At 41.5% G+C, this 115,343-nt stretch carries 73 protein-coding genes and 1 tRNA gene (1 of these 74 running past the window's edge); 31 read left to right on the forward strand and 43 right to left on the reverse strand.

Features of this window, described 5'->3' with window-relative positions; all coding sequences use genetic code 11:
• On the forward strand, positions 1–561 hold the 3' portion of the coding sequence (locus ACFSKL_RS18620; protein ID WP_376888241.1) for a hypothetical protein. Its footprint begins 63 nt before the window's first position; only the last 561 of its 624 coding nucleotides appear in the window; its start codon lies off the left edge, out of view; the stop codon is at positions 559–561.
• A gap of 3 nt (positions 562–564) precedes the next feature.
• Here the strand turns inward: ACFSKL_RS18620 and ACFSKL_RS18625 are convergent, their stop codons facing one another.
• Complete coding sequence (locus ACFSKL_RS18625; RefSeq protein ID WP_376888243.1) at positions 565–1,236, reverse strand: alpha-ketoglutarate-dependent dioxygenase AlkB family protein; 672 nt, start codon at positions 1,234–1,236, stop codon at positions 565–567.
• A 183-nt stretch (positions 1,237–1,419) separates the two neighbouring features.
• Between ACFSKL_RS18625 and ACFSKL_RS18630 the strand changes: the two genes are divergently transcribed.
• Positions 1,420–2,859, forward strand: coding sequence for an amidohydrolase (locus ACFSKL_RS18630; protein ID WP_376888244.1), 1,440 nt, complete (start codon positions 1,420–1,422; stop codon positions 2,857–2,859).
• A 16-nt stretch (positions 2,860–2,875) separates the two neighbouring features.
• Positions 2,876–3,376 carry a YdeI/OmpD-associated family protein gene (locus ACFSKL_RS18635; protein ID WP_376888246.1) on the forward strand — a complete coding sequence of 167 codons (501 nt, stop codon included), beginning with the start codon at positions 2,876–2,878 and terminating at the stop codon, positions 3,374–3,376.
• Positions 3,377–3,462: 86 nt separating this feature from the next.
• Here ACFSKL_RS18635 and ACFSKL_RS18640 read toward each other — a convergent pair whose 3' ends face one another.
• From ACFSKL_RS18640 to ACFSKL_RS18660, 5 genes are all read right to left on the reverse strand, one after another.
• Positions 3,463–4,479, reverse strand: a complete 1,017-nt coding sequence (locus ACFSKL_RS18640; RefSeq protein WP_376888247.1) for a LacI family DNA-binding transcriptional regulator — start codon at positions 4,477–4,479, stop codon at positions 3,463–3,465.
• 150 nt (positions 4,480–4,629) lie between these two features.
• Positions 4,630–5,790 carry an ABC transporter permease gene (locus ACFSKL_RS18645; protein WP_376888248.1) on the reverse strand — a complete coding sequence of 387 codons (1,161 nt, stop codon included), beginning with the start codon at positions 5,788–5,790 and terminating at the stop codon, positions 4,630–4,632.
• Positions 5,780–6,754, reverse strand: coding sequence for an HlyD family secretion protein (locus tag ACFSKL_RS18650; RefSeq protein ID WP_376888249.1), 975 nt, complete (start codon positions 6,752–6,754; stop codon positions 5,780–5,782). The genes ACFSKL_RS18645 and ACFSKL_RS18650 overlap by 11 nt, the downstream gene beginning before the upstream one ends.
• Positions 6,755–6,986: 232 nt before the next feature.
• Positions 6,987–8,363, reverse strand: coding sequence for a TolC family protein (locus tag ACFSKL_RS18655; protein ID WP_376888251.1), 1,377 nt, complete (start codon positions 8,361–8,363; stop codon positions 6,987–6,989).
• Between the two features lie 311 nt (positions 8,364–8,674).
• Entirely contained in the window at positions 8,675–9,241 is a 567-nt protein-coding gene (locus tag ACFSKL_RS18660) for a Crp/Fnr family transcriptional regulator (RefSeq protein WP_376888252.1), read from the reverse strand.
• A gap of 752 nt (positions 9,242–9,993) precedes the next feature.
• On the opposite strand from ACFSKL_RS18660, the gene ACFSKL_RS18665 reads away from it, so the two are divergent.
• The 9 genes from ACFSKL_RS18665 (at position 9,994) to ACFSKL_RS18705 (ending at position 31,710) form a co-directional block, all read left to right on the forward strand.
• Positions 9,994–12,189 (forward strand): fasciclin domain-containing protein, encoded by a 2,196-nt coding sequence (locus ACFSKL_RS18665; RefSeq protein ID WP_376888254.1) that lies wholly within the window; start codon positions 9,994–9,996, stop codon positions 12,187–12,189.
• Positions 12,190–12,199: 10 nt separating this feature from the next.
• On the forward strand, positions 12,200–15,436 hold the full coding sequence (locus tag ACFSKL_RS18670; RefSeq protein ID WP_376888256.1) for a SusC/RagA family TonB-linked outer membrane protein: 3,237 nt from the start codon (positions 12,200–12,202) through the stop codon (positions 15,434–15,436).
• A 10-nt stretch (positions 15,437–15,446) separates the two neighbouring features.
• The gene (locus ACFSKL_RS18675) at positions 15,447–16,913 is read left to right on the forward strand and encodes a RagB/SusD family nutrient uptake outer membrane protein (RefSeq protein ID WP_376888258.1); all 1,467 of its coding nucleotides are present in this window, start codon (positions 15,447–15,449) and stop codon (positions 16,911–16,913) included.
• Between the two features lie 8 nt (positions 16,914–16,921).
• The gene (locus tag ACFSKL_RS18680; protein WP_376888260.1) at positions 16,922–18,541 is read left to right on the forward strand and encodes a fasciclin domain-containing protein; all 1,620 of its coding nucleotides are present in this window, start codon (positions 16,922–16,924) and stop codon (positions 18,539–18,541) included.
• A 12-nt stretch (positions 18,542–18,553) separates the two neighbouring features.
• On the forward strand, positions 18,554–20,143 hold the full coding sequence (locus ACFSKL_RS18685) for a fasciclin domain-containing protein (protein WP_376888262.1): 1,590 nt from the start codon (positions 18,554–18,556) through the stop codon (positions 20,141–20,143).
• Positions 20,144–20,205: 62 nt separating this feature from the next.
• Entirely contained in the window at positions 20,206–23,304 is a 3,099-nt protein-coding gene (locus ACFSKL_RS18690) for a SusC/RagA family TonB-linked outer membrane protein (RefSeq protein ID WP_376888264.1), read from the forward strand.
• Between the two features lie 12 nt (positions 23,305–23,316).
• Entirely contained in the window at positions 23,317–24,957 is a 1,641-nt protein-coding gene (locus ACFSKL_RS18695) for a RagB/SusD family nutrient uptake outer membrane protein (protein WP_376888266.1), read from the forward strand.
• A gap of 143 nt (positions 24,958–25,100) precedes the next feature.
• Positions 25,101–26,345 (forward strand): pectate lyase, encoded by a 1,245-nt coding sequence (locus ACFSKL_RS18700; protein ID WP_376888268.1) that lies wholly within the window; start codon positions 25,101–25,103, stop codon positions 26,343–26,345.
• Positions 26,346–26,655: 310 nt separating this feature from the next.
• Positions 26,656–31,710, forward strand: a complete 5,055-nt coding sequence (locus ACFSKL_RS18705) for a LamG-like jellyroll fold domain-containing protein (protein ID WP_376888270.1) — start codon at positions 26,656–26,658, stop codon at positions 31,708–31,710.
• Between the two features lie 240 nt (positions 31,711–31,950).
• On the opposite strand, the gene ACFSKL_RS18710 is transcribed toward ACFSKL_RS18705, so the two are convergent.
• Both ACFSKL_RS18710 and ACFSKL_RS18715 read right to left on the reverse strand, forming a co-directional pair.
• Entirely contained in the window at positions 31,951–32,628 is a 678-nt protein-coding gene (locus ACFSKL_RS18710) for a response regulator transcription factor (RefSeq protein ID WP_376888272.1), read from the reverse strand.
• A complete protein-coding gene (locus tag ACFSKL_RS18715; RefSeq protein WP_376888274.1) occupies positions 32,621–34,102 on the reverse strand; it encodes a sensor histidine kinase in 1,482 nt (493 codons plus the stop codon). The genes ACFSKL_RS18710 and ACFSKL_RS18715 overlap by 8 nt, the downstream gene beginning before the upstream one ends.
• Before the next feature lie 129 nt (positions 34,103–34,231).
• On the opposite strand from ACFSKL_RS18715, the gene ACFSKL_RS18720 reads away from it, so the two are divergent.
• Together ACFSKL_RS18720 and ACFSKL_RS18725 are read left to right on the forward strand one after the other, a co-directional pair.
• A complete protein-coding gene (locus ACFSKL_RS18720; RefSeq protein ID WP_376888276.1) occupies positions 34,232–34,975 on the forward strand; it encodes a GLPGLI family protein in 744 nt (247 codons plus the stop codon).
• Between the two features lie 62 nt (positions 34,976–35,037).
• Positions 35,038–37,854, forward strand: a complete 2,817-nt coding sequence (locus tag ACFSKL_RS18725; RefSeq protein ID WP_376888278.1) for a TonB-dependent receptor family protein — start codon at positions 35,038–35,040, stop codon at positions 37,852–37,854.
• Between the two features lie 279 nt (positions 37,855–38,133).
• Here ACFSKL_RS18725 and ACFSKL_RS18730 read toward each other — a convergent pair whose 3' ends face one another.
• Positions 38,134–39,189, reverse strand: a complete 1,056-nt coding sequence (locus ACFSKL_RS18730) for a Gfo/Idh/MocA family protein (protein ID WP_376888280.1) — start codon at positions 39,187–39,189, stop codon at positions 38,134–38,136.
• Positions 39,190–39,490: 301 nt separating this feature from the next.
• Between ACFSKL_RS18730 and ACFSKL_RS18735 the strand changes: the two genes are divergently transcribed.
• Both ACFSKL_RS18735 and ACFSKL_RS18740 read left to right on the forward strand, forming a co-directional pair.
• Positions 39,491–39,575: transfer RNA gene (locus ACFSKL_RS18735), tRNA-Ser, on the forward strand.
• Between the two features lie 159 nt (positions 39,576–39,734).
• A complete protein-coding gene (locus ACFSKL_RS18740) occupies positions 39,735–40,409 on the forward strand; it encodes a hypothetical protein (RefSeq protein WP_376888282.1) in 675 nt (224 codons plus the stop codon).
• Between the two features lie 47 nt (positions 40,410–40,456).
• On the opposite strand, the gene ACFSKL_RS18745 is transcribed toward ACFSKL_RS18740, so the two are convergent.
• Positions 40,457–41,365 carry an ATP-grasp domain-containing protein gene (locus tag ACFSKL_RS18745; protein ID WP_376888283.1) on the reverse strand — a complete coding sequence of 303 codons (909 nt, stop codon included), beginning with the start codon at positions 41,363–41,365 and terminating at the stop codon, positions 40,457–40,459.
• Between the two features lie 99 nt (positions 41,366–41,464).
• On the opposite strand from ACFSKL_RS18745, the gene ACFSKL_RS18750 reads away from it, so the two are divergent.
• A complete protein-coding gene (locus tag ACFSKL_RS18750) occupies positions 41,465–42,211 on the forward strand; it encodes a polyprenol monophosphomannose synthase (protein ID WP_376888285.1) in 747 nt (248 codons plus the stop codon).
• Here ACFSKL_RS18750 and ACFSKL_RS18755 read toward each other — a convergent pair.
• Positions 42,198–43,415, reverse strand: a complete 1,218-nt coding sequence (locus tag ACFSKL_RS18755) for an ABC transporter permease (protein WP_376888287.1) — start codon at positions 43,413–43,415, stop codon at positions 42,198–42,200. The two genes, ACFSKL_RS18750 and ACFSKL_RS18755, sit on opposite strands and share 14 nt — an antisense overlap.
• 40 nt (positions 43,416–43,455) lie before the next feature.
• On the opposite strand from ACFSKL_RS18755, the gene ACFSKL_RS18760 reads away from it, so the two are divergent.
• Positions 43,456–44,667, forward strand: coding sequence for an exo-beta-N-acetylmuramidase NamZ family protein (locus ACFSKL_RS18760; protein ID WP_376888288.1), 1,212 nt, complete (start codon positions 43,456–43,458; stop codon positions 44,665–44,667).
• A gap of 306 nt (positions 44,668–44,973) precedes the next feature.
• On the opposite strand, the gene ACFSKL_RS18765 is transcribed toward ACFSKL_RS18760, so the two are convergent.
• Positions 44,974–47,271 carry an efflux RND transporter permease subunit gene (locus ACFSKL_RS18765; RefSeq protein ID WP_376888290.1) on the reverse strand — a complete coding sequence of 766 codons (2,298 nt, stop codon included), beginning with the start codon at positions 47,269–47,271 and terminating at the stop codon, positions 44,974–44,976.
• 105 nt (positions 47,272–47,376) lie between these two features.
• Here ACFSKL_RS18765 and ACFSKL_RS18770 point away from each other — a divergent pair, with 105 nt between their 5' ends.
• Entirely contained in the window at positions 47,377–48,171 is a 795-nt protein-coding gene (locus tag ACFSKL_RS18770; RefSeq protein ID WP_376888292.1) for a thymidylate synthase, read from the forward strand.
• Positions 48,172–48,216: 45 nt separating this feature from the next.
• Here the strand turns inward: ACFSKL_RS18770 and ACFSKL_RS18775 are convergent, their stop codons facing one another.
• Entirely contained in the window at positions 48,217–50,100 is a 1,884-nt protein-coding gene (locus ACFSKL_RS18775) for a DUF4153 domain-containing protein (protein ID WP_376888294.1), read from the reverse strand.
• Positions 50,101–50,109: 9 nt separating this feature from the next.
• The gene (locus ACFSKL_RS18780) at positions 50,110–50,928 is read right to left on the reverse strand and encodes an aminotransferase class IV (RefSeq protein WP_376888296.1); all 819 of its coding nucleotides are present in this window, start codon (positions 50,926–50,928) and stop codon (positions 50,110–50,112) included.
• A gap of 166 nt (positions 50,929–51,094) precedes the next feature.
• Between ACFSKL_RS18780 and sdaAB the strand changes: the two genes are divergently transcribed.
• The 3 genes from sdaAB to ACFSKL_RS18795 are packed head-to-tail and all read left to right on the forward strand — an operon-like array spanning position 51,095 to position 54,429.
• Positions 51,095–51,772: an L-serine ammonia-lyase, iron-sulfur-dependent subunit beta gene (gene sdaAB, locus ACFSKL_RS18785; RefSeq protein ID WP_376888297.1), complete on the forward strand. Its 678-nt coding sequence runs from the start codon at positions 51,095–51,097 to the stop codon at positions 51,770–51,772.
• 3 nt (positions 51,773–51,775) lie between these two features.
• Entirely contained in the window at positions 51,776–53,125 is a 1,350-nt protein-coding gene (locus ACFSKL_RS18790; protein ID WP_376888299.1) for a TolC family protein, read from the forward strand.
• Between the two features lie 8 nt (positions 53,126–53,133).
• On the forward strand, positions 53,134–54,429 hold the full coding sequence (locus ACFSKL_RS18795) for an efflux RND transporter periplasmic adaptor subunit (RefSeq protein ID WP_376888301.1): 1,296 nt from the start codon (positions 53,134–53,136) through the stop codon (positions 54,427–54,429).
• A gap of 286 nt (positions 54,430–54,715) precedes the next feature.
• Here the strand turns inward: ACFSKL_RS18795 and ACFSKL_RS18800 are convergent, their stop codons facing one another.
• Genes ACFSKL_RS18800 through ACFSKL_RS18810 form a run of 3 tightly spaced genes read right to left on the reverse strand, consistent with a single transcriptional unit; the run spans position 54,716 to position 58,097 of the window.
• Entirely contained in the window at positions 54,716–55,297 is a 582-nt protein-coding gene (locus ACFSKL_RS18800) for a Maf family nucleotide pyrophosphatase (RefSeq protein ID WP_376888303.1), read from the reverse strand.
• On the reverse strand, positions 55,294–56,595 hold the full coding sequence (locus ACFSKL_RS18805) for a DUF1015 domain-containing protein (protein ID WP_376888305.1): 1,302 nt from the start codon (positions 56,593–56,595) through the stop codon (positions 55,294–55,296). Before ACFSKL_RS18805 ends, ACFSKL_RS18800 begins: the two co-directional genes overlap by 4 nt.
• Positions 56,595–58,097: an acetyl-CoA carboxylase biotin carboxylase subunit gene (locus ACFSKL_RS18810; protein WP_376888306.1), complete on the reverse strand. Its 1,503-nt coding sequence runs from the start codon at positions 58,095–58,097 to the stop codon at positions 56,595–56,597. The genes ACFSKL_RS18805 and ACFSKL_RS18810 overlap by 1 nt, the downstream gene beginning before the upstream one ends.
• A 183-nt stretch (positions 58,098–58,280) precedes the next feature.
• On the opposite strand from ACFSKL_RS18810, the gene ACFSKL_RS18815 reads away from it, so the two are divergent.
• Together ACFSKL_RS18815 and ACFSKL_RS18820 are read left to right on the forward strand one after the other, a co-directional pair.
• The gene (locus ACFSKL_RS18815; protein ID WP_376888307.1) at positions 58,281–59,531 is read left to right on the forward strand and encodes an aminotransferase class I/II-fold pyridoxal phosphate-dependent enzyme; all 1,251 of its coding nucleotides are present in this window, start codon (positions 58,281–58,283) and stop codon (positions 59,529–59,531) included.
• Positions 59,532–59,632: 101 nt separating this feature from the next.
• Complete coding sequence (locus ACFSKL_RS18820; protein WP_376888309.1) at positions 59,633–59,809, forward strand: histone H1; 177 nt, start codon at positions 59,633–59,635, stop codon at positions 59,807–59,809.
• A 59-nt stretch (positions 59,810–59,868) separates the two neighbouring features.
• Here ACFSKL_RS18820 and ACFSKL_RS18825 read toward each other — a convergent pair whose 3' ends face one another.
• The 5 genes from ACFSKL_RS18825 to ACFSKL_RS18845 all read right to left on the reverse strand — a co-directional run bounded on the left by ACFSKL_RS18825 (position 59,869) and on the right by ACFSKL_RS18845 (position 67,429).
• Complete coding sequence (locus ACFSKL_RS18825; protein ID WP_376888310.1) at positions 59,869–61,731, reverse strand: M1 family metallopeptidase; 1,863 nt, start codon at positions 61,729–61,731, stop codon at positions 59,869–59,871.
• A gap of 234 nt (positions 61,732–61,965) precedes the next feature.
• Positions 61,966–63,012, reverse strand: coding sequence for a dTDP-glucose 4,6-dehydratase (gene rfbB, locus ACFSKL_RS18830; protein ID WP_376888312.1), 1,047 nt, complete (start codon positions 63,010–63,012; stop codon positions 61,966–61,968).
• 33 nt (positions 63,013–63,045) lie between these two features.
• Positions 63,046–64,098: an NAD-dependent epimerase gene (locus ACFSKL_RS18835; RefSeq protein ID WP_376888313.1), complete on the reverse strand. Its 1,053-nt coding sequence runs from the start codon at positions 64,096–64,098 to the stop codon at positions 63,046–63,048.
• A 194-nt stretch (positions 64,099–64,292) separates the two neighbouring features.
• Entirely contained in the window at positions 64,293–65,465 is a 1,173-nt protein-coding gene (locus ACFSKL_RS18840; protein WP_376888315.1) for a glycosyltransferase family 4 protein, read from the reverse strand.
• A 275-nt stretch (positions 65,466–65,740) separates the two neighbouring features.
• On the reverse strand, positions 65,741–67,429 hold the full coding sequence (locus ACFSKL_RS18845) for a potassium channel family protein (protein ID WP_376888317.1): 1,689 nt from the start codon (positions 67,427–67,429) through the stop codon (positions 65,741–65,743).
• Positions 67,430–67,942: 513 nt separating this feature from the next.
• Here ACFSKL_RS18845 and ACFSKL_RS18850 point away from each other — a divergent pair.
• Positions 67,943–68,425, forward strand: coding sequence for a DUF4199 domain-containing protein (locus ACFSKL_RS18850; protein ID WP_376888319.1), 483 nt, complete (start codon positions 67,943–67,945; stop codon positions 68,423–68,425).
• A gap of 202 nt (positions 68,426–68,627) precedes the next feature.
• Here the strand turns inward: ACFSKL_RS18850 and ACFSKL_RS18855 are convergent, their stop codons facing one another.
• The 4 genes from ACFSKL_RS18855 to ACFSKL_RS18870 are packed head-to-tail and all read right to left on the reverse strand — an operon-like array spanning position 68,628 to position 75,812.
• On the reverse strand, positions 68,628–69,749 hold the full coding sequence (locus ACFSKL_RS18855) for a glycoside hydrolase family 16 protein (protein WP_376888321.1): 1,122 nt from the start codon (positions 69,747–69,749) through the stop codon (positions 68,628–68,630).
• A gap of 10 nt (positions 69,750–69,759) precedes the next feature.
• Positions 69,760–71,241, reverse strand: a complete 1,482-nt coding sequence (locus tag ACFSKL_RS18860; protein WP_376888323.1) for a PKD domain-containing protein — start codon at positions 71,239–71,241, stop codon at positions 69,760–69,762.
• 12 nt (positions 71,242–71,253) lie between these two features.
• Positions 71,254–72,726, reverse strand: a complete 1,473-nt coding sequence (locus ACFSKL_RS18865; protein WP_376888325.1) for a RagB/SusD family nutrient uptake outer membrane protein — start codon at positions 72,724–72,726, stop codon at positions 71,254–71,256.
• Positions 72,727–72,731: 5 nt separating this feature from the next.
• Positions 72,732–75,812: a SusC/RagA family TonB-linked outer membrane protein gene (locus ACFSKL_RS18870; RefSeq protein WP_376888327.1), complete on the reverse strand. Its 3,081-nt coding sequence runs from the start codon at positions 75,810–75,812 to the stop codon at positions 72,732–72,734.
• A gap of 246 nt (positions 75,813–76,058) precedes the next feature.
• Here ACFSKL_RS18870 and ACFSKL_RS18875 point away from each other — a divergent pair, with 246 nt between their 5' ends.
• Together ACFSKL_RS18875 and ACFSKL_RS18880 are read left to right on the forward strand one after the other, a co-directional pair.
• Positions 76,059–78,935: a ligand-binding sensor domain-containing protein gene (locus tag ACFSKL_RS18875; RefSeq protein ID WP_376888329.1), complete on the forward strand. Its 2,877-nt coding sequence runs from the start codon at positions 76,059–76,061 to the stop codon at positions 78,933–78,935.
• A 523-nt stretch (positions 78,936–79,458) separates the two neighbouring features.
• Positions 79,459–80,304, forward strand: coding sequence for an OmpA/MotB family protein (locus ACFSKL_RS18880; protein ID WP_376888331.1), 846 nt, complete (start codon positions 79,459–79,461; stop codon positions 80,302–80,304).
• Between the two features lie 257 nt (positions 80,305–80,561).
• Here ACFSKL_RS18880 and ACFSKL_RS18885 read toward each other — a convergent pair whose 3' ends face one another.
• A complete protein-coding gene (locus ACFSKL_RS18885; RefSeq protein WP_376888333.1) occupies positions 80,562–83,261 on the reverse strand; it encodes a M14 family metallopeptidase in 2,700 nt (899 codons plus the stop codon).
• A gap of 485 nt (positions 83,262–83,746) precedes the next feature.
• Here ACFSKL_RS18885 and msrA point away from each other — a divergent pair, with 485 nt between their 5' ends.
• A complete protein-coding gene (gene msrA, locus ACFSKL_RS18890; protein ID WP_376888335.1) occupies positions 83,747–84,847 on the forward strand; it encodes a peptide-methionine (S)-S-oxide reductase MsrA in 1,101 nt (366 codons plus the stop codon).
• A gap of 180 nt (positions 84,848–85,027) precedes the next feature.
• On the opposite strand, the gene ACFSKL_RS18895 is transcribed toward msrA, so the two are convergent.
• From ACFSKL_RS18895 to acnA, 8 genes are all read right to left on the reverse strand, one after another.
• A complete protein-coding gene (locus tag ACFSKL_RS18895) occupies positions 85,028–85,429 on the reverse strand; it encodes a hypothetical protein (RefSeq protein WP_376888337.1) in 402 nt (133 codons plus the stop codon).
• A 44-nt stretch (positions 85,430–85,473) separates the two neighbouring features.
• Positions 85,474–87,372, reverse strand: coding sequence for a polysaccharide biosynthesis protein (locus ACFSKL_RS18900; RefSeq protein WP_376888339.1), 1,899 nt, complete (start codon positions 87,370–87,372; stop codon positions 85,474–85,476).
• Positions 87,373–87,581: 209 nt separating this feature from the next.
• The gene (locus tag ACFSKL_RS18905; protein WP_376888341.1) at positions 87,582–88,184 is read right to left on the reverse strand and encodes an acetyltransferase; all 603 of its coding nucleotides are present in this window, start codon (positions 88,182–88,184) and stop codon (positions 87,582–87,584) included.
• A complete protein-coding gene (locus ACFSKL_RS18910) occupies positions 88,171–88,797 on the reverse strand; it encodes a sugar transferase (RefSeq protein WP_376888343.1) in 627 nt (208 codons plus the stop codon). Before ACFSKL_RS18910 ends, ACFSKL_RS18905 begins: the two co-directional genes overlap by 14 nt.
• A gap of 4 nt (positions 88,798–88,801) precedes the next feature.
• Positions 88,802–89,938, reverse strand: coding sequence for an aminotransferase class I/II-fold pyridoxal phosphate-dependent enzyme (locus ACFSKL_RS18915; protein WP_376888344.1), 1,137 nt, complete (start codon positions 89,936–89,938; stop codon positions 88,802–88,804).
• A gap of 249 nt (positions 89,939–90,187) precedes the next feature.
• Positions 90,188–91,342, reverse strand: a complete 1,155-nt coding sequence (locus ACFSKL_RS18920; protein WP_376888346.1) for an MraY family glycosyltransferase — start codon at positions 91,340–91,342, stop codon at positions 90,188–90,190.
• Positions 91,343–91,710: 368 nt separating this feature from the next.
• On the reverse strand, positions 91,711–92,595 hold the full coding sequence (gene rfbA, locus ACFSKL_RS18925) for a glucose-1-phosphate thymidylyltransferase RfbA (RefSeq protein WP_376888348.1): 885 nt from the start codon (positions 92,593–92,595) through the stop codon (positions 91,711–91,713).
• 829 nt (positions 92,596–93,424) lie between these two features.
• A complete protein-coding gene (gene acnA / locus ACFSKL_RS18930) occupies positions 93,425–96,199 on the reverse strand; it encodes an aconitate hydratase AcnA (protein ID WP_376888350.1) in 2,775 nt (924 codons plus the stop codon).
• 153 nt (positions 96,200–96,352) lie between these two features.
• On the opposite strand from acnA, the gene ACFSKL_RS18935 reads away from it, so the two are divergent.
• The gene (locus ACFSKL_RS18935) at positions 96,353–97,399 is read left to right on the forward strand and encodes an endonuclease/exonuclease/phosphatase family protein (RefSeq protein WP_376888351.1); all 1,047 of its coding nucleotides are present in this window, start codon (positions 96,353–96,355) and stop codon (positions 97,397–97,399) included.
• A 6-nt stretch (positions 97,400–97,405) separates the two neighbouring features.
• Here the strand turns inward: ACFSKL_RS18935 and ACFSKL_RS18940 are convergent, their stop codons facing one another.
• The 5 genes from ACFSKL_RS18940 to ACFSKL_RS18960 form a co-directional block, all read right to left on the reverse strand.
• Positions 97,406–99,202 carry a hypothetical protein gene (locus ACFSKL_RS18940; protein ID WP_376888353.1) on the reverse strand — a complete coding sequence of 599 codons (1,797 nt, stop codon included), beginning with the start codon at positions 99,200–99,202 and terminating at the stop codon, positions 97,406–97,408.
• Positions 99,203–99,811: 609 nt separating this feature from the next.
• The gene (locus ACFSKL_RS18945) at positions 99,812–100,780 is read right to left on the reverse strand and encodes an MlaD family protein (protein WP_376888355.1); all 969 of its coding nucleotides are present in this window, start codon (positions 100,778–100,780) and stop codon (positions 99,812–99,814) included.
• Positions 100,780–101,541, reverse strand: coding sequence for an ABC transporter ATP-binding protein (locus ACFSKL_RS18950; protein WP_376888357.1), 762 nt, complete (start codon positions 101,539–101,541; stop codon positions 100,780–100,782). Before ACFSKL_RS18950 ends, ACFSKL_RS18945 begins: the two co-directional genes overlap by 1 nt.
• Complete coding sequence (locus tag ACFSKL_RS18955; protein WP_376888359.1) at positions 101,534–102,331, reverse strand: MlaE family ABC transporter permease; 798 nt, start codon at positions 102,329–102,331, stop codon at positions 101,534–101,536. Before ACFSKL_RS18955 ends, ACFSKL_RS18950 begins: the two co-directional genes overlap by 8 nt.
• Before the next feature lie 55 nt (positions 102,332–102,386).
• Positions 102,387–102,752 carry a response regulator gene (locus ACFSKL_RS18960; RefSeq protein WP_376888361.1) on the reverse strand — a complete coding sequence of 122 codons (366 nt, stop codon included), beginning with the start codon at positions 102,750–102,752 and terminating at the stop codon, positions 102,387–102,389.
• A 569-nt stretch (positions 102,753–103,321) separates the two neighbouring features.
• Between ACFSKL_RS18960 and ACFSKL_RS18965 the strand changes: the two genes are divergently transcribed.
• Complete coding sequence (locus ACFSKL_RS18965; protein ID WP_376888362.1) at positions 103,322–104,704, forward strand: TIGR00341 family protein; 1,383 nt, start codon at positions 103,322–103,324, stop codon at positions 104,702–104,704.
• A gap of 276 nt (positions 104,705–104,980) precedes the next feature.
• Entirely contained in the window at positions 104,981–105,436 is a 456-nt protein-coding gene (locus ACFSKL_RS18970) for a YciI family protein (RefSeq protein ID WP_376888364.1), read from the forward strand.
• A gap of 322 nt (positions 105,437–105,758) precedes the next feature.
• On the opposite strand, the gene ACFSKL_RS18975 is transcribed toward ACFSKL_RS18970, so the two are convergent.
• From ACFSKL_RS18975 to ACFSKL_RS18985, 3 genes are all read right to left on the reverse strand, one after another.
• Positions 105,759–108,617 (reverse strand): PD-(D/E)XK nuclease family protein, encoded by a 2,859-nt coding sequence (locus tag ACFSKL_RS18975; RefSeq protein WP_376888366.1) that lies wholly within the window; start codon positions 108,615–108,617, stop codon positions 105,759–105,761.
• Positions 108,610–111,834: a UvrD-helicase domain-containing protein gene (locus ACFSKL_RS18980; RefSeq protein WP_376888367.1), complete on the reverse strand. Its 3,225-nt coding sequence runs from the start codon at positions 111,832–111,834 to the stop codon at positions 108,610–108,612. The genes ACFSKL_RS18975 and ACFSKL_RS18980 overlap by 8 nt, the downstream gene beginning before the upstream one ends.
• Before the next feature lie 365 nt (positions 111,835–112,199).
• The gene (locus ACFSKL_RS18985) at positions 112,200–115,145 is read right to left on the reverse strand and encodes an FAD-binding and (Fe-S)-binding domain-containing protein (protein ID WP_376888369.1); all 2,946 of its coding nucleotides are present in this window, start codon (positions 115,143–115,145) and stop codon (positions 112,200–112,202) included.
• Between the last annotated feature and the right edge of the window lie 198 nt (positions 115,146–115,343).

A 115,343-nucleotide genomic window follows, 5' to 3' on the forward strand; every position in this document is an offset into this window, starting at 1 on the left:
GGAGGTGGTTTTGTTTTTGCAAGCATCATCAAGATCAAAGGCAAAAGATTCACTACTATCGGCCATGAAGATGCCTCTTTTGGGACAGCCATGCATTTCTTTGAAACGATGTTTCAGACGGGTATCTATTGGCAGTTTTTAGGTTGGGCACAATTGCTGGCCGGACTATTGCTGATGACACAGCGATTTGCAAAACTTGGATTAGCTCTCTTTATACCAATCATAGTAAATATCTATATAATTACCATTTCAATGGATTTTGGCTATACATCTGTCATCACCGGAATGATGCTGATCACTGGTTTGGGCCTATTGATTTGGCATTGGGAAGAACTTCGCATTTTGATTAACCTACCATATAACGAAACGCCAAAGCACCGTTTGGAAAATGAAAAGTTATGGGTAGGTACAGGGGGACTTATGTTTCTGTTTACAGTTATCTACAGAATCTTATATGATAGTTATGACCCCATTTTTTGGTTTGGGGTTTGTTTTCTGATTGGTCTGGCAGCACTTCTCATCCGGATAAGCATGAAGCGCTATCATCGGTTACAAAAATAAAACCTAGTCTACTAACCTGAGTTCGATTGTCCTGAAAGTCAGGTTCACCCTTGGACGCCTGATTAGCTTCGATGGTGGAAGACGATGCAACCAGTGGGTCTGTGTTTTATCTTTCATGACCAGAAGACTGCCATGTCCCAATACGAGGGAGATTACTTCTTTGGTCTCTTTGTGTTTAAAGGCGAATTTACGCTCAGCACCAAAACTCAATGACCCAATGGCTCCATCCTTTTTCAGGTCCTTTTCCCCGTCACTGTGCCAAGCCATCCCCTCTTCACCACTGTGATACAAGTTCAGCAAACAGGAATTAAAAGTTTCTCCGGTTGCTTTTTCAATCACATCCTTTAATTGCAGCAACTCACCAGTCCATGGAAGTGCATTTTTGGTGACGTTCGAATAGGTATATTCAAAAGGCTTATCTCCATACCAAGCCACTTTTCGTTTGGTCATGATTTTCTTTCCAAAAATAACCGCTTCGTCATTGCGCCAAGCTATGGAGTCCAAAAGAGCATTAAAGTAACGGTTGGCTTCCTGGGCTGGAAATATGACGCCATAATAGTTTACTGTCCCATCTTTAGGTAACAAATTCTTCGATTTGCCAAAGTGATTGTCAAATAAATCCATCCTTTCATTTTTGATATTTACGCCCAAAATATCCGCACGGTATGTAATCATTTTGGACAGCTTGCCCTATTATACAATAAGTACAGCCCAAAAGTTACTGAATTTCCAAATTTAAAAATTTTGCCTTATTTTCTTAAGTAGCAAACCACGGGATTTTATTTCCTGAAAACATTACTTATCTTAATACCCTAACTACGATATTCTTTACCTACTTATTAACCCCAATATACAATTATGAAAAGATCAATACTTTGCCTCCTCGGAACGTTTCTCAGCATGCTTGTACATGGCCAAGAAATATCAGACCAGGTATTTATCACAAAGATTCTAGATGCCAACACCGAGAGATTTTCTAAAGCAGCAAGGGAAATATGGGAAAATCCTGAATTGGGTTTTTTGGAATATACAAGTTCCAAGATCCTTGTTGACGAATTGACCACCTCTGGATTTGATGTTGAGACTGACATTGCAGGTATGCCTACAGCTTTTGTAGCCACATACAGCACAGGAGAAGGACCAGTCATTGGTTTTTTGGCTGAATATGATGCATTGCCGGGCATGTCCCAAGATGCTGTACCATACAGATCCGTGATCGTGGAAGGGGGAAGCGGCCATGGCTGTGGACACAATCTTTTTGGGACGGCTGTAGTAGCATCCGGCACAGCATTAAAAGAATGGATCGATGCCAATAATATCAAAGCAACCATAAAAATCTTTGGCACTCCGGCGGAGGAAAGTGGTGGTGGAAAAGTATATATGGCACGTGACGGCATATTCAATGGTGTCGATGCTGTAATCAACTGGCACCCCTCAGATAGAAATGCCGCAAATGCTGCAAGCTGCAATGCTGTCATTGGAGGCAGGTTCAAATTCCATGGTGAAACAGCTCATGCAGCAGCTTCTCCCCAGAGGGGAAGGTCTGCTTTGGACGCAGTGGAAGCCATGAATATGATGGTCAACATGATGAGAGAACACGTAGACCAAGAGAGTAGAATCCATTATATAATCAGTAGCGGAGGCTTGGCACCGAATGTGGTTCCAGACTATGCCGAGGTGCAATATATGATCAGGCATCCAGACATTGTGGAACTTAAAGATATGTGGGAAAGAATCGGTAAAGCGGCTGAAGGAGCCGCCATGGGCACTGGTACAAGGGTAGATATTGAATTGGCCTCTGGCCTGTATGGTTTACTTCCCAATGAAACCTTGGCAAAGGTGATGCATAAGAACCTCTCTTTATTGGGAGGGGTTGAATATGATGAGGAAGAAATGGAGTTTGGCAGAGAAATCCAAAAAACCTATAATTCCAAAAACATCCCGCCTTTGGAATCTGCTAAAAAAGTACAACCCTATCAGCTGACCTTCTTTCCGGCATCTACAGATGTAGGTGATGTAAGCTATGTAGTCCCAACCGTAGGTTTGGGTACTGCCACTTGGGTACCGGGTACAGCAGCCCATACATGGCAAGCCGTAGCGGCAGACGGGATGAGCATTGGATTCAAAGGTATGATGTTGGCAGCTAAGACTATGGCTTTGACCGGTAAGGAATTGATATTAAACCCATTGCTGATCAAAGAAGCGACAAATGAATTCAAGGAACGGCTTGGGGATTTGAAGTATGAAGCCCTTGTGGGAGACAAGAAAGTCCCTCTCGACTACAATGTCAAAAACTAATATGCATAGCAAATAGATGAAAGAACAAACCCCATTGGTTGACAAAGAATACTTACTAGAAAAATTTCAAGGTAAGGGAGGCTGGACTTTTGCAAGAATCCCAGAAATCCCCCCAAGCAAGAACTCACATTTTGGTTGGGTTAGGGTCAGGGGAAAGATTGACAGTTTTGAGTTTGGCAGCTATAATCTCCAACCAATGGGCAATGGCATGCTGTTTTTGCCCGTCAAGGCAGAGATCAGAAAGAAAATAAATAAAAAAGCAGGAGATATTGTCCACATCATCTTATATGCAGACAACCTGCCTTCTGAAATACCCGAAGAGCTCAAACTCTGTCTCTTAGAGGAACCGAACGCATATGAAACCTTTTTAAGTTTTACGAATGGAGAACAAAAGTCCATGATAGAATGGATATACTCTGCAAAAACCGATAAAACGAAAGTAGAACGGATAGTAAGGACGCTAGATAAAATCACAAGCAGAATTAAAAGGGGAATTATAGAGACTGATTCCCCTTGACTAAATCAGTCAGTGAATTTTAAAACTTGATTTCCTGAAAACAATCCCCTCCGTTTTCTTTCAATGTTTCATCTTCCAGTCACTTTTCAGCCAGTGGATTCTCTCTCAATAAGGCTTCCCATTAGCTCCGTTTGGATAATAGCATCTTTCTCCGCTTTTCCATTCAGCTGCTTCAATAAGCTTTCCATCAGCTTGTCGGCTATAGATTCTACCGGTTGGGACAATGCGGATATTGTCGGGGTGTAGAGTTCGAAAAGTTCGTCATCATCAAAACTTAGAACTGCCATGTCCCCGGGTATTGATATCTTGTTATTTTTCAAAACCTTAAGACCTGCCTTTGTCAAATAGTTGGTCGAAAACACCATTCCGTCCAACCCAGGGTTGGCATCAAGAAAAGATTGGATCTCCTCTACGGCCGACTTCTCCTTTACACCAAAAAATGGTATTTCCTTGACCAACCTGGGGGCTCCATGTTGACGAACAGCTTTTTCATATCCACTAAGCCTGCCCATCATCTGGCTTTGTTTGGAGTCTGTAGTGATAAACGCAACATTCCGGCAACCTTTCCCAAACACAGAATTGACGGATTTGAACATACTTTCCATATTGTCAATCACCACATGACTTACCTCTATATCTTCAAAATACCGGTCAAACAATACGACTGGAATCTTCTCTTCAATGAGTGTTTTCACCTCTTCTTCAAAACCTACCGGTGGGGTAATTATAAACCCATCAACCTGTCTATCCTTAAAAAGCGTCAACAACTCCCTACTCCTTTCTGTATCATTCTCAGTGCTGCAAAATATCAATTTGTATCCATTTTTATACGCCTTCTCTTCCATCAGCCTGGCTATACTGGAAAAAAACCGATCTGAGATATCCTCAACCATAAAGACTATGATGTTGGTTTTCCCTGTCCGAAGCCCCTTGGCAAGTAGATTTGGCTTGTAGCCTATCTCTTTGATATACTTTTCCACTTTTTCGATCACCGCCGTACTTACATTATTTTTGGCCTTCTTGTTGATGACAAATGAAACTGTAGTTGTGGATACGCCTGTTGCCTTGGCAATATCGGCTATTGATATTTTCTTCTTTTTCATCTTTAGCAACTTATATATTCATACGATTTCCGCAATATATAATTTGTTTTAATTACTTCATTGCCCAAAAGGCTTAATCCAACAGTCTTTTTCCTTCAATCTAGTTTTTGATTGTAAACCAAGCACTTCAGGTTTCATATCGTAGTACCATCAGCCATTTCCGACCACCTTGCGCAGCCTCCACCTGAGCCCAAGGATACTCAAAGACAAAAACACCAAAGCTATTGCCAATAATCCACCAATCGACGGCCAAAGCACATCCCATCCCGCTCCGTATACTGTGACATTCCTATAGCCTTCCAGAAAATGTGTCAGGGGAATACAGGATGCAACAGCCTGTATCCATTGGGGCATTTCGCTTAGGGGCCAGGTAAAACCACTCAACACAAAACTTGGAGTCGCTATGACCATCAGAATTTCTGTCGCTTTCAATTGGCTTGGAATCAAAATACTAACGAAAATCCCCAAAAATGTAACTGCAGCGATAAACACCGCAACCAATACCGCCAACTGGAGCCATGTCCCCTGGATGAAAACCTGAAAATAGGCGTACATCCCTCCCATCATTGCCAATACAATCCCGCCAAGTAACCAAAAGAACAGGGATTTGATCCCGATTGCATTGAATACATTTCCTGATTCAGATACAAATCCCCCCAAAGTACCTTCTTCGGTCTCTCGGGCAAAACTCAGGGCCATCGCCAGCAAGAACACCTGCTGAAGGATCGTAGCCAACATCCCTGGCCATAAAAAGCTGAGGTAGTTTGCCGATGGATTGAACTTTCTCTCATAGTTGACTTTGAATGGCTCATATTGAAGCATCGCCATGTCTGCGGACATGCCCTTCTTGAGCAAAGACTGAATCTCAATCCCAGCACTGAGTGTACCCAACACCACCTGAATTCCTCGGGAGGCGTAGTTCGCAGTCAGGATATTGGCAGTGTTTACTTCTACCACTATCTCGGGACCAGACTGCCTGTAGATCCCTTTCTCAAAACCTTCCGGTATCCATACCAAGGCATGGATCCCCCCTTCTGTAAATGCATTTCTACTTTCCACCCCCTGAGTGAGCACTTTAGACACTCTCAGGTTCTCCTGATCATCCAAGGATTCGATAATCCTATCCGACAAAATGCTGTTATCTTCATCCACCACCCATATGGGTAGGTTTTCGGGCTTGGCTTTTTGATACACAAACCCAAACAACAATCCATACGCCAATGGCGCCCCAAAGAATATGGCGAGGACTACTGAGTTGGATCTCAATAAGCTCAGCTCTCTTTTCATCAAACCCAAAAATCTATTTTGCATTTTCAATCTCTTTTATAAGCACCCGGCTTCCTGAAAGCCACTTCTTTGAATCCAGTTTTCCCTGAGGCTCCAGCTTCAGTTCATATTGGCTTTGGTCATGATCCCATCCGGGATAATTGGTTGTTTTATCTGCATACCTGGTCAGCTGCTTGATCGATGCTACCCGCACAGACACTTCCTGTCCAGCCAACACTCCCATAGCTTGCAGTTCCCTCCCTATCCGAAAATCCCCAACCATGGTCTCCGGGATAGTCAGTCTGAGATATACCTTTTCATTGTCAAACCCTGTAAACATCGGATAACCAGCCATTGCAAGTTCACCTTCATTGACGGCAATGGTCTCTACCCTAAATGCCTTTGGTGCGGTGACGTACCTTTCTGCCCATGCCACATTGGCTTCATCCCTAGCTCCTTTTGCTCGTTCGTATTGTCCCAATGCCATTTGCACCTGTTCATTTCTGACTCCTTTTTTCACCTCCTCCAATTTGGCTTGGGCTGCATCATACTGGGCTTTGGCTCCTTTGTATTTGGCAGTCACCTCTTCGAATTGTTGGCTCGAAATCAGGGAATCGCTGTACATTGATTGCATTCTCCTGTGGGATTTTTCCGCAAACAGGTACTGCTCTTCATATCCTTCCAAGTTAGCTACAGCCTGCCTGAGCTGCTCATGTGTAGCCCCGTTAAGTGCCATCCTGTATTGGGCCTCTGCAGAGACCAGTGCACCCTCAGCCTGTGAGAGCTTCGCTTTGACTTCAGGAAAATCCAAAACCGCCAAAGTATCCCCTACACCAACTTCCTGCCCTTCTTGGACGTACATCCTCTCCACCCTGCCGGGATATTTGGTCACGACAGTGACGGTCTCTCTTTTCACTCGTCCCTCCAAGATCTCTTCCTGAGGAGACGTACATGCGACAAACCCCAACAACAAGAGGTAAATGCCTGATTTTTGATATATACTTTGCATAATATTTTTCTTTTAAGTCTTTATAAATGAATATGTGAGTATTCGCAATGTTGCACCTTGGGTAAGAAGTGGCTTTATAAGTTGCGGATACCCGTCAACAGCTTGCGCGACTGTGGCGTAGTTGAGAATTATCCGCATGATTTCATATGGATAATTTAACTACTGGTATCATTGCGGATAATCATAAAATTGAATGGATGTCTATCCATGTGCATAAGGCAATCAAACCTTCCTATAGAATGGCCAGCTGATCCAGGCTAAGCATTCCTTTTCCTTCCAGCACCTTCAAAGCTGCTTGGCGTTGGTTATAGAGAGATTGGGTCCATTCCAACATGGCCTCTTGGTAGTCACTTTCGGCAGTGAGCAATTCCGAAAGTTTGATCAAACCCAAGGAGAATTCTTTTTTGGCAATTTCTAGCTGTTTACCGGCAATTTCCGTTGCTTTCAGGGAGAGTTTAAGCTGTACACCAGCCTGTCTGTAATCCTGCATGGATTTTTCCTCCGCCAATGCCAACAATTCTTCTGTCTCAACAATCCTTTCGGTAAGCATCTTTTGCTCAATTTTGGCTTTTTTGGAAGCATGGTTCGTATGAAGTCCATCAAAAATCTCCCATTTGAGACCTACACCCACATATCCAGTTGGATAGATTGTGACATTGCCTACCCGATCGTAGCGAAGCCCGGAGAATGCCGCCACTTTGGGAATATGATTTGATTTGATTGCCTTATATTTCCACTGCTCGGCTTCGTATGCCGAATGGAGCGCCCTCAGCTCAGCCCTATTCCCATAACCTCCTTCCAATAAGACATCCCTCTCTTCTGAATTGATTTCCAACTGGTTCAAGCGAAGCCCATCCACCCCTGTCATTTGAGAAAGTTTCTGCTCCAAAATAGACCTGCTGTTGGAGAGTTCCTCCTGTTTTGCCTCCAGCTTCAACATTGCCAAGGAGATTTTTTCGAGCTCATGCCTAGGAATAAGCCCATTTCCAAATGCACTTTCAGCAGCCAATTTCTGCCTATCCAGTCTTTCGGCAGCATTGGCGAGCACCTCCTCAGACTGCCTGATCAGCAGTGCTCGGTCGTAGTAAGAAGCCAACTCCAACAATAGCGAAGCAGAATGCATCTCTTTTTGAGCTTTGATGACGGATTCCTTTTGCTCCAAAGCCTTCATATATCTGGGAACCTTCAACCCAGAAAACAAAACCATATTAGCTGAAATATTGGCTCCCATATAGGTATTCCCCATAGAAAAACTGCTTGTTTCGGGAATGATCTCAGGAGATATGGGGACGGGAAGCTGCCCCAGCAAAGGCCAAATTGGAGCCAGATGCGGAGTTAATATATTTCTCGTCTGCAATTCCATATCAGAGTGGAATGCTGCATACCCACCTGACAGCTCCAGTTTGGGCAGGTAGGTCGATTTCAACATATGCTTCTCTACCTCCACCAACTCCAACTGGGAATCCATCTGTGATTTTTGGTGACTGCGCTGCTCTGCCAGCCCTGCCAGCTCTCCAAAAGTCCAACGCTCCTGCCCCATTGCATTCTGACTGCCTGTCAATGCCATCAGCAACATGAGGGTCTTTGCAATTCTTTTAAAATTATCCATAGTCATTCTGTGTTCTATTTTTCGGAAAAAGTTGAACGACACGTCATCCCTGATACGTCAACAGAGGTGTCCAAAGGAAGATTTGACAAGAAAACACACTAAACCCAGCTGTCTGGAAAGCAAAAGAACCCACCAACATCCAATACTTTGGATGATTTCTACTTGATGGGCATAAGGCAACCATTCTCCAACCATTCCTGTGAAAACACCTTCAAGAAACCTCTTGACTGAAATTCATTCAACGATGCAAAATTAGATTGGCTACCTGTGGATTCTTTTGATCTAAATCAAAAAGCGAAACTTGAAAACATTTATTGTTTCTTGGAACGAATTCTACTGAGGGTCTCCTGTGTGATCCCCAAATAAGAGGCTATATGCCCCAAAGGAGCCCTCAAAATAATGGATGGCTGTCTTTCTTGCAAAGTATCATACCTTTCCTGGGCATTTTGAAACTGCAAGGCTACAATCCTGTGACTTGACTTCAACAAAAAATGCAAAAGAAAGTGGCTTTTCACCTTCTCCATTTCAGGGAATTTGGAGAGCATATCATCCAAACCTTCCCTACTCAGACTGTATAAAACACAATCTTCCAAAAGCTCTATGGAGTAATTGGATGGGGTACCTTCAAAAAAACTTTCCGGAACTGTCACCATATCTCCCTCAGAGTAAAAACCATAGGTAATCTCCTTGCCGTGTTGATTGCTGTAAAACACCCTTGCCATTCCCTTCTCAATAAAATATATCAAGCGGGCGGTATTCCCTGCTTGATGGAGCATATTCCCTTTGGGCTTCTCCTCCAGTGACACCTTGAGGAGCATCTCTTGCCTGGTTTCATCAGAAAGTCTTACAATTTGGTCCAAATAATTCAATAAGGTCATATGAGATCTTAATCCGGGTTAAAAAAGGATGTACTTATAGATTCCAAATATACAGATAAAGTTCTTGGCGAACCTCACCCATACATCCAAAAAGACAAAGTGCAATACTACCGGCAAGATTTTGAAGCAGCACTCTCACTCCTTATTTCAAATCTCCAAAAACTTTTGAAACATAAGTATCCTGTTCTCTTTTCACCTCCTCTTCACTCTTTTTTCATAGCCTTTTCGCTTCCTTTGAAGAAAAAAAACCACAATTAAACTTTGGTATCGAATCCCTCCTGCCCCACTCCAGTGTAGAAGATATATTTCAAAATAGTCTTCAAAAAATCAAAAAATATTATCTATACCCAACACAAAGCCACTATTTGGCACAAATGTATATTCTACACTTTTCATTTTTGACCTGAATTAATTTATTTTTCAACAATTAGTCGGATTAGAATAGCATTATCTAACAGTTTATTAAACATTTCACACACAATTTATTAATATTCATATAAATCAAGTAAATATTGTAATATAAAACATGGTAAACTTACCTGTTGTATCCTGCCCTACAGGATACAACAGGTAGGTTATATTTTGACCTAGGGATATATTACAAATGTTAATTCTAAAAATATAGCCTATGTAAAAATATTACTTCATTAAGTGTTCGTTTTACACTATTAAATTTTTGATTGTAAACATTACCACACACTTATTTAATTATTGCCCTTCAATTTTATTTATAACAAAAACCCAAAAGTACAATGACCAAGAATCTATTTTCTTCTATGGCCATGCTGTTGCTGCTGTTCAGCTGCAAGGAGTTTGGCTATGAAGAGCATTACAAACGGCCGGAATGGCTCCGGGGAAATGCATGGGAAGTCCTCGAAGAAGAGGGACAGTTCGGCATATTTCTCGAAGCTGTTGAAAGATCCGGTTTTGCGAGTTTAGTAGAAGGCAAAGGGGTAATCACCGTGATGGCCCCGACAGATGATGCCTTCAAAGCGTATTTACAAAAAATGGATCTAAATTCCATTGACCAACTTTCCAGTGCAGAAATCAGAAAACTTGTTGGATACCATTTGGTATATTATGCGTTTGACAAGCAGCGATTTGCCAATTACCAGCCAGAAGGGTCTGATTTCCAACAACCCGCCTCCGCAGGGTTCTATTTCAAACATAGAACCAAAAGCAGGGACACACTATCGGTGGTATTTGATCCAGTGGAAAACAGGGACAAAAAAGTCTTCCATAAAGAGCGGTTTCTCCCTGTGCTATCCAGCTATCACTTCAATTCGAAAAGTATAGACGCCCAGTCCAACTATGAGTACTTTTATCCGGGAAGCACTTGGACTGGCCAAGGAGGAGGTTTCAATGTTTCCAATGCCTCTGTGACAAATTATGGAATACCTACGGACAATGGATACATCCATATCATCAACCAAGTCATAGAACCACTGGAAACGGTCCATAAGGAGCTTCAAAATGCACCGGATTATTCCAGTTTTATTTCCATCTACGACCGATTCCGCACATTCTGGTACGATGAGAAGACCTCTGCAGACTATGCTGCCCCTGGAGACTCTTTGTTTGTGATGTCACATACAGGACTTCCACAGATTGCATCCGAATGGTCTTACAATGGAGAAGGAGGCCTTCCCGATTATGCCAATCTACCGCAACTCTCAGGAATAGCCTTCAATGTATTTGCTCCCAATAATTCGGCCATGACCAGTTTCTTCAATGAATATTGGGCAGAACACTACACCAAACTCTCGGATGTAAATTTCCTTCCATTATCACTTCTATTGAATAACCATGTATATCGTGGGTCGGTAGTGTTTCCTTCGGAAATCTCAAGGGGTTCAATTAGAAGTTCCTATGGCAATGTTATCCAATTTGACCCTTATCAGGATGTTAAGGATAAGAAAATATGTTCCAATGGTGTTTATTATGGGCTGGAAAGTGTAGTGGCTCCACCTCTCTTCCATAGTGTAGCTGGCCCCTTATTGAAAAATCCTGCCAACAAAATGTTCCTACAAATGGCCCATGGATCAAATGTCTTGCAGGCACTTAACAGTGATGCTTTAGACTTTACGGTTTTTGTGGCTTCAGATGATGTGGTAAGCAACACAATCTATGGTGGAAGCGAAATTTTCTGGGATGCAGGCCACCCATTGCTTTTTGGTGATGAGTCGGTCCAGGTAGAAAATTCCGAAGGCATACTTGTTCCTATGAGCCAAAGGGCCATGGCATTGTTTGTAGAAAACCATATTGTATCAGAGCGGATCACGGAAATAGGCGGCAAGGCGGTATATAGGACGAGAAACCCCTTCAGCTATCTCTATGTGACTGATCAAGGAGTGGCATCTTCCAATACATATAACTTAGGGACGTTTGTTCCTGCCGTGGAAATCGAAGGACCATGGATTAATGGAAAGGTGTATAGTGTAGAAACCTCATTGATCAGGGAAGAAGGCAGCTTCAAATATATTATTGCCACTGCCACCTCTGGCACCAGCACGATACGGGAATTTTCAGAATTCTCCAAGCTTTTGGCACAGGCTGGCCTGATCAATATCAACGACGAGTTCTCTTTCCTGTTTGGGGATAATTATGTGTTGTTTGCCCCTACCAACGAGGCAATATTACAGGCTTTGGAGGAAGGACTTATACCGACAGACCAATCAGAACTAGCCCGCTACCTTCAGTATTATTTCGTGCCAGTTTCCATCAACTCCCTGAATGATTATCCATTCCCTGGTTTTGGGGTGGAAGGAGAAATGTTGACTTCCCAATTGGAAAGCAATGTCCCTATGAAGATCAAACTGATCGACAAAGGAAACAACCTGCAGCTTCAGTCTGGTGACGGAAGTATTGCCAACGTAGTCAGTGAGTTCCCCAAAATCTATATGGATGGGGCTGTCTATCAAATTGACAGGGTTTTAAAATCTCAATAAGGAAACTTTTATGAAAATACACTATACACTTACATGTATTTTGGCATTGGCTTTCAGCCAACTCTATGCCCAATCTACAGTTTTGACGGGAAAAGTTCAAGATGTCAACGGAGAACCGTTGATAGGTGCGAGCATATTTGTGGAAAACAACCAAAGCAGAAACTTGGCTGGGGTGGCTTCCAATGCAAACGGTACATTCCGGTTGGAAGTGCCCAGACAAGACGATTTGACCATCGTTTTTTCTTACATCGGTTTTGTTACCCAAAAAGTAAAATATGGCAACCAGTCTAACCTGGTCATAACCCTGAAGGAAGATTCTTTTGAATTTGGCTCTGCAGAAGTAGTCGCCAAAAAAATCGAAGTCAACTCATTGGGAGTTTCAGAAAGACAACAAGTCTCTTCTTCCCAAAAATTCAGCATCAAGGAGATTGAAGACGTCCCAATGGTTTCCCTTGAATCGGGACTTCAGGGGAGAATGGCTAACGTGGACATCATAGCAGGTGCCGATCCTGGATCCAGAAGTTCGATCCGAATCAGGGGGACATCTTCACTGAACGCCAACGTAGAGCCTCTGATCGTCATTGACGGGATTCCCTTCCCTACCAATATTACGGATGATTTCAACTTTGCCACTGCCAATGACGAAGACTTGGGAGCCCTGGTCAACATCTCCCCCAATGACATCGAATCCATAGAAGTATTGAAAGATGCAGCAGCTACTGCCATCTGGGGATCTCAGGGTGCCAATGGGGTCTTGGTATTTACGACGAAAAAGGGAACCAAAGGAAAAACAAGGTTTTCTTTTTCCTCCAAAATGGACGTGAAGCGAGAGGCAGCCCCTATCCCCATGTTGAATGGAGCACAATATGTGAGTTTGATCCAGGATGGGGTTTGGAATTCCATCAATGACATTGGCTATGCTGCAGGCTTGAATTATACCAACTTACTGTATGAGACCAAGGAGATCAACTTTGATCCGGAATGGGCATATTTTGACGAATATAACCAGGATGTCAATTGGATTGATGAAGTGACCCAATTGGGGTATTTTTCAGACAATTCTTTCTCCCTAAGTGGTGGTGGTGACAAAGCTACCTACAGGGTTTCCTTGGGCTATCTCCATGATGTAGGTACCACTATGGGTACTTCCTTCAACAGATTCAACTCCCTGGTCAGTATGAATTACAGATTCTCCAACAGACTGAGAGTCAATGCAGACATGTCTTATTCCCAAAGTGAGAGGCAAAGCAGTTGGACAGAAAACAGACTTGCTTCACCGAGAGGCTTGGCCATGTCGCGGATGCCTAATATGAGCCCTTATGTTTTGGATGCCAATGGCAACAGAACTTCAGAGTATTTCACTCCATTGGAAAATTTCCAGGGTTCTTTTATCAACAACAAAACATACAATCCTGTGGCAATGGTCCGAGAATCGGAAAACAGGACTTTGGCGGACAATGCCAGGGTTGTTTTTAGGCTGATCTATGATATCAATCCGGATCTGCAATATACAGGCACAGTTGGTTTTGATGCCCGGACGAACAAAAACAAAAAGTTTTTGCCCCAATCAGTCACTGGAGTATTGTGGACAGACCCTTATTTCAACATGAGTTCAGACTTGATATCTGACCAGCTCTATATCAATACCGAAAACAAGTTCATCTACAATAAAGAACTGAATTCCAAAAACAACATCATCCTAAGTGCATTGCTTCAGACAAATGAAGGGAGGAATTTTAGCTATGCCAGCCATACCAGTGGCAACGCTTCTTCTTCCCTGAGCGATCCGGCATCTGGCGGTGCTGTCACCGGAATGGGATCCAACAACTCCATGACCAGAAGAATCGGCTTGATCACCAACGCCCATTACACCTTCAACGAGAAATACATTATTTCGGGAGGCTATCGCTGGGAGGCCAATTCCAGTCTAGGTGTAACCCAAAGATGGGCTGGATTTCCATCTATCGGTGTAGCGTGGCACTTTGGTGATGAAGGATTTTTCAAGGATCTGAGCGGGATTGACATGGGTAAGTTGAGAGGTTCTTGGGGCAAAAGTGGCAATGCTCCTGGAGGTGCATTTCCCTACATAGGCACATTCACCCCCATCACCCCCGGATACATGGATATGATTGCCATCTCCCCGGCGAGCATGCAGCTCGATAATTTGCGTTGGGAGACTATCACCCAGAGCAATATTGGTGTTGATCTAAGTTTATTGAACGGTAAGTTTTACCTATCTGCTGAAATATATGACAGGGAGACTTCTGATCTCTTGCAGAAAGATGTAAAACTCCCTTCAACTACAGGATTTTCCGATGTAAGGTTTTACAATTCCGGAAGGGTTTACAACAGAGGTTGGGAAATCATGCTCAACTATGACATCGTCAGGACAAAGGATTATGGTTTTGCAATCAACTTCAATATGTCCAGAAACCGAAACGAGGTCATCGAACTTCCCGACAACATGCAGTTTGAAAACTACCAGTTTAACAATGGGAATTTTGCACACAAGATCGTCGAAGGCAACCCCATTGGGTCATTCTATGGATACCGCTATCATGGTGTATATCAGAATGCCGAAGAAACCTATGCCCGCGACATCAATGGAAACTTGATATATGACATCAACGGCGAACCGGTATTTTACCAAAATGGAAACCGTAAAGTTTTCCCTGGAGATGCCAAGTATGAAGACGTAAATGGGGATGGTGTGATAGACCAGTATGATATCGTGTACTTGGGCAACGCTATGCCAATGCTGACCACTGGCGGTGGGTTCAATCTCAGGTACAAGGGCTGGATGCTGAGCACCTTTTTACATGGCCGATTGGGTCAGATGGTAGTCAACAGAACCAGAATCGATACAGAAAACATGAGAGGGACCGGCAACCAAAGTACTGCTGTACTGAGGAGATGGAGACATGAGGGGGATGATACGGAAATCCCAAGAGCCCTTTTTGGCGAAGGGTACAACTACCTTGGTTCCGACCGGTTTGTAGAAGACGGCTCTTTTGTGAGACTGAAAATGATCTCCCTGAAATACACCTTGCCAAAAAACATCCTAGACAAATTCAAAATGGAAAGGATGGATATATTCATGACAGTTCAAGATGTGTTCACCTGGACCAAATATACTGGACAAGATCCCGAAGTGCCATTATCCAGCAACATCTATATGCTGAGCGTGGACAATGCGAGCACACCACGGCCAAGAAGGTATGCCTTGGGTATAAACTTGAACTTTTAATTGAAAAAAGATGAAAAAGAGATATTTAATCCTATTCACTGCCATGATGAGTATATTCAGCTCATGTGATGGATGGCTTTCCATACAGCCGGAAAACGACCAAGTCAGTGATGAATATTGGGCTGATAAAGAAGAAGTCGAGGCAGTACTGGGTGCTGGATATGTCCATCTCAGAAGCGCACTTCAAAACATGTTGGTTTGGGGAGAGCTAAGGGGCAACACCATCGGCTTGGGTGGTTTTTTCAATGTCGATTTACAGCGATTTGCAGTATGGGACATTATCCCGAACAATGACCTGGTAAAATGGGAGCGCTTCTACCAAGTGATCAACGACGCCAATATGGTGATCGAATATGCACCGGCGGTTGTAGACAGAGACCCTTCATTTAGCGAGCCAATCATGAAGTCTTTCATATCGGAAGCTTATTTTCTCAGGGCTTTGTCCTACTTCTACTTGGTGAGAAACTTCAGGGATGTACCATTGGTCTTGAAACCTTACATGGATGACAGAGAGCCTTTTGAAGTGGAGAAATCACCCGAGAACGATATTCTCCACCAGATCAAAATGGACTTGGTCAATGCCATTGAATTCAGCAAAGAGATTGCTCCAAGTATCTGGGAAACCAAGGGTAGATCAACAAAATGGGCTATCTATGCTGCTTTGGCTGACGTGTACCTATGGACAGGGGAATACGACAAAGCAATAGAAGCCTGTGATATGGTGATCAACTCGGGCAGGGTCGGATTGATCGACGGAGTCGTCAACAACAGAAACAACTGGTACACCATTTTCAACCCTGGCAACAGCAACGAAAGCATTTTTGAACTACAGTTTGATTTTGCAAGAAACCAGACCAATAGCCTGCTATCCTGGTTTGGCACCAATTTCAACTATGTAGCATCCCAACACGCAGTCTTTTTGTATGAAAGCTCCAGTGAAGATATCAGGGGAGTCGGAGCCAGCTATACCGAAAACAATTTCAGGGTTTGGAAATACCTAGGAGCAGAAGCAGGAACTGGAGTCCCACGTACCAACAGCGACCAGAATTGGATCATTTATAGGATGGCTGACATCTACCTGATGAAAGCTGAAGCCTATGTCATGAAGGGACCGGGTTCCTATGAAGATGCCATGGAAATGGTCACCAGGGTTCGCTCCCGTGCAGGGATTTCCCAACCCTTGGCGCAAGGAGGTACCGAATTGGAGATGTTATCGATAGTCATGGATGAAAGGGGACGCGAATTTTTGGGAGAAGGAAAAAGATGGTACGACCTGCTTAGGGTCGGAAAAAGAGACGGATATAGGTATAAAGATTACCTGATCGGGCAAGTCCTGATCAGTGCTCCGGCAAGTTCGGCTCCTATAATCCGTTCCAAACTGCTCAATGAGGACAGTCATTTCCTACCTATTCACAACAGCGAACTGATCGTGAATACCAAACTTGTCCAAAACCCATATTACGAAAATCTAAATTGATCTGAATCATGAAAAATATTCGAGATGATATATTCAAAAACCTCTGCCTCTTCTTAATGATCGGACTGGGTTTATGGGCGCCATCCTGCCAAGACCCATACGCCGACTCCACCTTTACAGCCTTTGAAGAGCTACCTATGGCGACGATGCTGAGACAGGATCCGCAGAATTTTTCCCTTTGGGTAGAATTGATGGAGCATGCAGACCTGTTCAATACCTATAACCTGAACACCACCTACACTTTCTTTGTCCCCAACAATGATGGGGTCAAACGATACTTGCAAAACAATGGGTTGCAAAAGGTGACAGATATTGCCAAAGATGATGCACAATACCTAATCAAGTACCATACTATCCATAAGGTCAGATTTGACCAAAGCCAGTTTGAAAGCGGTACCATCAATGATGTCAATGCTACAGACGACAATCTTTCCATAGAATTCAGGGAAGGTGGACTGAATGCGATCTATGTCAATGGTACAGCCAGAATAGTCCAGTTGGATGTCAATGCCACCAATGGAGTTGTACATGTATTGGAGGATGTATTGGTTCCTGTAAGGGAGACTATCTTGGATAGGTTGACAGAGGACAGGTTTTCCATTTTTCACGAAGCGGTAAGGCTGACTGGTTATAGTGGGGACCTGAACACTGTATATTTTGATGCGACTGATGCTTCCGGAAACCCAATAGAAGTAAGGTATAGGTTCACATTGTTTGCGGTATCCAATGAAGTGTTTGCACTCGAAGGAATCCAAAATATAGATGACCTAAAGTCAGCCCTGGGTGTAGAAAGTGATGATTTCAATTCAATGGACAATCCCTTACACAAGTATGTTGCCTACCATATTCTGGACCAAGTGAGATCTTATACCGATTTGGCCAGATTCCCTGAGGGAGAAAGCACCATGAACATCAATACTAAGGCAAGCAACGAATTGCTCAACCTCAGCGATATCGGAGGTTCTCTGGTGGTAAACTATAATCGAGAAGAAGAAAAGGGAGTGAATTTTACACAAAGCAATGTCAACTGTAAAAATGGGGTGATCCATGAAATGGACAACTGGATGCCATTGTTCACTCCACCTAGGGTTACAGTCATCTGGGAATTTACTGATTACCCTGATCTTGCGGCTATCTGCACACAGTTCCAAAACCCAAGCTTGGGATCTACCTACACCAAGGTAATCAACCAAGGGGAGTTAAGTTCTTATACTTGGAGGACAGTCCCTGAATACAAGGGCAACGCCGTATCCTATAGAAATAACAGGGGTGCGGATGGCATCTGGTATAGAGATGCATTGAATCACGATCATTTAAGACTGGAATTGGGTCCATCAGGTTGGATCGAAATGGAAACCCCTGTATTGATCAAAGGAAGCTACAGGGTTGTGCTGGTGTATATAAGTCCAAGAACATCAACCAACACCGGAATTCTCCAGTGCTCTATCGATGGCAGAAGGTTGGGAAGCCAATTTGTCAATTCGAATTCCAGAGAAGACCGGAGATTGGAAAGACAGCTTTCAAGCAGTTTTTCATTTGACGAAACCACCAGTCATACTTTCAGGATTGTAGCCATCGATGGAAGGCTGCTTACTTTGGATTATGTAATGTTCGAACCTGTTGACTAACCTTTAATAACCATGAAAAATTTAAAATACCTAATCATATTATCCCTTATTGGATTTTGGGCATGTTCTGAAACCTGGGATGAGCATTATGGAATGCAGGAAAACAGTGACATTACCATGGTAGTGTCCCCCCTCAATTTGCTGGAATATTTAAGGACAAATCCAGAGTATTCGAAATTTGTCGAAGCACTGGAACGAACAGGAGTAGCCAGGGAATTGGAGCGAGATCAGTACCTATCAGTCTGGGCAGTGAAAAACTCGGATATGGATGTCTTGGTGGGACTTGATTTGGATGAAGCCTATGTCATGAAATACCATGTAAACAACCTGAGCTATGACATGGGCAAGCTCAAGAGTGGCTTGCGGTTGAGATCATTAAACGGAAAATACATCCCGGTAGAAAGTCAATCTGGAGGCATCGTAAAAGTAGCCGACGCCACCATTACCGAGGGCAACCAATTCTGTAAGAATGGGGTAATCCATGAGATTTCAGAATTGATGATCCCCGATGAGAGTATTTATGAATACCTGTTCAATCTTGAAGATGATTACTCTATCATCAGGGACACCATATTTGCCATGAACGATACGCTTTTCGATGTGGACAACAGCATACCGCTGGGAGTAGACCAGTCTGGCAACACCATCTATGATTCAGCTTTTGTCATTCGAAATCCAATTTTTGAGCAAGTGGATTTCAAATCTGAATTTTCGCAAGTGACCATGTTTGTCCCTAGCAACCAAGTGATAGAGGAATGTTTCCAAAACTTAGGGGAGCTTTATGCGCAATTTGGCAAAGAGTTCACAAAAGAAGATACTTTGGTAGCCTACAATTGGATCAAACATGCCTTGTTTTACAATCAGGTGGTGGATAATTATGGCATGGAAGAAGATATACAATCTGCTTTTGGAAGACTTTGGAAGACCACAGTTCAGGGCGTCAACCCCCAATACAAAAGGATGAGCAATGGAAGGGTTTATGATGTGACTTTTCTGAAAATCCCGAACAATGTCCATATCGCCATGATCAAACAGCTCTTCCATTATTATGATTTTGTTCCGGACGAGAAGAAAGAAGAGCTGTTCACCTTCCATAATGCCACGAACATAGTCACCCAGGTGACTGATAATTATTCCTTTCCTACGATCAACGTATCAGGGGCCTATACCATCTTGAGGGTATTCGGTGGCAACATCCCCGGTAGTCCTGTAGCGGTGGATTTTACCCCAGTAATGTTGGCTACCAATCCGGATGGTACTACTACAGCCATTGAAGTAGAAGTACCCCCGGGCGAATACAACCTATACATGGGATTTCAATCCAGAAACCACCCTTACATCAATGTATACATAGATGGCAAACGGGTAGCCTCTGAGCTGAATGTAGAACCAGCTACTCCATGGAATTATGACCGTGCGACCAATACGGTATCCGGTACCAGATGGAATGGCTGGGGAGGATTGGTGAATGTTGTGAACATTGAAGGAGACGAAGTGAGGAGCTTCAAAATCAGGATAGAGTTTGCCCGGCATGGGCTTGGGAATGCCGAGGAGCTGAAGCTTTACCACTGGGCCCTCATCCCTACCCAGAACAATTACTAAGTGGTTGATATTTCATGTCCGGCTTTGTCCGACAAAGCTGGATTCAAGAATAAAAAAATGATATGATGAGAATTTCTAAATTATTGATAGTACAGCTTCTTGTATTGGGCTTCTACATTGAATCCAACGCACAGCAAGCTCATGAGCTGTCCGGAAAGGTAGTGGGTACATCCAAGGGAAACCCAGTAGCAGGGGCTGTGATATCCGTCAAAAACAATGACAAAACAGTTCAGACAGATGCGAATGGAGAATTTACAATTGCCGTAGAAAACCTGAATGGGGAGATCAAAGTGTGGGCTCCCGGTTTTTTTGAAAGGGAAGTGCCGATTTTGGGTAGAGACAGACTGTTCATAGATCTGGTACCTGAAGACAGGCTGAACCACAAAGATGTGCAAGCCATGGCAGATCCAAGATTTGCACAAAATCAGGACGTGATGGTGAAGGGCAATTTCCGTCAGGGGGCACTTTATGTAGAGGATGTTATCCAAGGTGTTTTCCCTGGCCTGAACGTTATCAACAAAAGCGGTATGCCTGGAGAGGGTTCTGTGATAAACTTGAGGGGAATACGGTCTATGACTGGTGAAAATTCCCCATTGATTGTCATCAACGGAATCCCTTACTTGCCTGATATGAATAATTCCGCAGTGATCGGGGGTTATTCAAGAAGCGTATTCAATGCCATCAATGTCAATGATGTCCAAAACATCCGGCTACTGAAAGGTCCCGAAACTGCCATGTACGGCTCCTTGGGTTCCAATGGGGTGTTATTGATCGAAACATCCGAAGCAACGGACTTGGAAACTAAAATTGAGTTCTCCGGTCAGTACGGAATAGCAACCAACCCCAGAAACCTACCTGTCCTAGGTGTAGATGGTTTCAAGAGTTATATCGGAAATGTGGGATTGACAAGATATGCTGATATGGGAGAAATGCTGGAACTGTTTCCATTCTTAAGAGACGACCCAGACTACTATTACAATTTCCTTTACAACAACGATACCGATTGGCAATCTTTACTTTACAGCCCATCATTCGTCACCGACAACACCTTGAGAATCAAAGGTGGTGATGCAATCGCCAAATATGACCTTTCGGTGGGGGTATTGAACCAAGGTGGAACCTATCAAAATTCCCGAATGACCCGCTACAGTACCCGACTGAATGCCAATGTCAACCTCACCAAAGACCTCGAACTGTTTGCTTCCATGGGATTGAGCTACTCAAATAGCAGTCTGCATGAGCAGGGGATGTTACAAGCTACCAATCCCCTACTCGCCGCATCCGGCAAAGCGCCAATCCTAAGTCCCTTTAGAAAGGATGAATTCAACAATGAACTTCCTACTTATGATGTGGTTAGGCAGTTTGGCGTCAGCAATCCGCTGGCCTTGTTGCACACTACCAACATGATTTCCGATGCCTATGATTTATTCCTGAATACTGGTCTCCACTACCAATTAAACCAAAATTGGAAGGCAACGGGAGTATTTGGATACTATGCAGGATACAACAGGCAGTCTGCATTTATCCCAGGCAGGACCTCAAGAAGCATTGTGCCTTTGGAGGATGGAGTAGCCCTCAACACAGCCAGGGCGGGAACAGGTCAGGTTTTCAATACTTATTACAATGTCAATTTACAGTACAACAAGGATTTGGGAAGGGACAAATTGGATGCGGGAATTGGATATCAGGGGATTTTGAATAGCCAAGAGTTTGATGCGGGAATTGGTAGGAATACCAGCTCGGATTTCTACCGTACCCTTAGCTATGTGGATTTTGCAGGAAGGTCATTCTGGGGATACATAGAAAAGTGGAACTGGATGAGTATCTATGGCTATGCCAATTATGATTTCAACAACCAATTGGTAGGCTCCTTTTATGCTTCGGCAGATGGCGCCTCGTCTACTGGAGCAGAGACCAGCCGATATGGATTTTTCCCCGGTGCAGCACTTACATGGAGGATAAAAAACACAGATTGGTTAAAGAATGTCAACCAGATCAGCAGCTTAAACTTCAGGGGGGGATATTCCATCACGGGCAATAGCCGATTTTCATCCAATCTGAGCCGGCAATATTATACAAGCCAGATTTACAGGCAACTGGCAGGTATCGTCCGCGGAAATGTCGCAAACACTTCCCTGCAATGGGAAAAAAATTACACCCAAGAGCTTGGAGTGGAAGCAGGCATCCTCAACAACCGGTTGATGGTAACTGTAGATGCGTACAACACACTTTCCAAGGATGTAATCCTTCCCCAGCCGGTATCCCCAGTATATGGGACCGATAGGATATTTGTCAATTCCGGCCAGATCAGCAACAAAGGCATAGAACTCGGAATCCAGGCTACATTGATAGAAAACAGAGATTACAGCTTAAGTATAGGTGGTTCTATCAATAGGAATAGAAATGTTGTGGAAAGTCTGGGAGGCTCTGGTAAGATCAAGGCAGGATTTGATGATGGTGCTGTTTTGATCACTAAAGTAGGCCATGCACCATACAGTTTCTATGGCTTTCAGACCAATGGGGTGATTGCTAGCCAAGAAGAAGCGGAAAGTTTAAACTTGGTCGATTACAAAGGGGATGCGTTCAGTGCCGGTGACATCCGGTTTGTGGACCTCAACCAAGATGGGCGTATTGATGAAAATGACAGAACTGTCATTGGCAATGCTTTGCCCGACTTCTTCGGTGGATTTTATACCCATGTAAGGTATAAAATGTTGACCCTGACTGCCCATTTCAACTACAGCATTGGCAACCAAGCCTACAATGCCGTAAGAAGGGATTTGGAATCAATGAGTGGATTCCAGAACCAATCCACAGCCGTGGAAAGAAGATGGCAAACCGACGGTCAGGTTACCAACATGCCCCAAGCCATGTTTGGTGATCCCATGCAGAACAGCCGCTTTTCCGACAGGTGGATCGAAGATGCTTCCTTCCTAAGGATGAGTAATCTGACATTCAACTACCAGCTTCAAAACTCCAGGTTTAAAATGATGGAAGGAGCCAACATTTACATCTCAGGAGAAAACCTATTCACCTTCAGTAAATACCTGGGTCTGGATCCGGTAACGGCATTCTCCTATGACCCAATGATGCTGGGTTTTGACTATGGAAACCTGGCGCTTCCAAGGACATTCAAGGTGGGTTTTAATGTACTATTTTAAATGATGAACACGATGAACAAAATATATAGGTTAATCATATTAATGGCCATAACCGGAACTTTCACCCGGTGTGATTCTTACTTTGACCCGATCACCAATGATATATTGGACAACAAAGACTACATAGGCAACACCAATGAACTTTATTCAGGATACATGGGGATTGCTGCGAAAATGCAAGTAGTGGCTGACCAAGCCATATTCCTGACTGAGCTAAAAAGTGATTTTCTGGAACCTACCCCCAATGCTCCCCAAGAGCTATGGGACATCTATAACCTCAACGACCTCAATGGAAACGCCTATGCAAACCCAAAAGGCTATTATGATGTCATCATCAATGCAAATGACTATATCGCCAAGGCATTGGAATACAGAGATGGCAATCCTAGGGCAGTAGACAACGCTGTGTTTGTGCCATTAATCAGTGGCGCCATCAGATTCAAAGTTTGGGCTTACCTTATGTTGGGGAAAATTTACGGTGAAGCAGTATATTTTGATGCCCCCTTGGCCACATTGACAGATCTGAGCAAATTCCCAGTCCTATCTTTGGATGAGTTAATTCCGAAATTGATGGAGTTGATGGACGTAGGTACTGCTGGGATTGATGGCAAGCAAGTGTTGATATGGACCAACCTGCTGTTTCCGGGAGTTGCCACCTCTGCCCAAGATCTGACTTGGAATATGATCTGCCCTTCCCCAGAGCCTCTATTGATCGAGTTGAACTTATGGGGAGGAAACTACCAAAGAGTTGTGGATATGAGCATGCAACTTATATATGACAATGGTGGTGGCAGGTATAAGATTGGCAATGACGACTACAATGCCGAATGGGTCCAGTTTTTCCATAGAGACCCCATCACCAAAACCAGGGAGCTGATCAACATCGTGCCTTTTGATTACGAAAGAAACCAGACAAACCGATTGATCAGGTATTTTTCCAATACCCACCCTTCTGTGCATTATGTAAAACCTACAGAAGTTTCCATGTCCCGATTTGAACGCCAAGTAAGACTGGACGGGATCACTATCGGGGACAACTTCCGGGGGAACAACTATACCTACATGATGCAAAATGGAGACTGGGTAGTCCGCAAGTTTTCCAGGGATAGGGAGTCTTCCGAAATGATCTACAGAAACAATGTCCATATAGTCATCTATAGGGCAGCCGAAATACATTTATTCCTGGCAGAAGCACTCAATAATTTGGGACACTTTGCCGAAGCAGAGGCATTTTTGAATGATGGGGTACAAGAATACCTTTCCAAATATGCAGGAAACCTCAAATACCCTTTGGACAATGAGGTGTATAACTCTGTGATCAACAGAAATTGGGGAGTCAGAAGAAGAGTGAACCTACAACCTGTTTACCCAGAAGGACTTTCAAAAGAAAATCTTGAAACCAATGATGACATCCAAACTTATAAACGCAGACTGGACGAACTGATTTTGGAGGAATACTGCATGGAGACGGCCGGTGAAGCCAAGTCATATTTCGCCATGATCCGTATTGCCAAACGTTGGAATGCACCTTCCATTCTGGCTGACAGGGTCAGTGCCAAGTACTCTCCAGGAATGCAATCTAATGTCAGAAACACATTGATGGATCAAAATAACTGGTTTGTCAAATACGATCTTTCTCTGACAAACGAATAGAACTAAACCAACCTCCCATACAAGGACTCCCCTTAAAATGTTTCGGCTGAATGGGGAGTCCCTCACTGGACAATACAAAGTTACAACTCATGCTTGAACCAATTTTAAAAAGAATCAAATCAACATGCCTCAAATATAGTATAATGGCCGCCGCCGGGATTTGCTTATTCCATGAAGCTTCCACCCAGCAACTTGCCTTTCCCGGAGCAGAAGGGTTTGGTAGGTTTGCCACTGGAGGTAGAGGGGCTGAAGTCTATCATGTAACCAATCTTAACGACAGCGGCCCTGGATCTTTCCGGGATGCTGTAAGCCAACCCAACAGAACAGTTGTATTTGAAGTTGGAGGAGTGATTGAAATCAAAAACCGTATAGTCGTATCACCCAATATCACTATAGCGGGGCAGACTGCGCCGGGAGAAGGGATTACAGTATACGGCAATGGTGTCTCCTACTCCGATGCCAACAATACTATCACGCGGTTTATTCGCTATAGAATGGGTAAAATCGGGGAAAAAGACAAGGATGCTATTGGAATAGCACATGGAAAAGATATGATCTTCGATCATGTTTCCATATCATGGGGCAAGGACGGAACCTTTGATCTGAATGGCGATGTCAGCAATGTCACCTTGCAACATTCTATCATTGGGCATGGTCTACAGACCCACTCGACCGGAGGGCTGGTACAGTCTACTGGAGGCGTATCCATCCTCAACTGCCTGTATATCAACAACCACACAAGAAACCCTAAAGTAAAAGGGCTCAATCAGTTTGTCAATAATGTGGTCTACAACTGGGCTGTTGCCGGGTATATTTTAGGCGGATTTTCAAAAGGTATTTCCAAAGCGAATGTAGAAGGCAACTACTTTATAGCCGGACCGGAAAGTGGCCATACCCCACCCTTCAGCAGGGCAAACGAAAACTTCCATTTATATTCCAAAAACAACTGGTATGATGCCAACAGAAATGGGATTTTGGATGGTGAACCTATTTCAAAAATCGTCTACGGGGCTGTCACTTGGGAAGAAAAACCTTTTGACTACCCCCATATTAATGTCAAAGCCCCAGATCAGGCCTATCAGCTTGTGGTGGAGCATGTAGGGGCATCCCTTCAAAGGGATGAGGTAGACAAAAACCTGATCCGAGACCTGACATCATTGGGGACATTGGGTAAGACCATCCATGATGAAATGGAACTCCCTACCAAAGGCCCCGGGACAGTAAAAGGAGGAAAAGCTCCCATAGACACTGACCGTGACGGTATACCTGATCACTGGGAATTGGCAAATGGCTTGGATCCAAATGACCCAGAGGACGGCAAACGTATCAACCCAGACGGATACAGCAACCTAGAAATATATTTAAATGGTTTGGTTCATCCACAGTGACAGGCCACACCTTGAAAAAAAACAAACTAGATATCAATTTATTGGCAATTCTTCACCGACAATTGCTTGAAGTGGTAAGCGCAGAATTCTGAAGTTAGATCCCTTCTGGTGAAGGGCGATTATCCATTTAGAATTGACTTTCAATTTGTGTAAAAATATGTTTCATCCGGATTTAGAAATTTTCATCAAGAATAGGACGAAGAGGTCTTTCCAATAAGTGACTTCAATATAAAAATGGGCTTTTGTCGGACTTTAAGTCCTTTCATAATCCCATTGTATTACAATTAACAGGTAAACCAAAATAACAAATATGGAAATGAATTACTATGATACTAGAATCAAGAAACCCAAAGGACTGATACCTTTAGTTCTTTGCATGTTAATGGTATTTCTGGCCCTTAATCCAGAAAGTTCCTTTGCCCAACAAGACAGGACATTGTCGTTTCCCGGTGCAGAGGGTTTCGGCCGCTTTTCCCCTGGTGGAAGACACGGCTCTGTGTATATCGTGACCAACCTCAACGATTCCGGTCCTGGGTCATTTAGGGATGCGGTCAGCCAACCCAATAGAATCATCGTGTTCGAGGTGGGAGGCATCATCCGGCTGAGGTCGAGGGTAGTAGTTGCCAGAAACATCACCATCGCCTCACAAACAGCACCGGGTGATGGGATAGTCCTATATGGCGATGGCTTGACTTTCACCCAGGCAAGCAATACCATCGTCAGGTATCTTAGGGTCCGAATGGGCAGGGTTGGCACCAGTGGTGCAGATGCGATTACCATGACAGACAATGCCCGACACCTGATTTTCGACCATGTGTCTGCTTCTTGGGGAAGGGACGAAAATTTCTCCATCACCGGCAGGGCCGACAGCATTACGATACAAAACTGCATCATCGCCCAGGGACTGGAAACCCACTCCTGCGGGGGCTTGGTAGAACCTTCCGGGGCAGTCAGCCTTTATAGAAACCTCTACATAGACAACAACACCCGAAATCCCAAGGTCAAAGGCATCAATCAGTTTGTCAACAATGTGGTATACAACTGGGGTCGCGGAGGTGGATACATCATGGGTGGATCTGCAGGAGATTCCTATGTGAACATTATCAACAATTACTTTATCAATGGCCCAAGTACTACCATCAGGGCTTTCTCCAGAGGTACGCCTACCTTTGTCCCTTATGTGGAAGGGAACTATCACGACGACAACCTCAATGGGGTTTTGGATGGCATTTTGTTGCCTCAATCCTCATATGATGGAATAACTACTTTCAGGGAAACCCCTTACGACTATCCTATGCCTGCCCAGCTGTTGAGCCCTGAGGAGACAGTCGAGTACATCAAGCTACATGCAGGATCTACCTATCCAAGGCGGGATCCAACGGACAACTACCTGATCGATGAATTGAGTTCTTATGGAACCAAAGGCAAGTTGATTGCCAATGAGACAGAGTTACCTTTCGGTGTCGTAGGGGATGTATTTGGCGCACCAGCACCAGTAGATACCGACAGGGATGGTATCCCTGATTATTGGGAGATTGCCAATGGTCTTGACCCCAATGACCCTTCTGATGCCATGATCATTGGTACTGATGGTTATGCCAATATTGAGCATTATATCAACGGCCTGGTGGATATGCCTGCACCAGATTTCCTCAAACCTATATCGCAGGTACAGATCAATGATCTGACACCAGTATCTATGGATTTCTCATGGAAAATAAATGATCCAAGAGAAGCTGCTATCGTAGTAGAATACTCCACGGATGGCACTGTTTTTCATGTGGCAGATACTTTGCCCCACAATTCTTTGCAATACAAACTTGAGGATCTCCAGCCAGACACCCAATACCATATCAGGCTCAGGACGTTCAACGAGTCCATGGAATCGGCTCCCAGTGTACCAGTAACCGGAAGAACCGTACCAGTCCCTACCGCCCCACGACGACCATCGGTTGTTTTTCCTTTGGATGAAGGCATCTATGCCGATACTACAGGATTGGTACTGCGTTGGAACGGCAGTGAAAATACGGAGGAATACATCCTGTACTTTGGGGAAGACCCGGAAAACCTACAGCTACTTGACTCCCTGACTGCCAAAGAATTGCAAGCACCTGAATTGGCTTCGGAGAGGCAATACTACTGGATGGTAGTAGCAGCCAATGACTTGGGAAGCACAGAAAGTGATGTCTGGTCATTTACAACTAGGCCTTATATCCCTCAGGGGCTGGTTGGCGCATGGCTGATGGATCATGATTCCGGCACCTTGGTTGCAGACAGTACCGACTATGCCAACCATGGAGAGCTCAATGATTTGGACGATTACTCCTGGGTGGAGGGACAGAGAAACAATGCCATTGATTTCGGTAATGGGGAGGTGACCAGCCATATTTTGATCCCCCATGCTGACCATTTGTATTTTGACACACATTCTTTTACCATATCCATGTGGATGAAAGCTTCTGAACAGACTACCCAAGCTTATATGATCCATAAAGGCACCTTCGTAAAAAGTGAGATCACTGGAGGCACTGGGCAGTGGTATGGTATAGAAATCAAAAATGGGGCAATGAGATTCGCAGTGGATGATGATATCACCAAATCTGAACTTTCTGTACCAATGACGCAATTCCTTACCGGTGAGTGGGAGCATGTTGTCGCAGTCCGAGATACTGACACGAAAATGCTTAAACTTTACAGAAATGCCAAATTGGTAGGCCAAACCGCGGACAATACGAAACTAAGCATAGGTCAGCTTGAGTCAATAGTGTTGGGTAACACCAAAAATCTGGATACACCTTTTTTGGGAGTGATGGATGAAGTCAAACTGTACAATTTTGGGTTAGACGAAAATGAAATTATGGAACTTTTCCACACCAGTCCAGAACCCATAAAGCCATACGAACCTTCATTGCCCAACAACAGCTTGCTGGAAGGGTATTCCAATGAACAGGAGCTTGCCTGGAAAGGTGGCGTCAATACTACCACTTACCAAATCTACCTGGGCAAATCTCCTGAAGACCTTCAATTGTTCAAGGAGCAGCCGGTAGGTGAATCTATGGTGACTATAAGCTCATTGGAAGCCAGAACAGATTACTTCTGGAGAGTAGATGCTGTAGGCCCAGAAGGAGTTACTGAAGGTGATATATGGAACTTCAGGGCTGTGACTCCAAAGGGTTTGGTAGGTTACTGGAAATTTGACGAAACGGAAGGTGTCATTGCACACGATGCATCCAGATATGGGCATGATGCCGAGGCTGTTGGATTTCCCAATCCCGTATGGCAAGCAGGGAGATTTGACAATGCGTTTAAGTTTGAAGACCCAACGAGTACAGCTTCGGTTCTGATACCCCATGATGAGCATTTGATGTTTGACAGAACTTCCTTTACCGTTTCTATGTGGGTAAAGATTCCTACCAACACATACACCTCCTCCAACGGTAGGGATTGTTACTTGATACACAAGGGTTCTTTTGAAGCAGCAACCGGAAAATGGTATGGCCTGCAGCTTAAAGATGGCATCCTGACATTTGCCATAGATGATGGTTTTATCAAAACCGACGCTTCCATTAGGGTGACCAACAACAATGCTTTCAACTTGTTTGGAAATGAATGGAAGCATATTGTAGCCGTAAAACACGAGGAGGAAAAAAAAATCAAACTGTATATAAACGGGGAATTGGCAGCCGAGAAAAACTATACTACGCAAACAATTGGCAAACCCGACCCAATTACCTTGGGGAATTCTAGGGAAAACAAACCCTTCAGGGATGTGATGGATGATGTAAGGCTATATAATTACGCCCTTACCCAGCAAGAAATAGCCACTCTAGGTGAAGGTGAGCTATTGTTTGGAAAAGCGAACAACCCCTATCCAGCAAATTTGGCTGACCCTGTTTCCACATCTGAGTTGGTTTTGTCTTGGGAAGGAAATGCTCCCTCATACCTTGTGTACTGGGGGCTTTCGGAGGAAAGTATGACGCCGATTGCTGCAGATCTAATGGTCAGTGAATTGCTTGCCCCGGCACTTCAAAAGGGTACTACCTATTACTGGAGAGTGGATGCAACAGATGGAGCTGATTTTCAGCTTGGGGACCTTTGGTCTTTTACCACCTCTCCAGACTTGGAAGTACGCTATAAGAATGGTAGCAATCAGCCCACCGATAACCAGATCCGCCCCCAATTGGAACTCTTGAACCATGGAGGTGCTGACATCCCATATCAAGATTTGGAAATAAGATATTGGTTGACCCCCGAAAATTATTCAGGGATCAATACATGGATAGATCATGCAGATTTGGGCACATCCCATGTAACCATGGAATATCAAGAGTTGGACCTGCCAAGATCTGGCGCCTTTGGATATGTCGTCTTTACCTTTTCCCAATTGGCTGGAAATCTGGATGCTGAAAGCAATTCTGGTATCATCCAGTCCCGATTGGCCAATACCGATTGGTCCAATATGGATGAAACGGATGATTATTCTTACATGGCTTCCAATAGTTTTACAGTCAATGAAAAGATCACCCTGTATTATAAAGACCAATTGGTTTGGGGAATTGAGCCGGATCTGATCCCTGTAAGTAAGGCTCTAAAGGTTCTTTCGGCCAATAAAGCTAAAAAGACAAATGGAAATACCATCCAGATGGATCTGAGAATAGCCAATACTGGCAATGTTCCAGTGGGCTATGAAAACCTGACCTTGAGGTATTGGTTTACCAAAGACACAGAAGCCCAATTAAATTTCTGGTTAGATTATGCCGCGTTGGGCAATCAGGCTATCCAAGGAAACTTTGAGCAACTTGAACTGGCAATACCTGGCGCTGACACCTATTTGGAGCTTTCCATTGACTCTGACGAAGGTGTCTTGTACCCAGCCAGCCATACTGGTGATATACGGATCAGAGTGACCAAATCTGACTGGTCATCATTTGACCAAAGTGATGATCACTCTTTCCAACATTCACTTGTGCTTCAAGACCACGAAAAAATAACCCTGTATGAACAGGGGCAGTTGATCTATGGCCAAGAACCTGATGGGCTTCAACTCTCAAGAGTAGCAGAAGAAATCAAGCAAATCCAGGTTGATGGGACAGAAAAGCCAGAAGGGATTTTAGCTGGTGATGCGATGTCTTTGGTTTTGCTTTACCCCAATCCTACAAGTGATATCCTGAACATCAAACTTTCTTCCCTGTCTGAAGAAGGAGGGGCAGTGAAAATCTACAATGCCCAAGGATTGACATTATTGGAAAAAGCCCTCACAGGGACATCCACCGAAATCAATCTGAGAGGCATCCCTGCAGGGATATACATGGTAATGATTACCAATGGAGTCAACCGCCAAGTCCAGAAAGTAATCATACATTAAAGCCGACCGAACATTCAGGTTTATTACTCATCAAAAACTGCCGATGCAATGTGTCGGCAGTTTTTTTCTTAGCAAACCTCACAAAATTAGATAAGGCACTCTACGCTTTACGTCAAAATGATATTACTAGAATGGATACCATCAACTTTTAATTTAATATAGGGTTATCAATATTCCATGGTGCTAGATGCCAAACCCAAGACATGTAAGCATGGATAATTGTACCAAAACCAAAAAACTTCAAACGGAAAAATAATAGCCTATCCCTTTGATGGTAATAATCTGAACAGCAGGGTCTTCTTTGAGGTAATCCCGAAGTTTGGTAATATAGACGTCCAGATTTCTAGAGTTGAAATAGCTGTCATCATCCCAAAGCTCCAGCAGTATTTTTTTTCTTTCCAAGGTACTGTTGGTATGCTGCAAGAGCAAGTGCAGGATACCTGCTTCCTTATGGGATAGCCTTCGAATATTTTGGAGGGGGTCTTTGAGCTCATAGCGCTTGGGGTAAAACATGAATTTACCAAAGCTGATTTCGTGTTGGTTATTCACTTGACCAGAAGTTAATTTAAGCAGGTTCTCAATCCTGATAATCAATTCCTCCAAACTGAAGGGCTTCTTCAAATAGTCGTTCCCCCCTGCTTTGAACCCCTTCACTACGTCATCAAGCTGACTTTTTGCCGTCAGAAAAATGATGGGCATTTTTGGGGTGGTTTTCCTGATTTCTTGGGCCAAAGCATAGCCATCCATTTTGGGAAGCATGATATCCAGCACACATATATCAGGTTGGTTGGACTCAAATGCTCTCAGACCTGCCAAGCCGTCGTCAGCCATATATACGGTATATTGACGGCTTTGAAGGCTCTCCTTGACAATTTTCCCCAATGCTGGCTCGTCTTCAACGTATAGAATCTTAGTCATTTTTTGGAAGTTGTATGGTGAATAATGTGCCTTTTCCCAACTCAGACTTGATGGTAATTTTGCCCTGATGGTTTTGAACTGCAGCATAGACTTGCGCAAGTCCCATTCCATAACCTTTGACATCATGAAGGTCTTGTTGGGGTACTCGTACAAACTTCTCAAAGATGTGTTTTTGAAATTTTTCCGGAATACCTATGCCTTGATCCTGAATGTTGAAGTATAATTTATTGGCTTGATGATAAAGTTTGATGTTGATGGCTTTTTTATCCCCGCTGTATTTGACAGCATTGTCCAAGAGATTGAATATCATCAATGCCAACTGCTCCTGATGTCCTAGGATAGTATAATCACCTTCCTCTTTTTGATAGTCAAAAGCAAACCCATTTGAGTTCAGTATAGGCTTGAAAGACTGAATCTGCTCTTCCAACAACTGATCGAAAGCAAGTTGACTTTTCAGCTCTTTCTGGTTTCCAGAGACAGCCGAACTCAGGATACTATCAGACATTTTACTCAGTCTTTTGAGCTCTTTTTTGGCAATCTGTATGTATTCTTGACGGATTTCGGTCTGTTGGTCTGCACCGAAATTTTCCAATGCCTCCAATACCACTCCCACAGTGGCCACCGGTGTTTTGAGTTCATGGGTGATATTGCTGATCAAATCATTTTTGAGGAGGTTCAGTCTTTGTTGTTTCAGAATAGTACGGTACATGATAACAAATGAAATGCTGACCAAAGCCAAAACAAGAAACCCAAAAAGGATTGGCGCCGTCATTTTTTTCCACAAGTAGATCTGGTATCCATCAAGATAGGGCTGTATCCTTGTACCAAAAGGAATATTTATTTCATCCAAAACCAAGCGGCTTTTGGTATTGGAAATTGCTTTGTCCCCAAATTTCAATTTCCTTACACCTGCTTTGAGATGATATCCCTGCTCATGCAATTTTTGGTTGAAAGTCTCCTTCATAAGCACAGTATCGAGTATTTCCCTTCTGAAATTAAACTCAAAACCCTGACCCGGCAGACTATCAAGGCCTGTGATGATAGGCCTTAGAACACGCTTGATTGAATCCGTTTCCAAATTCCCACCTGTTGAAATCACCCTGATCATCCTATTCAGGGAAGAGTCGGTTTTTCCGGAACTGAGAGAGTCCACAGAGACTTGGATCCTCAATTTTTCATTGGTGTTATTCCCATTGGTTTGCGAATCAAACCTCTTCAGCACAATACCATGATTCAATCCTGAGCGAAGGCTATCTAGATTATGGATAAAGGGAAGGTCAATCGGAGAAGCTCCTTTCCAAACCAGAGAGTCGATCATATTGGTCACGGTAGTGGAAAATAGCAAGAAAGTCTCCTGTTTAAGGCTATTTTTATAATCCTGATAAACGGTATTGAGCCAAAAGACCTGTAAAACCAACATCACCAAGACACTGGAGATCATCAAAACTAGATATCGGCTGTTTTTCTGCGCCATAAAACAAATATAAATGCTTTTTTGAAGGTTACTTTCTGTCATTAACCTTAATTAACCTTGTTTCTAGTTTAGTTAACCTATTTGCATTTTTTCCATTTCTACTTTTGGAAAACCAAAAACTCCAAAGCCATGAAAAAATACATTTTAGCAATTCTAATCTGCTCCCTTTGGTCATTTATCAGCCACCAGACCACAGAAGGGGTGATTACCTATAGCACCAAGGTCAACATGCACAAAAGACTCTCTTCTGACAGGGATGAAATGAAAAAGATGATTCCAGAATTCAATGTAACCAAAAACATCCTTCTTTTCAACGAATCGGAAAGCTTGTACAAAAATCTACCTGAAGAAGAAAACCCCTTTGACCAAAGTACGGGAGGCAATAGGATGATGATCAAGACAGTCATGTCCAATGAAACCTACCTTGATAGAAATGAATCCCTGCTCACCCAGCTTAGGGAGTTCATGGGTAAAAAGTACTTAATCAAAAAGGAACTCAACAGAATCCCTTGGAAACTGGAAACCGAATCCAAAGATATCCAGGGTTATGCCTGTAAAAGTGCTTCCTACACTGACGAAAACCAAAGGGAAGTCAAAGCTTGGTACACAGAAGAGATCAGAATTCCACTGGGACCTGAAAGTTATCAGGGACTGCCGGGCTTGATTCTGGAAGTGTCCATCAATGGAGATGATATGGTCATCAGCACTGAAAAAATCGAATGGAGGACCTTGAAGAAAAATGAACTCAAAGCACCAAAAGGCGGACAGGAGGTCAGTGAAGATGAATACCGTGCCATGTTGGAGGAGCAGATGAAAAATATGGGGATGCAGCCACAAGGGCAAGGGGGAGTCAGAATGATTATCAGAAACTAAACCACTCGTCTCAAGGCGAGTGGTTTTACCCCTGATTGGTACATTAACAAAATTCATCAAATATGAATTCAAAACTTTCTTTATCGCTCTTCTTTTTGCTTTTGGCCGGACTCAATTCATACGCCCAAAATACAAGATGGACACTGAGCGGAAACCTGCGGGATGAAAATTCACAGCCACTTTCCTCGGCAACCATTACCCTTTTGGATCTTTCAGATTCCACTTTGCTTACTTTCGGTGTGAGCAATGCCAAGGGGGAGTTTTCAATCTCAAATATCAGGGAAGAAGCTATTTTGATGCAGGTTTCCTTTATGGGTTTTGAGACCATACTTGAAAAAGTCAGCAGGCCTGAAAATTCGCAAAGCCTGAACCTGGGAGTCTTGACTTTGAAAGAAAAAACCGCTGAAATGGATGAATTTACGCTGGAAGACATCGCTCCCATCACCATCAAAAAAGACACCATTGAGTACCATGCAGATGCATTTAAGACACAGCCCAATGCGAATGTAGAGGATCTACTCAAGCGTCTGCCTGGCATAGAGGTAGATCAAGAAGGGAATATCAAAGCCCAGGGGGAAACCGTCAACAGGGTCTTGGTAGATGGAAAAGAGTTTTTCGGAACGGATCCCAAACTAGCTACCAAAAACCTTTTGGCCGAAGCCATCAGTAAGGTGCAGATCCTGGATAGAAAATCTGAGCAAGCACAGTTCACGGGTATAGATGATGGACAAAGGGAAAAAACCATCAACTTAAAACTCAAGGAAGATTTCAAAAAAGGCTTCTTTGGTAACCTCACTGGAGGCTATGGCACAGACAACCGCTACAAACTACAAGGTAGCTTGAACAGGTTTTCCGAAGACCAACAGATTTCATTCTTGGGACTTTCCAATAATATCAATGAGCAGGGATTTTCAATAGATAATTACATCAACTTTCAGGGAGGAGTCGAGAGTTTTGCAAGTGGTGGTATGGTTAGGGTCACAGTTGGAGGGCCTGGAGGAGGAAGTTCCGGCATTCCTTTGAACAGCGGTCAAAGACTCAACGGCATCATGGATAGCCATGCTTACGGGGTTAACCTCAATCAGGATTTCAGTAAGAAAACCCAATTGAGAAGCAGCTATTTCTTCAACCAGCTCAACCATCAGATAAACCAAGATACCGAAAGACTCAATTTTTTCCCATCGGGAGATTTCACTTTCGGTGAGAAAAGCATTCAGGACAACCAATCCAACAACCACAGAATCAACCTTATTGTAGACCACAAGCTCGACAGCCTAAATTCCTTCAGATCCACTACCAATGCACAAATAACCCAAACCAACCGTCAGTCTGGAAGTGAAACAGCCAATAGGGATTTGGAAGGAAATCTGCTCAACCGGGGAAAAAGGTCCAATTTGACTTTTGGTGATGCGTATCAGGGCAATACTGAACTTCTGCTCAGACATAGGTTCAGCAAGCCAGGGAAAACCATTTCAGCTAACCTTATCTTTGGAATCAATGCGAGTGAATATGCAGGAATACTTTATGCTGAAAATGAATTTTTTGGAGAAAACCCTGCTACAGAAATTATTCATCAGGAAAATAAGCAAAAGAATCATGCTTGGAATTACGGAGCCAATATTTCCTATACGGAACCGCTGGGCGGAAGAAAATACTTGGAATTGGTTTATAACTTTAGGCAAAACAGGAGTGATGTGGACATGGAGGTATTTGACAGAGAAGGGGAAGACTTGGTGTTCAACCAAAACTTGAGCAACAAATTCAATACGATTTATACCTACCATAGACCTGGTGCAAACATTTCCTATAATGCCAACAAATACAATTTGGTAGCAGGAATGGCCCTACAGGCAACTTCACTCAATGGGGAATTGCTTCTTTTTGACGAGACGGTCAGCAATAACTTCCAAAACCTCCTGCCGAGTATGCGCATGAACTACAGCTTCAGCAATACAAAAAACCTGATGTTCAACTACCAAACATCAGTCAACGAACCCAGCATAGAACAGTTGCAGCCAGTAATCAACAATACGGATCCACTCAACATTTACGTGGGCAACCCAGGTCTTCGGCCAGCATATACCCATAGATGGCAGGCAAATTACAATAGTTTTGACATGGGAAAATATATCAACCTATTTGCCAGTGCCTTTGTGAACTATACAGAAAATGCCATTGTAAACTCCCAAAGCATAGATGAAAGGCAAGTAAGGACCATTACTCCTGTCAATGTGCACAACAATGTAGTCATTGGGGGAAATCTCAACTTTGGCTTTCCCATCAAACCCCTTAATAGCCGTTTCAACTTTGGCCCCAACATCAATTACAGCAGCGGCTACAACCTGATCAATGAATTGGAGGATCAAATCCAAATCAGCAAGCTTGGGGGAAATGTACGCTGTGACTTCAATTGGAAGGAATTTCTCAACCTTGGACTATCAGCCAATATCAGCAGAGAAAGTACCGGATATGCATTCAACCCACAGCAAAACCAGCTTTTCTTCAACCAAAATTACAATGCGGAACTTGGACTGAACTTCCTACTGAAATATGCTTTTGCCGGAAATTTCAATTACCTGAAATACAACTCCAGCACAACGGATTTCAATGAAACCATTCCCTTGCTCAACCTTTCCTTCAGTCGGTTTATACTCAAAAACAACATGGGGGAAATCAAACTTACAGGCAACAATATCCTCAACCAAAACATCGGTGTAGCCCAAAGGGCAGATATCAACTTTATAGAACAGACAGTCACAAATAATCTGGGGAGATTCATCATGCTAAGCTTCACCTACAAACTCAACAGCAAACTCAATCCTTTGGGCAATATGGGACGGCCAGGGATGGGTATGAGAGGGATGAGGTTTCAGAACTGATGGTCCATTATTATTCCAAAAGCCTAAATGGTAAAATAAGTGACGGGGCTTATTCCCTAATAATTGTTTTAGAGGCTTTTATCTCCTTTGGAGAGCATCCATTAATCTTTAGAAATGGTCTTCCCATAACTTACACCTTTCTGGGTAGACACAAATATTTATTTAAACTAAGATAGACTTATACAATCTTAGATTCAATATAATTTTCAGCTCTATCCATATATAAAAATAAGGTAAACCTTAACCTTCAACTTGACAATATAGGGTGAAGAGTTGCAACTAAAAGTAAATAACTTCACCGGACTGTGCCGACCTTCTTGCCGCATCCAGTATCCGAACCACCATCAGGTTATTATCCAAATCATATAGGCTGTTTTTACTTACCTGTAACCTGCCGCGCACCACATCTGCAAAATAGGAAAAGGGATCTCCGTAAACGCCTAAGTCATCAGCCTTGGCATGAAGTGTCAAAACTTCATCTGAAGTTTTATTTTTAATTTGCATGACAGCATGATCCTGGGTTTTGATAAAACCGGATTCACCATAAACTTCCATATCCTTACGGCCAAAAGGCCAGTTCCAAGAAGCTTGGATAATGCATTGTGCATCCGGATAATTGACAATGATCAATGCATCATCGTCAACATTGGGGTAAATGTGTGGCTTGTACTGACGGGTAGATGCCCATACAGAAACCGGCTGTTGCTCATTCATCAGGTACGTCATGATGTTGGCACCATAACATCCAAAATCTATCAAAGCCCCTCCCCCATTTTGAACAGGATCGGTAAGCCAATCCAAAAACGCTTTGCCTACACCTATTTCCTGTGGCCCTTCATGACCTGTATAGAAAATAGCCTTTCTGATTTTACCTACAAATCCTTCATTCACCAGTTGATAAGTCTTCTCAGTGGTGGGATACCAAGATGTTTCGTAATTGGTGAGTAATAGTATTTGGTGCTTATGGGCCAATTGTACCATTTGCTCTGCATGTTCCAAGTTTGTTGCCAAGGGCTTTTCGACCATGACATGAATCCCCCGTGGGGCACAAGCTTCTACTGCAGCCAAGTGATCGAAAATAGAACCAAAAACAACAACAGCCTCCGGTTTCAACTCGTCCAGCATCCAATCCAAATCCTCATACCAAATTTTCTTTTTCAGCTGATACTTTTCTATATACCCCTTCATTAAAATTTGATCAGGTTCGAATATCCCAACCAATTCAATATCGGACTTCCCTATTCTTTCCAACACCCAAGGAAAGTGCCCATGGGTCGCACCAACTACAGCTAGCCTTAAGGGTTGGTCGTCACCTACCTGCGGTGATTGTGCCATCGCTTGAATTTGGGAGCCACATAAAAGCAGTACAATGGCTAACTTAATCGTATTTAGGTAAAATTTCATGTGTATTCCGGGTCAATCAAAATGTAAATTAACAAGAGCATATGGTCCATCAAATTTTTCATCTAAAATTTTCTAGCAGTAAATCAGGTAATTAAGATTAGAAGATATTTTTTAGGTTGTTAGTATTTGGAATATTAAGGATTCAAGCTACCTTTGCAAACCGTAAGACAAGCAATTGTCTTGGGGATAATAATCAGGTTGGCAGATTCATCTGCCTAACCAACAATTGAATAGAGGAGTGGCAGAGTGGTCGATCGCGGCGGTCTTGAAAACCGTTGTACCGTGAGGTACCGGGGGTTCGAATCCCTCCTCCTCTGCATACAGACCCTGTAATTAACTTTAAACCAGTTACTTGCAGGGTTTTTTCTTTTTGATAGTCACAAAAGCTTTAGTACTTTCCAAAATATTTTTCCAAATCCAATGTTTAGTTATCTTATTTGGGGAAATTTTCAGACGCATATATTCCAGCCCCTTGTATGAAACAAACATTTTCCCTGTCCGTGACTCTCATACTTCTATTATCCTTGGGATCTTGCGCTACAAACAAATTCAGGTCCGCTGAGGTTAGCCCATCAGAAATAACAGATTTGCGGATTTTCAAACCCATATCATTTATAGAAGGAATCAACAAAGGAAACAAAGCTGAACTAAGTGACAGCCTTTCTTTCTATTCCAGTGTGCTGTGGGTAGATGTACTAAAACAAAATGATTTCAGAATCCCACTGGGCAAGGAAATAGAAATTGATGATCCCTATTTTAATACTGAACTTGAAAAACAAACAATCCGGTTTTTTGACCAGTTAATCATGGCAGGAAACGTTGGAAATGTAGAAGTCCCCCCATTGGTGGTTGCTGTTTTGGATGATGAAAAAAATAGGTTCGGCCTTTTGACAATACATGCTGGATTTACAAGAAGAAAAGGGAACTACGGTGGACAAGTGGCAAAAGCCGTTGGAATCGGGATACTTACTTTGGGAATGTATGCGCCTGTACCGACAAAAGCCAACTCTTCAGTATTCGTCGCTATCATAGACAACAGTACTTCAAAAACAATATTCTATAACCGATCCATTTTGACCGATAAAGAACCTTTGGACCCAAAAGTTTTGGACAAGCAAATCAATAAACTGTTCAAACGCTATTTTTGGTAAAAGGGCATATTGTTTTATTGCTGATTATTGTAAGAACCTGAGTTCGATCATGACCCAAATCTTTCAAATTGATGACAAATCATCTGTTCCAAAGCTTTTTTGTAATTCTGCACTGCCACAGAGGAAGTAAAGAGAAATAAATAAGGCTCTATCAGTTCCAATTCCATCAACAAAAAATCCCCTCCCCTCCAAACACCATCTACCCTTGCATAGAGTGTGTCTTTCGCATACGAATCAACCAATGACTGAAGGTATTGCAGTTCCATTTCGGTGGGCTGGATATTTCCGATCTTCCCGCCATAAAAGTGCTGAACACGATAATCCCCATTTTTGGCACTTTTCAAAACAGCATGGGAAAACTCACCCCTAAAAAATATGTAGGAGTACTCCCCCACTTCGACGATCTCATCAACAAAAGGCTGAACCATAAAGGACTCATCCCCCTTCAGTTTGTCCAACTTACAACCTATCTCCTCCCAGTTATCTCTGTTGATTTTGAATGTGTTTTTTGCCCCTCCACTTATCGTAGGCTTGATCACCAGTTGCTCTGCGTCAAACAATTCAAAACAGCTTTCCAACTGTGCCTTAACCCCTCCATTTTCAAGGAAAAATGTCTTCACGATTGAATATCCAGCCAATTCTATCTCTTTTAGATAGCGTTTGTCAGAATTCCACAATACTGTCGTCACAGAGTTAACCAAGGGGATGTTCAGAGATGATATTTTCTCACACCACATTTTAAACTCTTTATACCTATCAAAATAATCCCAAGGGGATTTCAATAAAAGCAGATCATATTGGCTCCAATCTACTGCACTGTCAGACCAGACTTCAAATCTGTAGAATATATCCAGTTGATCGAGTATATTTCCCAGCAATTCATCTTCATCCGCTACATCTTGTGTATTGTATGAACCTCTTGCTTCATAAGTAATTACAGCTATTTTGGGTTTCATATGAAAATTATTGATCAAATTATACATCGAAATTATATCATTTTATCTGTTTTTCGTTAATTAAACGACCAATTAATCCTATTTTTGGGGCTTGCCTATATGAAAAAAGAAAAACTAGTCATCATCCCTACCTACAATGAAAAGGAAAACATCCTGGACATGGTTCATGCTGTCATGAATCTGGAAGGTGATTTTCAACTTTTGGTCATTGACGACAACTCTCCGGACGGGACTGCACTGATAGTCACCAAACTACAAAATGTATATCCGGACCGACTCCATTTACTTCAAAGAAGCGGAAAACTGGGGCTGGGGACTGCATATATTGAAGGCTTCAAGTACGCTATTGAGAAAGGTTACCAATATATTTTCGAAATGGACGCTGATTTTTCCCACAACCCAGAAGACTTGGTAAAACTTTATAATGCCTGCGCCACCGATGGCAATGATATGGCCATAGGCTCTAGATACATCACGGGTGTCAATGTAGTCAATTGGCCTATGGGAAGGGTCTTGATGTCATTTTTCGCAAGTAAATACGTTCAGTTCATCACAGGGCTCCCCATCAAGGACACCACTGCCGGCTTCAAATGTTACGCTATCGATGTACTGAAGGCAATGGACCTGGACAAAATCAAATTTATTGGCTATGCCTTTCAGATCGAAATGAAATTCACTGCATGGAAACTTGGTTTCAAAATCGTAGAGGTACCAATTATTTTCACAGACAGGACAAAAGGGACTTCGAAAATGAGCAGGGGGATCTTCAAAGAAGCTGTCTTAGGTGTACTTTATATGAAAATCAGAAGCCTTTTCAAAACCTTCAAACCTGCTAATCAAACTTGATCGATTTGATGGGCTTGATGTTGCTGATAAGCATCGCAGGAATGAATAACACCAAAGTAGTCACCAACAATACCACCAGATTCAAAACAATAAATACAGGCCAATTCCAATGGATGGGAACAAAACCCATGTAATAGTTTTCGGGGTCCAGCGGGATAATCCTAAACCGATCCTGAAGCCATCCAAAACCAAGTCCGATGGCATTTCCCAACAAGAGCCCCCTCCCTATTATCCTCACCCCATTCCAAACAAAAACCCTTCTAATCTGGGCATTTTTTGCACCAACCGCCTTAAGTATCCCAATCATTTGTGTTCGCTCCATGATGAGGATAAACAATATAGAGACCATATTAAAAGCCGCCACAAACAGGATCAAAGTAAGAAATACATAAACGTTGTTGTTCAGCAAATGAAGCCAATCAAATATCTCCATGTATTTTTCGGTCACTTTCACCAACTTCAGGTCAAAGTCCATAAAATCATATAGTGGTTCAGAGTAAGCATTCATTCTTTTTGGATCGTCCACAAAAATCTCATAGCCACCGACTTGATCATCTGACCAGCCATTGAGGTTTCTGATCGTTTGGATATCCCCAATCAGGATTTTATCATCGAAATTTTCCAAAAACGTCTCATAAATCCCAACTATTTTCAATCTTCTGTACCTTGGTGGTTCTTGGACAAAATACATGGTTACCTGATCTTCCAAATTTAGAAGCAATTTGTTTGCTATCTTTTTGCTCAGCACAATCTCATTGCTTGCCGAAGAGTCGGAAAACTGGATAAACCGTCCTTGGATGATCGAAGACTTGAAACTCAGGGAATCAAAATCCGGTCCCACCCCTTTCATCAATACACCTTCGACTTCTTCATCACCTTTCAACAACCCTGGTTTGTGGGCAAAGACCTGAATATGATCGATGAAATCCAAATCTTTATGGTTTCTGAAAAATTCGGAATCAGTAGAAATCGGAGACTCTTCAAACGCATTTCCGGAAACAAACTTCAAGCCCTGAAAATGGCCAGTAAAAGAAAAAACCTTATTGGAAATCTCGTTTTGAAATCCACCAAGTATCATAAATGAAATCATGGTAATCGCCAAGCCTATAGCGACACTGGCTACAGCGATCCGATGAATCGTACCAGTGAAACCTCCGGTTCTCTTAAAACTGATTCTTTTGGCAATGAAATAGGATATATTCAATGAAAGTTTTTATTTTGATGGAAATCTAGCGCAAATTAACATGAAGCAATTGAAAATAGTACTTCTAATCTCATTTTTACTTCAAAGCTTTGCTTTTTGCAAAAGTCCCGAGACAAAAAAAGAACAAACTACCCCAGAAATAAGCGAAAAACAGCCAGACAATATTTTGCCGGGTGCAGACCGACCAGAAGAGTACCTATCCTTGCTTGAAGGCAAAAAAATAGGCCTGGTAGTAAACCAAACGAGTATCCTTACTTCAAAAAACAATATCCACCTGGTGGACTACCTGATGATGGAGGGGATAGATGTTGTCAAAGTTTTTGTCCCTGAACATGGATTTAGGGGTGATGCAGATGCCGGGGAGGTGGTAAACAATGAGGTAGATAGCAGAACAGGATTGCCAATAGAGTCTCTTTATGGGAACAATAAAAAGCCATCTGCAGCTTCCCTCAAAGGATTAGATATGATCATCTATGACCTACAGGATGTAGGATTACGTTTTTACACTTATATCAGCACCATGCATTACGTCATGGAAAGTGCTGCCGAGAACCAAGTCCCCTTGTTGATTTTGGATAGGCCAAACCCGAATGGCGAATACATCGATGGCCCTGTCTTAAAAAAGGGGTTTGAAAGTTTTGTGGGCATGCATCCAATCCCCGTGGTCCATGGACTCACAGTAGCTGAGCTTGCCAATATGATCAACGGTGAAGGCTGGCTGAAGAACAAGGTAAAAGCAGACATCAAAATCATTGAAGTAGCGAACTGGACAAAGGAAACCCCGTACAACCTTCCTGTGAAACCCTCTCCCAACCTCCCTAACGATTTGTCGATCAGACTATACCCTTCCCTTTGCTTTTTTGAGGGCACTGACATCTCGGTAGGCAGGGGAACATACTTCCCTTTTCAAGTATATGGATATCCGGACAAAAAATTCGGGGAATTTTCATTCAAACCAGTCAGTATCGATGGGATGTCCAAAAATCCTCCACACCAGAATAAAGTATGTTATGGAAAAGATTTGAGAGAGGAAGCACTCACCCATCAATTTACCCTGGAATACCTGATTGATGCGTACCAAACTTCGGGGAAGAAAGAAAAGTTCTTCAACAATTTCTTTGACAAACTAGCAGGCACCGATCAGCTCAGAAAAGATATCCTAGCCGGAAAACCAACCGAAGAAATCAAAGAATCCTGGCAATCAGACTTGGAGAAATTCAAAGAACAAAGCAAGCCGTATTTGCTTTATTGAGATATGGGATGCTCATAAAAAAGAGACAAGACACAAAGCACCGAAATGCCTGTCCCGAGAATACCGGGAGGCTATTGCTAACTATTCAGTATTCAAGGGACGCAATGAAAAAGTGCCAAGAACCTAAGATAAAACAAGGTTTGGTCTCTGGGATCTATTGACCCAAGGTTAACGCAAAGTGTTTTTCATCAGCAACCATCCGCCAAATCAGCATCATCAGTGTTCCATAAATCATGCGGTAAGGAATAAAAAATAGATTTTACAGATGTTTTTTGCATTACCAACCTAAAACTATATCCTACAAAATCATAAATCCCCCCATCCTTTTCTCCCTTCACCTTTTCTCTCCTTCTTTTTTTCCCAAACCCGCTGCATAGGCAACAGTAATATCGGCAACAACATCAAATCTGCCAATACCGCAAATACAAGCGCCAAGCTAATCAGAAGTCCAGTATAGAAAGTTACACCAAATTCACTGAAAGTCAAGACCAAAAACCCTGAAACCAAGACAATAGAAGTCATGACAATCGCTTTCCCTGTCTCCAAATAGGTTCTCTTGAGTGCATAGAGCATACTTCTTCCCTTCTTGAGCTCGGTTTGGAGTTTGGTCATAAAATGAATGCTATCATCGACCGCAATCCCAAACGCAACTGTGAATATCACGGCAGTTGTCAGTTTGAGATCAATATCAAGCAGCCACATCACCCCACACATCCACAACAGGGGCAGGACATTTGGCAATAAAATCAAAAAAGAAACCCTCCAAGAACGAAACAAAAAACCAGCTATCAAACCCACCAAAACAATCGCTACACCCAAGCCTTTTGTCATCTGGTCTGAAATCGTCACATGGCTTTTGTCGATCAAATTCGATGTACCTGTAAGCTTTACCTGTAGAAGGTTGCCGTTAATTTCATTTTCAACAAACAATCCCATCGCTTTGTTGAGCTGTGAACTTCTAAAACTTCCAATATCAGCTGTCCTGGTAGACAGGCGGGCTTGCAGCAGGTCTTCTGAGATCAAAGCGTAGCCAGCTTTTGCCAAGGCTTGGCCTAGGTAGGGTTTCAACCTTTGGTACTGGCCTCCGGATGGCATGGTGAAAGCTTTGGCATTCCCAGAATTTTGTGCTTGATTGAGTACTTTCACAAGGGAAAGAGGTGAAACGATCGCTCCTGTTTCGTATTCCTTCCGAACGTAAGCTTCAAGTTTGTCTATTTCCTTCAAAACCTCATATTGGAAAATATTTTCCGACGAATCGCCAACTTCCAAAAAGAATTCCAGAGGTTTTGAACCCCCAAATTCCTGATCGAAAAACTCAAATTCCTGCACCAATTCATGCTCTCTTGGCAGGTTGTCCAATAGATAGCCATTGACCTTCAAATTGGCAAGGGCTATAATTGATAATGCAGAAATAACTGTAAATGAAGACAAAACCAATACTTGATGTTGAAGAATCCACCGAAAAGATTTGGCTAAAGCGTGTTGCCAAAACTCATTGTAGCGATTGCTTTTTGAAACTTCCAAAGGACTGAGTAAATACAACAAACCGGGAGTGATCAATACAACTGCCACAAACATGACCATCACCCCCAAGGCAGTGTAGACCCCAAACAATTTCAAGCTTATCGCACTGGTAAAATACAAGGTGGAAAAACCCAAGGCTGTTGTCAAACAAGTGAGGAATATGGCTAGAAACAGATTTTTAAAGGTCGATTTTATTGCCTCATCCTTGGTCAATCCAGAGCGGAGTTTTTGAAGATACAGTGTCATGTAATGAACCAAAGCACTCAGGCCAATCACCAGCAAAATAGTCGGCTGCATCACTGACATCACATCAAGTGCCTTTCCACTCAACAGCATGATAGCTATCGTCCAGGCTATCCCAAATAGCAGTACAACAAGTGGCAACAAAACTCCCCACCAAGTCCTGAATATCAAAAACAAAAGGAGCATGATCAAGACAATGGAAATAGATAGAAAAAAAGCGAATTCCCCTTGGAGCAAATCCACAAACTCCCCCTGTGCTTTGATTTTTCCCGCAGCATAATATTTGTCAAAATCCGCATCCGTGAGTATCTTTTTCACTTCTTGGAACAAAAAATCACCATCTTCTTTAGATATCATTTGTTGATTTTTCAATATCAACAACAGATATTCTCCATCCCCACTGATCAAATTCCCAGTATACTGTGGATGGGATTTTAATTTCTGCTTTGATTTTTGAAGTTTCCCGTCATTTTCCCACTCCAAAACCGGAAGATACCTCATGCCAAAAACATTGAGTACAGGTTCCTGAAAGGTCAATAACGATAGGACGCTTTCGACAAATTCCAGCGAATCCAATTTGTGCTGAACCTGCAATGCCTTTTCCAAAAAACCAATGTCAAATATCCCCTCTTTCCTTCCCAATGCGATCAGAAGGTAATCGTTGTCATTCTCAAACTTTTCCCTAAAACCTTGATAAAAAGTAAGTTCTTCATCTTCCTGGGGGAAAAATTGCTCAAAATCATAATCAAATACTGCTTGCGGACGAAACAAAGCCAAGGCAATACTGATCATTATGGCTATTGCCAGTCCCCATAAAGAAGCTTTTCTTTCAAACATATTTCCCATTAAATGACATCGTCAAAGATATAAACCATAAATTCACCTTTCTGATTATTTAGAATCTTTTTATCTTGCCAACTTCTAATAAACACGATCCCAAAAATGAAGCAATACCACGATTTGATGAGACATATTTTGGACAATGGAGTCCAAAAAGGAGACAGAACCGGTACTGGAACAATCAGTGTATTTGGTTACCAGATGAGATTTGACCTCAAAGAAGGTTTTCCATTGGTCACTACAAAAAAATGTCATCTCCGATCTATCATCATCGAACTGCTATGGTTTCTCAATGGCGATTCGAACATCAAATACCTCAATGACAACAAAGTCAGCATCTGGAATGAATGGGCTGACGAAAATGGAGACCTTGGTCCGGTCTATGGCTATCAGTGGAGACATTGGCCTGATGGCAAAGGTGGTGAAATCGATCAAATCAAAAACCTGATCCACCAGATCAAAACCAAACCGGATAGCAGAAGGCACATTGTAAGTGCGTGGAATGTCGCAGATGTGGACAATATGGCACTTCCCCCTTGTCATACTATTTTCCAATTCTATGTAGCTGAAGGCAAGCTCTCTTGCCAACTTTACCAAAGAAGTGCAGATGTTTTTCTTGGTGTGCCATTCAACATTGCATCTTACGCACTATTCACCATGATGGTAGCTCAAGTCTGTGGTTTAGAGTTGGGTGAGTTTATCCATACTTTTGGTGATGCACATTTATACAGCAACCATTTGGAGCAAACACAACTTCAACTTTCCCGTGAATGCAGGCCACTGCCGACCATGAAAATCAATCCGGAAGTGAAGGATATCTTCTCCTTTAAGTTTGAAGACTTTGAGCTCGTAGGATATGATCCCCATCCACATATCAAAGCTGCTGTTGCAGTATGATCGAAGGATTTAGGCATTGAATGAAGGGTATGCTGTACCCTTCATTCAATGTTTTTTCTTTTTTACCAAAATCTCATATTGTGGATAGAAATATACATTTTCAAAATCCCACCTATCTTCATTTTTCTCTTGTGAATAATTGGCTGAAAATCTTATCTCGTAGAATAAAACAGTAAATTCATAAGCGCCTAGACTAAATTCATATTCTATATCTTCTTCAAATTCACTTATCCCCGTTTTTTCTGCATTTGACTTGGACTCATAGATTTGTTTTAAGTCATCAATCATGTCATATTTGCCAATTGACATTCCATTTTCATCGATCAGATTGAACAGCAATTTTTTAGGTTCAACACCCCCCCAATGGTTCTGGCTTATTTCGAGGACTTCATTTCCAATTTCCAAGCTGTGTTCTTGAAAAGTGGCAATTGAACTATATACAAAATCATATTCACTGACATCCAAAAACCTGGATTTTTTATATTGCTTTGATTGGATGGTTATTTCGAAAATTTCATAATACCTATCATCCAGAATCACATTTTTGAATTCTTTTTTGAAATCATAAGTGTTCGAATACTGATACTTAAAAATCGAATCTGATGAAGTTCCTTCCAAATAAACATCCAGAAATTCAGCTTGGCCATTTTTGTGCAGGTAAAAAGCAATGCTACTCAATTGATCTGCCTTATTGCTCTCTATTTCTTTTTCAAAATCGATCTTATTGTTTTCTACTATCCCAAACTTCTCTATCAATTCTACAAACTGATTTTTCTGGCTTCTCTTCGACACACTGAATGCATTCAAATAGGGAAAAGAAATGCTGATCAGTCCAAAAAGAAACAAACTAATGGGGATTGTTTTGATTGATGGTTTTTTGAAAAGTATAAAATAAAGTGCAATCACCGTAATCCACAAAGCGATGATCAAGACAAAATACCGATTGGGGGTGACACCATATTCAAATATCCTGGTGAAAATGGCCACAAACAACAAAATCAGAAACGGAAGCAATGAGTAATAAAAAATCCTGTCAAACCATCGTACCCAAGCCTTGGCAGTTTGCTTGGAAAGTGGGAATATCAGCAAAAGAGACACAAATCCCAAAAAACTATATGCGATTACCATGTAACTCACCCAGCCTTGTGGAAGAGACCATCCTATCAAAATCTTGGCTCCATAAGCATACAAGATCGCTGCATAAATCAACAACAAGGGAATGATAATGTATTGTACAAAAAACTTTTGTGCTACTGGCACCAACTGATCATTGACCATACCTTTGAAACCATCCAATGCAAAAATCAGAAAGACAAAGCAGGATCCAAAAATGCTCGAAATGAATGTCACGTATAAATAAAGTTTCCCATTGCCAAATCTCAGATTGAACAGGTTCTCAACTGCTGCGATCGCCAAAAGCAACCCCGCAGTAAGCACCCCTACAAACAAGACAGTCTGTGCCAAGTTTGTAAAAAGGGATTTGTTGTAGCTCCAGAAACCCATTTCACCATTCCGGTGAAACAAAAATGGCAAAAAAGAAACAGCCAAGTGATGTAAAATCCCAACCACAAACATCAGTGTCAAATGGTAGGAAGTATATGCTCGATGGTCGTCGGGAAACAAAAAATAATACCCAACAACGATCAATACGGAAATCGGAGCTAGCCATTTCCATTTTTTGATTTCATGGAGCATTGACAAAGCAAATGAAAGGGAAATCCCCAAAAGGGAAATTATGGTCAGCTTGATAAAAGGAGCTTCTTTTAACACTGGAAACTTCTGAAGCAAAAGAGAGCTGCTTTGATAGTCTGTAATCTCCGAAGATAGAATCGCAAAGATTGTTGCCAATAATGCAAAGGCGATGGTAACGGGGTATTTTTTGAATACCTTTCCAAAGTTCTGATAAAGGTGTGCTATTTTTTGTCTCATGGGTAAAATTTAAAAATCAAAAAGTTCATTCAAATAACTATATGTATGTTGTCCAAGCTTTTTGCCTTCCAAATATGACAAGTAACTGATCCCGGCCACATTGCTCACAAAGACAGCATCTGCTTGATACAATTCTCCTATTCCAAAATATCCTTCCCTTATCTCCACTCCTTTATTTTCCAAATATTCCAAAATCGCCCTTCTAGCAACTCCCGCTATGCACCCTGTCGCAAGTGTAGGTGTATAAAAAACACCGGATTTGGTCCAGAATAAATTGGAAGCACCCGCTTCTGCCACAAAACCCTTTGCAGTCAACAGCAGCACTTCATCCATTCCCATCAATGCCCTATCCCTATTGGCGATCACATAAGTCAAGGCATTCAAAGTCTTGCAATGACTCCAAGGAGAATGGTTCAAAACAATCTCGGGATGCACATAAGCAGATTGCTTGACACTTGGTGCTGGCAGAAATTCTTGGATATGGAGCGTTTCCTCAATGTCATCAGATTGGGGAGTATATTTTCCTTTCCCAGCCCGATAGACATTCCAACGAATCCTTAATACCTTGCGCTCTCCATATTTTTCTCTTATGGCATGGCTAATCTGATCCATTGACGATAGGTTTTCAGTCGACAGTCCCAGGACCCTACATCCTTCCACCAATCTTTCAAAATGCATTTCAGCAAATCTAATATTGCCTTTTATATAGACCATTGTCTCAAACAATCCATCAGCAAAAAGAAATGCTCGGTTGGAAACCTTCCCATCCAATGTCACCCATTCGGACAGTTTATCCTTTTCCCAAGAGATTGTATCATTTTCGGTCATACAAATGTGCGTTATCGTACAAAATAAATTTCTGAAATTTAAACTTACCGTTAAAATTAATTAAATATTCAATATTTCTAGCCAATTTGGGCTCACTATACTTTATTTACGTGATCTCAATGAATTAAAGTATTATTTTAGCACAATAATTGAAAATCTAATTATTATGGGTGGTAAAAGCAGTGTTTTTGATATGATCGGTCCAGTGATGATAGGACCTTCTTCTTCCCATACAGCCGGTGTGGTCAGAATCGCCAGGGCAGCCATCAGAGTTCTTGGAGGGAAGCCGGATCATGCCGACATCACATTTTATAATTCTTTTGCAAGAACTTATGAGGGGCATGGAAGTGACAAAGCCATCATTGGAGGCTTGATGGATTTCAAAACTGACGATGCCAAAATCAAACAGGCATTTGAAATCGCAGAGGAGAGCGGGCTTACATACGTCTTCAAATCCATTGGAAATGCATCGGTATACCATCCCAACACCATTAAACTCAACCTTATCAAAGGTGAGAAAAAGGTGGAAGTAATTGGTGAAAGCTTGGGCGGAGGTTTGATTAACATATCCTTTGTTGATGGATTCATAGCTGATTTTTCAGCACAGTCCCATACATTGATCATCAAAGCCAATGATGTTTCGGGAGCCATTGCATTTATTTCCAGTGTCATCGCTCAGGAACAGGCAAATATCGCAACAATGTCTGTTTCCAGAAAGGGCAAAAATGACCAAGCATGCCATGTAATCGAAATGGACTCAGGGCTTCAACCCATTACAATTGAATATTTGAAAAGCTTACCTTGGATCAAAGAAATCATATACATACCTGATATTGACTTATAAAGAATGAAAAACAAATACACTTTAGGCTTATTGCTTTCCTTTTTTTTATCAAATTTTGAATTAAAAGCCCAGGACAGTAATTACAATTCATTAGATCTTCAATCATGTATTGAGATTGCCCTAGAAAACAACCTGACATTAAAAAGAAGTGAAGTCAACCTGGCTATCAGTGAAGCGACACTATTGGAGAGCCAAGGTCAGAGGCTACCTTCATTGTCTGCAGGTGGAAGTTCGGGATACAGGTGGGGACGTTCAATCAACCCTGTTACCAACCTTTTTGAAACAAATAGAATTGGTAATGTCAACCTTTCTGCAAACACAAACTTGACTGTTTTTGCTGGTCAACAGATCAACAATTCCATCAAACAGGCAAAAACAAACATTGAGGTCAGTAGATTAAATGTAAAAACTACTGAGAACAATATCACCCTGAATGTGATCAACCTCTTTATCAATGTAATCTTCTCTGAAGAACAATTAAAGATTGCCAAAAACCAGTTGGCCTCCACCAAAGAACAGCTTACCAACACCACAAAGCTTGTAGATGCAGGTTCCTTGCCTTTGGCAAACAAACTGGATTTACAAGCGCAAGATGCTACCAATGAATTGGAAGTATTGAATGCCGAGAATTCACTGCGCGGTGCCAAACTGAACCTGCTGCAAGCTATGCAATTGCCATTTGACCCAAGCTTCAAAGTAATCGCACCAGATCTCTCAGTTGATAATATTGCCCTCTCGGGACAAAGTGTCAATGAAATCTATAATCTATCCAAAGAAATCCTGCCGCAAATACAGGCAGCAGAACTTGCTGTAGAAAGTGCCGAGTATGGAGTCCGAGCTGCGAAAGGAGCTTTTTACCCAACCTTGGGAGTTGGTGCAAACTTGTTTTCAAATTATGTTGACAGAACGACACCTGGATTTGACAGGCCTGAATTCATAACCCAAATTGAAAACAACCTTTCCCAAGCAGCGAACATCAGTTTGAATATCCCAATTTTCTCCAACTTTAGGAATAGATCTTCCCTTCAAAGGGCCAGACTTCAAAAGAACCTAAGTGAGATCACTGCTTTTGAAACAAAAAATGAATTGAGGCAGGATATTGAAGTGGCATTTACCAATGCAATCGCTTCCGATCAGGCATATAGATCCTCATTGGTACGGGTAGCTGCCTTGGAAGAGTCTTTTAGAATTGCCAAGCAAAGATTTGATGCTGGTGCTATTAATTTTGCCGACTACCAATTGGCACAAAACAACCTGTTCAATGCGCAAGCTGATTTGGTAACAGCAAAATACACATACATCTTTAGGGTAAAAGTTCTGGATTTTTATCTCGGTAATCCGCTTAATTTATAATCAATATCATGGCAAAGAAAAAATCAAACAAATTCCTCTATATCCTTTTGGGGATAGTCGGAACACTTATAGTTTTCGCAATCATTGGAAAGTCTGCCGGTTGGATTGGTGGAGAAAAAGAAGTGGCAGTAGAGACCACCATCGCCAAGAAAACAAGCATTATCGAAAAAGTGTCTGCCTCTGGAGTCATCGAGCCTGAAATCGAAGTCAAACTTAGCCCAGATGTGGCAGGTGAGATCATCGAACTCAATGTCATGGAAGGTGATTCTGTAAAAGTGGGAGACCTGCTTGTAAAAATAAGGCCTGACAATTTCATTTCTGCATTGGATAGGGCTAAGGCCAACCTCAATCAGCAAATGGCTAACCTTGCACAGTCCCAGGCCAACCTAAAGAGAGCTGAAGCACAATTCACAAGGGCAGATTTGGATTATAAAAGGAATGAAAAGCTCTACAATGACAAGGTGATTTCAGATTCAGATTGGGAATTGGCCCAATCAAATTTCTTGACCGCACAAAATGATCTTGAAGCAGCAAAACAAACAGTTCTGGGTGCAGAATACATCATCAAAAGTTCCCAAGCCACTGTCAATGAAGCCAATGAAAACCTTCGCTTGACAAATGTCTATTCACCTGTTAACGGTACAGTGTCTAAACTACTGGTTGAAAAAGGAGAAAGGGTTGTTGGAACACAACAAATGGCAGGTACTGAAATGCTTCGTCTCGCCGACCTGAGCAAAATGGAAGTACGGGTGAATGTCAATGAAAATGACATCATCAGAATTAGCTTGGGGGATACCACTTTGATAGATGTGGATTCTTATGCATCTGTAGCCAAAAAATTCAAGGGTGTCGTTACTTCTATAGCAAACTCAGCAAATACCAAGGCAAGTATTGATGCTGTCACTGAATTTGAGGTTAAAATCAGGATATTGAACGATTCCTATGCCGAGTTGGTAACCGAGAAAAACAGGTTTCCATTCCGGCCAGGGATGACTGCAAGTGTTGACATCATCACCCAGAAAAAAACAGGTGTACTTTCAGTGCCTTTGGCTGCTGTGACTACCAGGGAAGACCAAAAGATTGAAAGTGCAGATGGAACGACAAAACTGAAAGAACTGATCTATATCGTCGAAAATGGGAAAGCGGTACAAAAAGAAATAAAAACCGGAATTTCTGATTTTGACAACATTGAAATCCTAGAGGGAGTCAATGAAGGGGATGAGCTTGTATCAGGACCGTATTTTGTAATCAGCAAACAGTTGAAAGACAATGATTTATTGAAAGTCACCAAAAAGACGGAATAAGAAAGAATAATTTTGATTTAATTACAAAAAAGGAGATTCAGCTTGTGTCTGAATCTCCTTTTTTGTTTGGAGTTTCAGATTTCAGGGCTACGCCCCCCTTTGTACTGCCTGACTTTGTTCTTCTATGAAGATCACAGGGCTACGCCCCTGACAATAGATTATCAATGATCCCTATTGAAATCAATAAAAAACTGGGGCCAGGGTCCACATATCTTCGTAGAAAAATTTGGATCTAGCCAAAACAAAGGGGCGTAGCTCTGATATCTTTATTTACCAGACCACAAAACTAACAATCCCAATTCTTCAATTGATCATAGACCAAATGTACTGGCAAACCCATTACCGTGTAAAATGAACCCTCTATCCTATCCACCGCTACATAACCAATCCATTCCTGGATCCCATAAGCTCCCGCTTTATCAAAAGGCTTGAAAGTGTCGATGTAATATTCAATCTCTTGATCATCCAGTTTTTTGAAACTTACTCGTACTTTGTCTTGAAGTGAAACCTGCTTGGCGAGAGATGTAATCGTAATTCCTGTTACTACTTCATGGGTTCCTCCAGACAAAGACTTGATCATCCGAAATGCATCTTCTTTATCCTTGGGCTTTCCTAGAATTTCATTGTTTGAGATGACCACAGTATCGGCAGTTATCAAGACTTCATCCTCTTCAATTTCCTGCAAAAAAGCGCTTGCCTTTTTCTCAGAAAGATACCCGGCAACCTCATATACATCCATTGCTGAAGGGTAGCTCTCATCTGTATCTTTCGTCCTGACAGAAAATGTAATTCCCAATCCTTTCAAAAGCTCATTCCTTCTGGGGGATTTGGATGCCAATATCAAACGGTGCTTATCTAACTTGATCATGGTTGGAATATTTGGTATGGAAATTCAAATTCACTTTCTTCCACTGAGGCAAACAGCAAACCTGAAAGTGTTTTGGGATAGAAATAGGTTGATTTTTGGGGCATGGTATGGCCAGACTTGCATACTTCCAATACTTGGTTCATGGAAATATCCTTTGTGATAACAGCAAAAGACGCTTCACCTGAAATCGTCTTGAAAATGCATCTTCCCAAATTCCTTTCATACGCAATCTGATCGGAAAAGCGCTGTTGCTCCAATGGTATCCCCAAAATCCTATCTATCAAAAAGTAATGCAAAACCATCAAATCAAGGTTTTTGACTACTTCAGGGATGGAGGGTGGCATCTCATCGATGTGTTCTTGGTATAATCTTATTTTGTAGGCATGCTCCCCAATGACCAAGCCAAAAGCCCATTTCTTTTGCAGTATAAGCTCTTCTATTTCTTCGACATCGTTCAATTTCTTGACAAAAAAGAATTCACTGATCCGTTCCAAAAGTTCCTCTTCTTCCATGCGGAATCCCATAAAAACCCTATGGGTAGGGAGGATTTTCAAATTCTTGGATAGTGCATTGGTAAAATACATCATGTGGAAATTGTAGGATTCATTTCCGGTATGATGGGGATTGGCTTCCCTCATGGACTTCCTATAGGCAATAGCCCCCTCATATCGATGGTGGCCATCTGCCAATATGATCTGCTTATCATTGATGACTTTGAGAAACTCTGAGATTACTTTAGCATCTTGGATTGTTGCCATGACTTCCCTTACCCCTTGGTAATCCTCCAAATCATATATTGGATCTTCGATAGCCTTGTCCATATAGGCTTCCAAAGAAAATAAAGGATCTTCATATAGGCCATGGGTAGCACTTGGTTGGATTTTTGTCGCTTCCAGCAAATCTACACGATCATTGACTGCCTTGGCGATGGTACTCTCATGTCTCAAGACAATGTTCTCATCCCAATCATACGCTTTGATTTGTGCCACAAACCCTTTCCTACAGGATTCTCCCTCATGGCCTGGAAGCCTAAAATATTGGTAATAGACATAGATCCCAGGAATCCTATCCTGAACAAGAATTCCGTCCTTCTTCCATTGCACCAAGCAATTGGCAGCAGCCATCGCGGGATCATCTCCCAATGGTACAGAAATATGAATGCTATTGAGGGGATTGTTATAAAGCGCTTCTCTTTGCTTGGTAGATACTACATCAAAAAGCGGAGAAGTCAAATCTTCGATTTGCTCCCTTAGGTTTTCATGGTATCTCCAAGCCTTGATAGGTAGTATCTCAGCCATCAATTCAACCTGTTTTTCCAATTTGTCCTCGGCAAAGCATCATTCTGCATGGACTTCACGCGACGCAAGTCAGATTTTTGCTTTTCAAACAAGGTAACAGCAGCTGCCGAAAGCAATGCCAGCTCCTCTTCTGTCCATTGGATATCCAACTTGTCCGGAGTAAAATACTTTTCTACAAATTTGGTATCAAAATCTCCAGACCTGAAAGCTTCATGTTCCATCACAAACTTGCAAAAGCCCAATGTTGTCTCAATTCCGGTGATGTGATATTCCCCAATAGCCCTGATCATTCTATCCATAGCCAATTCCCTGGTATCAGCATGTGTGATCAACTTTGCGATCATGGGGTCATAATAGATAGGAATATCCATCCCCTGTTCAAACCCATCATCTACCCGTACTCCAGCTCCTTGAGGCCTGATATAAGTTTTTAGATTCCCGATATCCGGCAGAAAATTATTCCGGGGATCTTCAGCATAGACCCTCACCTCCATTGCATGGCCATAGATCTTCAAATCACTTTGTCCAAAACTCAAGGGACGGCCCTCTGCTATCAAAACCTGCTCTTTTACCAAGTCTTTTCCTGTAATCATTTCCGTAACTGGATGCTCTACCTGGAGTCTTGTATTCATTTCCAAAAAGTAAAAATTGAGTTTTTCATCCACTATAAACTCCACAGTCCCTGCTCCATAATAATCACAGGCTTTGGCCACTTTCACCGCAGCCTCTCCCATTGCCTGTCTCATTGCTTCATAAACTACAGCGGAAGGAGCCTCCTCTATGACCTTCTGGTGTCTTCTTTGTACCGAACACTCCCGTTCAAAAAGATGTACCACATTGCCATGCATATCACCCAGCACCTGGATTTCTATGTGTCTTGGGGAAGTAATGTATTTTTCAATAAATACAGCTCCATCTCCAAAGGCTGATTCAGCTTCAGAGATTGCCCTATACATTTGCTCTTCAAACTCTCCTTCATTTTCCACTATTCGCATCCCCTTTCCCCCTCCTCCAGCACTTGCTTTGATCAAAATTGGGTAGCCTATCCCACTTGCTTTTACTTTGGCAGCAGGGATATCAGAAATAGCATCTTCAGTACCAGGAACCATTGGAATGTCATACTTTGATACAGCATGCTTTGCGGCGAGTTTGGATCCCATTACTTCTATCGCTGCTGGAGATGGTCCTACGAAGATGATTCCGGCATCAGTTACTTTCCGTGCAAAAGTGGCATTTTCAGAAAGAAAACCATAACCTGGGTGGATTGCGTCAACATTCAGATCTTTACATACCCCAATAATCTTGTCCATCAAGAGGTAGGATTTGGAAGAAGCTGGCGGGCCAAGACAAACTGCCTCATCGGCAAATTTGACATGGGGTGCATTTCTATCCGCTTCACTGTAGACGGCGACTGTCTTGATTCCCATCTCTTTGGCCGTTCTCATAATCCGAAGACTGATCTCTCCCCGATTGGCCACCAAAAGTTTTTGGATTTTTCTCATATTTGGGTTGTTGTTATATCTTAAAATGCTGAATCTACGAATTAAAGAAAATTAAATGAGTAAGTGAAAGATTATTTGAATTGGGAGTCAATTTTTGCAAGGGTGGGCAAAATGTGTTACTTTTGGCGAGTTTAGCGGAAAGTTCCGCCACCAATAAAATGTAAAACTTAAACGTTTTAAACTTTGGATTTATTCGAAAAATTAAACACGAATCTAGGCCCATTGGGCAAGCATTCGGAGTTATCAGAAGGTTATTTCACTTTTCCAAAATTAGAAGGGGAAATTGCCCCCAGGATGCAGTTCAAAGGCAAAGATGTCTTGACTTGGAGTTTGAACAACTACTTGGGATTGGCCAACCACCCCGAAATAAGAAAAGCAGATGCAGAAGCAGCAGCGAAATGGGGAGCAGCTTATCCAATGGGTGCCAGGATGATGTCCGGTCAGACGGATCTTCATGAGCAGTTGGAACGAGAACTTGCCGAATTTGTGGGCAAAGAAAGTTCCTACTTGTTGAACTACGGCTACCAAGGGATCATGTCTGTGATAGATTCACTTTTGGACAGAAAAGATGTAGTAGTCTATGACAGTGAATGTCACGCCTGCATCATTGATGCCCTGAGAATGCATTTGGGTAAGCGCTATGTATTTCCACACAATGATATCGAAAACTGTGAGACCCAATTGAAAAGGGCAACCAAACTGGCTGAAGAAACCGGTGGTGGGATTCTTTTGATCACCGAAGGTGTATTTGGTATGACGGGAGATCAGGGAAAACTTGCAGAAATTGTAAAACTGAAAGAAAAATATGATTTCAGGATCTTGGTAGATGATGCACATGGCTTTGGCACCATGGGAAAGACAGGTGCAGGCACAGGTGAAGAGCAGGGAGTCCAAGAGCAAATTGACCTTTATTTCTCGACATTTGCCAAATCCATGGCTTCTATAGGCGCATTCATTGCCGGTGATTCCAATGTGATCCATTATTTGAAATACAATATGCGTTCCCAGATCTATGCAAAATCATTGCCGATGCTATTGGTAGAGGGTGCTTTGAAAAGATTGGAACTATTGAGAACCAAGCCTGAATTGAAGGATAACCTTTGGAAAATCGTCAATGCCCTGAAATCAGGTCTGATAGAAAAAGGATTCAGCATAGGAAAATCCAATTCTCCTGTAACACCGGTGGTTTTGAATGGCACAGTGGGTGAAGCAGCGACTTTGAGCAAGGATTTAAGGGAAAATTACAGTATATTCTGCTCTGTAGTCATCTATCCAGTAGTCCCTAAGGGAATGATTATCTTGAGATTAATCCCTACCGCAGTCCATTCTCTGGAAGATGTGAAGGAAACAATCGCAGCATTCGAAGCAGTGAAAGACAAGTTGACAAGTGGGTTTTATAAACGCTCCGACCTTGCCATATCTTTTGGGGAATAAAAAAATCCTCAAAAAATAGGCTTAAACTGTTCTTTTATAAACATTTTGCATATATTGAACAAAAAATAAACTTATCATCAACCTTAAAATTAACTTTTACTATGAGCAAATTTAGCGAAATTAAAGATCTTGTAATGGGTCTAGAAGGTGACTTCGAAAAATTCTACGATAAAGGCAACCAAGCTGCTGGAACAAGGGTAAGAAAAGGAATGCAAGATCTTAAGAATTTGGCGCAGGACATCCGTAAGGAAGTTCAGGACAAAAAGAATGCAGGTTGATTGTTTGACAATCAACCTAATCCAATAAAAAAGGGAGACTGTAAAGCCTCCCTTTTTTATTATTTCTTCTCCATTTCCTGCGAAACTTCCAGTTTATTGTTTTCCCTATTGACATCTGCCATCCTCATACTTGGATCTATTTCCACACTTTTGATTTCTGCTATTGGCCTAGCCAATTTCACTTCCGTGGTGTAGCTTGTCCAAGGCCATTTTTGCGTCAATATGCGTTTCGGCATACCTGCCTCTTCCGGTTTCTCCCCCCTTTGGATTACCAAAGGCAAATACACCAATTCCTGGCTGCCATCCTGATAAGTAACCACTACATCGAGTGGCATTGGCATCATTCCGACCCTTTCCAAAGTGATTTTTGTATTCTTGCCTTCCGCTTCCACTGATTTCACTCCATAGTCTATCTGCTTGGTAGATGCTATAAAATAATCATAGTACCAATCCAACTCCAATCCACTCACTTTTTCGAAGGTTCTGATGACATCATTTCCATTTGGATGCTTGTATTGGAAGTCCTTCCACAATCTTAGCAAAGCTTTATCGAAGTTCTCCTTTCCCACCACATAAGACATCTGCTCTACAAACACCGCCCCTTTATTGTAAGTACCAGGTCCGTATGCCGAATTCAAATTATAATGGTCTCCATGGGTTGTCAACGGCTCTTCATAACCAGCATCTGCCAACCTGAAATATGACCTATAACTTCCATTATGGATAAAATCCGGGTCTTTCTCAAACACCGCATCCATCACAACACTTGTCCCCCATGTGGTAAAACCCTCATCCAACCAAGGCTCAGAAGATTCATTGAATCCCAATACGCCATAATACCAGCTATGAATCAATTCATGGACTGTCACCCCAACCAAGCTTCGAAGATTTCTATGTCCGGTGATCAAAGTAGCCATAGGATACTCCATTCCCCCATCACCACCTTGGATGACTGAGTATTGCTTGTATGGATATTTACCAAAATTTTCGCTACAATAAGCAATTGCATCGATGGTATACTGCATCAACTTCCCCCAATTCTCCTCGGTTTTCCCATCTTTTACATAAAGTAAATGAACCATAGGACCATCTTCCATCTGCTGTTTTACCAACGTATATTTGGGATCGGCTGCCCACATAAAATCATGTACACTTGGCGCCGTAAAATGCCAGGTCAATTCTTTTGTCTTTGGCTCCGGCACTTTTACACCGGCATCCTCATATCCTTTGCCAATTTGGTTTGCGTTTTCCAAATATCCGGTCCCTCCCAAGAGGTAGTCCTTGTCTATCGTAATCTTTACATCAAAATCCCCAAAATTGCCATAAAATTCCCTGCCAATATATGGATTTGCATGCCAGCCCCTCACATCATATGCGGCCATTTTCGGATACCACTGTGACATGGAATAGCGAATACCTTCTGCATTGTCCCTACCTGCCCTTCTTACCTGCAATGGCACTTGCCCAAAAAATTCCATATCAAAAACCACTGTCTCACCAGGCAATATTGGGTCTGACAGATCCACTTCCAAGATCGTTTCCTCATGAACAAAGCCAACTGCCTTTCCATTCATTTTCAATGATCTCACTTCCATGATTCCATATTCTTCAGGCTTTAGATTTTGTATCCTATCCCTCACCCTTCTATCCGGATCTGCGATCGTTCTTGACCTTACATCCATCATGCTATTTGGCTGAAAGGCATTGTAATAAAGATGGTAAAAAGCCCTATCCAATGTATCCGGGGAATTATTGGTATAATGAAGTTTTTGTGTACCGGTATATTGGTTTTTCACAACATCCATCCTCACATCCATTTCATACTTCACTTTCTGCTGAAAGCGGTCTTTTTGCGCATGCACTGATAGGCTTATTCCCAATAGGGAAACTACCACCACTGCAAACCTTAATCTCTTAATCATATTATTCAGGTTTTTTTGCTAAAATAATCGAAAATGCCACCGTCAAACAAGCCGTTGATAAAATATACGGATTTTAATGCAATTCATTTTTGGGAAACCCTATGCATTTGTTTCTTTCCAACAACCCTTAAGACATTGGCTATCGCCTACATCCAAGCCACACAAGGAAAGTCGGTAATGTTCAATGCTTGTTCTGCAAAACTTAACATTAGGGCATCCCCACGGGTAACCTAATTATTTGTAATGCTCTTGGTAGTACTTTTGGTATTCCCCCGAAGTCACATTGTTAAGCCATGACTCATTTTCCAAATACCAATCAATGGTCTTTGATATGCCTTCTTCAAATTGTAGACTTGGTTCCCATCCCAGTTCTTTTTGGATTTTGGTAGCATCGATGGCATAGCGCATATCATGTCCTGCCCTATCAGTCACATAAGTGATCAATTTCTCTGATGTCCCCGACTCTCTTCCGAGTTTTTGATCCATTTTTTGGCAAAGCAACTTTACGATGTCAATATTTTTCCACTCATTGAATCCTCCCACATTGTAGGTTTCACCGATTTTCCCTTGATGGAAAACGACATCTATAGCCCTGGCATGATCCACTACAAACAACCAATCTCGGATATTTTCACCTTTTCCATAGACAGGAAGTGGTTTGTTGTTTTTGATATTATGGATACATAGCGGGATCAACTTCTCAGGAAACTGGTTCGGACCATAGTTATTGGAGCAATTTGTGATAACTGTCTTCAATCCATAAGTATTCGCATAAGCCCTCACAAAGTGGTCAGATGCAGCCTTTGATGCTGAATAGGGTGATTGGGGATCATAGGGGGTGGTTTCTGTAAAAAAACCTCCATGATCCAATGACCCATATACCTCATCTGTAGACACATGGTAAAAGAGATGATTCTGAAGTTCTTTCCAATAGGACTTTGCTACATTCAGTAAGTTTACGGTTCCTATCACATTGGTATTGACAAACGCAAGAGGATCAGAAATTGATCTGTCCACATGGGATTCGGCTGCCAAATGAATGACATCCGTGATCTGGTGCAGTTCAAAAACCCTCTTCAATTCATCTACATCCAAAAGGTTGACCTTTTCGAAAATATAGTTTGGTGAATTTTCGAGATCCTTCAAGTTTTCCAAATTGCCTGCATAAGTCAGGCAATCTAGGTTCACAATTTTGTAATCACTGTATTTGTTGACAAAAAGTTGGACGACATGGCTTCCTATAAATCCTGCTCCTCCGGTGATTAAGATATTTTTGGACATTTTATGAATAGTTAAGGTTAAATAATCTAATTTTTATTTTTTGAAATATGATTTGTACCAATCAACAAACCTTGAGACTCCTTCTTCAACAGATGTATTTGGGCTGTACCCCGTATCCCTGTTCAAGTCGCTTACATCCGCAAAAGTAGCTGGTACATCTCCAGGCTGAATCGGCAACATTTCTTTTTCGGCAACTTTGCCCATGGCATTTTCCAAAGCTTGGATATAATCCATCAATTCAACCGGATTGCTGTTTCCTATATTATAAACCTTATATGGCGCTTTGGAACTTCCCGGATCTGGCTTATCACCTTCCCAGTTCGTATTGGCAGAAGCTGGTCTGTCTGAAACCCGGACAATCCCCTCCACAATATCATCCACATAGGTAAAATCCCTTTTCATTTTGCCATGGTTGAACACCTTGATAGCCTTGTCATGATCAATGGCATCGGCAAACAAGAACAAGGCCATATCAGGTCTTCCCCAAGGTCCATATACCGTAAAGAACCTCAAACCTGTAGTAGGGATATTGAATAGATGACTGTAAGTATGTGCCATCAGTTCATTTGACTTTTTGGTGGCAGCATAGAGACTGACAGGATGATCTACATTGTCTGTAGTGGCAAATGGCATTTTCGTATTTGAACCATATACCGAGCTAGAGGATGCATATACCAAATGTTTGACAGGAAAAGCCCTGCATGCTTCCAGAATATTCATAAAACCTTGAATATTCGCCTGGATGTATGCATCTGGATTCTCCAATGAATACCTCACTCCTGCTTGGGCTGCAAGGTTTACGACAATATCTATTCCCTCAGATTTAAAAACCTCCAAAAGCTGCTCTTTGTCGGCTATATCCAGTTTCATGAATGTATAGCCCTGCAGTGATTCAGATTTTACAGCTTTTCCATAAGCTATAGCTTCCCTTTTCACTCCCGCCGCTTCCAATCTGCTGTATTTCAAATTCACATCATAATAATCATTGATATTATCCACTCCAAAAACCTCATCCCCTCTTTTTATCAATGCATTTGTGAGGTGAAAACCGATAAATCCGGCAGTACCGGTGATTAAATATTTCATAACTATAAAATTAGAATTCTTTTTTTTTTAACTTGGAAATGGTCAACAGGGCAATTTCTTTTGGAATGAAATCTTCGGATATAACCTTGGTTTGTGTCCCCACAGACCAAAAAGGAACACAGCCCAAAAGAGATCACCACGCCTCTATTTAAAACCCTCGTTTCGAGACTTTTAAAATAAACACTCCTGATATGTCAACTATTGGCAATACTATCTTGTGATTCCAAAAGTCTATAATAGTGTTTTAAGATACTTTGTTGAATGTTTTTCCGGTTATATTTTTCTGTTACTTCACGATATAGATTGTCTGCCAGTCCCTGCATGTACTCCCGCTTCACATAGGCAAATTCAAGGGCATCCTTCAGCACATCGATTTTATTGACTGGAAACATCAAGCCTGTCTTTCGGTCTGTGACAATATCTTTGTTTCCTATGATGTTTGAACAGATTATGGGCAATTGCATGGCTCCAGCTTCCAACAAAACATTTGGAAACCCTTCCCTATGCGATGCATGCACCAATATATCAGAAATCGCCATATAATGGGACACATGGTCTGTCCATTCGATTTGGATGATTTTTGGATGGTCCTGGATCTGCCTCAATATCTGCTCATCAATAGGATCTAATCCCTGTTCAAATGAACCTAATAGCACCAATTTGGATTTGTTGACAATCTTGGAATTCAAAAATGCCTTTACCAATTCTTCTATCCCTTTGTCTTTGACCAATCGTCCAACTGACAGGATGATAAATTCATTTTCTCCCGGCAAAATGCGCATTGTTGCAGCCACCAGATGATTTTCCTTTAAAGAAACCCTATTGAACACATTTAGGTCAACTCCATTGGAAGAACCCTCTCCATTTACCAATACCTTGGACGGGTCTGCCAATTTCTCAGAAAGTATGAATGACTTTAGGGATTGGGAATTGGGCCAAACCTCAGTAGCATAGCTGAAAGTCCATTTTTCTGCCTTCATCAGAAGGCTTTTCTTGCTTTTTTCCGCTGCCATATATGGCATTCCCGCCACTGTATGGATCCTGATTTTCACCCCTGCAAACTTTGCCGCTATCATCCCCAGCAATCCCGCCTTGGGTGTATGGGTGTGTACGATATCCGGCTTCTCTTTTCTGAACAACTTAAAAAGCAGCCATAGGCAATATAAATCCCAAAAAGGGGTGATTTGCCTTGTGAATGGGATGACTTGGTGGGGACAATTCTCCTTTCTGGCAACTTCTTGAACCTCTCTTCCATCTGCACTTACCATCAGCACATCCCAACCCGCTTCTTTCATAAATTTCATCTGTCCGGAAAGCAAAAGTTTAAGTGATATGGGGACAGTCGTTATTCGAATTAATTTCGGCATTAAATTTCTGGGTTAAAACTTCAAAGATAAGGTTTTATTCTATTTTAAACTGTATCCTAAGACAGGTTATTTTAGAACAAATCAAAAAACAAAAATATATCCACAATGATGCCAATTGTTTATATTGTTCATAAATTCATAGCATATCCCCAATTTGATGCAAACGATTTTGAAAGGCAGTTATCAAAAACATACAATTGATAGTAAGCTCGTTTCAGAAAGGCAATTATCAGGCAGAATAGACCTAAGGAAAGCAATTTCCCTAAGAAAAAACCCTATTTCCCGTAGATTTCAAAAAACTTGTTTTCCGATTCTACAGTGCCTATCAATATGATTTCAGAATCTTTCTTCAATACTGTGTCCGGCTCAGGATTGATTTGGATAGACACATCATCCCTGATCCCAATCACAGTACAGCCTGTCTCCTTCCTGATTGAGGAATCCATAATTGATCTGCCTTCCAGTTTTTTCGGGACTTTGACTTTGATCAAGTCAAGACCTTCTGCCACCATCAAAATATCAGACCTTTGCAATAGATTCAATATTGTATTGGCTCCCATGGAAGCATAAGACATTACAAAATCGGATCCTGCCCTGTGCATTGTGCCCAGATTCCTTTCCAAAGTGGAGCGGGTAATAATCTGGATATCTGGCCTAAGCATTCTGCAATAGATCGTCAGATAGACATTCACATCATCATCATGGGTAGTGATGATGACACATGGAGAGTCGTTGATCCCAGCTATCTTCAGAATCTCAAACTCTGCAGCATCACCCAATATGGTCTTTTCCCTATCATATATCCTTGTCACATCCTTTTCTACAATTCTGTAATCAATATTTCGCTTTGCCAAAGCCCTGCCGGTAGATCTACCTACCCTACCTCCACCAATAATAATCACCGGTGAATTAATCTCTGACTTCACACCATGGATTTTGTTGTAATGCTTGATTTGTTCATTTGAACCTGCCATCACCAAAACTGTGCTTTCAGAGATCATTGTATCAGGTTGGGGAGACTTGAATTTTCCCCTTTCCCACACACCAACTACACTTACACCGATTTCCTGTCTTAGATTGGTTTCCCGCAACATTTGCCCTACCAAAGAAGAGCCTGTCACCATGGCCTCAGCAATCAGTAATTCATCAAATCGTCCAACAACATGTGCACATGCATCTCCTCCGTTGGCACGACGGGAAAGAAACAGCCCCATAATTTCACCCAGATGAAGCACATGGTTGCTCCCTGCCAACTTGAGAATATCATCAGAATGCTCAAAACTACAGGTTGAAATGATGGGAACATTTTTCGATATTCCCCTGACTGTAAATGCAACATTTGTATTCAGAACATCGGATTCTGTTGTCGCTACCAAAGCCGCATTTTCAACCCTGGCAGCTTTGTATGCTTCTGGATCTACCAAACTTCCCAGCATGACCTTAACCCCAAGCTCCCTTAGCCGTAGACCTTCCGCAAAATCTTCAACCAGAACTACATACTTATAGTTGAATCGGTTGAGCTTTTTGATCAATGCTTCTGTCACAATCCCATACCTCGTTAGAATAACATGTCCACTGGTATTTTCGGGCAATTCATGTGGAACCTTGGCCTGCTCTTGGGCTTTCATCCAAGGAGAATAGAAGAAATTGATAAAAGTAAATGGAAACAAAACCAATAAAAACAACATCCCCGACAACAACACTAAAATGGAGAATAACCGACCAGCATCGCTATGAAAAGTAATATCACCAAAGCCCAAAGTAGACATAACAGTCAAAGTCCAATAAAATCCGGTGATAAATGAAAAGGATTGCCCTTCTCGAATCATCAAGAAATGAAAAATGACAGAGAACACAGTAATCATGGCAAACAATACCATTACAAAACGAAACAATATCTTTAGGTTTCTGCGTTCTGGTTTGTTTTTCAACAATAAAGTTACTTGAGCTGAAAGAAATTTCATCTGACTATAAGGTTTAAAAGTTTTACGAATTTAATCTCTGAAAGATAGTTATTATCTATCATGAATGTAAGTTTTGGCACCAGAAACAAATGAAATTAAGGTTTGAGTCTAACTGGATAAAGAAAGAGGAATTCTGTCTATTCTCAACACCTCTTTAGGGAATGCATACTTTTATGTTTGAGTAAAGAACAATATGATTATCCGCAATGACACCAGTAGTTAAATTATGCATATATAATCATGCGGATAATTGTCAACTACGCCACGGCGCACGAGTGTCGACGGTTGACAGTCAACTTACCCTGGAAACAATATGGATACATTATTTTAAATGGCTACTGGTAAGAAAGCGGATATACATAAAAGACAATTCATTTTTTTTTCAAATGAAAGACCAATCCCTTTATAATCAAGCACTAATTTCAATACAAAATATTATATTTTAAAATGATAAAATTATGGTTAAATTTATCAACATATAGATCAATGACAACATATTAGATCATAAAAACTATGACAAACCTAAAGACAGAACTGAAATGGGCTGCAATATTCATCCTAATGGGTTTAATTTGGATGTTATTGGAAAAGTCCTTTGGCTTGCATGACGAACATATTTCCAAGCATGCCATATACACAAATTTGGTAGCAATTCCCTCCATTGCTATCTATGTTTTTGCATTGCTGGATAAGAGAAAAAAATTTTATGATGGAAAAATGACTTATTTGCAGGGAGTTTATTGTGGTTTGATAATTACACTTTTCGTGACAATTCTGACCCCCGTCTCCCAATACATCACTTCCATGTATATTACTCCCGATTATTTTAGCAATGCCATAACCTATGCAGTTGAATCTGCCCAGATGAACCAAGAAGATGCTGCTGCGTATTTCAACATGGAAAATTACATTTATCAAAGTGTCATTTTTGCGCCGATAGTCGGTACCATCACGAGCCTGATCGTCGCTGTATTTACCAAGAATAAAAAAGGCTGAAAGAAATTCCTTCAGCCTTTTACTGATATACAGTGTCTAGATTTCTAATATCACAGCAGGTTAATCAAACACTAAAACCCTCAGCACATCCCCATAACCAGTTGTTTTATATAAAGAGTCATTCATGTTTCACCCAATTTCCTTTTTGATATAAAACTGACATTCAACAAAACCTGAAAGGTTTGGGGGTTTTAGATAAGTTTTAGTTTTTCTCAAAAACACGCACATAATCTACTGCCATTTTTTGTGGAAATACTGTTGAACCATCTGGGCTTCCCGGCCAGTTACCCCCTACAGCCATATTTATCAACAGGAAAAATGGCTCCCTGAATTCATCCATAGAAGTTGGGGAAATATCTTGCTCATGAAAGACTTCATTGTCAAGCAACCAAGTTATTTTATTTTCTTCCCAAATGATAGAGTACACATGAAAGCTATCAGCGAGTTTGGTTCCACCGGATAGTGTTTTCATGCCTCCCTTATATGCATATGTACCATTACTATCCCAGTGGAGGGTTCCATGTACCGTATCATCCCTGCCGCTCGACGCTCCTCCAATCATCTCCATGATATCAATCTCACCGCATGCGGGCCAACCTATATCCGTTATGCTTTCGCCCAACATCCAGAATGCAGGCCAAATCCCCTGTCCTTTGGGTAATGCTGCACGGATATCTATCCTTCCGTATTGAAACACTTGCTTGCCTTGGGTTTTAAGTCGGGATGATGTATAGTTCTTACCTCCAATAGTTTCCTGCTTTGCAGTAATCACTAGATAACCATCCTTCAGTTCCGTATTTTCACGCCTGTAGTATTGCAATTCATTGTTCCCCCACCCACAAATACCGGGGCAACCATCTCCAATTTCAAACACCCAATCGCTTGATAAAGTGGCCGCATTGAATTCATCCTGCCAAGACAAGGTATATCCAGCATACTCCAAAGGAGATTCTGCCCCTGAATCTGGAAATCCAATTCCAAGGAATTGCTCTGTGATCTTGATTTTCTCCTCTTTTTTGATGAAATCCGCTTCTGTAGCATGTGCCTGAACAGTGATGGTATACTCCCCAACCTCATTGTACCGATGGGTTGTTTCATTTCCAGATACGAGAGCTGCTGATCCATTGCATGTACCAAAGCTTACCCTAAAGAAATTTGCTTTTTCTGCCGAGAAATTGACTTTGACAGTACCATTCTCCAACTCTGTAATCGTCACCTCCAGGTTTATGGGAAGTACCACTTGCTCGTCAACCTCTTCTTGGCTACATGAGTTTGTCCCCAAGACTGCAAGAAAGAAAAAGCACATTTGAAATATTTTTGCCATGATCATCATTTTAACCATTATCTGGAATAAGAACAAAGGTCCAGAAAATACTCCCATTATCAGTAATATCTATTGTGATTTTGAGTTCTTCCTCCCCATTTTCATTCATGTAGCCAATCACATCATAAGTAACAGCCCTATTTGCAACAGGTGGCCCTTGGCTGTACTCTCCTCCATTGAAAGCCTTCGGCAGACCGATAAAAGCCCCAGTACCTGTTACGGTAATTTTTGCTGTTTCGGTATCTGTAGCTTCAGTCAGAGAAAAAGTGTGGACTCCTGGCCCCCAAGCTGCTCCGCCTGTCCCCTCAAGGTTGGCGGCAGGCTGACATCCATCACTTCCTGTCCCCATATAAGACTCCGCATAAATATCACCCTGAGGGTCGTAAGAGAAAACACCGTTCTCATTGAAGACAAATAAATCGTTGAACAAACAAGGTCTATCGCCGGAAATATCATTTCCATTGGGAAAATACTCATCGCTACCAGCAGCAGGCCCCACTCCAAATGCTCCAGCAGCAGGTTTCAATTTCCAAGCTTTAGTTCCCTCTCCGATCAAGCTTTGCAAAGTAAATATAGTAGGATCTACTGGCTCTGGGTCTGGGTCTGGCTCTTCTCCCGGATCAAAGTCTTCCGGTATCAATCGAATATACCAGGCCAATTCTGTATTGGCTTGATCTACGAATCTCAGGAATAGTTCATTTTCTTCGATATTGATGACCTGATAGGTTCTACCACCAGCAAAGTACCCCAAAAACCCACCTTGCGATATCGTCAACTCAGGATAAGTACCTTCTGGCTCTACCATACTCCACTTCAAGTTTGCCGGTGCTTCATAAGGAGCGGAAAGATCCCCTACCCCTGGATCAAAAGCACCGGGGAAATTGCTTCCTTGCGCACCATTTAGAAAAACAAAACCATTCGTCTCCATATTGAAATTGAACCCATCCAAATAGAAAGTATATCTATCGGTATACATTCCGGACCCTTCTTTTTCGTTGGCTTGAGCCTGATACCATTCTGGAAAATCTCCGGCACCCGATGGATTAGGACCAACTCCAAAGTGTCCAGCCCTACCAGCATCTACCTTCCAAGTCTTACCTGCCACTGCATCTGCCCCACCTGTCAATGCATTGTAAATAGGCTTATCCAAAAGCAGTGGGTCTGTTTCATCTATGGTCACCTCTTTGCTGAAAGACACACTGCCACCACTATTGAAAACTGTCAAAGTCACCGTATAAGTACCTGCCAAAGGGTAAGTACCTGTCACTGATTTCCCTCTACCTGATGATCCATTTCCCAACTCCCAGTTCATGATAAAGAAATCATTCTCTGCTGTAAACCGAAGTATGTTGTTGCTTTCGGCAGTGGGCTGAAAACTGAAATCAGCTTCTGCTTCTGTAGGTGGATTTCCATCCAGGGAATATTCCTCTACACAGGCTGCCGTAAACAATATAGGCAGCACTATCCATAATAAATTTAAATATCTTTTCATTTGATTTCTGTTTTAGTACCTAGGATTTTGGCTCCAAACACCACCAGCAAGGTCAATCTCAACTTGTGGAATTGGAAATAACTCATGCTTGCCAACTTCAAAGCCATTGATTCTATCAGCAGCTTGTCCAGTCCTCACCAGATCAAAGAATCTGTAACCTTCACCAGAAAGCTCAAACCTTCTCTCATTGAGTATTGACTGATACAATGCATCACCCGAACTGTTTATGGCAGGCATAGAGACCCTGCTCCTCACTTTGTTCAACTCAGTCCTCGCCCTGCCATCATTCCCAGATCTTTGAAATGCCTCCGCAGCCATCAGCAATACATCTGCCCATCTGATCACCCTGTAGTTCAGCGGACTTGTCAAATCATCATCCGGCAAACCTCTTTCGTCCAATCTCTTGATGTATTTATTGTTGAAGAAACCTGTATGCCCTCCTCCGCCAATGGCGTAAGTAATATCAGCGGCATTCGGCTGGGCTGCTATGAACTCATCCAAATTCAAAGCTGTAGCATCCCTTCTAATATCACCTTCTTGGAAAGAGTCATAAAGGTCTTGAGTAGGAAGATTGTAACTGTTGCCATCTGCATACAGTGGACCATTGTATAACCTGATACTATGGAATCCAACAGCTGCATTGCCGTTCAAACAAGTCAAGCAACCATAATCACCACCCTGAAGCCCACTAAACTGAATGGTAAAAACATCTTCTGCTACATTTTGATTTGTGGCATAAAAGAGTGTTGTATAATCTGAAAACAAACCATAACCTCCCTGATTGCCATCTATCAATTCGCCCAAAACAGCAGCCGCCTCCGCATATTTGCTCTGGTACAGCAGTGCTTTTCCCAAAAGCGCTTTTGCTGCACCACTCGTCAACCTCCCTATCTCATTGGCAGTCGCAGGGAGTACTTCTTTAGCTTCGTTCAAATCAGCTTCAATTTGCTGATAAACCTCAGTTTTTGGGGTTCTTGGCGTATTTGAAATCTCGTTGATGGAAAGTCTCCTATCGACTATCAATGGCATGTCACCAAAATAATTGACTAAATTGAAATAGAAGTAGGCACGCATCATCTTGGCTTCGGCAAGGATGACTGATTTACCTGGAAAATCAAGTTTATCTTGATTCTCGAAGATATAATTTGCACGGGCAATCCCTGTATAATTGACTCGCATAACAGCTCTCAATTCATCGTTGACACCACCATGTGTCATGCTCTCTATTTCATGAAGGCCACGGCTATCATTGACACTTTCCCCACCGGCAATTGAATTGTCAGAGGCTATTTCTCCTATCCAGATATTTAAATAGGCAGGTTGCATCATATCATACACCCCTATAATCGCCCGATTGAAATCCTCTTCGGTATTGAAGAAATTTTCTGCATCCTGGGTAAACTCAGGATCTATATCCAATAAGCTATCGCATGCGGTAAATATCCACAAAGACATGAATAGAAACCATTTATAAGTATTTTTCATGATTTTTAGAATTTAATATTTAAACCTGCCATAAATGAGCGTGCCTGTGGGTAAATCCCGTTGTCCACACCTGCAAAAAGTGGGTTCCCCGATCCTACATCCGGATCGAATCCTTGGTATTTTGTCAAAGTGACAAGGTTATTGGCTGCCAAATAAAACCTAAAATAAGAGACTCCAATTTTCTGGGAAACCGTGGTAGGGATGGTATACCCCACCTGAACATTCCTCAATCTTACAAATGATCCATCTTCGACATAGAAATCAGAGAATACTGTATTTCTAGTCGCTCCTGTCGTCAATCTAGGTACTTTGTTGGAAGTCCCAGGTCCTGTCCATCGGTCGATGTTGTAAGCCAATTGATTCGCATAAGGCTGCTGTCTTTCGTAGTTCCGAATGATGTCTTGCCCCAATGCAGCGTAGATATTAGCGCCAATATCAAACCCTTTGAAATCCAACCCCAAATTGAAACCCATAATCATATCGGGTATTGGAGAGCCTATCATTGTCCGATCGGCATCATCTCCAAAACTGATCATGCCATCACCATTTTGGTCGACAAAACGAAGGTCTCCCGGTTGGGCGCCTGCTTGGCTAACCGGACTTGTCGAAATTTCTTCTTGAGTCTGGAAAATCCCATCTGTTTGATACCCTACAAAGTAACCAATCGGAAACCCTTTTTGGAACCTGGTAGCCACATTGCCACCCACACTAAAACCTGCCCCAGGGATAAACTCAAAGCCTTCAGGTACCGCTGTCACCTCATTTTTCAGGAAGGTGATGTTATAATCAAACCTAAAATTAACCCCTTCTTTTCGATTAGACCCATAGCCTAACTCAAGCTCCAATCCTCTGTTCAATACATCACCAGCATTGATTACCGGAGGTGAACCACCTGGTCCATAGGATCCCAACAAAGCAGACACATCTGGCTGGAACAATAAGTCTTTGGTGTTTTTGATAAAATAGTTTGCTGTGAAATCAACATTGTTGAATAGGGAGAAATCAAGACCTATATTGGTCTGGAACGTTGTTTCCCATTTGAGATCGGGATTACTGGTATTTCCAATGGCGGCACCATTGACAATCAAATCATTGAAAACATAGGTTGCAGTACCATTCAACAAGCCTCTGTATCTAAACAAGCCAATCTGGTCGTTACCCGAAACTCCAAAACTTGTTCTCAATTTCATAAAATCGATTGCTTTTACGTTGAAAAACGGTTCATCTGAAATCAACCATGCTCCAGAAATGGCAGGAAAATAACCAATCCTATTGTTTGGTCCAAAATTGGTAGAACCATCCCTTCTCAAAATCGCAGATACAAAATACCTTTGCTTGAAATCATACTCCCCTCTCACAAAGGCTGAGGTCAACCTTTGTCTGCTCTGGAAAGACCCCACATTATTCAAGAAACCTCCGGGAGCCTGATTGGCAGATATATCTGCAAAATTCAAGTCGTTGTTGGGGATGTTAAATCCTGTACCATTCAAACCTTCACTTCTATTGCCGACCAGAGACAAACCAAACATCCCTTTCACCCGATGTGCATCACCAAAGGAATTCTCATAATTGAGGAAAGTCTCTAAATTGTAATCCAAATAAGTGTTTCTTGACTCATATACGTTGGCTCCTCTTTCGATTTCCAGTTCCCCAATCTCCACTATTACAGGATCTAGGTTTTCATTTCTAGCAGAATTCGCAAACTTCCCTGGCCCATACCATACCAGCGGGTTGAAAGTTTTCGAATCGACCATGGAAAAATTGTAGCCGGCACGGCCTGTCCAAGTAAAATTGCTGTTGATTTTGTATTCAACCTCTTCTTTTCCAACAATTTTGTTGACAAAAGTATTGTTGTAAGTGTTTTCCATTTGGGCAAGTGGATTGATAATATCATTGACATTCTCCAAGTAAGAATATCTATCACCCACTCTAATGGATTCTGTAGGATAAGCATTGATGGTGTTGTAAAGTACAGATCCAATGCCACCTTGTGCCAAACCACTGCTCTCTTCCCTTGTGAAAAGCAAAACATTGGTAAGTTTTACTTTTGGAGCTAATTCAGTCGAGAAATTAATTCTGGCATTATACCTCTCAAAGTTGGCTTTTGGTCCACCTACAATTCCCTGCTGGCCAAAGTATGAGCCTCCGATAGAATAGGAAGTTTTTTGGGTTCCTCCTGTGACCGTCAAATTATACTCCTGGATCGGAGCTTCCTGAAAAACGGCATCTTGCCAATTGGTCCCCTCTCCCAAGGCCACATTGTTGAATGGCAAAGCCTGACCACCCGCCGCAAATGCTTCATTTTTTAAGATCGCATATTCCCTAGCATTCAAAAGATCCAATTTTTTGGCAGTTTCTTGGACACCATAATAGGCATTGAAATCCAGTCTCGGCTTGGAACCCAGACTGCCTTTTTTGGTCTCAATCAATACCACACCATTTGCTGCCCTGACTCCATAGATTCCCGCAGTACCATCTTTCAACACATTGACAGATTCGATATCATTGGGATTCAATGCATTCAAACCTGCAGCATCATAAATCACCCCATCTACCAGAATCAGAGGGTCATTGTCTCCAAATGTCCCAATTCCCCTAATCCGGATATTGGATGTACCTCCGGGCGCTCCAGAGTTTGTCGTAATGTTTACACCGGCAATTTTACCTTGAAGTGCCTGGTCCACCCTAGGCATATTCATCTTTTCGATGCCCTCCCCTTTGACTTGGGAAGTGGCCCCTGTCAACTCCCGTTTGGTAGCTGATCCATAGCCTATCACCACCACTTCATTGAGATTGGTCAAGTCTTCTTCTAAGATTACATTGATTTCAGTATTGCTGCCAACTGGCACCACTTGCGGCTTGAAACCAATATAAGAAAACTGAAGTTCATCTCCAGACCCTGCATTGATACTGTAATTCCCATCAATATCAGAAATAGTTCCTACAGTTGATTTAAGCTTGAGGACACTGACACCGGGTATTGGAAATCCCGTTTCATCTGTAACTTTTCCCTTGATTACAGTCGATTGCGCCCAAACCCCAAAATGCAGAGCAAAGGCAAAACACAGTAATAGAATTTTTTTCATTTGTTTTGGATTTATTGATACGCACAAGTAGAAGAGAAGCTATATGAAAACAAAAAAAACAAATACATCATAACTACATCATTGGTGAAATTTACATTTCACAAAAACACTACATGCAAGCATAAAAAATGCATTTAAAGCAATTAAAGATGCATTTTTGGGCGAAAGATTAATACAAGAATTTCTGATGTATAATACATCAGCCAAAAATTATTATCTTGTCTTGGCGATTAATACCAACCCAAAATGAAAAAAAGATTTACATTACTATACATGCTGTTATTTTGCGGAAGTAGCTATGCCCAAAACTTAGGTTTACCATTTTCCAGGTATTTCTCAAGTCAGGAATATCAGGGGGGAATTCAAAATTATGCCATTACCCAAAACAATTCAGGCCTTCTGTATATCGCAAACAATTACGGGCTTTTGGAACATGATGGCACCACATGGAGAAGATACACCATTCCGAATGGTGCAAAAACCAGGCATGTCCAAATTGACCAAGATGGGACTGTCTATGTTTCGGGTCAGGGAGATTTTGGGTACTTTTCACCAAATGATTTTGGACAACTTTCTTTTACCTCGCTCAAATCCGAAATCCCCCATGAAGACCAAAATTTAGAAGAAGTTTGGAAAGTATATATTTCAATCACTGAAATCTATTTCTGTTCATTTGGAAAAATCTTTGTCTTTGATAAAAACAGGACATTCAAATATTCCATTTCCAGTGAAAACAGCTTTGAAAGTTTTCATTTCAACAACAACCAGCTCTATGTCAATGAGTATGGTTCCGGTCTCAAAAAATTGCAGAATGGAAAGTTGGTCAACTTATTGAGCAAGATTTTTTTTGGTGATAAACTGATCACTGGCATCCTCAAGGACAATTTGGATAAGCACCTGATTTTCACTAGGGATCATGGGATATTTACCCTCAACGGAAACATGGTCAATCCTTGGATTGAAAGTGAGGGTTGGACTATCAATTCAGCCCTCTTGCTCCGAAATGGACAGATAGCCATTGGTACCCAGCTAAATGGCTTGATGCTATTTGATTCAAGTGGAAAAAGAAACCTCCATTTTGACCAAAACAATGGATTGCATAACAATTCAATCGTTTCCCTTTTTGAGGATTTGTCTGGAAACCTATGGATAGGCCATAACAACGGCTTGACAATGGTCCAATTGGGGTTACCATTCCAAAAAATCAACCAGCACTCAGGCTTGACGGGGACTGGCTACAACAGTATCTACGATAAAGGCAAAATCTATTATGGAACCAACAATGGCGTATACTTTCAGGAAGAAAGGGCTGATGGATGGTCTGACATCAACTTTGTGGAAAATTCAATTGGTCAAGTCTATCAAATCAAAACCATCCAAGATGAATTGCTGGTAGCCCATAATGACGGAGTTTTTGTCATCAAGGACAAGAGAGCAGAAAGAATTGATGGTCCTAATGGTATATGGAATTTCCAGCTGTTGAAGCGTAATCCTGATTTGATCCTGGTGGGTAGTTATTCCGGAATACACCTATACCAAAAAAACAGCAATGGAATTCAATACATGAGGAAAATAGATGGATTTTCCGGGTCCAGCAGAATAATAGAACAAGATGACCATGGCCACATATGGGTCGCCCATGGGTACAAAGGGGTCTACAGATTAAAACTGGACGATGACCTAGAGAGTGTAGAGGTTGCATTTTATGGCGTAGAGTCAGGTCTCAACAGCAGCAATCTCAGCAATGTCTGGAAAATAAACAACAGGTTGGTTTTTACCACACAGGAAGGTGTTTTCAAGTTTTTGGAAGCTGAAAACAGATTTGAAAGAGACGAATTTTTCAATCCTTATTTAAATGATGGATTTATGATTCATTTTTTGGCTGAAGACCAGTTAGGAAATATCCATTTCATAGGAGAAACAGAAATAGGTGTTTTGGAAAGAAATGTCGATGGAACCTACACTAAAACATCCCAGGTATTCAACCATATACTTCCATTACTCAATGATGACCTACAGAATATTTCGGCCATCAGGGGGAATGAAATCCTCATAGCTGCAAATGATGGCTTTATCAGATTCAGTCTGAATGAAAACAAATACCAGCCGACCAGGTTTCCGACTTTAATCCGTGCAGCATATCTTACAGGAGCATCAGACTCCTTGATTTTTCATGGAAATTCTTTTGTTCAAAACCAGCAAATCCTTCATCAATCCAAGCACAACATCCACGAAATACCTTTTAAAAAAGGAAATATCCGGTTTGAGTGTTCTAATCCCACCCCGAACAATGAAAAGGATTTAAGGTTCCAATATTGGTTGGAAGGGTTGGAAAATGGGTATGGGGAATGGGTAGACAAGCCTGAGAAAGCCTATACAAATCTTAGGGAAGGCAAATATGTATTTCATGCCAGAAGTAAAAACCTGTTTGGTGAGATTGGTCCAGAGGCCAGTTACACCTTCATCATCTTGCCTCCCTGGTACAGGAGTATGGTTGCATATATCCTCTACACCATCTTTATATTATTTGGGATATACTTGGCTTACAAAATCATTGAAAAGCAATACCAGCAAAAAACGCAAAAAATAAAAACAGCCTCCAGAAAAGTTATAGAGCAAAAAGAAACTGAACTAAAAGTCACTCAGGAAGAAGTGGAAAGGCTGAGGACCGAAAAGCTGAAACACGAAATCCAAATCAAAGACAAGGAACTCGCCACAGCTACTATGCATCTGATCACCAAAAATGGCTTTATCGATCATATGCGGAGCAACTTGAATTCAATCATCAAAAAAAGCAGAAATCAGGAAGTCAAAAACGAGCTTCAGAAAGTAATCAAGAATATAGAAAAAAACATCGCCGAAGATCAGGACTGGGAACAATTCGAAATTCATTTTGACCAGGTCCATGGAGATTTCATGTCAAGGTTTAAGCGAAAATTCCAAAGCCTGAGCCCACAGGAGATCAAGTTGAGTGCTTATCTGAGAATGAATCTTTCGACCAAAGAAATTGCCTATTTGATGAATATTTCCATCCGTGGTGTAGAAATAGCACGCTACAGGTTGAGGAAAAAACTTAATCTGGAGAGATCAGAGAATCTGCAGGAGTACATTTTGAGATTTTAAGACTATACCCCAATGCTAATAAGCCACAGAAGGCAGTCTGCCTCTTTCTGATATGCTTGGCAATATCCTTCGTGTGGGTCTTTGGCTTAGACAACAATCTATAAATTGGATGGGACAGTCGTTGTGAGTGTTTAAAGGGGTACTCGTATGAAATTCTATAATACAAAACCTTTTATGAGTATCCGCAATAACACAAGTAGGTGAACTTTCTAATAAAATCATGCGGATAATCGTTATTTACGCCACAGCGCACATGGGTTATTAGTCGATTAGTTGTAAGTTCACCAATTGACTTAAAATACATCAATTTATTTGGCTACTGATAAGAAAGTTGATAATCATATTGAATTGAGCTTTATAATGAATGAGCGTATTTTTTCATCTTTTCAAGTCTTCAAACCCGCATATTTAGACCATTTTCAAGACTAAATACCTCCAATAACTGACAATTTTAAGGTTGATTTTACAGGAAGGATATCTATGGCTTTGTTTTTGGAAAATTGGTAGAAAAACAAACCAACTTATGAAAAGAATAATTTTAATCACCCTGGTTTCAGTATCCCTGATGGCATCCTGTGTATCGAAAAAGAAATACGTCGCACTGGAAAATGATCTCAATACCACATCATTCCACCTTGCCGAAACAACTTCAGAAAAGGAGAAACTGGAAGAAGAAAACAGGATTTTAGAAGAAAGGTTTGCCAGAATTGAGCAGCGTGTTGAAGAGTACAATGCCAAAATCAATTCATTGAGAGAAACAAGTGATGCGAAATTCAGTCTAGACGGTGCCGTACCTATGTCCAACAACAGCAGGGAGAAACTCCAAGCTACTTTGGCAAATGTAGATCCCGAGAAACTGGCAAATGCCAGAACTATGGAAGATTCCGTTAACCTGGCTATCTCCCATAATCTTAAAAAATCCATCACAGACGGTTCAGCAGAAGAGAATGATGACATCCAAATAGATATAGACAAGACAGTAGTGATGATCTCCGTTTCTGACAGGCTATTGTTCAATACCGGGAGTTATGTTGTGAGCAGAAATGCCGATGGCTTGTTGAAAAAACTGGCTGATGTGATCAACTCTGAGCCAAGCATGGAAGTGATGATCGAGGGCCATACCGATCCTAGAAGTATCTCCACATCTGTATTGCAAGACAATTGGGATCTAAGTGTAAAACGCGCAACATCCATCGTCAGGGCCTTGGAATCCAAGTATAACGTAGCCCCTGAAAAATTGATTGCGGCAGGTAGAAGTAGCTACGCGCCACTGGTAGACAACGACAGCCCAGAGAATATGGCAAAAAACAGAAGAACAAGAATTGTCATCATTCCTGACTTGGATAAGTTTTTTGCTTTGATGGAATAGGGAGAATGGAGAGGCGAGAACATAGCATAAATTGTTTCTCTCTTACCCATGAATTTCAACTTAAGCAAATCCAAAAAATCGCACTATTAGTCATTTCGAGGCAAGGAGATATTTCCTTGGCCTTCCTAAAGTGAGGTCTAATCGATGTGGATATATAACCTTTTTGCTATTATCCATCAGAATCCATTATATAAAAAAAGGGCTTTTCCACTTGGATAAGCCCTTTTTGTGTAATAACCAAAATCAAATTGTCTTTATTATTTTTCTTGGTAAAGGTTGTTGAAAAGCATCTTGAAAGTTCCATGGGCTTGTGCCCTAAAGGTAATCTCTGGTCCAAAGGCGTATAACTTTCCTTTACCAACCGGAGCTTCAAAAGCGACAACACCATTTTTCAGATACTCTTCTCCCCAAGCCCAACCACTGACCAAAGGGGAGGATTCACCAAACCATGCCAGCGGCTTTACACCTTTTGACTCAGCTTCTTCTGTAAGCTGAAATACAGGTGAATTATTGAAGATCATATTTGCTGTTTGATCCATTCCATAATTTACCTTGCTGCTTTGGTTAATGTTGGCTTTCAGGATACTTCCGGGAATATAATATTTATCTCCTGTCAAACTCTTCTCCTTTCCATCTTCAGACCTCTCCACCAATGCATTTTTCACAGGCAAATCCAGATGGTAGGCCAAGGCAGTAGCTGCACCAACAGCAACCACTTTCCCTCCATTTTCCATGAATTTCTTTATTGCTGGTATGGACGTGTCAGTAGAGATTGTACCCAATAAGCCATGGTACTGGGGAGCTATATCTTCTGGACTGGCCTGATTCCTTGATGGATAATCACCCACTCCAGGGATTCCAGGACCGATAAACAAGATCACATCATATTTGGAATTCAAGTTACCATTGTCTATCTCCTTGGGATAAATTACTTCAAATTGGAAATTATATTGTTCCAGTATCCACCTTACCCATCCCGAAGGCATTGACCCTCCATAATAATCAAACAAAGCAATCTTGGAAGGATTTATCTTTCTGGCTGCTTTGGGTTTGGAAGCGGTCATAGGATAGATCCCATAATCAGCAGCAGCTTTTTTAAGGACTGATTTTCCTTTGGCTGATACATAGAATGATCCTGCAGGTAGTCCATCCACTTCTTCAGTAGTCCTCAGCACCTCGATACCGGATTTCAAAAGGTCATTGGCAACAATAAAGGCATTGTTAACCCTTACATCAATCAAATAGCCGTTTCCTTCTGCAAGCTTGTGTGAGGGCATTGGTCGGATATTCCCATAGGGAATTTGAACAAATGGTCCATCAAAATCTTCCAATATCCTATCAAATTCAACTCCCATTGAAAATGCCAGGGTCCAACCTGCGGCATCATAGGGTCTTACAGGTGGCCCTCCAGGGTATTGAAAATCATTTGGATGATCTTGGGGTTCAAACATATCCAAGACATGTGGCCTAAAAGCCTGGGCCGTTTTAACTATATAGGATCCTGTTGGATAATCTTTTCCATTCAAGTTAAAGGCCGCAGTAGCTTGGTGTACCATTATTCCAGATTTGATCAAAGCATTGATGAATTTGACCGCTGTGGGAAAATCCTTCTGATCCGCTGACAGAACAAAGCCCCTTGGATCTCTCAAAGAAGGATCTTTGAAAACTTTATCGAAATATTCATTAGGAATCACTCCCCTCCTAGTACCAGTGGATTCTTTGTCTTTGTCTGCATCGAAAGCCTCGGAAATTGCCGCAGCCCTTTTGGGATACTTTGTCCATGAATCGGTATTTCCCTTATCAATCGCATTTTTCCCCATTTTATAAATATTGAATAAAAGTGCGTCCGCATTTCTTCTGGCATAATCCAACACCGCATAATTCATGGACACTGAGTAGTCAATAGATTTCTTGAAATTCCATGGCTGTGGCTCTATAGGAAAAGGTGTCGCATGGGTAGGTATAAGTCTATCCGGTACCAAAGGGATGTTTGATGGCGTGGGGCTTCCGGTCGTTTCGGTCAGAATCCCTATGATATTATGAAAATAGGGTGTGGTTCTCAGCCCTCCATTCCACCAGGAAGAAAAAACAGAACCGCTGAGTCGGGTATAGCCAGGCTTGTCTTCTGCGTTCAACCGATTGATCATTGCAGCACCAACCCCATCCAAACTTGTCATGATCAAAGGGTCAAAGACATGGTTAAAAGGATCTCTATAAGGAGGTCCTGCGACAACTGTACCCGCAGGGGATGTTTGGTGGTGGTTATATATTATCTGTGGAATCCACTCAACATACTGCTGAAGGGAAATATTGGTTGATTCCTTCATGTTATTCATAAAGAAATCCCTGTTGTTATCATGCCCCACATATTTCTGGTACATGTACGGACTTCTCATGTTTCTTTTTTCCAGATCCTCCATACCCATATACCAATTGGTAATGATCTCCTGTCCATCAGGATTGACATGGACTAAGAGAATAATCAAATCATCCAACAACTTCAATGTCTCCGCATCATTTTTGGATACCAATTGGTAGTATGTTTCGATCAATTGATGCGAAGCAACTGTCTCGGTGGAGTGTAAACCTCCATCTATCCAAACTACTGGCTTACCTTCTATTGAAAGTTGTTTAGCTTCCGACTCAGAGACCTCAGCCCTCCCCAGGAGTTGGGAAATCTCTTGATACCTATCCAGTTTTTGATGGTTTTCCGGGGAAGTCACAATCATCATTGGCATTTGCCTTCCTTCTTCGGTCGGGCCTATTTCCACAAACTTCACCCGGTCGGATATTGCAGCCAATTTTCTGAAATAAGCATCGGTAGCTTCGTAAGTTGCCAACTTATAATCGTCCCCTATATCAAAACCGAAATGATCATTTGGAGAGGGGATCTGTTGGGCTGTACTGACCGTGATTCCCATCAACACAAAAAGCAACAACATGTATATTTTTCTCATAGTATTTTTGATAAGTCTATTCTAAAAATACAAGCTCATATCTACCTATCAAAACTTCCCTCTACAATCGGGGCATAATGGGTTTGATTGGTAGAAATTGTCAGTGGAACCACACCGTTAATAAGTTATTTGTGATTAGTCCAAATTTAAACAGTTGACCGTTATGGGGCTATATATATGAAAGTTGCTGATCATAAAGCATAATCCCATTATAAGCCATACATCGTATATATTTATTCATCCTTTTGCAACAATTCAAGAAGGGAAGCTGTTTGTATCATACATAAAAAAACTATGGCTATCCACTACTTTGCCTGTAAAGAAATACATTAGCCATAATCTTGGGGATTACAGACAACTGTCAATAGACTGGACAAATCCTTTGATGTTTACCAGGGCTACTGGCAAAGTAGCGGATAATCATAAAATAAAAACACATGAATCAGCCATCCAACACATATATTAATCCAGCAATCCATCCATATATGAAAAATCTATTTCACCAAGCCATTTTGCTATTGACAATCGTATTTACGGTCAATTTAGTTTCCTGTTCGGAGGCCAAAAATGGAACTGAAAGCACCATTGCTACTGATTCCAATGAATCATATGCCGGTCCTGTTGAAAAAGCTACTTTTGCCGCTGGCTGTTTTTGGTGTATTGAAGCACCTTTTGAAAAGATAGACGGGATAATATCTGTTGTTTCCGGCTATTCGGGCGGAAAAGAGAAAAACCCAACCTATGCAGATGTCAGTGCAGGAAAAACGGGGCACAAAGAAGCTGTGCAAATAACTTACAACCCAGAAGTCATCAGCTATTCTGAGTTGCTGGATATATATTGGCAACAATTTGATCCGACCGATGCAGGCGGATCCTTTTATGACAGAGGCACACAATATGAGTCTGCAATTTTTTACCACAACTCTTCTCAAAAGCAGCTTGCTGAATCTTCCAAAGAAAGGATTGAAAAATCAGGTATTTTCAAAAAACCGATTGTGACCCCCGTGGTAAAATTTGTTTCCTTTTATAAAGCAGAAGATTACCATCAAGATTATTTCAAGAAAAATCCCGATGATTACTTTGCCTATCGCAATGGCTCGGGAAGGGATGCATTTATCGCAACGCATTGGCCTACAAATCTGGAAGAGAAATACATAAGACCTGAAAAGTCTGAGTTGAAAAAAAGACTCAATGAACTCCAGTATGCAGTCACCATGAATAATGAAACTGAGCTGGCATTTTCCAACCAATACAATGAAAATAAGGAAAAGGGAATTTATGTCTGCATCATATCCGGAGCTCCATTGTTTAGTTCCGCTGATAAATATGAATCCTATTCGGGCTGGCCAAGTTTCACCAAACCCATAGATGCGAGGCTGATAGATAAACCGGTAGATGATGAGTTTGGGATTATGAGGGTTGAAGTCAGAAGTAAACTAGGCGATTCCCATCTTGGTCATGTGTTTTTCGATGGACCAAAACCTACCAATCTTCGATATTGTATGAATTCCGCTGCTATGCGTTTTGTTGGAAAGGATAAAATGGAATCAGAAGGTTATGGAAATTACCTTTGGTTGGTAGACTAAACTGCTATCGGTTTGAAACCTATAGGTTTTGTATTCGCCAAGACCGAAAAAACTGCATCAACACAAAAGCATCAAAAAATTCTCCGAATAAAGACGCGCGAATTTCCCCTGAGTGAACCATTATAAAAATCCCCAAGGATACTTTCCACGAAAAGAGTCCTTGGGGTAAAGTATGATTAATCAATTGAAAGGAGGACCATCTGTATCCTTTTTGGACTCACCCACATCGAGCACCTCAATGACCACGTAACTGCTGGCACCACGCCATGGAACTGGATGAAGATATTCCCTATAGCGCAGTTCAACGAACCTTCCACTAGCCCTTTCCAACTTCTGGGCCACATCCTCCCCTTTGGCACTAAATCTAAACTCATTGCTTTGCAAGGCTCCGGCGCTAGGACTTTGAAAACCCTCTTGGACCAACCTACCTTCCCATGTTTTGAAAACAAATCCTTTTTTCTCAAAATAATTCAAATTTCCAGCTTTCACACCCTCACTGAACACAAAAAAGTACCTCCAGTAAACTACTACCGTGAGCACCACAACGAGAACTACTATTCCGATTTTTACATATTTGTTCATAATTGATGAAATTAAAAGAGTTTATAAAAGTATATATAAAGATATTAATTCATTCTATCCAATATTTCAAACCTTGAAGAACTACTTACATACTCTGGGACAATAGCCTTCAAATGGGTAACCAAATCATTTTCTGAATTACTTTCAATCAATTTATAAAAGAGTGAAAACTGCCCTTCGATTTTTGAAAAGTTCGCGGGATTCACTTTTGCAATGAGGATCTTGGGATGGTGGGTTATTTTTACCGTTTCGGAATCATTCAACAACTCTTCGAAGAGCTTTTCACCTTCCCTCAAGCCAGTGAAGGTGATTTTGATTTCCTCATGTGGCTTTTTGCCACTCAATTGGATCATTTTTTTTGCCAAATCCAAAATCTTCAGAGGTTGCCCCATGTCAAAGACAAATATCTCCCCACCACTTCCCATCGCCCCCGCCTCCAATACAAGCTGGCAGGCTTCGGGAATGGTCATAAAATATCGGGTGATATCCGGATGTGTGACGGTCACCGGCCCTCCTTTCAGAATTTGGCTTTTGAACAAAGGAATCACAGAACCACTAGACCCCAATACATTTCCAAACCTGGTGGTAATAAACCTGGTGTAACTTTGTTTGTGGTTAGTTTCCAAAAAACAATTGAGGGATTGGACATAGATTTCGGCAGCCCTTTTGGTAGCTCCCATCACATTTGTTGGGTTTACGGCTTTATCGGTACTTACCAATACAAATTTCTCAACCTTTGTCATGACCGCCAGGTCAGCCAATATCTGTGTACCCAGAATGTTGCATTTCACAGATTCTTCCGGATAAGTCTCCATCATGGGTACATGCTTATAGGCAGCTGCATGAAATATCACCTCCGGCCTGTATCTTCTGAATATAAAGTTCATCTTCCTCCTTACCCTCACATCTGAAAGAATGACTTTGAATTTCAAGCCAGGCTCACTTTGCTTTAACTCTTGCTCCAATTCGTACAAAGGTGACTCAGCCTGATCCAAGAGAATCAACAGCTTTGGCTTGTAGTAGGCCACTTGCCTACTTAACTCACTTCCAATCGTCCCCGCCGCCCCTGTGACCATAACAACTTTGTTTTTCAAGTCTGTTTCTACATGCTGTTTGTCCAAAGAAATCTGTTCCCGACCAAGCAAGTCCTCGATTTTCACATCCCTGATTGCTTGCGCCTGAAGTCCACCATTGACCCAGTGCTTGATTGGTGGGACGATACTCACATGCAAGTCCAATTTCAAACAGGCGTCGGTGATTTCCCTTTTTCTTTGGACCGTAATTTCCTGGATAGCGATGATAATCTCCGACACTTGGTATTTAGTTACCAGTTCAGAAAGTCGATCAAGCCCCCGGTATACGACTTTTCCATTTATTTGCTTTCCTTCTTTTTTTGGATCATCATCCAAAAAGCCGTGAATAAACAAATCTGTATTGCTATCTCTTTTGATCACTTCAAGGGTAATAACACCCGCTTCTCCCGCCCCAAAGATCAACCCTGTCCTGGAACCTTTCTCAATCGTCCCTGTCTTCATGAAAATCAAAAGCTCTTTAATCAAAAACCTGTAAATCACCAAAAAGACCAAGGATAATAAGGTTGCAATGATCAATACTGAAGTAGGAATAAAGTTTATGGATTTGAAGGCAACTTTAGAGAGTATGTTTAGTCCTTGTACCAGTAGCATGGTAATTGCCATAGTTTTAAACAAAACAACAACATCCTTAAGCCCAGCCAGCCGGACAATCCCATCATAACTTTTTGTAAAAACCATGACCAACGCCCCCCCAAGTACAAATATCACTATTCCCAAAAAATTCTGCTGTACCTCTTCGATGGCAAACTCAAAATTGAACCTGATAAGATATCCCAACAATGCCGAAATCCCTAAAATGAAGACATCAACCATTGCGACCACCCATTTTGGCATGATCTTGAGATTCATTAAAAAGCCCTTCATTTTAACCATTTCGACACAAAGTACAATTACCTAGATGAAGATAAAAACCTTTTATGAAAATCACTCAAAATGTAATATATATTTTGAGTGATTTGAAGATCTGATTGAATTCCTATGTGGAAATACCTGACATCTATACTTCCACATTCTCAAAACAAAGATATTTCAGACAAAAACCATCTTTATGGATTAGTTCATTTTTTCAAAGCAGTCCCAATCCATGTAGCACCATCAGCCACATCCTGATGTACTATACTTCCAGCTGCAATAGCACACCATTCACCTACCTTGACTCCAGGTAAGACGACGGCTTTCGCACCAATCAAAGTCCCCTTCCCAATGGAAACACCTCCACAAAGCGTCGCTCCTGGACCAATGTGACCATAATCTCCAACCACACAATCATGGTCTACGGTTGAAGCGGTATTGATAATAACATGATTTCCTACAGTGCTATCTATTTTGACAATACTATTTTCCATCAGCACTGTTCCGACACCAAGTTCAGCAGCTTTGGATACTATTGAAGAAGGATGAACAAGTGTTACAAATGCATGTTCGGCAAGTTTCTGCTCTACAATGTTTTTTCTGACAAGGTTACTTCCAATGGCAACAATGTAAGGAAAATCACCCGGCAGTTTTTTGGAATTCGGGTGGCTTACTTCCAAACCAAGAATACTTTTGACCCCCATGTTATCGTCATATACACCTTTCACACCAGCCAAATCTTCCAGAAGATCAAGCACTGCTTTGGCATGCCCAGATGCCCCGTAGATATACATATTATTCGAATTCAATTTTTGTTTTTTTACTTCCAGTAAATCGACCAACTGTCACATGTCCCTGTTGGGAGACTCCTTTTCCCTGTAGCACATTCCCAAATGTCAAGAGGAGGATTTTCAAATCTAACAATAAACCGATATGATTCACATACCAAATGTCCAACTCGAACTTTTTTTCCCAAGAAATTGCATTCCTTCCGTTGATCTGTGCCCAGCCGGTGATCCCTGGCTTCACCGTATGTCTCTGCTGCTGTAGGTCATCGTAAAGGGGCAGGTACTCTACCAACAAAGGCCGAGGACCGACCATACTCATTTCGCCTATTATGACGTTGAACAATTGTGGAAATTCATCAAATGATGTTTTCCTGACAAGCGCACCCGTCTGAGTGATTCTCTCCGCGTCCGAAAGAGGTCTTCCTTCTTGGTCAAATGCATCGACCATTGTTTTGAATTTGATGATTTTGAATACTTTGCCATTCAAGCCGGGACGATCTTGGTAGAAAAACAACGCCCCCTTGTTCTTGACCAACAATAGTATACATACTATCAGAAAAATCGGAAAAAACACGGTCAATAAGCTCAATGCCAATCCAAGGTCAACAACTCTCTTTCCAAACTTTTGATACATTTGATTAGATTCCTTTTTGATAAAGGGATGCTATAACATCCACTACCCTGTTTTGTTCCCTTATTGTCAAATGTGCACTGCTCGGTAGGCATAAACCTTTCTCATAGATGCCTTCTGCTACATTTCCCCCATAATATGGCAAACCCCTGAATGCTACTTGCAAATGCAGTGGCTTCCAAAGATACCTGCTCTCTATATTCTCCTTTTCGAATGCCAACCTGAGATCTTCCCTATCGAACCCCGCAACTTGGGGATCAATCTGTACAGTCGTCAACCAGCGGTTGGAATAAAAACCTTCTGGCTCATCCAAGAGAGAAATCCCATGGAATCTCTCTAATAGCCTTCTATAATTCCCAAATACAGCTCTTTTCCTCATCACTTTGTCTTCCAGGCTTTCCAACTGTCCCAAGCCAATGGCTGCCGGGATTGTTCCCATCCTATAGTTGTATCCATAAGTATGGTGCTCGAAATAATGCACCTTTTCCCTAGCCTGAGCCGCCAAATACCTTCCTTTTTCAAGCAATGCCAGGTCTTTGCATACCAAGCCCCCTCCTCCACCCGTAGTGATGATTTTGTTTCCATTGAAAGAAAATATCCCCAAATCCCCAAGAGTACCGCATACTTGTCCCTTGTATTTTGATCCCAATGATTCTGCTGCATCCTCCACTAGAGGGATTCCATAGGTTTGTGCTATGGAACAAATCCCATCATATTTTGCAGGCATGCCAAACAAATCAATGACGATGATCGCTTTGGGTTTGGTTCCTAATCTTATTCTTTCCTTTATTGCTTCCTCCAAAGCAGATGGACACATATTCCAGGTTTGCTCCTCACTATCCACAAAGATCGGTTTCGCTCCCAAATAAACAATCGGGTTGGCTGAAGCACAAAAGGTAAAGGATTGGCAAATCACCTCATCGCCTGGTTTTATACCCAAGAGTATGAGTGCCAAATGGATGGCTGAAGTACCAGAATTCAATGCTATCAATTTGCAAGGAGATAGCAATGGCGAAAATCCATTTTCAAATCTTTCCAAATAAGATCCACCTGCAGCAATATAAGGTGACTGGAGTACATCATCCAGATACTTTTTCTCATTACCTGACAACAAAGGTGCTGACAACAAAATAGACTTCTGCATTGAATTTGGGTGATTGGTCATATTGTGATTCCCCACTATCATCGACCGTAACATAAGCATTCAGCTAAATCTATCTAGAAAATCGCATGTAGCATGTGCAACTCTGGCATATATGGGAGTCATATCCAGCAGAAGAGCGAAACGAAATGCTGTTATTATCTAATTGGTTACAGGCAATCAAGTGGACTTTGTATTATCGTTCCAATGTAGCTGAAAGATAATACAAACCCTTAAAAAAATTCTTTTTTTTTAATTTTGGGTGAGGTTTACCTTCTCCAGAATTTCGCGGTTTACTTCTGGTTTGTTTACCCTCTTTCTTCTTTGCCTTAGGGAGAGAATTGGTGGGGCTTCCCTTTGGATTTTTTTCACTCGCTTCAATGTTATTACATCCAACCTCAAACCCAATGTGACAGCCATGATGGCAATGACAGGCAACAAAACATGGTCATTCAGATTGGATCCAATAAAAATCATACCTATAAAAAATGTATTGATCAATACGATTGTGATGGTCACTTGATCATGTCTCAATCCCATCCTCATCATAAAATGATGTATATGGCTTTTGTCAGCAGCCAACGGAGACTTCCCTTTCAAGGTTCTTTTGGTAAATATCCTACAGGTATCGTAGATAGGAACAATCAGAAGGGCAATCCCAGAGGCAATGGGTGCACTAAATTTCCAACCTTCATAGGCATTCATAGAACCATTTTTCTCAACAAATAAAATAGTCAATACAGAAAGTGCAAAACCTAAACTAAGGGAACCTGTATCCCCCATAAATATTTTTGCCGGGTGCCAGTTGAATACCAAAAAAGAAAGTACCCCTCCTACCAGGATAAATGCGAACAAGGAATAACTCACCATGTCTACCTGCATAAACCACCAACCCAAAAACAAAAAGGTGACAACACTTATAGAGCCTGCCAAACCATCCAAACCATCAATCAGGTTGAATGAATTCGTCAATGCCATGATAGTGAAAACGCTGATAAAATAACTTATAGCCAGGGGAATCTCATATATACCCAGAAATCCATATAGGCTCGAAAACCGGATATCACCAAAGAATACTACAATAGAGGCAGCTATCAATTGCCCCAATATTTTTTGCCAAGCAGAGAGATCTACCATGTCATCTCTAAGACCGAGCATGAAAACCAATCCAAAAGCAGTCAAAAGAAACCTTATCTCTATCAATTGATTCATGGAAAACCAGGTCAAAATCGAAATCAGGGTACCTACCACAAAACTTATCCCTCCCATGGAAGGAATAAAACCATTGTGGATCTTTCGACCTCCAGGAGCATCTATAAGGTTTAATCTCTTTAAAAGGAGGATCAAAACCGGTGTGATCAAAAACCCGATCAAGAATGCTGTGCAGATTGCTAGAAAAGTCACCATAAAAAACTAATTTGGACAAATGTAATTATAAGGATACTTAAATTCAAAATTTTTCCTATAATTCATGATTCTTACTAATATTTATATTCAATCAATCAATTGTATTTAACCAATACACCCCTAATTCAAATCGAGTAAAACGTATTTCACACCCCAAATACGACCACTCAAACCATTCTGACTTAACATATTACATCGTAAAACATTTACTAGTTTTGGTCATAAATTCAAGTTTTTGCCACAGACCTGATAGCCAATGTAATATGAGACCTTTTACATATACATCTGACTGCAAATTGATAAGGTTGCCAAAGATCAGCAATGGCTGATCTTTTTAATTACTTAAATAAGAATTGAGAGAGACAACCTTATGGTTGTTTCCTACCTATTTTCTTAATCAAATACTGACCATAATCATTCTTTTTCAGAGGTTCGGCCAAAGCAAGAAGTTCCTGATCATCGATATACCCCATCTCATAGGCGATCTCTTCCAGACAGGCTACCTTCAGTCCCTGTCTCTTTTCTATTGTATGGATAAAGTTGGAAGCTTCCATCATGGACTCATGTGTCCCGGTATCCAACCATGCATAACCCCTCCCCATCAATTCAACTTTGAGTTCACCTTGTTGCAAATAGGTTTGGTTGACTGAGGTGATTTCCAGTTCTCCCCTTTCGCTTGGTTTTATATCCTTGGCAATACTCACCACGGAATTCGGATAGAAGTACAATCCAACCACGGCGTAATTGCTTTTGGGCTCTTTTGGTTTTTCCTCTATGCTCAATACATTGCCAGACTTGTCAAATTCCACCACACCATACCTGTTTGGGTCTTGGACATAATAACCAAAAACCGTTGCTTTCCCATCTTTCGACACAGTCTTTACAGCATTTTGAAGCATCTGGGTCAATCCGTGGCCGTGGAAGATATTATCTCCCAATACCAAACAAACATCATCATCACCGATAAATTCTTCCCCTATGATAAATGCCTGGGCCAAGCCATCCGGGCTTGGTTGTTCTCGATATTCAAAAGTCATGCCTAATTCCGAACCATCTCCCAAAAGATTGATAAAATTCGGTAGATCTTGCGGGGTGGATATAATGAGGATTTCCTTGATTCCAGCCAGCATCAACACCGACAATGGATAGTAGATCATAGGCTTGTCGTAGATTGCTAAAAGTTGTTTGGAGACTCCCTTGGTAATGGGATAAAGTCTAGTACCTGAACCACCTGCTAATATAATACCTTTCATATGATTGTAGTTTGTTTTTTAATGGCCATATAGCTTGCCCCGAACCTGCATTTGCCAGCAGCAGGCTTGTTTCGGGGGAATCTTAGCATGGACAAAACATCCCTCTGTGGGACGTTTTCATCATACTTCATTTCATAAAGCTAAATTATAAAATATATTAACAACTAAGTTAATTTGGGTTAAAGTTAATGGTTTAATGAGCTTTCGACACTATTGGTATTTGGTGGGAAAAGGTCAGTTGTTTAAACGTCAAAGTCGTAACGATTTTACATCACATTAGTCAGATACAAAACGAGAAAAATTTTCTTGTGTCGATATGACTTTGCGCCCATTTTCAACTTCAATACTAGTTTATTATTAAAATAATACAAAATTCAGTACAATTATTGCTAAAAAATACCAACTACAGGGTATTTTTTGGAAAGAAGGAAAGCCTTAATTTTACATAGGTGATTTAAGCAAATTTCTATTTTTTGGTTTTCGATGTATAGGAATATTTAGCACTTTGTTTTTTGAATCCTATCAGTTTTTTCGGGGAAATGGATACACGGTTTACATTTCCCCGTTTTTTTTATTTTTGAAAGTTGGCAATTTCCCCTCCCCTATACTTACTTCAAAATTTCTCACCGAGAAGGCAAAGGTGAGTCTTATCCCTAATCCTCCCACAGAGTTGCACATACAAGTCATCCATCACACAGCTTGTTATTCTTGATAAAGATTCGAATTAACCTAACTATCTTTCCTATATACAAGACATTGACCTTTGGGTACGTCGCAGCGTACCCAAAGGTCTCAAGTCAACTTTTTGTCATGTCTTGTGTCTCAAATATCACTTTGCCAGAAACTCCCGCAATACATAATGGAGGATCCCCCCATTTTTGTAGTATTCTATTTCTATCGCTGAATCCAGTCTACAGACAACTTCAAATGTAAGGGTAAAATCATCTTCCCGTGTTGCTTCAACCTGCAGCACTTTAAGTGGTGACAACCCATCTGTTATCCCTTTTATGCTAAAATTCTCTTTACCTGTAAGACCGAGGGTGTTGGCATTCTGTCCATCTTTGTACTGCAATGGAAGAACTCCCATCCCAACCAAATTGCTTCTATGGATTCTTTCATAACTTTCTGCCAAGACCGCCTTGATTCCAAGAAGGCTAGTTCCCTTGGCAGCCCAGTCCCTTGATGATCCACTTCCATATTCTTTTCCTGCCAAGACGATAAGTGGGGTGTTTTGTGCTTGGTATTTTTGTGATGCTTCGTAAATACTCATTTCTTCCCCACTTGGGATAAAAGTCGTATATCCACCTTCCTTTTGTGCAAGCTGATTTTTGATTCTGACGTTTGCAAAAGTTCCTCGAACCATCACTTCATCATTCCCCCTTCTTGAGCCATAAGAATTGAAATCTTTCTTTACTACTCCCCTGTTGATCAGATACTGGCCTGCAGGACTGGACTCTGAAAAAGAACCCGCCGGTGAAATATGGTCTGTTGTGATCGAATCACCCAATTTCAAGAGAACATTTGCCCCATGGATATCTTTTGGCTCCAGTACTTCCTCTGGCAAACCTTCAAAAAATGGCACTTCTTTGATATAAGTACTTTCCCCAGACCATTGGTAAATCTCGTCTTTGGGCGCTTCCAGGTTTTTCCACTGGTCATTTCCCTCGAAAATCTCTCCGTAACTCTTCTCAAAGTCTGCAGGTGAAAGCACCCTGTTCATCACTTCAAAAATCTCGTCATTACTAGGCCAAATGTCCTTCAGGTACACTGGTTCCAAATTTGGGTCATATCCCACTGGTTCATTGTTCAGATCAACGTCTACCCTACCTGCCAGTGCATAGGCAACCACCAGCATCGGAGACATCAGGTAATTCATCTTCACTTGAGGATGCACTCTTGCCTCAAAGTTTCTGTTTCCCGAAAGCACAGAACTCACTACCATGTCATTTTCTTCTACTGCTTTGGCAATATGGCTTGGCAATGGTCCGGAATTCCCGATACAGGAAGTACAGCCATAGCCTACAACATGGAATCTCAAGGCCTCCAAATCATCCAAAAGACCTGCCGACTCCAGATAATCCGTAACTACCTTTGAACCTGGTGCAAGGGAAGTTTTCACCCAAGGCTTGACATCCAGACCTCTTTGTCTCGCTTTTCTGGCTACCAATCCTGCACCTATCATGACGCTTGGATTGGAAGTATTGGTACAGGAAGTTATCGCTGCGATGACGATGGATCCATCATAAAGGGCAAATTTCTCATTGTTGAGCTTGACAACTACCGACTTCAATCCATTCTTTACTTTCGTCTCATATTCTACGGGAGCCGAACTTTCCTTCACATTCTCTGCCGGCTGGCTCCCGCCCTCACCATACCAGCGGCCTTCATCTCTTTTATCTATTGGAATATATTCCCTCCCATGGACCTCTTTTAGAAGCTCTCCGAATTTTTGTTTGAATTCCCTTACCAAAATCTTATCCTGTGGCCGCTTTGGTCCAGATACCGTGGGTTCAACGGTACTTAAATCCAATTCAACTACCGAACTGTATTGGATCTTGTCCTCACCTTCCCTCCACAGCATATTGGCTTTTGTATACTCTTCCACCAATTTGATCTGATCGGCCTCCCTGTTTGTTTTGGACATATAGTCTAGTGTGCGGTCATCGATGGGGAAATAGGTCACAGTACAACCGAATTCAGGGGACATATTGGAAATGGTTGCCCTGTCCGGAACGGTCAAATTATCCAAACCTGATCCAAATACCTCTACAAACTTACCAACCACCCCATGTTGCCTCAAAAGTTGGGTAATCGTCAAAACCATATCCGTAGCTGTGGTTCCCAACGGAAGCTTTCCTGTCAATTTTAGCCCGACAACCTCCGGCATGATAAAATAAATAGGCTGGCCTAGGATGGCAGCCTCAGCTTCAATACCACCAACACCCCATGCAACTACTCCAATCCCATTCACCATGGGTGTGTGTGAATCGGTTCCCACCAAGGTGTCGGGAAACACATTCCCATCCCTGGCGATCACTCCCTGCGCCAAATACTCCAAATTCACCTGATGGCAAATCCCCATCCCCGGAGGGACAACAGAAAAATTATCGAATGCTTTTTGGGCCCATTTCAAAAATTGATAGCGTTCCCCATTTCGCTCGTACTCTACGTCTACGTTTTTTTGGTATGAATAATTCGTCCCAAAATAATCCACCTGTACAGAATGGTCAATGACCAAATCAACTGGGATCAAGGGGTTAATTTTATTGGGATCTTTTCCTTTTCTCACTGCTTCGGCCCTCAATGATGCGATATCCACCACTGCCGGGACCCCCGTGAAATCCTGCATCAAAACCCTAGCTGGCTTGAAGGGGACATCTTTGTCGGAGGATTCAGGAGACCAGTTGGCCAAAGTTTCAATATGTTCCTTGGTAATTGCAAAATCATCAAAGTTTCTGAGGGCATTTTCCAGTAAAATTCTGATGGAAAATGGCAATTGATCGATTTTGTATCCTGCTTCTTTAAGTGTGCCCAAACTCCAATAATTGAACTCACCTTTGGAAGTGGCAATTGTTTTTTTAGCATTAAAAGGATTAAGTGACATAATATAGACTTCTTTTTTAGTGGAAAATCATTTTAAAAATATACACATACATAACCCCTAACCAAAGATAAAAATTCATTAGTTTGCGAATTAATCACAATTGGGACAACAATACCCCAAAGCAAAACCATTCATTGCTAGAATCTTGACCATATGAGGCAAATTTTAATCACCATCTCAGTTTTGATACTAATCTCTGGCTTACTGCCATTGATCAAACATGACAACTGGACTTTTAGGGTATTTGAGTATCCCAGGGTGCAAAAATTCATCATTACTCTGGTAATTTTAGCATTTTGGTTGATCAAATCCTACAGGAATCCAGAATGGCTGGATCTATTCTTTATCATCACAATCTCCTCCCTAGCCATATTTCTCGCAGTAAAAATATTCCCATTCACCAGCTTTGGTGAAAAAATGATCGCAGACAGTCAGTCAGATGAAAGCGATTCGATCCACTTGATGGTTCTGAATGTGTACCAACACAATACAGAATACAAAAAGACCATATCATTGATCGAAAAGGTCAATCCCGATGTATTCTTCCTTGTGGAGACCAACCAGGCTTGGGCTGATGCAATCCAGGGATTCAAAAAAGACTACCCTTACCAAATTGAAGTCCCTCTTGAAAATACTTACGGCTTACTCTTTTATTCCAAATATGAATTTACGAATGAATCTGTGAATTACTTAATAGATGATGAAATCCCATCTATTGAGTTGGATCTAGTGCTTAGTCCAGAGAAAAGTATCCGTATATATGGTATTCACCCAACCCCTCCCGTTCCGAGCGAAAATCCAAGAAGTACCGACAGGGATGCAGAAATCCTTAAAGTTGGGAAGAAAGCCAAAGAGCATGCGGGCCCATGCATTGTGATTGGGGATTTGAATGATGTGGGTTGGTCATACTCCAGTGAACTGTTTTTGAAGATAAGCGGCCTGCTGGATTTGAGGAGAGGCAGAGGTTTGTTCAATACTTTCCACGCGAAGTATTTTTTCTTGAGGTGGCCATTAGACCATATTTTTGTGAGTGAACATTTTACCCTGAATCGTATCAACATTCATCCAGATGTCAATTCTGACCATTTCCCAATTGGTTGTGTCCTTCACCTTGAAAATAATGGCAATAACCAAAGCATGGAAGCCAATGAGGAGGAGGAAGAGGAAGTTGAAGAAAAAATTGAAGAGGGGGAAGAATAGAATCTCCTATAAATCCCCCCTACTCAAAACCAAAATTTGGTTGACGCCTTTAAAATCGACGGCGGAAAGCTTGATGTTTTTATCCTTATCAATCACACCTATATAAATCAAGTTTTTAGAAGCCAAAAGAGCTTGCAACTCTTTTGCGCTGCGCAACAAATCCTTGGGGATATGGATTCCCACTTCCAAGATGTTGAATTCCGATCCTTCCGCAAATGCCAATTCGGTAAACAAGCCTTCAAGGTTCTTCTGAAATGCCAACTGTGCTATGTACCTAGCCGCCAACTGATGTGAAAGTACAGTACTGATCTGGGATGAATGTTCCCTAATCAATTGATCCGTAACAGGGTTCTCGACCATGGTGATAATTTTTGAACCAAAGTCAATCTCTTCTTTTTTGATATTTGCCATAATCAAAGAAAGCCTAAAACCAAGATCATCCCGGAGGTTGATCACAATATTTTCATACTTTGAATGGATCAAAGATTGCTGAAAATCCGATGTAAAATATGCTTCATCAGTTCCAAAAACAAAGTGCGATTTGTTCAGGTTTTCCAAACTTTTCCGATCAATAAAATCCCCAATATTCCCAATCGGCCAAGCATCACCAACTACAGCTATATTTTTGGTATTCAATTCATTGGGAGCCAATACATCCTTGGCATCAATTGGGGAATTGGATGTTGGCGCGCATTTGATAGCTTTGATATTGTCCGTCAGGATTATCAACCAATCCCCAGCAGCCAAAACCTTCTCAAAAGGCGAGAGTTGAATATTCAATTTGCCTTCTTTGGCGCTGGAGAAACCAATTAAACTCCCACCTGAAAATGATAGTAAAAGGTCTTTGAAAGTTTTACCTACCAAATTGTTTGCCTTTTTGATTTTCATGGGATCTACAAAATGAATCCTTGGACCGGCAAAAGAGAGTGTTTCAAAGAAAATATTGTAATAGCTGATATCTACCATTGCCCTGGACATGACACTTCCAATGACATCGTTGGGGGTAGTTATGGCGAATAGATTCGCATCCTCATATGTAGTCAACATCTTTGCAATCTGTCTACTTTCTTTGTTTTCAGATAGCTCCAGGAGGCATTTCACAGGTTGATTGGCCAGGTGCCGATCATATAGGTATCCGAAAAACTTCTTGTTGTTGACAAGCAGGGTGAGCAGCTTCAGGTTGAAATTGTCTCTATCAAAATTGGCAGTACCATCATCCGGTGATAAAATCACCAAGCCCAAAGCTTTAAATATCCCCTGCCGTTGATAGGTTTGGAAAGACAGCAAATCACCTTTCCTCAGATAAATCTCCAAATTCGGCCACCTTCCCGTGTCCATTTCAGTCCTAAAATCAGCCACTGTAGCAGAATTTTGGAATAGCAATACAACCTTTTGCTTTTTCTTGTCCTGATAAGACTTGATGTCAAACTCATCCAAAATCATGGGGAGCTTGATATTGTAGTTGACAAAAAGAATATGCCCCTTCTTATTGAAGGAAAGTGTGCCACTCTTGATTTTCTCTATCAAGCCGATCAATGCAGCCGATAAAACGGAAATGATAAAGGAAAACAAAACCAAACCCAGCAATACCTGGAAGATTCCAAAGATAAGTTCATTGCGAGACTCCAAATAGGCATAACTGGAAGGGTCTGCAAACAACCTATAACTCATCGGCAAATCTCCGATTAGGAGGGACATTCCAAAAATACTGACTGCACTGACCAAGAAGATAGCTGTCAGCTGAACCCACACGGAAGATAGCGCAAAACCATCTAATGTAAACACTCTGGTGATTTTCCTCAACAAGGACTTAATTTTATACCACATGGATAGACAAACTCAATATTTAAGGATTCAAGATAGGAATTGGGAAAGGATTATACAAAGACTTTTGTATAGGCCATACATGAATTACTACTGATTGACAAGATTTGGGTCGTACACAAGGGGTTGAACAAGAGTCAAGCCCAAATTGAATTCAAAGATTTGGAAAAAGTAAGGTAATATGCTAATTATAAATAGGAATGAGGCAAACCCTATACGGTCTAGCCCTGATCTCTTTATATTTTAGATATATCTATTCCGTTGAAACCAGATTACAGGACTTGGCCTAAAACCTCATGGACAATCATTTTTTCTAAGAAGATAAAAGGGCTAGCCACCTGAACTATTGTCTAGTGATAAACGATCATTGTGCAAGTCGATTTTATCACAAAGAATCAATACAAACAAAGAGGCTCTTAGTCCACAATGCTTAAACATCGTTAGGTAAGAGCCTCCTTTTATTGTGACTTCCGAGAAAATTCTCCTTGCCCCTTGTCGCTAAAAACGAAAAATGCGTCGAAGATTTCTATTGACCATAAAAACCGTGAATGTGCTCACCCACAGCTATTGACTTTGGTTCAACCAGGATCAATTCCCTTCAGCTTTATTCATTCTCCTAAAGCCTTTTCTAAATGGCCAAGTATATTCCAATGCCTCCAAGCCCCTGTTGAGGTTCATGGTAGAGCTATCCAAGTTCACAAAGGTGCTTTTCAGTGTGTTGTTGAATTCGGAATCATTGAGCAAAGTCCCAATGGCATTGTCTGTGCTATTGAGTTTTTCTGTCACCGTACTGAGATTGTCAGTCATCTTTTGGGCATTGTCAGCAGTCCCTTGCAGATCTGTAACTGCACTCTGCAATTTTCCATACAATTCCTTATCAGTCGCCAAGTCATTGAAAAGCGTCCCTTCTTTGTTCAGGTTTTCGGAAAAACTATTCAATTCAGCAAGCATGTTCTTGCTCTTGGCAGAAGTACTCTCCAAATTGAGCAATATATTCCTGAAATTGATCGCCAAAGTGCTGTCAGTCAAAACAGCCCCAATAATGCCCTCTCCTTCCGCGATTTTACCAGTCAGGATTTTTAGGTCATTGGTAATGGACACAAGGTTATTGTTGTTCTCCTGTAAGGTTTCCATCATTTTATCGGTATCCAATGGCATTTCAGAAATCAGCCTGTCCCCATTTTCCACAATAGGTGCCTGTGTAGTCCCCCCATAAATCACAATAATCTTATTCCCAATCAAACCATCTGAACTGATTGTTGCTTTTGAGTCTTTTCGGATATACTCTTTGGACTTATCTTCTACATTCATTTCGATTTCGACCTGCGAATCCCCATAGAAGTTGATTTTCCGCACAGTTCCTATTTTCACACCCGAAAACCAAACATTGTTTCCCGTCTGCAAACCTGCTACATCGTCAAAAACCGCTTTGAGGCTGATGCTCTTGACAAATCTTTTTTGCTGACCCCCAAGGGTCAATATACCGGCTACCATGATCGCAATTCCGAATAACACGAACACGCCGACAAGGACAGATTTTTTATTATCGTTTCTCATTATTTAATGAAATTATAGTCATAAAATGATTTTATTTTTGGGTCGGTGGCATTTGTAAATACTTCGTCAAATGTTCCAATAGCTTCAAACTGACCATCTATCAATACAGCCATTCTATCACCTGTCACTTTTGCGCATGTCAGGTCATGGGTAATCACTATCGAGGAAGTGTTGTACTCCTCCCTCACTTGGTTGATCAGGTTGTTGATATCAATACAGGTCGTAGGATCAAGTCCAGCTGTAGGCTCGTCATAAAGCATAATCTCAGGTTCCAGGATCAAAGTCCTTGCGATACCGATTCTTTTCTTCTGACCGCCTGATAGCTCAGCAGGCATCTGGTTGATCGTCTTGGGAAGCCCAACGGAATCCAACAAGCCTTCAATCTTCGAATTGATTTCCTTCCTGGTCAGGTTCTTTACATTCCTGGTCAGAGGGAATTCCAAATTCTCTCTTACGGTCATACTATCATATAGCGCTGATGCCTGAAAAGCAAAGCCGATTTTCAATCTTAATTTATTAAGCTCTTTAAGGGGAAGTTTTTTCGTGTTTTTGCCGAAAATACTGATATCACCTTCATCTTGCTTCAGCAAACCAACCATCAACTTAATCAAAACCGATTTCCCAGATCCAGACTTGCCCAATACCACGAGGTTTTCGCTTTTATACAGATCAAGGTCTACCCCTTTCAGCACATGATTTTCATCAAAGGACTTTTTCAATCCCCTGATCTCTACTACTTTCATTTCTTCTTCACTATGCATAACGTATGGCATTTACAATTTGGAGTGCCAGGAGCTCTTCTATAAAAATCAAGAACATTGACATTACTACCGATGCGTTTGCAGCTTTTCCAACCCCCTCAGTTCCATTGGATGAATTATAGCCCTTGTAGCAGCCAACTATCCCAATCGTAAAACCGAAAACGAGTGATTTGATCAGGGATGAGAAGACATCCAAAAATGAAACAGCCTCGAAAACCTGCACAAAGAAGGTGGACAGGCTGACTAGTTCATTTTGATTGACATTGATAAAGGACCCCATCAAAGCGACAAAATCTGTATACAACACCAGAATCGGTATCATCAGTGTAGTTGCGATGGTTCTGGTAATCACCAAATACTTGAATGGATTGATCGCCGATACTTCCATTGCATCAATTTGCTCGGTTACCTTCATGGATCCGATTTCGGCGCCTATACTCGAACCTACCTTACCTGCTGCGATCAGGGCTGTCACCAACGGTCCCATGGCTCGGATGATGGCGATTGATATCAGGGCAGGCAACCATGAAGCTGCCCCAAACTCAGCCAATGAGGGCCGGGATTGATTCGTAAAAACGATTCCCACGATAAAACCCGTTAGGGAGATCAATGGAAGGGATCTATAGCCAATTTCGTAACATTGCCTAAGGATTTCCTTGAACTCGTAGGGGGGAAACCAAACTTCCTGAAAAAACCTCTTTACAAAATTGAAAGCACTCGCCAATCCGGTGAAAAACTTATCAATCTTTTTTGAAATGACAGGTTTATTTCTTGCGATAATTTCTGACATAAGAATTTAAAATAAAGCTCTAAAGTAATCAATTTAAATTATTATAGAATAACTATCACTTAAGCAATTCCTCTATAATATCAATTCCCAATGGCTTGATCAAAAAGCCGGTTACCAAATCAAAATCTTGACTTCTTGCCAGATCATCTGGATCCATTGATGAACTCAACATGTTCACATCAATATTTATATTTTTCTGATTTAACAATTCCAAAAACTCCCACCCACTCATCTCGGGCATATTGATATCAAGTAAAAGCAGGTCCGCTGTTTCTGTTTCAAGCCAATTTAATGCCGAAAAAGGATCATCAAAAAACTTGAGTTCTAAATCAGGCCTCACACGGATCATATTTTTTCGATTGATCATGTGTTGGATTTTATCATCATCTACAAAAATAATTGTATTTATTTCTTTACGCATGGTCTCTGAACAATGCCTTTGTTAAAACATTTTTGAATTTCAAAACAGGTATATTATTCCTTACGGGAAAACACGTCAAACAGATTTATTCAGGCTCAACAAATCGGTTTAAACAAAAGTAAGATTTTATCCATAGTTGAAGCAATTCTTAACACAAAAACATTATTAGTCTAAACTAAATAATTTAGCTCTACCTAATTTAGCCTTGGCTAAAATTAGTTTAAGATGTTTTAAATCAAATACATAATAAACTATTGCTCATCTTATACTATATGGATGTTTTGAAGGAAAATAATCTTAGATTTAAAAACACAATTCACCGACGGTATTTCACCTTTTGGCAAATTCATCCAATAAAAATTGAAAATTTGAATCTATACAAGTGGAATCGAATGCTCTTTTTGGACAATACACCTAGACTAAGATTGGTAATATTCCATCAAAACCATCTCCCCTATCTTCCTAAATCAAGCACCACTACCGACAAGCCGCAGGTAGGAAATCATTCCTTTTATCTGACTGTGTTTTTAAAAAATTCTTTATCTTGGTAACCTTAACAAAAAAGAATAATGAAGGACAATACGGATAAAGAACATGTGGGAATCAGGAGGAAAATACTGATGGCACTCCTATTTTTTAAGGATAGATTCGATCTACATGAGGGGAAAGAAGATGAACTGGAGACAATCGATTATGTCAAGAAAAACATAGAGTTCAAAGGCGCAAACCTTTGGATTTTGATTTTTGCAATCTTTGTCGCTTCCGTAGGATTGAATGTAAATTCCACCGCAGTCATCATCGGTGCCATGCTGATATCCCCCCTCATGGGTCCCATCATGGGGATAGGAATGGCGGCAGGTATCAATGATTTCGAATTGCTTCAACGATCATTGAAGAACCTTGGGATTGCCGTATTGATCAGTATCCTGACCAGCACGATATACTTCTCCTTCACCCCTCTCAACGAAGCCCAATCAGAGCTGCTGGCAAGGACAGAACCCAGCATTTGGGATGTCTTGATAGCCTTGTTTGGTGGGTTGGCAGGGATAGTGGCAGGTTCTAGGAAAGAAAAGAGCAATGCCATTCCCGGTGTCGCAATCGCAACAGCTTTGATGCCTCCACTCTGTACCGCCGGCTATGGACTGGCCACCGGAAACCTATATTACTTCTTTGGAGCATTTTACCTATTTTTCATCAATTCGGTTTTTATCAGCCTTTCTACTTACCTGATCGTCCGGTTTATGAAATTCCCAAAAAAGGAATTTTTAGACCCAAAAAGGGAAAAAACAGTGAAAAGATACATTACGATTTTTACATTGCTGACAGTAATCCCAAGTGTCTATTTGGCCTACAACATTGTCACCAGGACTTTTTGGGAAAAGAATGCCAAAGAATTTATCAGTACAGAAATGGATTTCCCCAAAACCCAAATCATCGCAAGTACCCTGAATTACAACGCAGACAGCAGCGGTATAGAAATATCCCTGATAGGTGAAAGGATCAATGATGAAGAAATCTTAAGACTCCAGAATAAGCTGAAGGCTTTTAGCCTAACCAAAACCCACCTGAAAATCAAGCAAAGTGGAGACACCGGGACAGATCTCAACCTTTTGAGATCTGATGTTTTGAAAGACCTGTATGAAAGAAATGAATTGCTGATCCAAAACAAAGACCAAAAGATATCCTTTTTGGAAAATGAACTATCACAATATGCAGAATCCAGCAAACAGGTGATGGATCTCGCAAAAGAAGCCAAAATCAACCATACAGGCCTTCAAAGTTTCTCCCTGAACAGGGCGATTGTTGCCAATATCCAAGAAAACAAACAAGACACCTTGCTGATGGCTTATGCCAAATTCAGACAAAGGCCAAACGATCAGGAAACGAAACGCTTTCATGATTGGCTAAAAATCAGGACCAAGGCAGATACTGTTTCTTTGATCATTCAGTAAAGGGGAGAAAATTTTAGATTGTCGATTTTAGAGGGTAGATTTAAGATTGAGTTATCAACTGAGTGGGTTATTGATTAAGTTTAGGGGCTTAGAGTTTAGGCGTTTAGTGCGGATCTTGATAAATACATTCTAAACCCATAACTTCTAATCAACATTTTGGTACCATGTACCAAGTATAATGAACCAAGGATTCTACTACCCCACCAATCACTAACCAAAAAAGTTTAGAAGCTTAGTGTGGATCTTGATAAATACTTTCTAAAACCAATCAACCCTATGAAAAATCTTATATTGACTTTTGGCTTCCTTCTTTGCCTTCCAGCAATCTCTTTTGCGCAGAATTCGGAATACGACTCAGCTTTGGTGAAAAAACTAGGTGCTGATGATTATGGTATGAAAAGGTACGTCATGGCATTTTTATTGGCTGGAGACCGTGTCAATGAATATTCAAAAGAAGAACGCATTGAAATCCAAAAAGGCCATATGGCCAATATCAACAAGTTGGCAGAAGAAGGTAAACTGGTCTTGGCAGGACCATTTATAGATGGAGGTGACAAGAGGGGGATATTTATCTTTGATGTGACCACAAAATCAGAAGCTGAAACACTTACCAATTCAGACCCAGCAGTACAAGCGGGAGTTCTCAAAATGGAACTGGTCGAGTGGTATGGTTCGGCTGCACTTGGGGCACTTGCTGAGATTTATCCGAAGCTTCAAAAGGTGAAATTTTGAGACCATCTAGGTGCAGCTTGAAACTACCCTCACATATCTCCCTTTTCAAACAACATTGTCATTACCACAGAAACACTAAATCACAATTTTTAAAATCTGTGAGAATCGGCGAAATCCATGCTGTCTATGTACCATGAAATCGCGGGGTGGATATGAAAGGGTAGGACTAGATCAATATTTCTAATGGATGGGCTAAAGCGCCATCCCAATTCATAGTGTTTCCATTTGAAGGACACAAGCGAAGGTGGACAGGATAGCAATTTATGGTCTATGGGGACACAAACCAAGGAAAGATTTTTTTGATATATTACACCATCGTCTCTCATTTCCCACAAATCCCAACATAGGGACAATACTTACATTTTTCAAGGTTATCGGTTTGGGAAAAAGGAACACCTGGATCGTAAAGCTCTTCCAAAAGTATTCTCAAGCCTTCTTGGTAACTTTTATCGTAATCTCTATAATCATTCACTTCTATTCCGGGTTTACGGGCTTCCTTTTCCTGTAGGTATGGATTGAAATCATCCTGGAATATCTCCTTGAAATTGAAGATCGCAGGTTTCAAAGCAAGGGTATTCCCAGGATTCATTGCCTGATAGAGCAATCCATAGTACATGGTTTGCATAGCTGCTTTGTTCCTATTTTTATCATCACGGTCAAAAAGGCTCTCAATACTCGCAAAATCCTTTTTGTCCGCACCTGACTTGTAGTCAATAAGCCTAATCAAGCCATTTTGCTCATCAACCCGGTCTATCAATCCCTTGAGTGAGATCGATGCAGCTCCTTGCGGAGTATTGATTTCGAAATGGGCATGGTGGGATTTTTCCATAGACACAATCCTAAAAGGTGCCGATTCTTCGTCAATTTCAAGCAGACGGGTGAGGTATTTCTGCAAAACATCCCGTACAATGGCCATCTGCCCACTCAACTTGGTTTCTGCATCATCTTCCAAGTGATAGAATTTCCTCACACCCTTTTCTATGGCAGGAAATACCCATTTTTCCTTCAACTCCTGAAAGTCACCTTTCTCCAATGTGTCCCTATTCTTGCGCTTCTGAAATCCTTCATAGAGGAATTCCATGCTGTAGTGTGCCAAATTCCCAAAAACCATCGCATCAATTTCTTCCTTCACTTCATCCTTTTCCTTGATATTTGCGAGGTATTGCAAATAAAATTTCAACCTACAGTCCAGGTAGACACTCAAAGCCGAAGGTGAAAAGGAAGTCTTGGCCATTCCATCAGGCTGGACGATATACCTATCCATGATATTCAATACTTCAGTGCTCTTATCAATGCTGATTTCCCGGGTATTTTTAAGGTCTATGGGAACATAGATTACCTCCTCTTCCACCTCAAGTCCCATCTCAACCATCATTTGCTGGACATACCTGCTTTTCTCTCCAGCCTTGCCCTGATCCGAAGCAGTGGTATAGATCATGTGCACTTCTTCGGCACTATGCAATAGACGGTAAAAAGTATAGGCATAAATGGCATCATTCTGTTCTTGGACAGGCAAGCCAAAAGCCCGCCTGATATTAAAGGGTATCATGGAGTTCAATCCTGCGGAAGGTGGAAAACTATCTTCATTCATGTTGCAGATGATCACACGTCTAAAATCAAGGTTTCTGGACTCCAATACACCCATCAACTGCAAACCCTGAAGTGGCTCACCCTCAAATGGAAGTTTGACTTCCCGAAATACCTGTCTAAAAAGCCTGATGAAAAACTCCAATTCCACATCTATGGAATCCTCCTGCTCAAAAATTGACCGCAACCTGTTCAACTGTTTGAAGCACTGGTAGAGATAGGATCGCTGCAAAGGTTCATCCTCCAATCGGCTTGCCAACTCCTCAATAAGGGTTGAGACGTATGGAAACAGCTTGTCTGAACTTAATTTTTGGAAAACCAATTCAAAAAATGCCCCTCCTTTATGAAGTTCTTCCTGGGAAATATAAATCTGGTTTTTTTCCTGAATATCTACCATCAACGTCTTACTGTGATTCGGATTGGCTGATTTGAGGTATATGGAGGATAGCAAATCCCTGACAGGCTTATGGTAAAACAATATCTTTCCGTCTTCTAGTTTTGTGAAACGCTGCATCTCCAATACCGCTTCCAAAAAAGCATAAACAGGGGCATTTTTCACCGGATACCCCATTGTAACGTTCACTTTGTCAATATTCTTGGGAAGGGTATGCAGAATGGGAAACAACATCTGCTCATCGGGAAGGATGACAACTGTCTCCTCCCATGACTCACCAGCCTGCACTTTTTCCAATATTGAACCCACCAAATTTGCCTGATTGGTCTTCAGCGGAGTTGCATAAGTCCGGATGTTGGCTTTTCTGGTTTGGATATGTTCAGGGTTTTTTTCGGGAAATGTCGGTCCAAATACCTTGTCTTTTTGATAGTCCCTAAAAAACAACCCAGCCTCTTGGTTCGCATCATCCAAATAATAGGCATCAATGTCCCAGTAGATCTTTGCCCCAAATGTTGCTATAAAGTGTTTGATCAATTTTTCTTCAGTCGTAGTGAAGGCATTGAAACCAATGAACATGTATTTTTTGTCCGGCTTGGGAATGCTTTCCAGATTTTCCGCCACTTTTCTATACAATTTTCCTGAATAGGCCAAACCGGAAACATCCAATGCTGCCTGGAAAGCAGTATAGATTGGGTTCAGCAATTGCCAAAACCTAAGGAATTTTTCTTGGTGGCTTCTATCCTGCTGATCAAAGGAACTCCAAAACTGCTTGATCAACTCTATCTGACTTTCAGTCAAGAAACTTAAATCTGATTCAATATCTTTGATTTCTGAAAGATGATGATAAAGCTTCTTTGCTTCGGCCATAAACTGATCGACGTCATTGAAATCCTTGAGCATCATTTCTCCCCAAAAATAGAATTTGTCAAAAGGCTCAGGAGCAGGATGGACTGTTTTGTATACTTTATACAGTTCAAAGATCAAAGTCAGATCATCAGCCGGTCTTTGGCCTGCATATAGGTAGAAGATATCCTCGATTGTCTTGATATCAGGCATCCATGTTGGCTTCTCAATCAGACTGCCAAGATGCTGGGTAAAGAAGAGTCCTGCCCTCCTATTCGGCAGGATAATGACCAAGTCCTGGAGGTTTGTTTGCTCTTCCAGAATCCTTGCGGCGGTATCTTTCAAAAAACTATGCATATACTTCTTCGATTTCACAAGTTTCCAAATAGCAGAGATACCCCTTTACGGACTTTCCGCTCAACTTTTTCACTAATTCCATATATTCCCTCACTTGTACTTGGTGCTTTTCGTAGGCTTCCCCAGTTTTGAAATCTATCACCATGCAATGTTCTTTGTCCACAATAATCCTATCGGGTCGTTTCTGTTTTCCCCCGGGCAACAAAATCCCCTGCTCTGCAAGCAATATTCCTTTAGATTCAAACCAAGAAGCAAAAAGCTTATTGGAGAAAAGCACGTCGAGTTGCAATTCCACTTCCTGTTTTTCTGATTCAGTCAACCTGCCATCAAAATAGAAGGCCGAAAGATTCAGTTTTGCTTCCTCTTTGCTTTTTGAAACTTCCAGGATTTCATGGACGATTAAGCCAAAGTTCCGCTTCTTTCTTTGTTCCAACCCTTCTACCGAAAAATCAACTGCATATTTTTTTACCTGTAATAGCTGTGACCAATTTTGGTAAGCCCACCTTAATTCTAGAGTTTTGGATGCTTTGCTATCTTTTTGGGAGATGGCTGGCCAATCTCCAAAATCGAAAACTTTATTCTCTGAATCAAAATGTCCAGAAAGGCTTAAAGCTCCTGATTCATCTGTAGAGGAAGCCAAAACCTGTTGCAGCTGGACTTGAATATTGTTCAAATTGTTGATTTTTTCAGTGAACGGGGCAAATCCCAAAAATACCTCCTCCGCTCTCGTAAGTGCAACATAGATCATATTCAAGCTATCCAAATATGCCAAAATCGCTTCTTCGGCATATATTTCATGGAAATCTGATTTTGCCAAATCAGCATTGAGGGTCAATGGCAATACAGCGGAAAGCTTATTCTCCTTATCCTCGAAAGGCGCCCAAACTATATTTGATTTTTTATGGTCAAATATATCCCACTTTAAAAATGGCATAACCACTACTTTGAACTGCAAGCCCTTGGACTTGTGGATAGTCAATATCCTCATGGCATTATGCCCATCCGGTATTTTGACTGTTCTTTTACCCCGATTTTCTTCCCACCACGTAAGGAAGCCTGCCAAATCCGCCCTATTGTTGGAAGTAAAATCATAAGCAGCCTCTTTGAAACCTGAGATGTATGCCCGCTCCAACCCTATCTCCTGAAGATCAAGGATAGTGATCAATTCCTCCACGGCTTCCATCAAAGGCAATTGCAAAAGCAATGTTTCTTTTTTTGCAAATTCAGTTACTTTGGTCTTCAAAACATCTGGAATTCTATCCAAAGCAAACAGTTCATGGTTGATAGAACCGTCTACCAAGACCGTGCGGTAATACCACATGGTCTTGAGTTGTACTTGATCGTCCGGCTGATGGAGGTATTTCAAGCCTGCTTCCAAGGCTTTCACAGAGGCTGATTTGAAAAGAAACATGCTCTCATCCGACAATACATCAAAGCCATAATTGGGGTCTTCATTACCGGCAGCAAATGCCATCAAGGTATCTGCGATCGCCTCTCCTTCTGATTTCCTACGGACTAGAAAAGCAATGTCCCGCAAGTCATAACCCTTATCCTGCAAACCCATGACCATTTCAGGCAATTTGGCCAAAGCCAATGCGTCGAATTTCCCTTCATCCTCCAGCTCCTTGTCTTCTTCCAAAAATGATATCTGGACCTTTCCTTTGAATTCGGAGGATGCTTTTGTCTTCGAGATATTCTGGTGGACATCTTTGTATGCTTTGGATATAATCGCCACCACCTCTTCTGCTCCATATTTTGCCCTTACTGTTTCTTCAAAGGACATTGGCAGCTTTTTGAAAAGCGCATTGTTAAAATTGATGATATTGGGAAGACTCCTGAAATTTGTATCCAACTCTTTGTTTTCGACGTTTTCGCTTCCAATCTCATCTTCCACCTGCTGCAGCAACAGTTTCATTTCACCACCCCTCCACCTGTAGATAGACTGCTTTACATCTCCCACCAGCAGGTTCGTGTGTCCCTGCGCAAGTGAATTTTCCAATAAGGGCTTGAAACTTGCCCACTGAAAACCCGAGGTGTCTTGAAACTCATCTATCAGGTAATTTCTATATTGGTTGCCCACTTTTTCATAGATAAATGGGGCGTCATTTTCTTTGGTTATTTCCTTCAAAAACTCATTGGCGTCAGAGATCAGAAGCATGTTTTCATCCTCTTTGAGTGCAGTGAGTTCTTCAAGCATGTTTTTGAATATCCCAAACACATAACTATTTTTCGCAATCACATCCAAGGTATTCCACTTGGTCGAAAGTGGTTCAAATTGGGACAATATTTGCCCCAAACCTTGATGATAAGCTGTTATAATGGCATCTTTTCGCTTGCTCGTTTTTGCAAACCAGGCATCTTCGGTGTGGACTAAGAGCTGCTGAAGGTCTGTCAAACTAGGAACTGGGGAATTTTTGTCCCCCAACTGGTCAAATTTGAGTGCAAAAGATCTTGAAGATCCTGCAAAATCAATCCATTCCAAGCCATTGGCTATTCTGATTTGGTTGGCTTGTTCCTTGAGTTCAAGCGTAATATTGATGATTTCCTTTTTTCGAAGCTGGATAAATTGCTGGAGCGCTGTGATGTTGTTTTTATCCTTTAGGAAAACCCTGATTTCAGGAGCATATTTTTTGAAATCCTCCTGAAAAATCTGTCTCCCGAGCTCTTTAATATTTCTTCTCACATCCCAAGACTTGCCTCTTTGGATTTGCTCGATTGCATAATCCACAAGCCATTTGTGCAAAAACCCATCATCCATCACCTGCATCAGCACCCTATCCACTACCCTTTCCAAAACAGCATCTTGGTCCAACTCAACTTCAAACTTGGCATTGAGATCCATTTCCCGGGCAAAAGCACGGACGACTTTTTGGAAAAAACTATCGATTGTACTTACAGAAAATCTACCATAATCATGGAGTATCGCAGTCAATGTCTGCGATGCGCGCAACTTCAATTCCACTTCCGAGAGCCCTAAGGCACTCATGATCTCCGCATCCATCGTCTCCCCAGGCTTGACATTGTCCTTGAGTCGCTTCAACTCTTTGACAATCCTCTCCTTCATCTCTTGGGTAGCCTTATTGGTAAAGGTTACAGCCAAAATAGATCTAAAGCTTTGGGGATTTTTGAGTGCCAGCTTGAGGTACTCCATGGTAAGTGTGTAAGTCTTACCGGAGCCTGCGGAGGATTTATAAATGATAAATGGTTTGCTCTTCATAATCAAAAATCAAGATAGGCAAAACAAAGAGATTTTGGACGGATAAAAAAATAGATGACGCTAGTTGTCTTAAAATAATTCTATATCCTTCCAATCTGGTCAACCAAACTACTATCGGCTAAAGACCGAGGGGTTTGATTTCGCTTAAAGGCGACTAAAGTGCATCCGAGACTTAGTGTTCTGTGTGAAAAACTCGGTGATCCTTGTGGTTATAATTTTTACCACAAGAATCACAAAGTAAAAACACTTAAGTCTTCTCCTAAAGGTGAGGGGTTTTCCCCCAGATTGATACATTAATAAGAATTTGAAACCATTTATAACCGTTTTGACAAAGTGAGAATAGTCGAACTCAGGTTTATAGTCAACTACAACAAAGCCTCCCACAATACCTCTACCGGATGTTTTGCATTGCGTTGCGTACCATCTTTGATCTGGTGTCTGCATGAAGTCCCTGGAGCAACAATCTGCGTATCTGATGATGCCTCCCGAACAGCTGGGAACAAGACCATTTCACCGATTTTCATGCTGACATCATAATGCTCAGCCTCGTACCCGAAGGATCCCGCCATTCCACAGCAACCCGAAGGGATGACTTCCACTTGGTAATTTACAGGTAAAGACAGCAACTTTTGGGTCCATGAAAGTGAGGATAATGCCTTTTGGTGGCAATGCCCATGAAGCTTGATCTTCTTGGATTCTTTGGTAAAAATCTCCGGAGTGATGTTTCCTGACGCTATTTCCCTACCAATAAATTCATCTATCAATAGCGTATGGAATTTGAGTTTTTTGGCTCCTTCTACCAACTCTTCACTTACTAGCTTGGGATATTCATCCCTGAAACCCAAAATCGCCGATGGTTCTATCCCTACCAAAGGCGTATTGCCATCAATGATGTCTTGAAACACCCTGACGTTTGCATCAGCATGCTTTCTCGCTTTCTCCAAAAGCCCTTTAGACAAAGCCGACCTTCCACTTTCTTCATGCTGGACCACTTTTACATCATAGCCTAATTTCTTTAGCAACTTGACCGCAGTGATGCCTATTTCAGTATCATTATAGTTTGTAAATTCATCGACAAACAGATATAACCCCTTGATTTTCTTGGCACTTTGAGGAAGTGATTGATAGTTTTTTTCGTACCATTTTCTTAAACTCACTTTGGAAATAGCTGGAAGATTTCTCTTGGGTGCTACTCCAAGGAAGGACTTCATCAGTCCACTTGTCAATGAATTAGATAATCCAAAATTTGCCAACCCTGACACTTTCGAACCCAATTCATTTAAGCTATTGATATGCGCAAAGGTTTTTGAACGGAGTGAAACTCCATGCGTCTTGTGATACTGGTACTGAAATTCTGCCTTCATGGCTGCCATGTCTACATTGGACGGACACTCGGCTGTACATCCCTTGCAAGAGAGGCATAGATCCAATGCCTCTTTGATTTCTGGATGGTCAAAAGCATTCTCCTTTTTGTCCAATGTCAGGAATTCCCTTAAGGTATTGGCTCTACCTCTTGTAGTATCCCTTTCATTGCGGGTGGCTTGATAGCTCGGACACATCGTCCCTCCAGACTCTGGAAGCTTGCGGCAATCACCAGACCCATTGCATTTTTCAGCCAACCGGAGAATCCCACCTATCTGGCTAAAATCAATCAAGGTTTTGTGGACAGGTGTCTCCATATCAGCTTCGTATCTCAAGGAGGTATTCATCGGAGCTGTGTCCACAATTTTTCCCGGGTTGAAAATATTATCCTCATCCCAAGTATACTTGATTCTTCTGAATAGCTGATAATTTTCTTCTCCCACCATCAATGGGATAAATGGTGCCCTCACCCTGCCATCACCATGCTCACCACTCAGGGAGCCATTGTATTTTTTCACTAATTTGGCTACATCCAATGAGATATTGTAAAATTCATCCTGACCTGATTTTTTCTTCAAATCCAAAATCGGACGTAGGTGGATCTCTCCCGCTCCAGCATGGGCATAGTGCACAGGCTGCTGCCCATACGCCTCCATCATCTTGTCAAATTCATCAATATAATCTGCCAAATCTTCAATATCCACTGCGGTGTCCTCGATGCAAGCCACTGCTTTTGCATCACCGGGTATGTTAGCCAAAAGCCCCAATCCAGCACTTCTCAATGCCCAAGCAGATTTGGTCATACTTGGCTCAATCACGGGATATGCATAGCCCAAGCCTCCATGTTGGAGATCAAGGATTAATTTATCAGCCTTAATCCGTGCTTCTGCCTCTGTCTTCCCAGTAAATTCTACCATCAACAAAGCCATTGGATCCCCTTCCACAAAGTAGCGGTTCTTACAATACTCTATACTTTCTTTGGTACAATCCAAAATAATCTTGTCCATCAATTCCACCGCAGTAGCCGGATGCTTCATGGCTACTTGGGAAGCTTTCATGCTTTCATGGATGGAATGGAAGTGTGCAGCCACAACTACCTCCACCGGATCAGGAAGTGGATCCAATGCTATCTTTATTTCTGTAGTGAATGCCAAAGTCCCTTCAGAACCTGCCAACAGCTTACAGAAGTTGAATTTTTCTCCATTTTCTGTAAAAATCTCCGATTCCAACAAGTAATCAACAGCATAGCCTGTATTTCTTCTATGGATTGATTTTTTGGGAAAATTCTCCCTGATGTTATTTTGATTCCCAATATTCGAGAGCTCTGCTTTGACCTGCTGATACAACTTTCCTTCAAGGGTATCCAAGCTGCATTTCCTTTCAAACTCTCCCTTGTCAATCTGTCCAAAAACAGCTGGACTTCCATCACTCAATAGGGTATGCAATGAAATCACCTTTTCCCTGGTCGTACCATATACAATTGAAGTGGTACCGGAAGAATTATTCCCCACCATTCCTCCAATCATTGCCCTGTTGGCTGTAGATGTGATTGGGCTAAAAAACAATCCATGTGGCTTTAGAAAAAGATTCAACTCATCCCGCACCACTCCAGGCTGTACCCGAACCCATTTCTCTTCTTTGTTGAACTCAAGAATCTTTGTAAAATGCTTCGATACATCCACTACAATCCCATTTCCCACACATTGCCCAGCAAGGGAGGTCCCCGCAGTCCTAGGTATCAAGGAGGTCCTATTTTCCTTTGCAAAATGGATCAATTGCTGAATATCAGCTTCTGACTTGGGAAATGCCACTGCCAAAGGCACTTCTCTGTACACTGAAGCATCTGTAGCATAAAGTGTTTTCGTAAGGGAATCAAGTTTCAGCTCACCCTCCAATTGGGCAGCTAAATTTTGTAATTTTGGCAATAGGTTAGGCATTGTAATAGACATGGCCCAAAAATAAGGAAATGATCCAATGCTTTCGTAAATTTTCAAGAGATAAATCATCAAACTTTAAAAATTCAATCAACCATTTCATTTTTGGCTAAAAAACCCAAACAACAACTTGTTTATCCAGTCCTTCCAAGGAAATCACTTTTAACAATTTCAAAGTGAGAAACTTCGAGGGTTGTCCAATTTGGTGGATTG

Source organism: Belliella marina (genome assembly GCF_042682445.1).
In the GTDB taxonomy this organism is placed as follows: domain Bacteria; phylum Bacteroidota; class Bacteroidia; order Cytophagales; family Cyclobacteriaceae; genus Belliella; species Belliella marina.

Bases quoted from the DNA above. Each gene is read 5' to 3' on its own strand.
- ACFSKL_RS18795 (WP_376888301.1), top strand. From the start codon at position 53,134: ATGGCAAAGAAAAAATCAAACAAATTCCTCTATATCCTTTTGGGGATA.
- ACFSKL_RS18640 (WP_376888247.1), bottom strand. From the start codon at position 4,479: ATGAAAAAGAAGAAAATATCAATAGCCGATATTGCCAAGGCAACAGGC.
- ACFSKL_RS18645 (WP_376888248.1), bottom strand. From the start codon at position 5,790: ATGCAAAATAGATTTTTGGGTTTGATGAAAAGAGAGCTGAGCTTATTG.
- ACFSKL_RS18790 (WP_376888299.1), top strand. From the start codon at position 51,776: ATGAAAAACAAATACACTTTAGGCTTATTGCTTTCCTTTTTTTTATCA.
- ACFSKL_RS18680 (WP_376888260.1), top strand. From the start codon at position 16,922: ATGAAAAATATTCGAGATGATATATTCAAAAACCTCTGCCTCTTCTTA.
- ACFSKL_RS18660 (WP_376888252.1), bottom strand. From the start codon at position 9,241: ATGACCTTATTGAATTATTTGGACCAAATTGTAAGACTTTCTGATGAA.
- ACFSKL_RS18800 (WP_376888303.1), bottom strand. From the start codon at position 55,297: ATGATCAAGTTAGATAAGCACCGTTTGATATTGGCATCCAAATCCCCC.
- ACFSKL_RS18960 (WP_376888361.1), bottom strand. From the start codon at position 102,752: ATGCGTAAAGAAATAAATACAATTATTTTTGTAGATGATGATAAAATC.
- ACFSKL_RS18865 (WP_376888325.1), bottom strand. From the start codon at position 72,726: ATGAAAAATACTTATAAATGGTTTCTATTCATGTCTTTGTGGATATTT.
- ACFSKL_RS18685 (WP_376888262.1), top strand. From the start codon at position 18,554: ATGAAAAATTTAAAATACCTAATCATATTATCCCTTATTGGATTTTGG.
- ACFSKL_RS18705 (WP_376888270.1), top strand. From the start codon at position 26,656: ATGGAAATGAATTACTATGATACTAGAATCAAGAAACCCAAAGGACTG.
- ACFSKL_RS18805 (WP_376888305.1), bottom strand. From the start codon at position 56,595: ATGGCTGAGATACTACCTATCAAGGCTTGGAGATACCATGAAAACCTA.
- ACFSKL_RS18955 (WP_376888359.1), bottom strand. From the start codon at position 102,331: ATGTCAGAAATTATCGCAAGAAATAAACCTGTCATTTCAAAAAAGATT.
- ACFSKL_RS18945 (WP_376888355.1), bottom strand. From the start codon at position 100,780: ATGAGAAACGATAATAAAAAATCTGTCCTTGTCGGCGTGTTCGTGTTA.
- ACFSKL_RS18745 (WP_376888283.1), bottom strand. From the start codon at position 41,365: ATGAAACCCAAAATAGCTGTAATTACTTATGAAGCAAGAGGTTCATAC.
- msrA (WP_376888335.1), top strand. From the start codon at position 83,747: ATGAAAAATCTATTTCACCAAGCCATTTTGCTATTGACAATCGTATTT.
- ACFSKL_RS18935 (WP_376888351.1), top strand. From the start codon at position 96,353: ATGAGGCAAATTTTAATCACCATCTCAGTTTTGATACTAATCTCTGGC.
- rfbB (WP_376888312.1), bottom strand. From the start codon at position 63,012: ATGTCCAAAAATATCTTAATCACCGGAGGAGCAGGATTTATAGGAAGC.
- ACFSKL_RS18965 (WP_376888362.1), top strand. From the start codon at position 103,322: ATGAAGGACAATACGGATAAAGAACATGTGGGAATCAGGAGGAAAATA.
- ACFSKL_RS18665 (WP_376888254.1), top strand. From the start codon at position 9,994: ATGACCAAGAATCTATTTTCTTCTATGGCCATGCTGTTGCTGCTGTTC.
- ACFSKL_RS18980 (WP_376888367.1), bottom strand. From the start codon at position 111,834: ATGAAGAGCAAACCATTTATCATTTATAAATCCTCCGCAGGCTCCGGT.
- ACFSKL_RS18950 (WP_376888357.1), bottom strand. From the start codon at position 101,541: ATGCATAGTGAAGAAGAAATGAAAGTAGTAGAGATCAGGGGATTGAAA.
- ACFSKL_RS18625 (WP_376888243.1), bottom strand. From the start codon at position 1,236: ATGATTACATACCGTGCGGATATTTTGGGCGTAAATATCAAAAATGAA.
- ACFSKL_RS18710 (WP_376888272.1), bottom strand. From the start codon at position 32,628: ATGACTAAGATTCTATACGTTGAAGACGAGCCAGCATTGGGGAAAATT.
- ACFSKL_RS18700 (WP_376888268.1), top strand. From the start codon at position 25,101: ATGGCCGCCGCCGGGATTTGCTTATTCCATGAAGCTTCCACCCAGCAA.
- ACFSKL_RS18730 (WP_376888280.1), bottom strand. From the start codon at position 39,189: ATGGCACAATCACCGCAGGTAGGTGACGACCAACCCTTAAGGCTAGCT.
- ACFSKL_RS18880 (WP_376888331.1), top strand. From the start codon at position 79,459: ATGAAAAGAATAATTTTAATCACCCTGGTTTCAGTATCCCTGATGGCA.
- ACFSKL_RS18840 (WP_376888315.1), bottom strand. From the start codon at position 65,465: ATGCCGAAATTAATTCGAATAACGACTGTCCCCATATCACTTAAACTT.
- ACFSKL_RS18780 (WP_376888296.1), bottom strand. From the start codon at position 50,928: ATGACCGAAAATGATACAATCTCTTGGGAAAAGGATAAACTGTCCGAA.
- ACFSKL_RS18895 (WP_376888337.1), bottom strand. From the start codon at position 85,429: ATGAACAAATATGTAAAAATCGGAATAGTAGTTCTCGTTGTGGTGCTC.
- ACFSKL_RS18825 (WP_376888310.1), bottom strand. From the start codon at position 61,731: ATGATTAAGAGATTAAGGTTTGCAGTGGTGGTAGTTTCCCTATTGGGA.
- ACFSKL_RS18715 (WP_376888274.1), bottom strand. From the start codon at position 34,102: ATGGCGCAGAAAAACAGCCGATATCTAGTTTTGATGATCTCCAGTGTC.
- ACFSKL_RS18635 (WP_376888246.1), top strand. From the start codon at position 2,876: ATGAAAGAACAAACCCCATTGGTTGACAAAGAATACTTACTAGAAAAA.
- ACFSKL_RS18760 (WP_376888288.1), top strand. From the start codon at position 43,456: ATGAAGCAATTGAAAATAGTACTTCTAATCTCATTTTTACTTCAAAGC.
- ACFSKL_RS18985 (WP_376888369.1), bottom strand. From the start codon at position 115,145: ATGTCTATTACAATGCCTAACCTATTGCCAAAATTACAAAATTTAGCT.
- ACFSKL_RS18655 (WP_376888251.1), bottom strand. From the start codon at position 8,363: ATGGATAATTTTAAAAGAATTGCAAAGACCCTCATGTTGCTGATGGCA.
- sdaAB (WP_376888297.1), top strand. From the start codon at position 51,095: ATGGGTGGTAAAAGCAGTGTTTTTGATATGATCGGTCCAGTGATGATA.
- ACFSKL_RS18695 (WP_376888266.1), top strand. From the start codon at position 23,317: ATGAACAAAATATATAGGTTAATCATATTAATGGCCATAACCGGAACT.
- ACFSKL_RS18850 (WP_376888319.1), top strand. From the start codon at position 67,943: ATGACAAACCTAAAGACAGAACTGAAATGGGCTGCAATATTCATCCTA.
- ACFSKL_RS18720 (WP_376888276.1), top strand. From the start codon at position 34,232: ATGAAAAAATACATTTTAGCAATTCTAATCTGCTCCCTTTGGTCATTT.
- ACFSKL_RS18910 (WP_376888343.1), bottom strand. From the start codon at position 88,797: ATGTATCAAAAGTTTGGAAAGAGAGTTGTTGACCTTGGATTGGCATTG.
- ACFSKL_RS18675 (WP_376888258.1), top strand. From the start codon at position 15,447: ATGAAAAAGAGATATTTAATCCTATTCACTGCCATGATGAGTATATTC.
- ACFSKL_RS18875 (WP_376888329.1), top strand. From the start codon at position 76,059: ATGAAAAAAAGATTTACATTACTATACATGCTGTTATTTTGCGGAAGT.
- ACFSKL_RS18690 (WP_376888264.1), top strand. From the start codon at position 20,206: ATGATGAGAATTTCTAAATTATTGATAGTACAGCTTCTTGTATTGGGC.
- ACFSKL_RS18860 (WP_376888323.1), bottom strand. From the start codon at position 71,241: ATGAAAAGATATTTAAATTTATTATGGATAGTGCTGCCTATATTGTTT.
- ACFSKL_RS18845 (WP_376888317.1), bottom strand. From the start codon at position 67,429: ATGAAATTTCTTTCAGCTCAAGTAACTTTATTGTTGAAAAACAAACCA.
- ACFSKL_RS18970 (WP_376888364.1), top strand. From the start codon at position 104,981: ATGAAAAATCTTATATTGACTTTTGGCTTCCTTCTTTGCCTTCCAGCA.
- ACFSKL_RS18820 (WP_376888309.1), top strand. From the start codon at position 59,633: ATGAGCAAATTTAGCGAAATTAAAGATCTTGTAATGGGTCTAGAAGGT.
- ACFSKL_RS18975 (WP_376888366.1), bottom strand. From the start codon at position 108,617: ATGCATAGTTTTTTGAAAGATACCGCCGCAAGGATTCTGGAAGAGCAA.
- acnA (WP_376888350.1), bottom strand. From the start codon at position 96,199: ATGTCACTTAATCCTTTTAATGCTAAAAAAACAATTGCCACTTCCAAA.
- ACFSKL_RS18750 (WP_376888285.1), top strand. From the start codon at position 41,465: ATGAAAAAAGAAAAACTAGTCATCATCCCTACCTACAATGAAAAGGAA.
- ACFSKL_RS18900 (WP_376888339.1), bottom strand. From the start codon at position 87,372: ATGAATCTCAAGATCATGCCAAAATGGGTGGTCGCAATGGTTGATGTC.
- ACFSKL_RS18765 (WP_376888290.1), bottom strand. From the start codon at position 47,271: ATGTTTGAAAGAAAAGCTTCTTTATGGGGACTGGCAATAGCCATAATG.
- ACFSKL_RS18915 (WP_376888344.1), bottom strand. From the start codon at position 89,938: ATGCAGAAGTCTATTTTGTTGTCAGCACCTTTGTTGTCAGGTAATGAG.
- ACFSKL_RS18725 (WP_376888278.1), top strand. From the start codon at position 35,038: ATGAATTCAAAACTTTCTTTATCGCTCTTCTTTTTGCTTTTGGCCGGA.
- ACFSKL_RS18835 (WP_376888313.1), bottom strand. From the start codon at position 64,098: ATGAAATATTTAATCACCGGTACTGCCGGATTTATCGGTTTTCACCTC.
- ACFSKL_RS18775 (WP_376888294.1), bottom strand. From the start codon at position 50,100: ATGAGACAAAAAATAGCACACCTTTATCAGAACTTTGGAAAGGTATTC.
- rfbA (WP_376888348.1), bottom strand. From the start codon at position 92,595: ATGAAAGGTATTATATTAGCAGGTGGTTCAGGTACTAGACTTTATCCC.
- ACFSKL_RS18740 (WP_376888282.1), top strand. From the start codon at position 39,735: ATGAAACAAACATTTTCCCTGTCCGTGACTCTCATACTTCTATTATCC.
- ACFSKL_RS18920 (WP_376888346.1), bottom strand. From the start codon at position 91,342: ATGGTGACTTTTCTAGCAATCTGCACAGCATTCTTGATCGGGTTTTTG.
- ACFSKL_RS18630 (WP_376888244.1), top strand. From the start codon at position 1,420: ATGAAAAGATCAATACTTTGCCTCCTCGGAACGTTTCTCAGCATGCTT.
- ACFSKL_RS18810 (WP_376888306.1), bottom strand. From the start codon at position 58,097: ATGAGAAAAATCCAAAAACTTTTGGTGGCCAATCGGGGAGAGATCAGT.
- ACFSKL_RS18650 (WP_376888249.1), bottom strand. From the start codon at position 6,754: ATGCAAAGTATATATCAAAAATCAGGCATTTACCTCTTGTTGTTGGGG.
- ACFSKL_RS18670 (WP_376888256.1), top strand. From the start codon at position 12,200: ATGAAAATACACTATACACTTACATGTATTTTGGCATTGGCTTTCAGC.
- ACFSKL_RS18855 (WP_376888321.1), bottom strand. From the start codon at position 69,749: ATGGCAAAAATATTTCAAATGTGCTTTTTCTTTCTTGCAGTCTTGGGG.
- ACFSKL_RS18870 (WP_376888327.1), bottom strand. From the start codon at position 75,812: ATGAAAAAAATTCTATTACTGTGTTTTGCCTTTGCTCTGCATTTTGGG.
- ACFSKL_RS18885 (WP_376888333.1), bottom strand. From the start codon at position 83,261: ATGAGAAAAATATACATGTTGTTGCTTTTTGTGTTGATGGGAATCACG.
- ACFSKL_RS18770 (WP_376888292.1), top strand. From the start codon at position 47,377: ATGAAGCAATACCACGATTTGATGAGACATATTTTGGACAATGGAGTC.